This is a genomic window from Amycolatopsis sp. NPDC051071, from assembly GCF_040682875.1.
In the GTDB taxonomy this organism is placed as follows: Bacteria; Actinomycetota; Actinomycetes; order Mycobacteriales; family Pseudonocardiaceae; genus Amycolatopsis.
On sequence record NZ_JBFBBY010000016.1, the window covers coordinates 1 to 97,282 of the forward strand.

The following is a 97,282-nucleotide window of genomic DNA, read 5'->3' on the forward strand; positions in this document are numbered from 1 at the left end:
CCTCGGCTCAGCCGAGGGAAGGGGGCCTTCACGCGCCGTCCGCAAGTACAGGAAGGGGGCCTTCCTGTACCTAGGCGCAAGGAAGGGGGCCTTCCTGTACTGGGGAAGTTGTGCACGGCGCCGGTACCGAGAACTGACGTCAGGCCGCGCGGTAGGAGTCCAGTTCGCCCGCGAGCTCGTCGAACACCGCGATGTTGCATTCGAAGGCCACGATCGCCTCGTCGATCAGCCGCGCGCGTTCGTCCTCGTTCCACGGCGCCGAGTTCAGCTGTTCGCGGTAGTTGTCGCGGAATTTGGGCGCGCTGCCCAGCTGGTCGAAGTGGTAGAACAGTGAACCCGCCTCGGTCAGCTCGTACTTGCGTTCCAGCAGCCGCCGGATGACCTGGCCGCCGGCGATGTCGCCGAGGTAGCGGGTGTAGTGGTGGGCGACGAACCCGCCGGACCAGTCGGACGCCTCGGCCACCTGCCGCGCGTAGCGCTCGGTCGAGGGCAGCGGGCGGACGGTCTCACGCCAGTCCGGGCCGACGAGGTGTTCGAGGTCGCGTTCGAGGTTCGGCACCCGCAGCAGCTCGTCGAAGAGGAACTTGCCCGCCACCGGGTCCGCCGCCAGCTTGTCGCCTGCCCGCTCGATGGCCTGGTAGATGAAGTAGTACTGGATGGCCAGCCGGGTGTACCCCTCGACCGTGAGCTCGCCGCCGAGCAGCGCGTTCATGTACACGGAGTGGTTGGCCCGGTCGTGGGCGGCCATGGTGGAGGCGCGCAGGGTCGCGGAGAACGGCCCGGATGCGACGTCGGTGGTCACCGGCATGGACAGAGCCTCCAAGCATCGATCTGACATGCTGTCAGAAAGAGCGTAAGGCACAACCGGGGGTTAGGCTACCCTAATTCGCAGGTTTTTCCGTCATCCCGACCGCTCTGAGGACGAACCGGACGGCCGCCTCGATGGCGTCGTCCAGCCGCTCGGGTGGTACGTCGACGACCTGGCGGCTACCCAGCGCGGCCGTGATCATCGGGATCAGCACGTCGGGGTCTTCTTCCGGCACTCCCTCGGCGAGAATCTCGCGGAGTTGAGCCGTGATGGGATCGGCGTGCGCGCTGATCCGCCGGTAAGCGGCGGGCGCCAGCGCGGACGCGAGCGCCGTCCCCGGCGGCAGGTGGTACTCGGCCAGCACCCGCAACTGAAGCCGGACGAAGATCGAAAGCTTTCCGACCGGGGTGTCGGCGGTCTCGACGGCCGCTGTCAGCCGTTCGACGTAGCGCGTCGCCTCGTCCTCGACGAAGGCGACCAGCAGGCTTTCCTTGTCGGGGAAATGGTTGTACATCGCCGTGCGGCCGAGGCCGGCTTCGGCGGCGACACCGGCCAGCGTGATCGCGTCGAAACCGCGCTCGTACAGCTGCCCGCGCAGGACGTCGAACACCCTGCTGCGGACCTCGCGCCGGTGCTCCTCCAGCGACCGGCCGATGATCTTGGGCAAGAGCCACCTCCTGGGTGACCAGCTTAGTGGTCGGTTTCGGAAGTCCTTCGGGGTTTCGACGGCCCAGCTTCCCGCTGGACGTACGACCGAAAGGCCCGAGTACAACCCGGTACGAGGACCTTCCGGCCACACACCCAGCGGAAACCTGGATCCGCCGACACCCACGAAGGACCTCCGAAACCAACCACTTAGGTCTCGAGCGACCAGGTGTGCACCGGCGTCTCGGTTGCCGACAGCTCCAGGTACCGGCCCAGCATCCGGTTCAGCGCGGTCTCCCGCTCCGCGCCGCGCTCCTCCGCACGCAGGACGTACTCCCGCTGCCACGCCGCGCCGGTCCGCCTGGTCAGGCAGCGTTGCTCGATGATGCCCAGATAGCGCTCTCTCGCCTCATCCGAAACATCCGAACGGCGTAACCCCTCGTGGGCCAGCGGCAACAGGACGCGCAGCACCAGCTCGTCCGGTGGGATCCAGCCGATTCCCGGCCAGTACAGCTGCGCGTCGAAACCGCGCCGCGCCCCGGCGTACAGGTTCTCCTCGGCCGCCTGGAACGACATTTGTGTCCACACTGGACGGTCGGCTTCGGCCAGCGCCCGCTGTGCGCCGTAGAAGAAGGCGGCGTTCGCGACCATGTCGACGACGGTCGGTCCGGCAGGCAGCACCCGATTCTCCACCCGAAGGTGTGGCAGACCGTCGACGACGTCGTACACCGGACGATTCCAGCGCCAGACGGTTCCGTTGTGCAGACGCAGCTCGGTCAGCTTCGGTGCCTGGCCGGAGTCGAGTGCTTCGATCGGGTCCTCGCTGTCGGTTTCGGGCAGCAGACCGGGGAAATACCGGACGTTCTCCTCGAACAAGTCGAAGATCGACGTGATCCACCGCTCGCCGAACCACACCCGCGGCCGCACGCCCTGGTTTTTCAATTCCTCCGGCCGCGTGTCCGTGGCCTGCAGGAACAGCGGGATCCGCGTTTCGTGCCAGAGTGCCTTGCCGAGCAGGAACGGCGAGTTCGCGCCGACCGCGATCTGCACGCCCGCCAGCGCCTGCGCCGCGTTCCAGTGTGCCGCGAACTCCTCCGGCGCGACCTGCAAATGCAGCTGCACCGAGGTGCAGGCGGCCTCGGGCAGGATCGACTCGGAGTAGCTGCGCAACCGCTCCGGCTGCCTGCCCGGCAGCGGTGCGCCCTCCATCGAGAGCACGGTGCGCTCGCCACGCGCGGCGAAGATCCGGTCGTTGAGCAGGGAATACCGGGCGTTGTTGGTGAGCCACTTCTGGTCGAAGTGCTCATGCCGCAGGGTGGGAAGGATGCCGATCATCGCCAGCGAGGCGCCGGATTCCTCGGCCTTGCGGGAGGCCGCGCTCAGATACGAGTGGAGGTCGTCCTCCAAATGCAGTGCGGACTCGCCTGCCAGCGGCCGCGGCGGCACGTTGAGTTCCAGGTTGTGCTGGCCGAGTTCGGTGGTGAACGACGGATCGTTCAGCGCTTCGAGCACCGCCGTGTTCGTCATCGACGGGCGCAGCTCCGGATCGACGAGGTTGAGTTCGACCTCGAGCCCGATGTTCTTGCGAGGGAAGGAAAAACTTCCATCGGTGAGCATGCGGGCCAAAGTGTCGAGGCAGCGCTGGACCTTCCGCCGGTACCGTCCGCGATCTTGCGGTTTGAAGTGGTCCGCCGAAAGATCCTTGCCCATGTTCGTCGAGCTCCTCATCGGCCACGCTCCGCGGGGTTCCAGGCGGGACTGCCAGGCGGCCCAACGGTTTCACGCATCGCCGTCGTCCGGCTAGCGGCCAAACTGGTGCTCTCTGTCACTAGAAGTTAACTTACAGCAAAATACCTGCGTTCGTACCACCCGCCGATGGACGATTGGACGAGCAAGGCGCCCGACGGGGGGATGACACACTCTCCAGGTGGCTGAATTGATCACCATCGACGACTCCGGTGACCCCCGGCTCGACGATTTCCGCGACTTGTCCACAGCCGATCGGCGGCCCGATCGGCCGGGCGGGCGCGGCCTGGTCATCGCCGAAGGCGCCGTCGTGGTGGAGCGCCTTCTCAAATCCCGGTACCCGGTACGCGCGCTTCTCGGGGTGGAGCGGCGATTCCGGGAATTGAGCGACGAACTCGACGGCGTCGACGTCCCCTGTTATGTGACTTCGGCGGAAATGATGGCCGACGTCGTCGGCTTTCACCTGAATCGCGGAGTGCTCGCCGTCGCGGACCGGCCCGTTCCGGCGCCGGCGGTCGAAGAAATCGTCGACGGCGCGCGTGTGCTCGCGATCCTCGAAGGTGTCGGTGACCACGAGAATCTCGGTTCCTTGTTCCGCAACGCGGCCGCGCTGGGCGTCGACGGGATCCTGCTCGGCGCCGGTTGTTCGGATCCGCTGTACCGGCGCGGCGTGCGCGTTTCGATGGGGCACGTCCTGCGTGTCCCGTTCGCCACGTTCGATTCCTGGCCAGGCGATCTCGAACTGCTGAGGGAAAACGGGTTCCGTATCGCGGCCCTCACCCCGCGTGCGGATTCCGTTTCGCTGCGGCAGTTACGTGACCAGACGCCGGAGAAGGTCGCGCTGATGCTGGGTGCGGAAGGTGCGGGCTTGAGCGAGGAGGCCATCGCCGCCGCCGATCTGGCCGTGCGGATCCCGATGCCGGACGGCGTCGATTCGCTGAATGTCGCCACGGCGGGTGCGATCGCGTTCTACGAGACGCGTCCACCGCTATCGTGAGCATCCGGGCGAACACGGCAAGGGGAGAACCCATGGAATTGCGGATCCGTGAGGGACGCGCGGTGCTGGCCGGACCGGGCGGCGAAAGCGCGAGCGAGGTGGACCCGCACTCCTTGGCGATCGGTTCGGACCTCGCTCAGGCGCTGCACGAATGGGCACGCGTGGCGTCCGCCGTCGGCTCCACCGCCCGCCCCGGCGAGTCCGGCGCGGCCGCCTCCGTGGTTTCCCGGCGAGGCCGCCAGCTCGCGCTGCGGGTCGCCGCCGCGATGGGTACCTCGGTCCGTTTCGTCGACCCTGTCTCCGGTGACGGCGTCATCATCGACCCGCCGAAGCCCGCGCCCCGCAGCGAACTCGCGCGGCGCCTCTTCGGCGTGCCGGATCCCGCCGGTGAACCGACCCCGTGGCTGACCGGTCTGACCATCTCCGCGTTCGTCGCGTCCGTGGTCGTCGTGGCGATGCTGGCGCTGGCCAACACCCTCGCGCGCGAGACCAACGGCTGGCTGGCACTGCTCGCGTCCGTCGTGGTGACCGGTGGGATCACGCCGTCGCTGTGGCTCGCGCGGCGGGTGGCGATCGTGCGGTGGGCGTCCTTCGGTGCCGCCGCGGGGATCGTGATCGCGTGGATCGGCGTGCTGATCGTGGTGTTCTAGGGCGTGCCCGATGATCCGCTGAGGGTGCGGCCGGACGTCGACGTCGACTGGGCCGAGACCGCCCTGATCGTCACCGGCGCGTAGTGCCTCGTGGCGCCGAAAACGCTGATCGCGCAGGTCCCTGGACGCACGTAATGGCCCCTCCGCCGGAAGGGGCCATTACGTGCGAATTCAACCTCGTTGCGATCGGACGCCCAATAAGACGTCTTCCCAGGATGGAACGATGGGGTGGTTCTTCTTCCCCTTCGCCCTCGGGGCGGGTTCGGCCACTTCTTCCGGCTCGTCAGCCGGAAGTGGTGACTCGACATCTTCTTCGGGCTCCGCGATCGGCGCGTCGATTACCTTCGCGACGGGTTCGGCTGGAGTCGAATCAAGAGTGGGCTGGACTGCCGGTTCCTTGCCGGGATCCAGTGCCCGGACCGTGCGCGGGGCGCGGTAGGCGTTGGGGTTGAGCAGGACTTCGGCGTTCTCGTCGAGGGCCTGCACGGTGCCACCGTGTGCCCCCGGCGCGAACGACCAGTGCGCGCGGTTGTCCGAACGGCCTGCCTTCCAGCACAGCACGACAACCCACTTGCCGTCGTCGCCGCGCCAGGAGTCCCAGGTCGCCTGGCTGTAGTCGTGACCGCGGAGACCGAAGGAGTGAGCCATGACTTCGCCGAGCGTCTGCACGTCGGGGCCGTCTTCACGGATCGGGTGCGCGCGCTGGGCCAGCTCGGCGGTACGCGAGCGCTCGAGCAGGACCGGATACGCGAACCGCTCGACACGCTGCACCGTGACGCCGGCGCCGCTCGCGACCTGCTCCACGGACTCACCGGCCCGGATTCGTGCCTGGATCTCGCGTGGCCGCATTTGGCTCTCCAACTCGATCTCGATCTGGCCGAGGCGGGTGATGTCACCCCTCGCCGCCGCTCGCAGCCTCTCGTCCGCGGGGAGCAGGAAGCGCGTGCGGCTCGCCGGGTCTTCGCACACGATGGACTTACCGTCCTCGTGTAGCCCGACCACCCGTAGCGCTCGCATTCTTGCCTCCCCTGCTCTTCACCTTTGTGGGTGTGCACGCTAATACGGCGCGTCGCCTTGACGTGAGAGGCGCGCCGATGTCATGTGTCCTGCTCACTATTTTGATCCTGGCGGCAAGTGAATTCTGTCGGAGCACTCCGCGGCTCGCAGAGTGACGCGCCGGACACGCACCGTCACGATCGGGGGAATCTACGGCAGCCGCACCCGGACGACCAGCCCGCCGCCCCGGCCGCCCGGTTCCGCCTCCGCCGCCCCGCCGTGTGCCTGCGCGATGGAGCGGACGATCGACAGCCCGAGCCCGGCGTTGCGCGAGTCGCCGGTCCGGTCACCCGAAAGGCGCCGGAAGGGCTCGAACAGCGCGGGGACGGCGTCCAGCGGCACCTGCGGCCCGGTGTTGCGTACGACCAGCGCCGGATCGCCGCCGATGTCGACGTGGATCCAGCCGCCCTTGCGGTTGTAGGTGATGGCGTTGTGCACCAGGTTCGTGACCAGGCGTTCCAGTAGTACGGGGTCGCCGGAGACGGTCCGCCGCCGGAGCCGTGACTCCACCGTCACGCCCGCTTCCTCAGCCATGGCCGACGCGGAACGGATCACCGTCGCCGCGACCTCGTCCAGCCGGACGGAGGTGCGCGTGGCCAGACCGCGATCACTGCGCGCGAGCACGAGCAGGCCCTCGATCATCCGTTCGCTGCGTTCGTTGGTGTAGATCAGATGCTCGCCGAGTTTCTTCAGCTCCGGGCTGACGGCGGGATCGGCCATCGCGACCTCGACGAGGGTGCGCTGCACCGCGAGCGGCGTCCGGAGTTCGTGGGAAGCGTTGGCGACGAAGCGTTTCTGGCTGTCGAACGATACGGCGAGCCGGTCGAGCATGCCGTCGAAGGTGTCGGCGAGCTCCTTGAGTTCGTCGTCGGGGCCGTCGAGGTTGATCCGCCGGTCGAGGTTCTCCACTTCGAGTTTCCGCGCTGTCGAAGTGATCGCGTGCAGTGGCCGCAGTACCCGGCTCGCCATCAGCCAGCCGAGTAATACGGCGATCGCGCCGGCGATCGCCAGTGCCACCAGTGACTGCCACAGGAGGGTCGACAGGACGTCCGACCGGTACTCGCCGATCGAGGACGCGACCAGCTGGGTGGCTTCGACGCGCTCGGCGGGCAGGATGGTGGTCGTGTCCATCGGGTACGCCGGGCCGCGCTGGAGCATGGCACCCGCGGCGCTGTCGGACGCGAACGCCGCCGTATCCGGCAGCGACGTACTCACCAGCAGGTAGTTGACGATCAGCAGGGCCAGCCCCACGAGCAGGAACGCCCCGCCGTAGAGCGCGGTCAGCTTGGTGCGGACCGAAAGCCGGAGCGGTTTCACGGCCCGAACCGATATCCGGCGCCGGGTACGGTCTCGATCAGCGGCGGTTCACCGAGTTTGCGCCGCAAGGTCATCACGGCCACCCGGACGGCGTTCGTGAACGGATCCGCGTGCTCGTCCCACGCTTTGTCGAGCAAATCTTCCGCGCTGACCACGGCCCCTTCGGCGCGCATGAGCACCTCCAGCACCGCGAACTCCTTGGGGGACAAGGGCAGGAACCGGCCGTCGCGGGAAGCCTGGTGCCGGGGCAGGTCGAGGACGACGCCGCCGCGTTCCAGCACCGGCGGCAGCGCCGGCCGCGCGCGCCGGGACAGCGCCTGCACCCGCGCGACGAGTTCGGCGAACGCGAACGGTTTCGTCAGGTAGTCGTCGGCGCCGAGCCCGAGACCGGCGACCCGGTCGTCGACGTCGGCGGCGGCCGTCAGCATCAGCACCCGCGCCTCACCGCCGGTCTTGAGCACCGCGGCGCAAACGTCGTCGCCGTGCACGATCGGGAGATCCCGGTCGAGCACGACGACGTCGTAGCCGTGCACCCCCACCCGGTCCAGCGCCTGTTCGCCGTCGTAGCAGACGTCGACGGCCATGGAGAACCGTCGCAGGCCCTCGGCGATCGTGTCCGCCAGCAGCCGTTCGTCTTCCACTACCAGCACTCTCACCAGGTCAGTCTGCCCCGGGTGGGGGTAAGCGCGGGATAAGCGTGGTTCAGCCGGTGGTGCGGGTTCGGGTTGCGGCCCGTTGCCGCCCCGTGGCGCAGCCTCGGCGCACGCGCCGCCAATGTGGCATTGGAGACGCTCAACGTCCCCAATGCCACATTGGGGGCGTTCGCGTGACTCTGCCCCGTTGTCTTGAAGGCCTCCTTTGAGACGTTCAACGTCTCAAAGGAGGCCTTCAAGACACCGCTCGAGCGCGCCTCGTCACTCAAGAGAGTCAAAGGCGGCAAATAGATCCGACCTCTGTTCCGCTGACTGGGACGGTAAGCACTGCATAAGCGACTTCGCTTACCGCCCCGGAATCGCTCGCTCCGTAGAAATCGAGGCGTCAAGACGACCGAAGGAGCAGCGATGCGGAAACGATCGATGGCGACACTGATCGCCGGAGCGGTCTTCGCGCTGGTGGCCGGTTGCGGTGGCGGCGGGGACGGTGGCGACAAGGTCGCGTCGATCTCGACCCCGCCGGCCGACGGCAGCGGCGCGGGCGACGGGAACCAGGCCGACAACGTGTCCGACGAGGACAAGATGCGCAACTTCGCGAAGTGCATGCGCGAGCACGGCATCGACATGCCGGACCCCCAGGCCGGCGGCGACAAGCAGAACACCATCTCCCTCGGCAGCGCCGACGGTCAGATCGACGAGAAGAAGATGAAGGCCGCGGACGAGGCGTGCCGGAAGCTGCTGCCCAACGGCGGCGAGATGAAACCGCCGTCGCCGGAAGAGCTCGACAAGATGCGCAAGGACGCGAAGTGCATGCGCGAGCACGGCATCAACTTCCCGGACCCCGACCCGGGCGGCAAGGGCGCCGCCTTCTCGATGGACGAGAGCGATCCCAACAAGTTCGAAGAGGCGGCCAAGGCCTGCGGCATGGGCATGAGCATGAGGGCGGCCCCGGCGAAATGAGTGAACACGAAGGGCCCGGCGGTGTCCGGCGTTCGCGCCGGGCGCGCTGGTTCATCATCGCGGCGGTCCTCGTCGTCGTGGCGGGGACGATGTCGGTGGTCGTGCTGACCAGGGTGACGTCGGAAGCCCAGCAGGTCGGGCAGGCGCCGCCACCGGTGGAGACCGCGAAGGTCGAGAAGACCGATCTGCGGGAAGAGGAAGAGGCGAACGGAACCCTGGGCTACGGCGTGGAAAACGCCCTCGCCGGCCGGAAACAGGGCACCATCACGTCGCTTCCGGACGCGGGTGCGGTGCTCACCCGGGGCAAGGCGGTGTACGGCGTCGACGCCAAACCGGTGCCGTTGTTCTACGGCACGTTGCCGTTCTTCCGTGACCTCGCGGACGGCGCGACCGACGGCCCGGACGTCAAGCAGCTGGAAGAGAATCTGAAGGCGCTCGGCTTCGGCGGTTTCGGCACGCCGGACAAGAAGTTCACGTCGGCCACCGCCGCCGCGATCAAGAAGTGGCAGAAGTCGCTTGGCTTGGAGCAGACCGGAGCCTTCGGCCAGGGCGACGTCGTCCTCGCACCCGGTGAGATCCGGGTTTCGCGGGTGGCCGCGCAGCTCGGCGGCCCGGGCGGTGGTGAATTGCTGAAGTACACCGGCACCGAGCGCCTCGTCGAGGTCAAGCTCGACGCCGCCAAGCAGGCCATCGCCAAGGCGGGGGACAAGGTCGGGATCGACATCACCGGCGGCAAGACCACGACCGGTGTGATCACCGAGGTCGGCAAGGTCGCGGAGACCGGAAAGGACGCCGCCGGGCAGGACGACGGCAAGCCGAAGATCAAGGTGAAGATCAAACTGGACGATCCGGCCGCGGCGGGGTCGCTCGATTCGACGCCGGTCTCGGTGCGGTTCACCAAGGAAGTCCACAGTGGAGTGCTGGCGGTCCCGGTCGGGGCGCTGCTCGCGCTCGCCGAGGGTGGATACGCCGTCGAGGTCGACGAGGGCGGCAAACGGCGCCTCATCGCGGTGAAGACCGGCCTGTTTTCCGGCGGCCGTGTCGAGGTCATCGGGACCGGCCTCGCCGACGGGATGCGGGTGGTGACGACGTCATGACCCCGGTCTTGGCCGTGCACAACGCCTCACGTACCTATCCCGGCGGGGTGCGCGCACTGCACGAGGTGACACTGTCCATTGAGGACAGAGAGATGGTCGCCATCCTCGGGCCGTCCGGTTCGGGTAAGTCCACGCTCCTGCAACTGATGGGCACCCTCGACCGGCCGACCAACGGCGTCATCGAACTACGCGGGCACGACGTCGCGAAACTGCCGGACCGCAAGCTTTCCGCGTTGCGCTCACGGTGGATCGGGTTCGTGTTCCAGCAGTTCTTCCTCAGCGAGGGGGTGAGCGCGGTCGACAACGTCGCCACGGGACTGCTGTACGCGGGCGTGCCGCGGCGAAAACGGCGTGAGCGCGCGCTGGTGGCGCTCGACCGGGTCGGCCTCGCGCACCGGGCGTCGCATTTCCCGAACGAGCTTTCGGGTGGGGAGCGGCAGCGGGTGGCGATCGCGCGGGCGGTCGTCAACTCGCCGTCGATCCTGCTGGCCGACGAGCCGACCGGGAACCTCGACACGGGTAACGGCGCGGCGATCCTGAACCTGCTCGCCACGTTGAGCTCGCAGGGGACGACGGTCGTGATCATCACGCACGACCGGGAGATCGCGGCCGGCATCCCTCGGCGGATCGAGTTGCGTGACGGCCGGATCCGGCTCGACACCGGGACGGGGGTGCTGGTGTGAGCGCACCCGTCCTCGACAAGGTGCCGACGCCGGCTCCTGGCAGGCTCGGCCCGCGTGATGTGCTGACCCTCGGTGCGCACGGGATGCGGACGCGGCCGATGCGGGCGGTGCTGTCCGCGCTCGGCATCGGGATCGGGATCGCCGCGATGGTGGCGGTGCTCGCGATCCCGGCGTCGGGTGCGAAGGCGTTGCAAGACCGGCTGGCCGCGCTCGGCACGAACCTGCTTTCGGCCGGGCCGGGCAAGACGATGTTCGGCGGCGACGCCACGCTGCCGGACAGCGCGGTGCCGATGGCGAAGCGGATCGCCCCGGTGACGGCGGCGTCCGCGACCGGGAGTACCAGCGGGACCGTGCGGCGCACGGACAAGATCGCCAAGGACGAGACTTCCGGGCTGTCGGTGCTCGCGGCGACGCCGGATCTGCTCGACGTCGTCGGCGGTTCGGTCCGCGCCGGGCAGTTCCTCCGTGACGCGACCCGCGACTATCCGGTCGTCGTGCTCGGCTCGGTCGCGGCCGCGCGGCTCGGGATCGACCACATCGACCAGGCCGAACCGCCGCAGGTGTTCATCAACGGGCAGTGGTTCACCGTCGGCGGGATCCTCGGCCCGATGCCGCTCGCGCCGGAGATCGAGCGGTCGGTGCTGGTCGGCTGGGACGTGGCGAAGCGGCTTCTCGGCTTCGGAGGGCATCCGAGCACGGTGTACGTCCGGGCGAAGGACTCGCAGGTCGAGAACGTCCGCGCGGTGCTCGCGCAGACGATGAACCCGGAGGCACCCAACGAGGTCGAGGTGCTTCGCCCGTCGGAGGCGCTGGAGGCGCAGAAGCTGACGGAGGACACCTACAGCGCGCTGTTCCTCGGGCTCGGCGGCGTGGCGCTGCTCGTCGGCGGGGTCGGCGTGGCCAACACGATGGTGATCTCGGTGCTCGAACGGCGCCGGGAGATCGGCCTCCGCCGTGCGCTCGGTGCGACGAAACGGCAGGTGAGAGGCCAGTTCCTGGCCGAGTCGGTGCTGCTGTCCGGACTCGGCGGGATCGCCGGGGTCCTGGTCGGGGTGCTGGTGACGTCCGGGTATGCGCTGAGCCAGGGCTGGCCGGCGGTGCTCCCCTTCGGTGCCCTGCTCGGCGGTGTCGGGGTCTCGGCCCTGGTCGGTGCCGTCGCCGGGGCCTACCCGGCAATGCGCGCGGCCCGGCTACCGCCGACCCAGGCCCTGGCCTAGCCCGTTTCCTGGCCCGCGTTTCGTCCTCTGGTTGCGGTAGTTCGTACCGCCGACTACCGCAACCAGAGGACTACTTGCGGGGTAGCGGTGGGTAACCTCGCCGGGTGCTGGTGGGATTGTCGGGGCGGAACCTCGTGGGGGCGCTTCTCGCGCTCGAAGTCGTCGTGGTCGCCGTGTTGTTCGCGCTCAAGGTGTTCGACGGCCAGGACCTCGAGGTCTACATCGGCGGCGCTCGGCTGCTCGTCGACTCCGGCGACCCGTACAGCGCCTGGGTGCAGACGCACGGCGGCCCGCTGCCTTTCACCTACACGCCGTTCGCGGCGGCGGTGTTCCTGCCCGGCACGCTGCTGTCCGCCGCGCTGGCGACGCGGCTGGCCGGGCTCGCGACGATCATCGCGGGCGGGATCGTCGTCTACCTCTTCGTGGCGACACTCAACGGTTCGCTCACCGACCGGTCCGACGTCCGAGGCCGCGCCGTCGCGGTGCTCGTGGCGATCGGGGCGCAGGCCGTCGGCGGGTTCATGGAGCCGGTCCGCTCGACGCTCGGCTTCGGCCAGGTCAACACCCTGCTGATGCTGATGGTCGCCCTCGACGCCCTGCTCCCGGGACGCGCGCGCACCAGGGGACTGCTGATCGGCGTCGCCGCCGCGATCAAGCTGACGCCGGCCGTGTTCATCCTGTTCTTTTTGTGCCGCAAGGACTTCCGCTCGTCCGCACGGGTTGTCGCCGGATTCCTCGGCGCCGGTCTGCTGATGTTGCTGACGGCGCCGGGCGCGTCGGCGAAGTTCTGGACGAACATCCTTTTCGACACCAGCCGCATCGGCGATCGCGGCTACGTCGGCAACCAGTCGCTGAGGGGCATGCTCGCGCGGTTCGGGCTCGGCTCGGCGGAGGACGTCGTCTGGCTGCTGGCCGCTTTCGTGGTCGTCGCGCTCACCGCGTTCGTCATCGTGCGGGTCGCCGAACCGGTGCTTGCGCTGGCCGCTTGCGCCGTCGGCGGACTGCTGGTCTCGCCGGTTTCCTGGACACACCACTGGATCTGGTGCGTGCCGATCCTCGCGCTGCTGTGTTACCTGGGCGCGCGGGGAGATCGGGCGCTGTCGGTCGTCTCGTACGCGCTCGCGGTGGTGACGGCGGTGCTGTTCGTCGTCGCGCCGATGTGGCTGGCGCCGCGGCCTGCCGGGAGTTTCGGCTGGTGGCTGGCTACGGAGTCTTTCGTCCTGTACGGCCTTCTGCTGCTGCTCTTTTTCGCCCTGGTAGCGCGTGAAGGCCCCCTTCCCTCGGTTGGTCACTCAAAACCTCAGCCGAGGGAAGGGGGCCTTCACGCGCGAAAAGTGTCCTAGCCCAGCCGCTCGACGACGTACTCGATGCTCTGGGTCAGCTTCGTGATGTCGTCCGGGTCGATGGCCGGGAACAAGCCGACGCGCAGCTGGTTGCGGCCCAGCTTCCGGTACGGCTCGGTGTCGACGATCCCGTTGGCGCGCAGCACCTTCGCCACCGCCGAGGCGTCCACCTCGTCGTTGAAGTCGATGGTGCCGACGACCTGCGAACGCAGTGACGGGTCAGTGACGAACGGCGTCGTGTAGCTGGTCTTCTCGGCCCATTCGTACAGGCGGGTCGAGGAGTCGCGGGTGCGCGAGGTGGTCCATTCGAGCCCACCGCCCGCGTTCATCCACTCGATCTGGTCCGCCAGCAGGAACAACGTCGACACCGCCGGGGTGTTGTACGTCTGGTCCTTGCGAGAGTTGTCGAGCGCGGTGGTCAGCGACAGGAACTCCGGGATCCAGCGGTCGCTCGCGCCGATCTCGCCGATGCGCTCGACCGCGGCAGGCGAGGCCAGCGCGATCCAGAGGCCACCGTCGGAGGCGAAGGACTTCTGGGGCGCGAAGTAGTAGACGTCGAAGTCTTCGGCCTTGACCGGCAGGCCACCCGCGCCGGAGGTGGCGTCGATGGCGACGAGCGCGCCTTCGCTGCCTTCCGGGCGGCGGACCGGCACCGCGACACCGGTCGACGTCTCGTTGTGCGCCCACCCGACCAGGTCCGCACCGGCTTCGTAAGCGATCTCGGGTGCGGTGCCCGGGTCGGATTTGACGACGATCGGGTCGGCGAGGAACGGGGCACCCTTGGTCACCGTGGCGAACTTCGAAGAGAACTCGCCGTAGGTGAAGTGCTGCGAGCGTTCCCGGACGAGGCCGAACGCGGCGGCGTCCCAGAATGCGGTCGTGCCGCCGTTGCCGAGGACCACTTCGTAGCCTTCGGGCAGGGAGAACAATTCGGACAGACCCGCACGCACGCGGCCGACGAGGGACTTCACCGGCTTCTGACGGTGCGAGGTGCCGAGGTAGGTGGCACCGGATTTCGCCAGGTTGGAGAGCTGCTCGGCGCGGACCTTGGACGGTCCGCAACCGAAGCGGCCATCGGCAGGCTTGAGGTCCGCGGGGATGGTCAACTCAGGTGCGTCGGTCATGGGCCCAGTCTCTCAGGTCGGGATGGGCCTGCTGACAGTTGGTGCCGTGAGTCCGGCATGTGGGAACGCCGGTCGTGTACCCGGTCGTGGCGACCGGCGGGTAGCTTCTCGCTTCATGGCGACAGTGCACGAAAGATTCCCGGTGCCCCCCGAGGCGTTGTGGCAGGCCCTCCCGAACGGGGTCACCGCGGTCAACGGGCAGAACCCGTACTACGACTCGGCCGGCGGCTACGTCACCTTCTCGACCAAGCTCGGCTTCTTCAGCTACGGGCAGACGGTCACCGTGAAGGTGGAGCGGACCCCCGAGGGCGCGGGGCTGGCGATCCAGACGAGCCTGAAGTTCGGTTTCGTCGACTGGGGCGAGGGCAAGCGCATCGCGCGGAAGTTCATCGCGGGCGTCGGCGCGGCCGTCGGGCACACCCCGGCCGCCTGATGCCGAAACCCTGGAGCCCGCGGTGGGGCTTCCTGTTCCTGTACTTCCTCGTCTTCGGGGTCCACTACTTCTTCTTCGTCGGCGCCCACGCGCTCTTCGGCGTCTGGGACGAGACGATGACGATCGGCGCGATCGTCGGTTTCGCCGGGGCGCTCGTGCTCGTGTTCGTCCCCGGCCTGCCGAGCTGGGTGCACGGCGACTCCCCGGGAGAGGTCACCGCGCCGAAGACCCGCCAGTGGTGGACGGCGCTGCGGCTCACGATCCGGCGTCGTCAAGGCGTCCTCGACGTCCTGCTGGGTCCCTGGACACTGGTCACCGCCACGCTGACGCCGGACGCGGACACCACGCGAGGGTGGGCCGTCGTCGGCGGCGACCCGGCGAAGTTCGTCATCGAGGACTGCACTGACGAACTCGCCAGGTCGCTCCGGGAACGTCGGCGGATGTGGGTTGTCGGCGACGCCCACTACGGCGATGTCCTGGTGTGCGCCGACGGCGGCCGCGAGTTCGCGACCGCCACTTTCCGGATTCGCTAGCGCCAGCCGCCGGGATCGACGCCGCCCGGGATGGGTGCCGCCCGGTCGTACGGCGTGCGCGAGAAGATGAACGTCGCGAGGTCGAGGTGGTTCGGCTTCCCGGTCGCTTCACGGCCGACCCGCAGCGTCTCGCCGGCGTAGTAACCGTCGAGCCCGGTCCAGGTGTCGTCGCCGAGCGGCGTGAACCGCGACGCGCGGCCGGGGCCGTCGACAGGCGCGAGTGAGAGCAGGCCGTCCGGGAGCAGCCGCAGGTGGTACGGCGTCGGGCCCCAGTGCCAGAGCCCGGTCAACTCCAGCAGCTTCAGATCCACAGTGGACGGTTGCCATTCCGCGGGAAGGTTCGGCTCGTGCTGTTCGGTCAGCGTGATCAGGTCGAGGCACAGCTGCGTGATGCCGACGCCTGCCGTCGAGTTCGTCAGTACCAGCGCGCCGATACCGGAGTTCGCGTCGATCAGCGAGCAGGCGAGGAAGCCCGGCATCGACCCGGTGTGCCCGGCCAGCCGCCTGCCCTGCGTGCGCACCAGCATGACGCCGAGGCCGAAGCCGGTGCTCCAGGTGTCGCCGTCGTCGACGGTGACCATTTCGCGCATCTCCGCGACGGTCTCCGGGCTCAGTACGTCACCGGTGTGGCCGCCGAGGAACGCCGTCCAGCGGGCGAGGTCGGTGACCGTCGACCACAGCTGCCCGGCGGGGGCCATCGCGCCCGCGTCCGGTGACGGCTCCGGCAGGAGGACGTCGGCGAAGGGGTGCACGGCGAACCCGCTCGCGTGCGCGCCTTCGGGATGCGGCGAGGTCCGGTTCATCCCGAGCGGGGTGAGGATCTCGGCGCGGACGACGTCGAGCCAGGACTGCCCGCGGTAGCGGGAGACCAGCTCGCCGAGCACGCCGTAGCCGACGTTGCTGTAGTGGAACCGGCTGCCGGGGCGGTGCCGCGTCGCGCCGTCCTTGAGGCTTGCGACGAGCGCGTCCCAGTCGCCGCCCACCGTGCGCTCCCACCAGGAACCGGGCGACTCCGCGGTCAGACCGGAGGTGTGCGAGAGCAGCTGCGCGATGGTCGCCTTGCCGAAGGCGGTGCCGGGGAGGTGCTGTTCGAGGGGGTCGTTGAGGTCGAGCTTGCCTTCGTCGCGAAGGCGCATGACGGCCGTCGCGACGAGTGTCTTGGTGATCGACCCGAGCCGGTATTGCGTGTCGTCGTCCGGCGTTGCGCCGTCGACGCGGCCACGCGCCCCTGACCAGGCGATTTCGCCGTCGCGGACGACGGCGGCGACGAGGGACGGTGCGCGGCACGAGGATTGCTCGTGGGCGAGGCGGCGAAGCAGCGCCAATGCGGTCGTGGCAAGCATGCCCCGCATTCTGCCTAGCCGAGCAGGCCCAGTCGCATGGCGGTGGTCACGGCGGCCGTCCTGTCCGAAACATCCAGTTTTCCGAACGTCCGCAGCAGATGGGTCTTGACCGTCGCCTCGCTGATGTGGAGCGCGCGCCCGATGTCGGCGTTCGTGCTTCCCTGTGCCACGAGTCGCAGGACCTCGATCTCGCGTGCCGACAACGGCGACGGCGTCGGATTGCGTACCTGGTTCACCAGTTTCCCGGCGACCGAAGGCGCCAAAACCGTCTCGCCGCGCGACGCCGCCCGAATCGCTCCGGCCAGCTCCGTGCGCGAAGCGTCCTTCAGCAGGTACCCGGACGCGCCTGCTTCGACCGCGCGCAGGATGTCCGCGTCCGTCTCATAGGTGGTGAGCACGACGACCCGCTGTGACGGCCGCTCGGTGAGGATCTTCCGGGTCGCGCCGACGCCGTCGAGACCGGGCATCCGCAGGTCCATCAGGATCACGTCGGGCTGCTTGACCCGGCTCAGCGCGACGGCCTCGTCGCCGGAGCCCGCTTCGCCGATGACGCTCAGATCCGGCTCGGCCTCCAGCATGCCGCGCAGGCCTTCCCGCACCACGGGGTGATCGTCGACCAGCATGATCGTGATCACGCGGGCACCTCCAGTTTCACTGTCGTCCCCGCACCGGGCCGACTCTCCAGTGTCACGATGCCACCGACCTGATCCGCCCGCGCTCGCATCCCCGTCAGGCCGAACCCGCCGGTGGGTTCGGCGGGGTCGAAACCCGCGCCGTCGTCGATCACGCTGAGCCGGACCCGGCCGTCCACAACGGACAAACGGAGCGAAACCTTGGTGGCGCGGGAATGTTTGCGGATATTGCTCATCGCCTCCTGCGCCCCGCGCAACAGGACGACCTCGGTGGCCATCGGCAGCGCGGGCAGGGGGCCGGCGACCTCGAACGTCGTCGCGATCCCGGCCTCCTCACGCAGCCGCTCGGCCTGACGGCGCACGGCGTCCTCCAGCGAACCCGAAGCCAGTGCCGACGGCTTCTCCGCCGCGACGATCGCCCGTGCCTCCGCCAGGTTCTCCCGCGCCGTCCGCGCGGCCAGGTCCAGATGGCGCCGGGCGGCCTTCGGATCGGTGTCCCACTCGGACTCGATGGCCTGGGTGAGCGTGACGATGCTGGTGAAACCCTGCGCCAGCGTGTCGTGGATCTCGCGGGCCATCCGCTCCCGCTCGGCGGCCGTCCCCGCCTCGCGGGAGAGCCGGGAGACCTCCGCCTGACTGGCTTCCAGCTGATCGATCAGCTCGGCCCGCGCCTTGCTCTCCTCGATGATCTGGCTGGTGAAGCGGCCGGCCAGCAGACTGAAGATGACCAGGATCGCCGTCATCGGCAGCAGGACGCGCAGGATCGGATCTTCAAGGCCGCCTTGGATGATCGCCGACGCCGGGCCCATCAGCACCGCGGCCGTGGTGAGGATCGACGCGGCCTTCGTCGACATCGTCATGTACAGCACCGGGCAGACCAGGAACAGGATGAAACTCGAGGTTCCCGCCGCGAAGATGGCGCCGGCCAGCAGGATCATCAGGGTGCCGATGAACAGCCACGGCGTCTCGTAGTCCCCGCGCCCCTTGATGAGCCGACGGCCCCGGACGAGGTAGGCCACGACGATACCGGTGAGGCAGACCACCGCGACCGTCTTGTTGGCGGTCGCGCCGTCTTCGAGGACGACCAGCGCCGTCGTCGCGAGGTAAGCGATGCCGAAGAGGACTTCCCAGAGCCAGTAGAACCGCTCCCAGGCGTTCATTTGCTTTCGTTCGACCAGCGGAACGTCAGCTTCGCCAGCAGCAGCCCCGCCACACACCATGCCCCCAGCACCAGAGCCACCATCGGAAGTTCCCATGTCCCCGCCATTTCCTGCGCCGACGCCTCGGCCGGCAGGAACACCGAGCGGAAGCCCTGGCAGATCCACTTCACCGGGAAGAACGAAGCGATGTCGACCATAACCCTCGGCAGGTTGGTGATCGGCGTGACGAACACCCCGGAGATGAACTGCAGTGCGATGTAGAGCAGGTTGGCCACCGCCACCGTGCCGCTGACCGATTTGGTCACCGAGCCCAGCGCGATACCCAGGAGCGTGCAGCAGGTGATGGCGAGCAGGAAGACCCACAGCGCGGTCAGCAGTTTCATCGGATCGGTGGGCAGGCTCAGGTCGAACAGCAGGCTGCCGACGATCGACATCAGCACGACCTGGGCGACACTCGAAACACCCACCAGGATGATCTTGCCGATGAAGTAGGACGCGGCGGGCATCGGTGTGCCACGCAGTCGTTTCAGCGCCCCGGCCTCCCGGTCGGACGCGAGGCCGATGCCGATGCTGTTGAACGACGTCGACACGATGCCAGAGCCGATCATGCCCGCCGCCAGCACTTGGCCGGTGGTGATCGCCGTGCCCGGCATCGAGGAGTTCAGCATCGAGCCGAGCAGGACCATCAGCAGGGAGGGGAAGGCGAAGGTGAAGACCACCTGTTCCCGGATGCGGAAGAACTGCCGCAGCTCGGCGGCGCCCCGGATCAGGCCGAGCGACAGGGTGCCGGGGAGTTTGCCCTGGGTCAGCGTGGTCATCGAGCTTCTCCGATCAGGTCGAGATAGGTCTCTTCGAGGGTGGGCCGGTGGACGGTCAGCTCCGACGGCTCGCGGCCGTCGGCGGAGAGCTCGCGGATGAGCTTGGCCGGGAAGTGGGTCCGTTCCTGGTGCTCGCCGAGCTCGTCGGCCCAGCGGACGGTGGCCTCCGCGGTCGCGCGGCCGCCCAGCGTCTGCGGCGTCCCCTCGGCGACGATCCGGCCGCGGGCGATCACCGCGACCCGGTCGGCCAGCGCCTCGGCCTCGTCCAGGTAGTGGGTGGTGAGCAGGATCGTGGTGCCCTCGTGGGCGAGACTCTGGATCAAGCCCCAGAACTGGCGCCGGGCCGCCGGATCGAACCCGGTCGTGGGCTCGTCGAGGAACACCAGCTCGGGACGCCCGATGATGCCGAGCGCGACGTCGACCCGGCGACGCTGCCCGCCGGACAGGCTCTTGACGCGGGCACCGGCCTTCTCGGTCAGGCCGACCTTCTCGATCACCTCGTCGACGTCACGGGGATCCGGGTAGTAACGGGCGAAGTGCCGGACGGTCTCGGCGACGGTGAGCTCGGCGGCGTCGTTGGCCGTCTGCAGCACGATCCCCAGCTTCGCCCGCCAAGCCCGGCTCGCCTTGCCGGGATCTTCGCCGAGGACGTCGACCTCGCCGGACGTCCGGCGGCGGTGTCCCTCCAGGATCTCGACCGTCGTCGTCTTGCCCGCGCCGTTGGGCCCGAGCAGCGCGAACACCTCGCCCTGCTCGATGTCGAGGTCGAGGCCCTCGACGGCCAGGTGGCCCGGGTACTCCTTGCGCAACCCGCGCACCTTCACTGCGGTTTTCATACGTTGATCGTGCTTCGCGGGACGGGGTGCGCGGGACGTCCGCAGGACTGAACCCGGTTGTCAACCGATCGATGGACACCGGTGTCACCGCCAGGTTCTTTCCTCGGGGTGCCACCGCCCCGCCGGAGGCTCGTCCCGCAGCAGTGGAGTGATGAAGACGTCCGCGAGAACGTGTACGCCTTTGAGCGTCCGAAGCTCGTTGGGGAGTTCAAGGACACCTTGAGCGGCCTTGCGATAGCCTCCTGTCCAGGAATGAGGATCCGGCGCCGCGAACCTGCCGGGCAGTTCCAGCACCATCCCGCGTTTCCGGCGGCGGGCGACCTCGTCGTGCAGGATCCCGTGCGTCTCCTCGCCCGACATCGGCGTCTTCAAAGCGAATAGTGCGAGATCCACAAGATCTTTGTAGCGCGTGGATGGATTTCGCCGGATTGTGTGGCGCTCGTACATCGCGCAGATCTTTTCCGCGACGTGGTTTTCGATCGGAACATCCGCACCTCCGGCCACGGGGCGCAATGGCTCTCGAACGGTGGTTTCAGCGGTTCGGTGGTGATGGTTCCGCGTGGCGTTTGCCCGGAGGTGACGACGTCGACGGGGACCCGGTAGCCGAGGCTCGCGTTCTCGAACATCGCCATGAACACCACTTTGCGGGTCGGGCGTTCGATATGGGTTTGTTCGGAGGTGCTGAGGTGGGAGAACCAGATGGCGTCGTCGAGGCGCAGCGCGGCAGCCGTCTTGAGCGCTTCGACCGCGGCGATGGTGGAGTCCTCTGTGGACAACAGGTCGACGTCGGTGGAGTAGCGCGCGGCAGACCAGCGCACGAGCAAGGCTTGCCCGCCTTTGAGCACCCAGTTCGAGGCTTCGTCGCCATGGAATACCCGGGCGATCAGCCGTCGATGAAAGTGCAGCTGTAGCAGTTCACCGGCCGGAATACCGGTCTTCGATGCGCTGTTCTTCGCTCGGCTCTTCTGGGAGTCGAGATAACCGCGCGGTGTACTCGGACGTTGCGATGGCATGCGCGGCATCGTCGCGTGCCATGGCAAACCCGTTGGAGTAGGTGCTCTTCGCTAGATTTCCCGCTCCGCAAGTTCAAGTGCGCGTTCGGTGACCGCGGCGGAGCGCGGCGGAGCCGGGCGGTGGGCGAGCCTCGTGACCGTGGTGCCGACCTTGGCGAGTAGCTGCTCGAGCAACGCTTCGCCGTCACCGGGACGGCGGATGCCGTAGCGCAAGGCGTAAGGGCCGATGCGCTCCGCCAGTTCGTCCAGGCGAACCAGGTTCGCTTCCACGGCTTCAAGGATGATCGTGCCGACATGACTGCCGTCGATGTGCTGGTCCAGCAGGTCGCGGATGGTGCGCGGCGCGGTGGTGACGGGAAGTCCATCGACCAACGTGACATCACCGGCGGTCAGCGTGGCGGTCCTGAACCGTATGTCCGGGTCTCGGCTGGTGCGACGGCGTGGTGTCGTCAGGACTATCCGGTCGTTGACGAGTTCGCCGAGCCCGTGCAACCGGGCGGCGGACTCGTGTGAGACCACCCCTCCGTCCGGATCCAGAGGTGGCCGCTTCCATGCGGGTTCGGCGGCGTTGAGCAGCAGCCAGGCTGCCTGCTCTTCCCTGGCTTCGGTCATGACGGCGATAGTGGCCGCGTAGACGCCGTGACGGATTCGGTCGAGGTGACCGGCCTTCTCCAGACGATGCAGCGTGACGCCGTCAATGCCGACATCTTTGGCCTGTCGGGAGGTGACCATGCCCCACTGCGCGCTCGTGAACGCGCCGAGCAGCTCAAGCGCGTCACTCATCTTCATGCAGCAAAGTTTACACGTCGATGCAGCGATAGTTACACTCAAGTGCAACTATCGCTGCATCGGAGTCAAAAGGGTCCGGACTGAGGTTTCAAGGGAAGGGACCAGGGCGGCCGGATCGGCCGCGGTGAGCATCCGGTTCGCGTAGCCGTCGGAAAGGGCGAGGACGGCGTCGGCCAGGTCGGAGGCCGCGAGGTCGTCGCGGACGTGTCCTTCGGTCTGGGCCTTCTCGACGTACTCCGTCGTGATCTTCTGCAGGTCGTCGTAGCCGGTGCGGATGAACTCGGCCCAAGACGGCAGGACGGCGGCGCGTGCGGTGAAGGCGTTGATCACGATCACCTCCGCGCGGCGCTGCTCGTCGAGGGGCATCGCCTCGATCAGCAGTCGTACCAAGAGATCCAGCAGGTTTCCCGATTGATCGAGGGTATTCCAGCGCTGCTCCAGTAACTCACTCGTCATGTCGAGCGCGAAGCGGAACAAATCTTCCTTGGTGGAGAAGTACTTTTGCACCGCGCCCGCCGAGACTCCGGCCTCGGTGGCGACCGAGCGCACGCTGACGGCCTCGACGCCTTCGCGCGCGACGATGCGTAAGAGGGCGCTGGCGATGTCTCGACGGCGCTCGGCCCGGTCCACGATCTTCGGCACTGGCGCATCTTCCCCTTCGTCGGCTGGGTGGGGTGACAGGGACTGTCGTGCGTGACTGTGTGGTTTGCGGATCATCCAACGCGCCGAAATCCACACGGTCGCCCGATGAAGTCCGGCCACTCACGACGACGTGGACTCCTTGCCTGGCAAGCGCCTTTAGAATACATTCGTATCCGAAAAGGGGGTACTGGGGTGGACGAAGTCGCACAGAAGAGGCGGGCGGAGGCGAATCGGCTCGCCGCCGCGTTGACCAAAGGGCCGGCGGAGGTGCTCGATTTCCTCCTGCCGATCTGGGTGGGGAGCCAGCTCGGCGCGTCGGCCGCCGAGGTCGGCGCGCTCACCGCGCTGGAGACGCTGGTGTCGTTCGTGGTGCGGCCCATCGCGGGCTCGCTCGCCGACCGGTACGACCGCGGCAGGCTGGCAGCGGCCGGAGCCGTCCTGTATGGACTGTCCTTTGTGCTCTACGCCGTCACGCCGGGGATGGGGATCGCTTATCTGGCCGCTGTTCTCGGTGGCGCGGGTGGCGCGTTGTTCTGGGTCGCGTTGCGAGCCCGCGTGGGTGAAGGGCTCGCCGAGGACGACGCCGCGTTCAGCAAACTGTTCGCTGCCGAGGGTGGTGGCACGTGGATCGCGTTCGTGGCCGGGCTGACCGCGATCGCCTGGATCGACTACCGGGGCGTGTTCTGGCTCGGCGCGGTGGCTTGTGTGGTGGCCGCGGTGGTGTTGCTGACCGCGAAATCCGCGCCGGTGCGCGAGGAGGGCGCACCACGTTTTCTTCAGCTGGGACGACGGATGCGGCCGATGCTCGCGCTCGTCGCGTTGACCGTGCTGGCCGAAGCCGGGGTCGCGCTTCTGCTCCTGCTGCACCTGCAACGCGGGTACCAGCTGAAACTCGGCGAGATCGCCGCCGTGTTCATCCCCGGCTTCATCGTGTACAGCTTCTTGCCGGACTACCTCCACGGCTTTGTCCGCAAGGTCGGCCGGACCCGGGTGCTGTCGCTGGCGATGGTGTCGAGTGCGACCTTCGCCGTCGGACTGTCCTTCGCGCCCAGCCCGTGGGTGCTCGCGGTCATGTGGATCCTGTCCGCGGCGGCGTTCGCGGCGGCCATCCCGGTCGAACAGGCGGTGGTCGCCGAGGCGGCCGGGCTCAGCCTCGGCCGGGCGATGGGGATCTACGAGAGCGCGGCGTTACTCGGAGCGACGATCGGGACTTTCCTGGCAGGCCGGCTCTACGGCTCCGACGCCGGCTGGCGCATCGCGTGCTTCGGCGCGGCGGCGCTTTTGCTCTTCGGATCGTTCGTGGTTCGTGGCGCCGTACGGCGGGTCGGAGTTGCGGAGTTTCCCGTGGAACCAGCGAAAACGCCGTCACAAAAGGAAAAACCGGCTTCCGGCATGATCGGGGAGGCCTCGCAAGCGGCCGAATCGGTGAAGGCCGATGCGAACAAGCGCGCGAACCCGCTCCGGAACTGGTCGCTTCACGCCGCGATCTACGTCCTCGCGCAGGGGGTTCTGGCGATCGCCGGCTACAGCTGGCCCGTCGAAGCTCTGTTCGGCGGACCGCATGACGCCGATTGGTACTGGAACTCGAGTGGTCACTGGCTGCTGAACCTCGGGCGGATCTGGACCTTCGTCTTCGTGATCGACACCGTGTGGTCGCTGGGCCGTACGGTGCTGAAAAAGCGGCCTTATTGACAGGTTGTCTAACATGACATCATGTCTCATACGTGGGTGACGGCCAGCGACGGTGTCCGCCTTTCGGTCCGGGTGACCGGTGTCGACGACGCGCCGACGGTGGTGCTCGTCCACGGTTACCCGGACAACGGCTCCCTGTGGGACGGCGTCGCCGCCCTGCTGGAACGCCACTACCGGGTCGTGGTCTACGACGTCCGCGGCGCGGGTCGTTCGGACAAGCCTTCGGGACGCGAGTCCTACAAACTGGACCAGTTGTCCAGCGACCTGGCTTCGGTGATCGACGAGGTCCAGCCCGAGGGCAAGGTCCACCTGCTCGCGCACGACTGGGGCTCCATCCAGACCTGGCATTCGGTCACCGGCGACAGGCTGCGCGGACGGCTGGCGTCGTTCACCTCCATCTCCGGGCCGAGCCTCGATCACGCCGGCGCGTGGTTCCGCGCGCAGCTGCGGCCGAGCCCGAAGCGGCTCAAGAACGCGCTCGCGCAGGGAACGCACTCGACGTACATCCTCGGCTTCCAGATCCCGCTGATCCCGCAGTTGCTGTGGCGCACCGGGGCGATGGGCGCGCTCATCGGCCGGATGGATCCGGCGGCCGCCGCTCCGTCCACATCGGACGGTCTGTACGGTCTCAACCTCTACCGCGCCAACATGTTCACCCGGCTCTCCCGGCCGCAGCCGCGTAAAGCCGAGATCCCCGTGCAGGTGCTCGCGCCCACCGGCGACAAGTTCGTCACGACGCCGCTGCAAACCGAGGTCGGACGCTGGGCGCCGGACCTCCGTGTCCGCCGGATCGTCGGCACGCATTGGGTGGTCCGGGAAAAGCCACAGGTGATCGCCGACGCCACCGCCGAACTGATCGACCACATCGAAGGCGGCGAAGAGAGCCGCGCGCTCAAACAGGCCAGGACAAAAGGTTTCGCGCACAAGCTCGTCGTGGTCACCGGCGCGGGCAGCGGGATCGGCCGCGCGACGGCACTCGCGTTCGCGGACAAGGGCGCCGACCTCGTCATCACCGACATCAACGGCTCGGCCGCCGCGGACACCGCGAAACTCCTGCGGGACAAGGGCGTCACCGTCGGCGAGTACACAGTGGACTCCTCCGACGCCGAAGCGGTCGAGAAGTTCGCCCAACAGGTCAAAGAGGAGTTCGGAGTTCCGGACATCGTCGTGAACAACGCGGGGATCGGCCTGTCCGGCCCGTTCCTCGACACGACGGTCAAGGACTGGGAACGCCTCATCGACGTGAACCTCTGGGGCGTCATCCACGGCTGCCGTGTCTTCGCCGAGCAGATGCGCGAGCGCGCCGAAGGCGGGCAGATCGTCAACGTCGCTTCGGCCGCGGCGTACCTGCCGTCGAAGATCCTTTCCGCCTACGCCACCACGAAATCCGCCGTGCTGACGCTCAGCGTGTGCCTGCGTGCGGAACTCGCCGCCGAGAACATCGGCGTCACCGCGATCTGCCCCGGCATCGTGAACACCAACATCACCAGCACCACGCGGTTCGTGGGCGTCGACGACGTCGAGCAGAAGCGGCGCCAGAAGTCGAGCAGCAAGCTCTACGCGAAACGCGGTTTCGGCCCGGAGAAGGTCGCACGCGACATCCTGCGAGCGGTCGAGAAAGACAAGGCGATCCAGCCGTCGACCCCGGAAGCCAAGGCCGCGCTCGTCCTTTCCCGGCTCACCCCCGGACTGCTGCGGGCCGCGGCGAAACTGGACGTCACCCCGTGACCTCCGCCAGACGGCCTCGCCGGATGACGCCGGAAGCACGCCGCGAGGACCTGATCCGCGCCGCGCTGGACCTGTTCGGCTCGCGTGCGCCCGAACTCGTCACGGTCGACGACATCATCGCGGCCGCCGAGGTTTCGCGGCCGCTGTTCTACCGGTACTTCTCAAGCCTGCGGGAACTGCAGGTCGAGGCGCTGAAGACGGTCACCGAAGGGCTCATCGACGGCCTCGCGGGGCTTGAGGAAGGCCCGCCAGAGGCGAGGCTGCGAGCCGCCGTCCGCGGGTTGGTCGACGTCGCCGACCATTACCGGGCGGGTTACGTGGCCCTGCTGCGCAGTGGTTCGGTGATCGCGACGTCGGAGACGGACGCGGCGATCGACGAGGTCCGCAACCGCGCCGTCGAACTGATCCTCGACGCGCTGGCGGTGTCGGAGCCCTCGCCCATGCTCCTGCTGACCCTGCGGTGCTGGACCGCCGTCGTCGAGGGCGCCCTGCTGAGCTGGCTTCAGGAACGTGCCGTGGCCCGCGAGCTCCTCGACGGGTGGCTGGTCGACCAGCTGACGGCCATGTTGGCGACGACCGCGAACCACGACTCCTCGGTCCCGCAGGTGTCATGAAAGGGTCTTTCAGGACACTTTTTGTCCTGAAAGACCCTTTCATGACATCGCCCTAGGCCTGCTTGGCGACCAGTTCCCAGCCTTCGACCTCGTCCGGACGGCGCGGCTCGGGACCGACGTACTTGGCCGACGGGCGCACGAGGCGACCGGTCTTCTTCTGCTCCAGGATGTGGGCGGCCCAGCCCGCGGTGCGGGCCGAGCTGAACATCGCGGGCATCATATGCGGCGGCACCTGGGCGAAGTCCAGGATCACGGCCGCCCAGAACTCGACGTTGGTCTCGATCGGGTGGTCCGGACGCCGCTCGCGCAGCTCATTCAGCGCCACCTGCTCCAGTTCCGCGGCCGCCTCGTAGCGTGCCGCGCCGAGCTCCTGGCAGGTGCGGCGCAGCACGCGTGCCCGCGGGTCCTCCGCGCGGTACACGCGGTGCCCGAAGCCCATCATGCGTTCCTTGCGGTCCAGGATGCCCTTGACCAGGCCGGCGGCGTCACCGGTCTTCTCGACCTCTTCGATCATCGGGAGCACGCGGGCAGGTGCGCCGCCGTGCAGTGGGCCCGACATGGCGCCGATCGCGCCGGACAGGGCCGCGGCGACGTCGGCGCCGGTCGAGGCGATGACGCGGGCGGTGAAGGTCGACGCGTTGAGACCGTGCTCGGCGGCCGAGACCCAGTAGGCGTCGATGGCCTTGACGTGGGCCGGGTCGGGCTCGCCGCGCCAGCGGACCATGAAGCGTTCGGTGATCGACTTCGCCTCGTCGACCCGTGTCTGCGGGACGGCGGGCTGCCCGATGCCGCGTGCGGACTGCGCGACGTAGGAAAGCGCCATCACCGAAGCGCGGGCCAGCTGGTCGCGTGCCTCTTCGTCGCTGATGTCGAGCAGCGGCCGGTAACCCCAGATGGGGGCGAGCATGGCGAGTGCGGCCTGGACGTCGACCCGGACGTCGCCGGTGTGCACCGGCAGCGGGAACGGCTCGGCGGGCGGTAGCCCGTGGCCGAAGCGACCGTCGACGAGAAGGCCCCAGACGTCACCGAAGGTCACCTTGCCGGCGAGATCCTCGATGTCGACACCGCGATAGCGCAGCGCGCCACCGTCACGGTCGGGCTCGGCGATTTCGGTCCGGAAGGCGACGACGCCTTCGAGACCCGGTCGGAAACCGTCGTCGACCTTCTCCGACGGCTGTTTGGTGCTGATCGTGGAGGCACTCACTGTGGTGAAACCTTTCGATGCGCATTCCCCGGCTTTGTGTTTCACGCGTGGACGGGATACACGCAGCCAAGGCGCGCCTCATCGCACGGATGGACAAACCTTGCTCCACGTGACGGCCAGGGGCAATCGAAAGATGTGGTGGTTTCGGTCACGATTACGAGAACGATTCAGTGAAAACGACCTTCGTACGCGAAGAGTTACGGCGACGTTCACTTTGCGTGTACCTGGCGCTGAGGTAAATGCTGTGTTTCGAGAACCGGCGCCCGACGCTATCCGGTGATAGACCTGATCCATGCACTTGAGCCCCCAGGAGCGGGACAAACTGCTCATCCACGTCGCGGCGGACGTCGCTCGCAAACGCAGGGAGCGCGGGGTCCTCCTCAACTATCCGGAGGCTGTCGCGCTGATCACCGACCACGTTCTCGAAGGCGCCCGCGACGGCCGGACGGTGAGCGAACTCGTCGCGAGCGGGCGTTTGGTGCTCTCGCGGGCGCAAGTACTCGGCGGCGTGCCGGAAATGGTCGATTCGGTGCAGGTGGAAGCCACTTTCCCGGACGGCACGAAGCTCGTCACCGTGCACGACCCGATCGTCTGAAAGGGCCCGAGAGTGCGACCAGGAGAGATCATCACCGGCGAAGAGCCGGTCGAACTGAATCCGGGCAGGCCGCGGGTCCGGCTGCTCGTGCGGAACCTCGGTGACCGGCCCGTCCAGATCGGTTCGCACTACCATTTCGCGGCGGTCAACCCGGGACTCGAATTCGATCGCGAGGCCGCGCGCGGGCACCGTCTCGACGTGCCCGCGGGAACTTCGGTGCGCTTCGAACCGGGCGTCGAACGGGAAGTCGACCTCGTCCCGCTGGCCGGGAACCGTGAGGTGCCCGGATTGCGCAAGGAGTCCTGATGCCGTCGATCGACCGCGACCGCTATGCCGAACTTTTCGGCCCGACGACCGGCGACCGGATCCGCCTCGCGGACACCGATCTGCTCATCGAGGTCACCGAAGACCGCAGCATGGGGCCGTCCGGCAGCGGCGACGAGGTGTTGTTCGGCGGCGGCAAGGTGATCCGCGAATCCATGGGGCAGGGGATGGCGACGCGGGCCGAAGGCGCCCCGGACCTGATCATCACCGGCGCGGTGATCCTGGATCACTGGGGCATTGTCAAGGCCGACGTCGGCGTCCGCGACGGCCGGATCGCCGGCATCGGCAAGGCGGGCAACCCGGACACGATGGACGACGTCGACCCGGCGCTGGTCGTCGGACCGTCGACGGAGGTGCTGTCCGGCAACGGGAAGATCCTCACCGCGGGCGGGATCGACTGTCACGTCCATTTCATCTGCCCCCAGCTGACCGATACCGCGCTGGCGTCCGGGCTCACCACGCTTGTCGGGGGTGGGACGGGGCCGGTCGAGGGCAGCAAGGCCACCACGGTCACCCCCGGCGCGTGGAATCTCGGCCGGATGCTGCAGGCGATGGACGGCCAGCCGGTCAACGTCCTGTTGCTGGGCAAGGGGAACACTGTCCGGCACGAGGCGCTGCGTGAGCAGCTCGCGGCAGGCGCGGGTGGGTTCAAACTGCACGAGGACTGGGGCAGTACCCCGGCCGCGATCGACGCCTGTCTCACCGTGGCCGACGAATCCGGTGTCCAGGTGGCCATCCACACCGACACGCTGAACGAGGCGGGCTTCCTGGAGTCCACTGTGGACGCCATTCGCGGCCGCTCGATCAACGCCTACCACACCGAAGGCGCGGGCGGCGGGCACGCGCCGGACATCATCCAGGTCGCCGGGCTGGCGAACATCCTCCCGTCGTCGACGAACCCGACGCGCCCGCACACCGCGAACACCCTCGACGAGCATCTCGACATGCTCGTCGTCTGCCACCATCTCAATCCGTCCGTGCCCGAGGACCTGGCGTTCGCCGAAAGCCGCATCCGGCCGACGACCATCGCGGCCGAGGACGTGCTGCACGACCTTGGCGCGATCTCCATGATGAGTTCGGACGCGCAGGCGATGGGCCGGATCGGCGAGGTGATCATCCGCACCTGGCAGACCGCGCACGTGATGAAACGGCGGCGCGGCGCGCTGCCCGGCGACGGTGCGGCCGACAATCTGCGGGCTCGTCGCTATGTCGCCAAATACACCATCAACCCCGCGATCGCGCACGGGATGGAACGCGAGATCGGCTCGGTGGAGATCGGGAAACTCGCCGATCTCGTGCTGTGGGAACCGAAGTTCTTCGGCGTCCGGCCGCATGTCGTGCTCAAGGGCGGGTTCGGAGCGTGGGCGGCGATGGGCGACGCGAACGCGTCCATCCCGACGCCGCAGCCGGTGCTCGCGCGGCCGATGTTCGGCGCGGCCCCCTCGGTCGCCGCCGCGAGCAGTTTCCATTTCGTGGCACCGGAAGCGCTGGAAAACGGCGTCGCGGAACGGTTCGGCATCTCGCGGAAGCTGGTGCCGATCTCGAACACCCGCTCGCGCGGCAAGGCCGACATGATCCTCAACGACGCGACTCCGGACATCCGCGTGGAGCCGGACAGTTTCGCCGTGCACGTCGACGGTGAGCTGATCGAGCCGCAGCCGGTGACGGAACTGCCGATGGCGCAAAGGTACTTCTTGTTCTGATGGACCTCTCCGCGCTCATCCTCACCGACTCCCGGTTTCCCGGGGGTGGCCATGTCCATTCCGGCGGTCTCGAAGAGGCTGTCGCCAGGAAGCTGATCACGCACGAACGTGACCTGCCCGGTTTCCTCTCCGGCCGGTTGCGGACGGCGGGTTCGCTGGCCGCCGTGTTCGCGGCGGCGTCGGCGCACGCGGCCGCCCGTGGTGTCCGGAATGGACACTGGCGGCGGCTCGACGTCGAACTCGACGCGCGGACGCCGTCGCTCGCGCAGCGGGAAGCCTCGCGCGGACAAGGGCGAGGGACGGCGCGGGCGGGTAAGGCGGCGTGGCCGTCTCCGGTGCTTTCCCAGCTGCTGAAGGAAACTCCGCGGCCGCATCATCCGGTGATCGCCGGTGCGTTGATCGGGGTGCCCTTCGACGCGGCGATGGCGGTGGCCTACCTCGCGATCAGCGGACCCGCGAGCGCGGCCGTGCGGTTGCTCGGCCTCGACCCGTTCGCCGTCAACGCCGTCGTGGCAAGGCTTTCCTCCGAAGTCCGGGACGTTTCCCTGCGGGCCGCCGAGGTCGCGGGGGATGACCCGGCCGATCTCCCGGCGCCGGGTTCTCCGGCGCTCGATTTGTTCGCCGAGGTACACGCCCGGCATCACAAGGAAGAGGTGCGTCTCTTTGCCAGCTGAGCATGGACACGGGCATGGACACGGTCACGTCCACCCGGTCAATTTCGACCCGGCCGCCGCCGAACCCGATCACTACGACCAGGCACCGACCGCCGGGCGTGCGTACCGGATCGGGATCGGCGGCCCGGTGGGCAGCGGGAAGACCGCGCTCACCGCGGCGCTGTGCCGGGCGCTCGGCGACGAGGTGAACCTCGCCGTCGTCACCAACGACATCTACACCACCGAGGACGCCGACTTCCTGCGCAAGGCAGGCGTGCTCGACCCGGAGCGGATCGAGGCGGTGCAGACCGGCGCGTGCCCGCATACCGCGATCCGCGACGACATCACCGCGAACCTCGACGCCGTTGAGCGGCTGGAGGAGCGATTCCCCGGACTGGATCTGGTGATCATCGAAAGCGGCGGCGACAACCTCACGGCGGTGTTCAGCCGGGGGCTCGCCGACAGCCAGGTCTTCGTGGTCGACGTCGCGGGTGGCGACAAGGTGCCGCGCAAGGGCGGGCCGGGTGTCACCACCGCGGATCTGCTGGTGATCAACAAAATCGACATCGCGCATCTGGTCGGCGCGGATATGGACGTGATGACCTCGGACGCGCATCGGATGCGCGGCGAGCTGCCGGTGATCACCCAGTCCCTTGTGGACACTCCGAACGCGCCGGATGTCGCGGCGTGGGTCCGTTCACTGCTGCCGGTCCGCGCGGGGTGAAGGCGCACGCGCGGCTGACCGCCTGCTTCGATGGCGGCCGGACCGTACTGCGTGAGCTGCGCTCGATGGCGCCGCTCACGCTCCTTCCCAAGCGTGGCACCGGTGCCACGGCGATCGTGCACTTGGTCAACTCGGCGACGTCGCCGCTGGGTGGTGACGAGCTGAAGCTGACCATCCGCGTCGGCGCCGGTGCTTCGCTGCGGCTGTCCGGAGTCGCGGCGACCATCGCACTTCCCGGTCCGCATGGCGAGTCAAGTGTGTCCGAAGTGGACATCGTCGTGGAATCCGGTGGCTCACTGGAGTACATGCCGGAACCGACCGTCGTGACGGCCCGCGCGCGGCATTCCGCAGTGTTCAAGGCGTCACTGGCGGCCGACGCTTACCTGCACACACGGGAGGTGCTGGTGCTCGGGCGGGCGGGTGAGCGGCCCGGGTCCTTGGTGACCGCACAGCACGTGACGCGCGGCGAAGTCCCGGTGCTGCGGCAGACGCTGGAGATCGGGGATTCCACTTTGGACTCCAGTCTCGCGCATCTGGCCGGACGCAGAGTACTGGCGACCGATCTGGTCGTCGGCGGCCCTTCGGTTCCTGAGGCGTCCGGTGAGTGGTGGTCCCGGACGTCGTTGGCTGCCGGTGGGACACTCACGACGTCGCTGGCACCCGATGCCGTGACCGCGCTCAGGCCGCTTGAAAGTACATGAAGGCCCCCTTCCTGTACCTAGGCGCAAGGAAGGGGGCCTTCATGTACTTCAGGTCAGAACTTGGTGCCCAGCCAGGTCATCGCGACCGGGCCGCCGGTCGAGACGCCGCCGATGTGTTCCAGCAGCGGGAATTCCTGCCAGGTGACGTCGGCGCCGAGTGCGCGGTAGCGGTCACGCAGGCCCTTGCCGACCGCCAGCGGGATCAGTTCGTCCAGCGACGCGTGGTACAGGTAGACCGGCGCGCCCGGTTTGGTCTTGCCTGCCTGGTTCTCGCCGAGGCGGGCCTGCCAGCGCGAGTCGGACGGGACGTCCGGCACGGTCGTGAAGTCGTTAAGCCGCGCGAAAGGCGCCGCCGCACCGAGTTCGACGGTGCACGCCTCCTTGACCTTCGCGACAGCCTTGACGCCCTTCGCGTTGAGCACGCCGTCGAACGGCAGTTCCGGGTACGCCGTCGAGTAGCCGACAGCGGCACCGAGTACCAGGCCGAAGGCGGCACCACCGTCGTTGAACTTCAGGACCGCGTTCAGATCCGCCGGGACGCCGCCTTCCGCGACGCCGACCAGGTTGACGTCGGGAGCGTAGGACGGCTGCAGTTCACCCGCGAACGCCGCGGCCTGACCTCCTTGTGAGTAGCCGAAAACACCCACCGGTCCGGTCTTCGACAGGCCCGCTTCGGGGACCCGGGCGGCGGCACGGGCCGCGTCGAGGACGGCCCGGCCTTCGGACTGTCCGACGGCGTAGGTATGCGTGCCCGGTGTGCCGAGGCCTTCGTAGTCGGTCACGACGACGGCCCAGCCACGCGACAGGGCCTGGTTCATCAGGAGGATTTCGTTCTCGGACCCGTTCGTCAGCCGGGTCGACGGCGCGCAGCGATCACCGAGGCCGTGCGTGCCGACGGCGTAGCTGATCAGCGGACGCGGCCCCTTCGTCCACGGCGTCGGCGGGACCAGCAGGATGCCCGACACCGTATTCGGCTGCCCGGTCGCCGAAGTGGAGCGGTAGTCGAGTTTCCACGCCTTCGCCGGGGCGGTGGCGATGACCGGCCGGTAGTCGACAAGGTCCCCGGGCGCGCTCGGGGCGGCTTGTGCGGCAGGCGCGCCGATCAGGGCGGCTGCGAGGGCTGAGACCAGAACTGTCCGAAGCACCGTTGCCTCCAGTTTGGTAATCGCGATTTTCGCAATGTAGGCGGTGTTGGTATCATCTGGCAATCCCTGTTACCGGATCGGGGGAGGACAAGTGGCCCGCACCTATGGCGGGGTCGCACCCGAGCAACGGCGTGCCGAACGGCGTGAACGGCTGCTCGCGGCGGCCTTGGACCTGTTCACGTCGACGGGCTACCGGCAGGCGAAGATCGCCGAGTTGTGCACGCGCGCCGGCGTCTCGACGCGGAACTTCTACGAGGAGTTCGACGGCAAGGAGCAAGTGCTGCTCACCTTGCACGAACGCATCAACGCCCTCGCGCTGGAGCACGTCACCGGCACCCTCGAACGCCTGGAGGACGCCGACGCGGTCACCCGGATCGGGACGCTGCTGGACGTCTTCGTCGGCACGGTGACGTCGGATCCGCGGCTGCCGCGGCTGAACTACGTCGAAGCCGTCGGCGTCAGCGCCGCTTTGGAGGCGCAGCACCAGGAATGGGTCGACCGGTGGGCCGCGTTCATCGAATCCGAGGCCCGGCACGCCGCACTGCACGGCGTCGCGCCGGACCGCGACTATCACCTGACGGCGATCGCGCTCGTCGGCGCCGCGACCGGGCTGCTGCGTGAATGGCAGGCGCACGCGCCGCCGCTGCCGGTCGCCGCCGTCGCCGCCGAACTCCGGGCACTGATGCTGGCCGCCATCACCCGGCCTGCCTGAAGACCCGCGTTCAGGGGTAAGTCGAAGGTAGCGCCTTCGGGTGAGGTGGTGCCTGGAGTGGCGCGGCACCGCACTCGCCTGCCCGAAGGCCCGCGTTTAGTCCTCTGGTTGCGATACATGCATACGCAAGGACCGCAACCAGAGGACTGAACGCGTCAGGTGACGGTGGCTGCCCGCCGGAAGGTGTTGTGCAGGACGGCCAGCAGCGCGTCCCGGACCGACAGCCTTTGCCGCGCGTCGAAGGTGATCAACGGGACGTCCTCGCTCACCGCGAGTGCCCAGCGCACGTCTTCGAGATCGTGTTTGAGGGAACCGTCGAACACGTTCACCCCGACCACGAACGGCAGCCCGGCCTTCTCGAAGTAGTCGACGGCCGGGTAGCAGTCGTCGAGCCGCCGGGTGTCGACGATGACGAGTGCGCCCAGCGCGCCGAGCACGAGGTCGTGCCACATGAACCCGAAACGGTCCTGCCCCGGCGTGCCGAAGAGGTACAGCTTCACCTCGTCGTCGATGGTGATGCAGCCGAAGTCCAGCGCCACCGTGGTGGTGGTCTTGGACGGCACCTCCCCGTTCATACCGTCGACGGCCGCCCCGGTCGCGGTCATCGCGGCCTCGGTGGTCAGCGGTTTGATCTCCGAAATCGCCCCGACGGTGGTCGTCTTCCCGACCCCGAACCCGCCGGCGATGACGATCTTGACCGGTGTCGGCGGCTTGGCCGGCGCCGGTTCAGCGAATTGCTTCGAGTCCACGAATGACCCTTTCGATCATGCCGAGGTCCTGGTTGAGTGCTCCGGCGGGGCGTCGGAGCACGACGTAGCCGAGTGCGGCGAGATCCGCCACGAGCACCCTGGCCACGCCGATGTGCAGGCCGAGCATCGCGCCCACCTCGGCGACGGATTTCGTTTCCCGGCAAAGGGAAACGATCTCCCGTCGTTCGAAGGTCAGCCTCGCCTGCGACGCCGCGCCAAGTCTGCTCGTGAGCACCTGCGCCTCGATTTCGAGGGTGCCGTCCACCGGTTGTGCGCGGCCGGCGGTGAGCAGATACGGGCGCAGCGGCGAGATGCCCTGTTCGGCCCCTCTCGGCTGGGGCACCTGGTCGTCGCTCATTCCCTTATCCCCTCGTCATTTCAGCTGCCGACGCTCTTCTTGAGTTCCTCGATCAGCGCGGGGGTGAGCACCTCGGTGGCACGGTTGGCGAACATCGCCATCTCGTAGGCGATCGTGCCGAGGCTGGCCTGCTTGGTGGCGAGCACGCCGAGCGAGCAGCCGATGCTGATCGTGCAGACCAGCAGGTAACCCTGCTCCAGCTCGATGATGATCTTGTCGGGTGCACCGAGCGGGTGGCTCTCGGAGACGCCGTGCGCCAGGCCGAGCATCGCCGAGCAGATCGCGGCCAGCCGGTCGGCGTTGGCTCGTTCCAGCTCGGACGACATCGCGATCAGCAGGCCATCGGCCGAGACGGCGATCGCGCCCATCGCACTCGCCGTGTTCTGTGCGAAGCGCGTCACCAACCAGTTGAAGTTCCGGGCTTCGACGCTGACTCCGGTCGTCATCTCTTGCTCTTCTCTCTCTGTTCCGTCGCCGGGTTGACGGCTTTCTCCAACCCGTCACTGAAGGCGTCGAACGCGGCACGCTCGGCCTCGGGGTCACGCAGGCCCTTGGGCTTGGTGGTGTTCAGGGCCGCCCGCGCGGTCTGGTGCCGCGCGGCGGGTCCCTTCGCCAGTCCCGGCGCCAGCTGGGCACCGGGGACCCGCCGGGTGAGGCCGCCGCGCGAGGCGGCCGGTACCGGCGTCGGGGTCGGCATGGGCATGGGTGTCGGGGCGGGCATCGGGTTGCCCGCCGGCGGGCTTTCCGGCGGAGTCGGGGCCTGCGGTGGTACGGCGCTCGTAGAAGACACGGTGGCCTTCGCGAGCCCTGCTTCGAATCCGTCGAAGGCCGCTTTGGCTGCCTCAGGATCATGCCTGGACTTCGGACGGGACGGCGCTTCGGGGGCACCGGGAAGCTGCGCGCCCTTGACCCGTCGCCGAAGCCCGCCGCGGGTCTCCCCGGGATCGGCGGCGGTCAACGTCGGTGCGGGAGCCTCGTGGACAGGCAACGGGGCAGGCGGCGGCGTGGGCTCCGGCTGCGGTGTGAAGGCGGGCATCGGCTCCCGGATCTCCCGGTCGGTTTTGCGGAACCACCGGAAATCCTTGGGCCGCTGGCCGTCGCGCGGGATCATCCCGGTGATGGCCAGCGTCGGCGGTTCGGCCGCGGGCCCCTTCGCCCACGGCTGGGACTGGAGCTGCGGCTGTCGCTGCCGCGGGGCGGGCTCGTCGCCCGGTTCCGCCGTCGGCCACACCGGCGGCGCCGGGATGGACTTCGGCACGGGTGCCCGGTAGGTCAGCAGATTCGGCGGGACGACGATCCGCGCGGTGATGCCCGCGCTGGGCTCGGTCTCGGTCAGTTCGACCTTGAGCCCGTGCCGCCGCGCGAGCCGCCCGACCACGAACAGGCCGAGCACACTGGTCGGCGCCAGTTCGAGCCGTTCGCGTTCGACCAGCCGCCGGTTCTCCTCGGCGAGCCGTTCGGCGGTCATGCCGATGCCCTGGTCCACGATCACGATCAGGCAGGAGCCGTCGGCGAGAACCTTCGTGCCGACGTCCACAAAGGACTCCGGCGGGGAGAACGACGTCGCGTTCTCCAGCAGCTCGGCGAAGATCAGCACAAGATCCGAACCGAACGGCGACGACAGCAGGACGTCGCCCATCGAGCCGAGCCGGACCCGCTGGTAGTCCTCGATCTCCGCGAGCGCCGAACGCAGTGCCGTCGACAGCTCGATCGGCCCGGAAATCCGCGCCTCGTCCCGGTTCCCCGAGACGACGAGGAGGTTGTCCGCGTTCCGGCGCAGGCGGGTGGAGAGGTGGTCGAGCCGGTAGAGACTCGCCAGCAGCGCGACGTCCTGCTCGTTGCGCTCCAGTTCGTCGACCAGCGCCAGCTGCCTGCCGACCAGGTTCTGCGTGCGCTTCGCGACGTTGGCGAACATCAGGCCGACGTTGCGCCGCGTGACGGCCTGCCGTTCCACCAGTTCGGCCGCGGTGGCCTGGACCCGGTTGAACGCCTCGGCCAGCTTCCCGAGTTCGTCCTGGGAGGAGACGTCGATGGTGGCGAGCCGCGGCGCGAGTTCCTCGGCCTGCTCGGTGTCGGTGACGCGGACCAGTTCGGTGCTGGCGAGGTCGGCGACCGACGTCGCCGCCTTGGTCAGCTTCCGCAGCGGATCCGCGATCGACCGGCTGACCGCGATGGCGAGGCCACCGACCAGCAGGAACAGCACGGCCGCGCTGATACCGATGAGCCACGCGAGGTTCCGCGCGGCGTCGGCTCGCGTGGTCGCCGCGTCGGTGATGCCGTTGGTGACCTCGTCCTGGGCGAGCCGCCGCTGGTTCGACTGTGCCTCGACGGCGCCGAGGATGTCCGGCAGCAGTCCCTGCACGGCCTGCGGGCCGCGGGCCTCCGGTAGCCGCGCCTCCAGTGCGTCGATCCGGCGGCCGGTCTCACCCTGGTCGACCTGGACCACCTTGGTGGCCTGTGCGACGTCGGCCTGCTGCACGAACCGTTCCAGGAACAGCGATGCCTGCTGTTTCGCGTCGGCGAGCACCGGTTCACCGGACTCGGGGGTGACCAGCACGATGATCAACGCCATCCCGCGCAACGAGTACTCCTCGTTCGCGCGCAGCAGTGCTTCGAGCGCGGTCAGCTGCCGGGTGCCCTCCGCGTCACTGGTCTGCTGCGGTACCAGCCGAAGCGAGTTGATGACCGCGTCGATCACCGCGTGGTAGGTCCGCGCGATGCTGTCGAGCGAGGCGCCGCGCCGGAGCGCGTTCGCCCGGATCTCCTCCAGCGAACCGATCCGGACCAGCGCGGCGGAAAGCTCCTCCGGCGCGTCGGCGGTCAGCCGCGAACGCACCTGGTTCACCGTGTCGGCGACGACGCCCTGCTGTTTCAGCATCGCCGCGCTGCCTGCCGACGACGACGCGATGTAGTGCGCCGTCAGCAGCCGTTCCCGTTGCAGTTCCCACGCCAGCGTGCCGAGCGAGCGTGCCTGCGACGCGACGTCGGCGGTGGTACGGGCGGACCGCGCGTCGTCGATCTCACCGGCGACATAGGGCACTGACACCAGCACCACGGCGGTCAGCGGCAACATCAGGAGCAGGTTGAGCTTGCCCCGGATGCCGAGTCTGCCGAGCAACCCGGAACGCGGGGTGCGTTCCGGCCGGGTCTTCCCGTGCCTCATGATCACCTTTCTCCTCAACTCCGCCCGAGATGTCCGCGGTGCTGTTCCCGGACGAGGTCTTCGATGGACGCGCGCAGCGCGAGGAACTCCGGCGAGCGCTTGACCGCGAGGTCGCGCTCACCGGGCAGGCCGACCACGATGTCGGCGGCGACCCGGCCCGGATCCGATGCCAGCACCACGACGCGACGGCCGAGGAACACGGCCTCTTCGACGTCGTGGGTCACCATCAGCACCGTGGTGCCGGTGTCGGCCCAGATCCGGCGGATCAGGACCTGCATATCCTCTTTGGTCTGGACGTCCAGCGCGCCGAAAGGTTCGTCGAGCAGCAGCACATCGGGTTCGCAGGTCAGCGCCCGCGCGATCGCGACGCGTTGCTTCTGCCCGCCGGAAAGCTGTCTGGGCAGCGATTTCCGCAACCCGGCGAGTCCGGTTTCTTCGAGGTACCAGTCGATTCGGCGCGTGCGTTCGGCCTTGTCGAGGCTCAGCAGTTCGAGCCCGAACGCGACGTTGCTCTCCACCGTGCGCCACGGGTACAGCGCCCCGTGCTGGAACACCAGCCCGCGATCCGGGCCGGGACCGGTCACCGCGTCGCCGTCGAGGGTGATCAGGCCCTCGGACGGTTCGATCAGCCCGGCGATCAGCGAGAGCAGCGTCGACTTGCCCGATCCGCTCGCGCCGACGACGCAGACGAAGTCGCCGCGCGTGACTTCCAGGTCGATCCCGTCGAGTGCCCGGGTGGTCTTGCCCCGGACCGTGTAGTCCTTGGCGATGGCTTTCAGCTGAAGGGTCACGCCGCCCACTTCCCGACCCGGGTCCTCAGTTGCCGCAGCGCGATGTCGATGACCAGGCCGAGCAGGCCGATCACGATCAGCAGCGCGAAGATCCGGTCGGTCTGGGTGAACCGCTGCGCCCGCATGATGCGCAGGCCCAGCCCGGAGGTGGCGTTGATCAGTTCGGCGACCACCACGAAGTTCCACGCGGCCGCGGCGTTGACGCGGGTCGCGTCGATCATGCCGGGCAGCGCGTGCGGGATGATCACCTTGCGCAGTACCTCGCCGCGCCGCGCGCCGAGCGTGTACGACACGTCGATCAGCGAATTCGGTACCCCGCGGACGGCGTCGGCCGTCATCAGCGTGTTGAAGAAGACGGTGCCGAGGAACAAGACCGCGACCTTCGACGGCTCGCCGAGGCCGAGCCAGATCATCAGCAGCGGGATGAACGCGCTCGCCGGCAGGTAACGCAGCATCGCGATGACCGGTTCGAACAGCGCCAGCCCGGCGTTGAACGTCCCCATCACGATGCCGAGCGGGATCGAGACGAGCACCGCGAGCCCGAAGCCGAGCAGCACCCGCTGGGTGGTGGCCCAGAGGTCGCTGAACAGTTCACCCGACTCGATCATCTTCAGCCCGGCGTCGAGTACCGCGGCGGGCGTCGGCAGGAACGTGGGGTTGACGACGCCCAGCGCGTTCAGCGTCACCCAGATCAGCAGCGGGATCGCGAAGGACAGCACCGCCAGCGTCCATCGCCAGCGCGCGGGGATCGTTGTCCGAAGTGAGAACAGCGGGGACGCGTTCGCCTTGAGGCCCGCGCGCCGGGGCAGCGGCGACCAGTCCGGTCGCGCGCCACCCCGCCGCCGGTCCTCCTGTGCTTCGGCGAGCCGCTGCTCGTCGTCGAGGCGGAGTGCTTCGGCTTCGTCGGCGGTGTCCGTCCGCTGAGCGGTCTGGCGCGCCGAGTCCGTGGCGCTCACGGCACCGACTTGACGAACTGGTCGTCGAACAGCCCGTCGAAGCCGGGCCGGTTCTGGGCGAGGCCGTTGGACACGATGAAGTCGGCGATCTTGCCTGCCTGGAAGTTCAGGTGGGCCGGGGTGACGCCGGGGGTGAACGCGTCGAGGTTCTGCTGCTTCGTGAAGATCGTGGTGCCGGCGTCGTAGCTCTTGTACGCGTCGATCGTCACAGCGCCGCGTTTGGCCATGATCCCGATGGCCTCGTCCTTGTTGGCCTTGATCCAGGCCACCGTCTCGAACCAGGTGTTGACCAGCGCCTGGACTTCCTTCTTGCGCTCCTTCGACAGCTTTTCGGAGACGACGAGGTGGTCCGGGATGGCACCGGGGAACTCGGCCGACGTCGCGACCGCGCGGCTGCCGGGCCGCTGCAGTGCCGTCGTGGTGAACGGGGCGAACGCGGCGACGGCGTCGACCTGCCCGCCGACGAACGCGGCCGCGGCGGCGTCGGTCAGCAGCGGGACCAGCTCGATGTCCTTCTCGGTCAGCTTCGCCTCCTGCAGCGCGAGCAGCAGCAGGTAGTGGTCGACGGTGCCCTGCTCGACGGCGACTTTCTTGCCCTTGAGGTCGGCGACGCCGGAGATCCCCTCGCGGGCGATGATCTTGTCGTTGCCGGTCGAGTTGTCGTTGACCAGTACCACCGACAGCTTCGCGCCACCGCTGACCGAGGCGAGGGTGTCGTTGAGGGTCTGGCTGTTGGCGTCGATCGCACCGGAGGAGAGCGCGTTGATGCTTTCGGTGTAACTGTCAAACCACTTCAAATCGACGGTCACGCCGTTCTTCTCGAATAGGCCTTTCTCCTGAGCCACCGCCCACGGGAACCAGCCCGGCCAAGCGCTGTAACCGATGGTGATCTTGGTGCCGGAAGCGGCGGTGCTGTCCGAACAAGCCGAAAGGGCTGTCACACCGGCCAGGGAAATGGCGCACAACAACGCCGTCATGAGACGGCGGGAACGGGAAATCACAACGCACTCCTGGGGAAGGGGAGTAACACGGGAGTAGAAGTTCCGGCGGCTTGAGCGCAGGGGTGATCGACCGGCGTCGGACTCCCGGTCGGAAGCACTGCCGGCATTAGCGGATGGAGCAGCCGCACACCCGGCCGTCCCACCCTGAACCTCTAAACACTCTGTATAGAGGTGATCACCCCGTTGCCCTCGGCGGCGATCCTATCGAGGGGCGCAAGGTCTACCTAGTGTGATGATCAGCTCTTGCCCGAATTCCTGTCACATTCTGCTAAATCCAGCCGCGTTCGCCCCTTCGGGCGAGGTCTCACGGAGTGGGCAACCCCGGCCGGGGCGGCGAGCGTCCTCCAGATGGCCGGTGAATCCTCGCCGGCCGTCCGGGAGGGAGCAGAGGATGAAAATTCGTTCGGCCGCGCTGCCGGTGGCAGCGCTGGCGCTCGTGTCCACGATGGCCGGAGCGGGGCAGGCGAACGCGACCAGACCACCGAGTCTCGTCATCAGCCCGGCCACCGTCGTCGCAGGTGGGACGGTGACCGCGGACATCTACTGCCTGCGGCCGTCGGGTGCCGGCGAACTCGAGAAGACCCTCACCTCCGGTGGTTTCGCCGCGCCGATTCCCTTGCGGGTAGTGGGAGACGGTGGCACCGGCGGCATCGGTGTCGCGTTGCGAGGCGACGGTCCAGTAGGGACGGTGCCGGGGCGGTACACGGCGACGTACGACTGCTGGGGCTGGAACGTTCGCGCGGAATTCACCGTCACGAACTGACGCGAGACCTGAGAAGCGAAGGTCGCTGCCGGGATTTCGACCGTCCCGGTGGTGGCCTTCGCCGCGTCTCACGGCCGGGCCGTGGGCAGTGTGGGCAGTGTGGGTATCGGGAGGTCGGCCGGGCCTGCCGTCTGGCGCAGGTCGTGGCAGTTCTTCCGGGGATAATTTCTGTCGAATGACAGAATTAGAACGCACGCGCTAGATAGGTCCGCCGTGCGAGCAGCGGGCTGAAGGCGGCCATGAATTGTCCGAATTCGCCGAAGCAAGCGACAAGGGAAATGGTCGAAGCGACGATCATCGATCCGAAACCGACTGGATTGATCTTCGGAAAATAGGCCCGCTTGAATTCGATGTACGCGGCGAGAGGCCGAGTGGTTTCACGATGACCAGATCCGCGCAGACCGCGCCTATCCAGGCGATTTACACGTTCGAGAATCTTGTTCAGAAAGGCGAAAGCGCCGAATTCCGTCAGTGACGGCGCGATTGGCGCAGTTCACCAGGACGTACCAGACCCGGCCCGGATGCCGTCACGGAACCCGGGAAAAGAAGTTGGCGAACGACGCGATCCGGAATAGGCCTTGGTGATGTTGATCTTGATCTGGCTGACCACGACGAACAGGACGGCGAAGGTCAGGGCTGCCGGTGGTGGGCAGCGTGCCGGTCATGAACCTGCCTCCGTGGGGACGGGGAGGGAGCTGGGAGCACGACGACGGCAGGACCGGCCTTTATCGATCAGGGTCCGGCAGGTAACCAGGAGGTAACGGCTTGCGGTCCAGCGGTTACACGCTGATGACCGGCAAGGGTGGCGGGAGTCACCGTTCAGTGGGTTTCGCCGCCGCGTTCCAGGCAATACCGTCGGCGGCAAAGCCGAAGTCACAGATGCCCTGACCGGGTACGGAGGTTTGGCGGGATGATGCCGGAGATCAAAGACAGCGCCGTCGGCGGGGACGACGCGGTCGTGCGCTTGCCCGGAATGCGGGTCGCCTACGAAGGTGCGGCCTTCGACGAGTCCGCCCTCGCGGAGAACTGGACCGCCCAGCTGCAGGACTGGCTGAACCAGGCCGTTTCCGCCGGGATCGCCGAGCCGAACGCGATGGTGCTCGCCACGGCCGACCCGGAGGGCAGGCCGTCCTCCCGGACCGTCCTGTGCAAGGGCCTCGACGAGCGCGGCGTCGTGTTCTATACGAACTACACGTCGACGAAGAGCCACGACCTCACCGCGACGCGCTACGCGTCGGTCACCTTCCCGTGGTACGCCCTGCAGCGTCAGGTCCACGTGCGTGGCGAGGTCGAGAAGGTCAACGTCACCGAGACCGCCGAGTACTGGGCGTCGCGCCCCCGCGGTTCGCAGCTCGGGGCCTGGGCTTCGCCGCAGTCCCGCGTCGTCGACGGCCGCCGTGCGCTGGAGACCGCGCTCCACGGCATCGAGCGCCGCTTCGCCGACGTCGAGAACATCCCGTTCCCGCCGCACTGGGGCGGCTGGCGTATCCGGCCCGACTTCGTCGAGTTCTGGCAGGGCCGCGAGGACCGCATGCACGACAGGCTCCGCTACGTCCGCACCGACGACGGCTGGCAGATCGAACGCGTCGCTCCGTAACTCGCGTGCTCAGACACGTAACTCGCGTGCTTGAAGGCGGAACATGCGTGCTCAGACACGTAACTCGCGTGCTTGAAGGCGGAACACGCCGAACTCGCGAGTTACGCCTTCAAGCACGCGAGTTACGCCTTCAGGCACGCGAGTTCCGTGTTCAAGCACGCGAGTTACGCCTCTGAGCACGCGTGACGTCCTGGTGGGGGCAGCGGACGGTAACCGGGTGACTTAAATCGCGCGCGCTTGGTTAGTTAGCGCGGCTAAGCTACCGGGTTGTGAGTGACGATCTGGGGGTTGAGCAGCGTAAAGGTGCCCGGAAGCTGTTCGGCTCGATCGTCGTCGACACCCGGCCGCTCAAGATCCCCGCGTTCCGCCGCTTGTGGTTGTCCACCGCGGTCACCGCCATCGGCTCCCAGCTCACCGCTGTCGCGGTCCCCAAACAGGTCTTCGACCTCACCGGCTCGTCGGCGTACGTCGGCCTCACCGGTCTGGTCGCGCTGATCCCGCTGCTCGTCTTCGGTCTCTGGGGTGGCGCCATCGCGGACGCCGTCGACCGCCGCAAACTTCTGATCGTCACCAACGTCGGGGTCACCGTCACCTCGGCGGTCCTGTGGCTCCAGGCGTTCATGGACATCGGCTCGGTCTGGCTCGTCCTCGTGCTGCTCGCGGTCAACCAGGCGTTCTTCGCGATCAACATGCCGACCCGCGGCGCCGTCGTCGCCCGCCTGGTCCCGGACAACCTGATCGCCTCCGCGACCGCGCTCAGCAGCACGATGGCCACCTTCGGCGCGGTCTTCGGGCCACTGCTCGCCGGTTCGCTGATCCCGATCCTCGGCCTCTCGACGCTTTACCTGGTCGACGTCATCGCGCTGACCGCCACCCTCGTCGCGGTCTGGAAGCTGCCCCCGATCCCACCGCTCGGCGAGATCGCGCGGCGCGCCGGGATCCGCGACATCATCGACGGTTTCCGCTATCTGGCGACGCAGAAGATCCTGCTGGCCTCGTTCCTCGTCGACATCATCGCGATGGTGGCGGGTATGCCGCGTGCGCTGATCCCGGAGATGGCGGAGCGCACCTTCGGCGACCCACCCGGCGGCGGCCCGGCACTCGGCTGGCTTTACGCCGCGCTCCCGGCGGGCGCCATGCTGATCGGTCTCTTCTCCGGCTGGCTGACCCGGATCCGCAAGCAGGGTGTCGGCGTCATCATCTCGATCTGCGTATGGGGCGCGGCCATCGTCGGTTTCGGCCTCGCTCAGTCACTGTGGCTCGCGGTCTTCTTCATGGCGCTGGCCGGGGCCGCCGACATGGTCAGCGCGATCTACCGGATGTCGATTCTCCAGGTCGCCACCACCGACGAGATGCGCGGACGGCTGCAGGGTGTGTTCACCGTCGTCGTCGCGGGCGGGCCGCGGATCGCCGACCTCACCCACGGCTGGGCCGCCGCCGGCGTGGGCACCGCCGCCGCGGCCTCCGGTGGCGGAGTGCTGGTCATCGTGCTGGTCATCGGGGCGGCGTTGCTCCTTCCCTCCTTCTGGCGGTACCGGGCCCCGGCCGACTGAGCCGTTCGAATTATCGTCGGGCCCACGTCGGGAAAGCGGTCTCCCTGGACGGTGTGACGTCGGCGCCGGGACCGATGCAGGACAACGCCGCCAACGGAGGCAAGGCCAAGAGCCGCGTCCACAAGCAGATCGGCGCGCTCGCGGTGACCCGCTTCGAGGCAACCCCGCTGGTGAAGACCGCGGTCGACGCCGACTGAGCGAATTACCCAGGAAAGCGCTCCGCCAACCCGTGACGAAGAACTGACCAAATCGGACTGTCGGTCACAGACGTGATGCGGCACACTCTTGCCGCATGGCGGACACAACGACAACCGAACAAGCGGGTCCGGCGGGGCAGCCGAGCCTGAAGCGGGTGATGGGTTCCAAGCTCCTCCTGTTCTTCGTGGTCGGCGACATCATCGGCACCGGCGTCTACGCGCTCACCGGACAGGTGGCCGGCCGGGTGGGCGGCGCGCTGTGGGTGCCGTTCCTGATCGCCTTCGTGGTCGCGATCATGACCGCGTTCAGCTACCTGGAACTGGTCGGGAAGTACCCGCAGGCGGCGGGGGCGGCGCTCTACACGCACAAGGCGTTCAAGATCCGCTTCCTCACCTTCATGGTGGCGTTCGCGGTGATGTGCTCGGGGATCACGTCGGCATCGTCTGCGGCGAAGGCCTTTGGGGACACCTATCTCGCCGAGTTCATCACCGCGCCGATGCCGCTGGTGGCGATCCTGTTCGTGATCGGCCTCGCGTTGATCAACTTCCGCGGCGTCGCCGAATCGGTGAAGACCAACGTGGTGCTGACCTGCATCGAGGTCGGCGGTCTGCTGATCATCATCGGGGTCGGCGTATGGGCGGTGCTGAACGGCAACGGGGACGCGTCGCGGCTGATCGAGTTCGACACCGAGAACCAGACGATGCTGGTGGCGATCACTTCGGCGACGTCGCTGGCGTTCTTCGCGATGGTCGGCTTCGAGGACTCGGTGAACATGGCCGAGGAGTGCAAGGACCCGATCCGGATCTTCCCGAAGGCGATGCTGTGGGGCATGGTCATCGCCGCGACCATTTACATCATGGTCTCCGTGACCTCTTCGCTGCTGGTGCCTGCCGACGACCTGGAGGCCGCCAAGAGCAGCGCGTTGCTGAAGGTGCTCGACGTCGGGGCGCCCGGCTTCCCGCGTGAGGTCTTCTCCGCGATCGGTCTCTTCGCGGTGATCAACTCGGCGCTGATCAACATGCTGATGGCCAGCCGCCTGCTCTACGGCATGGCCAACCAGCGGATCATCCCGAAGCAGCTGGGCACGGTGCACCCGTTCCGCCGCAGCCCGTGGGTGGCGATCGTGTTCACCAGCGTCATCGCCATCGGCCTGGTGTCCTTTGTGGACATCGGTGTCCTCGGTGGCACGACGGCGTTGCTGCTGCTGGCGGTCTTCGCCATCGTCAACGTCGCCGTCTTGGTGCTGCGCAAGGACAAAGCCGCGCACAAGCACTTCCGGGCGCCGACGATCGTCCCGGTGCTGGCCGCGATCTTCTGCGTCTACCTGGTGACGCCGTTGTCCGGGCGGCCGGCCCGTGACTACAAGGTCGCCGCGATCCTGCTCGCCGTCGGCGTGGTGCTGTGGGGGATCAACTGGCTCGTCATGCGGGCCACACACAGTGAAGAGGACCGGCAGCCCATCGAGCCGCCGGTCGGCTGACCTCTTCTCTCAACGGCCTTCTCTCAACGGCCTTCTGTCAACGGCCTTCTCTCAACGGTTGAGCGCCTGGTACTCCACCGGGCTGTGTGCCGAGAACACGGTGACCTCGTCGGCGTGTTCTCGGCTCAGCTCACGCAGCCGCTCGACGTTCTCCAGCCGCGGTTTGCGCAGTGTCTGCACCATGTTCTGGAACAGCGTCATCCCCGGCGGGCAGTGCGGTTTCACCGGATCCAGCTGACCGTGGAAGAAGTACGCGTCACCCGCGTGCAGCAGCCAGCCGTCACCGGTGTCGACGGCGACCCCGGTGTGGCCCTTGGTGTGGCCCGCGAGCGGGACCAGCAGGATCTCCGACGGCAGGCCCTTGAGCTCGCGGACCGCCTGGAAACCAAACCACTCGTCGCCTGCCTCGTCGTACTTGTTCCACAGTGGACGGTGGGCGAACTGGTTGGCGCGGAAGCGGAGTTTCTCGCTCGCGTTGCCGGGAGCCGTCGCCGCGTCGTGCTCCTCGGCGCGGACGTGCACGACGGCGTTCGGGAAGTCCGCGAGCCCGCCCGCGTGATCGACGTCGAGGTGCGTGCAGATGATGTGCCGCACGTCTTCGAGCCGGTGGCCGAGTGCTTCGACGTGATGGGCCGCCGTCTCCGTCTCGACCGGCTTCGCCCCGACCATCTTCGTGAACGGCCCGCCAAGCCAGGCACTGGGCCGGGCCACGCCCTGGCGGCCGAATCCGGTGTCCACCAGCACGAGCCCGTCGCCGGTCTCGATGAGCAGGCAATGCGCCACCATCTCGGCCCGCCGCAGCAGGCCGGGCTGGCCGTCGAGGAATTTGCCTCCTGGCGTGCGCATGGTGCCGCAGTTCAGGTGGTGGATCTTCATATCCTGCTCCTCTGGCTGAGCCGCTCGTAGGCGGTGGCGTCGTGCGCGGCGAAGACCGTCACTTCGTCACCGTTGTTACTGACAAGTTCGCGCAGCCGGCGCTGGTTGTCCAGTCGTGCCGTTTTTTCCGTCTGCATGTACGACTCGAAGAGGCCCAGCACGAACGGGATATGCGGCTTCTGGTCGAGTTCGCCGCCATGGAAGACGGCGTCCCCGGCGTTGAGCAGCCAGCCGTCGCCGGTGTCGATCGCGATCCCGGCGTGCCCGCGGGTGTGCCCGGCGAGCGGGATGAGCAGGACGTCCGGGACTCCTTCGAGCTCGCGGACGGCGTCGAAACCGCACCACGGCTCGCCGTCGGCGCGATACGACCGCCAAATCGGGCCGTGGTCGAACTGGACCTTGCGGTAGCGGCTGGCCTCCTTGCGGTCGACCGGCTTCTCCAGCGCTTGGAGTTCGCGGGCGTGGACGTGCACCCGTGCCTGGGGGAAGTCGACGAGCCCGCCCGCGTGGTCGAGGTCGAGATGGGTCAGCACGATGTCGCGCACGTCGGCCGGGTCGAAGCCGAGCTTGCGGATCTGCGTGGTGGCGCTGAGGTCGTCGTCGCTGACCGGGTTGACCAGGCGTACGAACCCGGCGCCGAGCCAGTCCGCCGGACGGCTGACGGTCGGCGTGCCGACGCCGGTCTCGATGAGCACGAGCCCGGTTTCGGTCTCCAGCAGGAGGCAGTGGCAGATCAGCTCGGCGCGGCGGAACAACCCCGGCCTGCCGTCGACGAGCTTGCCGCCGAGGGGCCGCAGGGTTCCGCAGTTGAGGTGGTGGACACGCATCAGGAGAGCTCCCGTTCGAGGGTGGCGCGGAGGTGAGGGGCGATCGCGCGCAGCGGCGCGGTGTCGTGCAACGTCTTGGCCAGCAGCAACCCGCCCTCGATGGCCGCGAGGACGACGGTCGCCAAGTGATCCGCCTTGTCGGTCTTCAGTGCGCCCGCGATGATCGTGTGCCAGGAGCGGTAGCCGTCGGCGCAGGCCTGGCGGATCGTTTCGCTATCACCCGACGCGTCGAGCGCGACCGTCGCGAGTGGACACCCACGCTGGAAATCCGACTCCTCCAGCGAGATCGCGAGAGCCTCGACGACGTTCTCGATGCCGGTGACGATGTCAGGAGAGTGCGCGACGATCGTGCGCAAGGTGTCGCACAGCCGCTCGGCGGACTGGCGGATGGCCTCGGCGGCCAGCTGCTCCTTGCCGCCGGGGAAGTGGAAGTAGAGCGATCCCTTCGGCGCGCCGCCGGCGGCGACGAGCTGGTTGAGACCGGTGGCGTGGTAGCCCTGCTTGTGAAAGAGCTCGGCGGCGGAATCGAGCATGCGCTGCCGGGTGTCGGTACGGCGGACCATGTGGCCGACTGTAGCCCAAACTATGACGACCGGTCTAGTGAGACTGCGAGGCGTGCGACGGCCAGAGCGAAGGCGTGACTCGCGTGCTTGAGCACGTAACTCGCGTGCTCAAGCACGTAACTCGCGTGCTTGAGCAGGTAACTCGCGTGCTTGAGCGCGTAACTCGCGTGCTTAAAGACGGATCTCACGTGCTGGACGCCGAACTCGGTGCGCGGGGTCTGAGCACGCGAGTTGCGCCTTTAAGCACGCGAGTTACGGCTTCAAGCACGCGAGTTGCGGCTTCAAGCACGCGAGTGCGGTGCCGCGCCACCCCAGGCACCACCTCGCCCGAAGGCGCCACCTTTGCGTTACCCCTCAATAACCCTGATCGCCACTCGCGACCCCCGGGTCAGGCTCAGCGCCCGATCGCCGAGCCTGACCCGCCGAACTCCTGCCGCGACTCTCGCTTCAGCAGCATCGGCGACACCGGATTCCTCGTGCGGAGCAAGGGTTTCATCGTGCGCCCAGCCAAGAATGTCCAGTGTGGACACATAACCGTCCGGTACGTGTCCGGCCAGTGCGGGATCGACGAAAGTGACCGCGGGTTCGGACTGTGTCAGAAGATAGGCGAGTTCTTCCCCGCGTGCGTTGAAGTTCACCGGGACATGTACCAGCCCGGCCCGCGCGCAACCCAGGTACAGCACCAGGTACGCGTCGGAGTTCTTGCCGAACGCCGCGACGCGGTCGCCGTGGACGAGGCCCCGCTCCAGCAGCTTCGCCGCGACCCGGCCCACCGCGCGGTCCAGCCCGGCGTACGTCCACACGCGATCGGCGAAGGTGAGCGCCACCCGGTTCGGGACGCGCCGCGCGCTGCGCTCCAGGACGCGGCCGACGGTGCTGGGGTAACCGGGAACGGTCATCGCGTGCGGTCTCCTTCGTCCGGGCGCGGCATTCCCACAGTACTTTCCCGACGGTCGCCGGTAACCTCGTGCGCATGGCCCATCCCACCGGAGAGCAGTTCGAGATCACCCGCGGCAACGCGCGCGCCGTCATCACCGAGATCGGTGCCGGGCTGCGTGCGTTCGAGGTCGGCGGGGTGCCGTACGTCGAGGCGTTCGCCGAGGACGAGAAGCCGCCGAAGGGCGCCGGGCAGGTGCTCCTGCCCTGGCCGAACCGCACCAAGGGCGGCCAGTGGGTCCATCAGGGTGAGAAGCAGCAGCTCGCGATCACCGAAGAGGCACGCGGCAACGCCATCCACGGCCTGACCCGGCACGAGGAGTGGGAGCTGCTGGAGCACGCGGAGTCTTCGATCACCCTGGCCATCGACGTCCCGGCGCAGGAGGGCTGGCCGGTACCGCTGCGCGCGACGATCACCTACGAGATCGCGCCACGCGAGCTGGTGGTGACGCACGAGATCCGCAACGAGGGCGAGAGTCCGATCGGCGTCGGGCTCGGCACGCATCCGTACTTCCGCATCGGCGACGTGCCCACCGACGAGCTGACCCTGACGCTGCCCGCGAGCCGCGTCCGGCCGTACCTCGGCGACGAGCAGCTGCCGTACGCCGAGGAGCAGGACGTCGAGGGCACCGAGTACGACTTCCGGTCGGGCAAGGTGCTCAAGGGGGTCGACCTGGACACGGCGTTCGGCGGTTTGAGCGTCGCCGCGGACGGCAACCACCACCACGTCCTGTCGCACGGTGAGCAGGAGCTGCTGGTCTGGGCCGGACCGGACTTCCACTGGGCGCAGGTCTTCACCCCCGCCGACCTGGTCGGACGCGGCCGGGCGGTGGCGATCGAACCGATGACCTGCCCCGCCGACGCGCTCAACACCGGCACCGACCTGATCGAGCTCGACCCCGCCGGCTCGTGGGCGGGGAGCTGGGGAATCCGGGTGCGCTGATGACCTTGCTCCGGCTGGGGCCCGCGGACGCGGGGGAGATGCTCACGGTGCAGCGGGCGGCGTACGTGACCGAGGCGCGAGCCCACGACACGTTCGACCTGCCTCCGCTGTTGGAGACGTGGGAACAGGCCAAGGAGGCGTTGGACGACAGCGCGTGTTTCGCTTGGGGCACCAGGGAAGCCGGTCGGCTGGTGGCGAGCGTCCGGATCGTCGTGGACGGCGAGGCCGGGCTCGTCGGCAGGCTCGTCGTGGCGCCGGACCGGCAGGGACACGGGCTCGGCAGTTCGCTGCTGCTCGCCGCCGAAGCGGCCATGCCGGCGGCGGTGACGGTGTTCCGCCTGTTCACCGGCGAGCGGAGCTTCGGGCCGCTGCGGATGTACCCGAAGCTCGGCTACGTCGAAACGCGCCGTACGCCCGAGTTGCACTACCAAGTGGTGCACTTTGAGAAGACCCGCGTGCGTCCGGGGGCCACAGTTCGTTAGCGTGTCAAAGCATGTCGAACAAAGCACTGGTCAAGGCCATCGTCGGTGGTTACGTCGTCCCGATCGACGGTGATCCGATCGACGGCGGCACGGTCCTCATCGAGAACGGAAAGATCGTCGCGGTCGGCACTGATGCCGACGTCGACGTCCCCGACGACGCCGAACTGGTGGACGCCGCGGGCACCTGGGTGCTGCCCGGGTTCATCGACGCGCACGCCCACCTCGGCGTCCACGAGGACGGCGAAGGCTGGTCGGGCAATGACACCAACGAGATGACCGATCCGAACGGCGCGCGGTTCCGGGCCATCGACGGGATCGACCCGTACGAGTCCGGCTTCGACGACGCGCTCGCGGGTGGCGTCACCAGCGTCGTCATCAAGCCCGGCTCGGGCAATCCCATCGGTGGGCAGACGATCGGCGTCAAAACCTGGGGCCGGACCGTGCTCGACATGATCTTCGCCGAGGACGTCAGCGTGAAGAGCGCGCTCGGCGAGAACCCGAAGCGGGTCTACGGGGACAAGAAGCAGACGCCGTCGACCAGGCTCGGCGTCGCGTCGATCATCCGCGACGCGTTCACGGCCGCACGCAACTACGCCGCCCAGCGTGACCATGCCGCCGGTGAGGGCAAGCCGTTCGAGGTCAACCTGAGCAAGGAGACACTCGTCAAGGTGCTCGACGGCGAGCTGTTCTGGGACCAGCACGTCCACCGCGCCGACGACATGGTGACCGCGATCCGGCTGGCCGACGAGTTCGGCTACAAACTGGTGATCAACCACGGCACCGAAGGGCATCTGATCGCGGACCTGCTCGCCGAGCGGGACGTGCCGGTGATCCTCGGCCCGCTGTTCACCACCAAGTCCAAAGTGGAGCTGCGCAACCGCACCCTGCGCGCACCCGGCATCCTCGCCAGGGCGGGTGTGCGGATCGCGATCACCACCGACCACCCCGTCGTGCCGATCAACTTCCTGGTGTACCAGGCGGCGCTGTCGGTCAAGGACGGTCTCGACCCGGAGACCGCGCTCAAGGCGCTGACCGTGAACCCGGCCGCGATGCTGAACCTCGACGACAAGGTCGGCTCGCTGAAGCCGGGCCTCGACGCCGACGTGGTCATCTGGTCGGGTGACCCGCTGGACGTGATGAACCGCGCGATGCGGGTATTCGTACGCGGACGCGAGGTCTACCACTTCGACTCCGACGCCGGGGTCGGCGTCACCGAGGACCGCAAGTACCGCGAGCACTGATCTTTCCGATCCGCCTGTGCGTCCCGCGCTGGAGGTGAGCCCCTGATTGTGACAGTCAGGGAAAGGTGTAACTCGCGAAGGGTTTGGCGGTTGGATCGCCGGTTTGCTGATCGGCCTGGCGTGTCTCGCGCTGGGTGCTCAAGGCGGATCACGCCGAGGGTTCGGACGCCTTCAACAGCTTCGGCCGGTGGGTCCTGCTCGGCGTCGGCGTCGCGCTGGCGGGCTTCAGCGGGTTCAAGCTGGTGAGCAAGTCGCGGGCGGCCAAGCGGGACGGGCAGCCTGCCGATGGTGCCGCGTCGTCTGGCCAGGCGCCGTCTGGGCAGGCGTCTTATAGCCAGGCGCCGTCCAGGCCGCCGGGACAGCAGCCGTACCCGCCGCAGACCGGGTGGCCGCAGCCGCCGCCGCAGGGCCCGCCGCCGCAGTTCGGTCCGCCCGGCCGCTGACGTCCGGGCCGGGTGGGTCTGGCCGGATGACGTGAAAGCCTCTTTCGCAACCTTGGACGTTGCGAAAGAGGCTTTCGCATCATCGGAGGCAGGCGTTCACGCCAGAAGCCGCTCGAGATCCAGTTTCACCGGAAACGGTTCGGTTGAGTTGAATTCGCCGGTCACTGCCGGTGCGTCCTGGTAGCCGAGTTCGCCCGCCTGGTGGCAGGCGACAAGCGAAACGGGCTCGCTGAGGTCGACGATCCAATAGTGCGGAATTCCCGCGTCGGCGTACTCGCCGTGCTTGGTCACGTAGTCAGTTCGCTTCGAGCCCGGCGACACGATCTCGACCACGACGACAACGTCGTCCGCGCGATACATCGTGTCTTCTTCGTCGACTCGCTCACCGGCTTCGCGAAGAGCGATGATCAGATCTGGTCGCCGGGCGAAACCAGGCTCGCCAGGAGGAACCAGTCCTAGGTCGACGTCGATATCCTGAACGAACTCGAGATGATCGGGCAGCTGTGATTCCAATTGCCTGGCCAAGGCGTACAGCGCCTTGTTGTGTCTCCTCTTGGGACTCGGCGACATGACAAGGCGGCCTTCCACGAGCTCGGTGAATCCGGAATCGGGTTCACCGAGCGCCGCGTACTCCGCGACCGACAGCAGGTGATCCGGGATGGCCCACCCTGGCTCACCGTGCGACCCGGTCGTGGAGTCGGGAAGGGCTGTCACAGCGTCTCCTCACGTCTTCCACAGTGTCTCACGATCAGCAGGTGACCACTGGTGATCGTATCAGCGCGGAGAGTCAGACCTTCCGCAGTTCCCGCGCGATCACCATGCGCTGGATCTGGTTCGTGCCTTCGAAGATCTGCGGCACCTTCGCCTCCCGCATGTACCGCTCCACCGGGAAGTCCTTCGTGTAACCAGCGCCGCCGAGGACCTGTACGGCGTCAGTGGTCACCTTCATCGCGCCGTCGGTCGCGACGAGTTTCGCGATCGACGCCTGTCGCTGGAACGGCAGGCCGCGGTCCCGGCGCCGGGCGGCGTCGAGGTACATCGCGCGTGACGTCTCGACGGTCGCGGCCATGTCGGCCAGCAGGAATTCCAGGCCCTGGAATTCGATGATCGGCCGCCCGAACTGCGTCCGGCCTTTCGCGTACTCCAGTGCCTCGTCCAGTGCGGCCTGCGCGAGCCCGACGGCGCAGGCGGCGATGCCGAGCCGTCCGGAGCTGAGTGACGAAAGCGCGATCTTCAGGCCCTGGCCCTCTCCGCCGATCCGCCGATCGGTGTCGACGGCGGCGTTCTCGAACATCAGTTGCGCCGTGGTCGATCCGGTGAGGCCCATTTTGCGTTCGGGTGGCGCGGCCGAGAGGCCCGGCGTCGATCCGTCGACGAGCAGGCACGAGATGCCGTGTCCGCCGTCGTCGCTGGTGCGCACCATGGTCGTGTAAAAGTCGGCCTCACCCGCATGGGTGATCCAGGCCTTCGTGCCGTTCACGACGTACTGATCGCCGTCGAGCCGCGCGCGCGTCGAGAGGGCCGCGGCGTCGGAGCCGGCGTGGGTTTCCGAGAGCGCGTACGCGCCCAGCAGGTCGCCTTCCAGCATCGAGGGCAGCCAGCGGTCCCGCTGCGTGTCGGTGCCGTAGTGCGCCAGCGCGAAGCAGGACATCGTGTGCACCGAGAGGCCGACGCCGACCGACATCCACGCGGTCGCGATCTCTTCGAGGACCTGCAGGTAGACCTCGTACGGCAGATCGCCGCCACCCCACTGCTCCGCGTACGGCAGCCCGAGCAACCCGGCATGCCCGAGCACCCGGAACTGTTCACGCGGGAAGTGCGCGGTCTCTTCGTACTTGCTCGCGATCGGGGCCAGTTCCTCACGCGCGATCTCCTTGGCCAGGTCGAGCAGATCCTGGGCCTCGGTGCTGGGCAGCAGACGGTCGGCCGGCATGGCTCCTCCGAGCTGAACTGTACTCAAAACAGTACTGTGGGCTTGTTGAGAGTACAGTACTGGCTGTCTGGGAGTACACCGTCCGCGTAAGGGATAGTGATCCGATGACCGAGAGCCGGACCCGCCGTCAGCCCACCGCGCGTCAGCGCGCGCTGCTCTCGGAGCTCGAAGCGCTCTTCCTCGCCGAAGGGTTTTCGCAGTTCACGCTGGACGACCTCGCCGCCAGGCTGCGCTGCTCGAAGTCGACCCTCTACGCGCTCGCGCCCAGCAAGGAGCAGCTCGCGGTCAAGGTCGTCACCCACTTCTTCAAGGGTGCCGCCGAACTGCTGGAGGAGCGGATCGCCGGGATCGACGACGCCCGCAAGATCCTCGGCGAGTACCTGGCCGGCATTTCCGAGTACCTGAATCGCGCCTCGGCCGCGTTCATGACCGACATCGCCGAATTCGCCCCGGCACGCGACGCGTATCAGCTCAACAGCAGGGCGGCGGCCGCGCGGATCCGGTCGTTCATCGATCGCGGTGTCACCGGCGGTGTCTTTCGCGAGGTGCACGCGCGGTTGATCGCGGAAATGGCGGGATTGATCATCGAGGGAATCCAGACCGGCGTGGTCGGTCAGCGTGCCGGGGTGACCGACGCCGAAGCCTTCACTGCTCTCTCGGAGCTTCTTCTTGGAGGACTCGCGCCAAAAATGTCTTGAAATGACAATTCTGGTGGTGGAACCGATGCCTCGGCTAGCATCGCGCCCGTGATCGTGGTGGGTGGAGAGGCGCTGGTCGACCTCGTTCCTGGTGAACCGTTGGATTCCACAGTGGACGGTGGGTTGCACGCGTTGCTGCCCCGGATGGGTGGTGGTCCCTACAACGTCGCGCTCGCCGCCGGCAGGCTCGGCGTCCCGACGGGCTTCTTCTCGCGTGTCTCCGAAGATCGCTTCGGGGTCGCGCTGGTGGACCGGCTGCACGCCTCCGGAGTCGGCACCGCCTTGCTGCAGCGGGGAAACGAGCCGACGACGCTGGCCGTGGTCGCACTCGACGAAAAGGGTTCCGCGCGGTACACCTTCTACACCGAGGGCACCGCGGACAGGCTCGTCGGCGATCCCGGCCCGCTGCCGGACAATGTGACGGCGCTCTCGCTCGGCACGCTCGGCATGGTCCTGGAACCGGGTGCGAGCACGTACGAAACCGTGTTGCGCCGCGAATCCGCGCGAGGGGTCCTGACCGTCCTCGACCCGAACATCCGTGCGGCGCTGATCGCCGATCCGGCGGCTTACCGGGCGCGGTTCGAGTCGTGGCTGCCGCATGTCCGGCTGCTCAAGATCTCCGACGACGACACGGAATGGCTCACCGAGGGCGCTGATCCGATCGAGGCGGCAAAGGTCTGGACCTCTCACGGTGTCGATGCCGTGGTGCTGACCCGCGGCGCGCAGGGATTGTCCGTCATCACACAGGCGGGGGAAATCGCCAGGGTCCCGTCACGCCGAGTCGCCGTCGTCGACACCATCGGTGCCGGGGACACGGTGCAAGGCGCCTTGCTCGCGTGGCTGTACTCCAACGAGGTGCGCGATTTGTCCACTGTCGACGCCGGCGGCTGGCGTTCGGCGCTCGAATTCGCGGCGAAAGCGGCGTCGATCACCGTCTCACGGAGTGGGGCGGAACCGCCGACGGCGCAGGATATGGCATCCGCTGTGTGAACCTGGTCCCAAAGGGGCCGTAATGAGCAACTCACCCGCTGCGCGTTGACCCCGTTCTCGACTAGCGTGGTGGGGAATTCATACCCCAGCGGGGCGGTGTGCAGCGAGGCCGTGGGTCGCGCGCGTGAAAGAGGGCGTACCTGTGGAACCTACAGGCGCCGCCGGCCCGTGCTGAACGTGAGAGGGACTTACATGTCCGACGCGACGACGGCTGCGGGGCAGTCCGGCGAAACCGCGACGCTGCGCCTGCCCAATGGCGAGCACGAGTTCAAGGTGATCCACCCGGTCGAGGGTGCGCCTGGGATCGAGCTGGGGAAGCTGCTGGCGACGACCGGGTACATCACCCACGACCCCGGGTTCGTGAACACCGGCGCCGCGTCCTCGGCCATCACCTACATCGACGGTGACGCCGGCATCCTGCGCTACCGCGGGTACCCGATCGAGCAGCTGGCCGAGAAGTCGACCTTCATCGAGGTCTCGTACCTGCTGATCTACGGCCAGCTGCCGACCGAGACGCAGTTGTCCGAGTTCACCGAGAAGATCCAGCGCCACACCCTGCTGCACGAAGACCTCAAGGCCTTCTTCAGCGGCTTCCCGCGCGACGCGCACCCGATGCCGGTGCTCTCCAGCGCGGTATCGGCGCTGTCGACCTTCTACCAGGACTCGCTCAACCCGTTCGACGAACCGAACGTGGAGCTGTCCACCATCCGCCTGCTGGCCAAGGTCCCGACCCTGGCCGCGTACGCGTACAAGAAGTCCGTCGGCCAGCCGCTGCTGTACCCGGACAACTCGCTCGGCCTTGTCGAGAACTTCCTGCGGATGACCTTCGGCTTCCCGGCCGAGCCCTACGAGGTCGACCCGGACGTCGCCAAGGCGCTCGACCTGCTGTTCATCCTGCACGCCGACCACGAGCAGAACTGCTCCACCTCGACCGTGCGCCTCGTCGGTTCCTCCGAGGCGAACCTGTTCGCCTCGATCTCGGCGGGCATCAACGCGCTCTTCGGCCCGCTGCACGGTGGCGCCAACAGCGCGGTGCTGGACATGCTCGAGGGCATCAAGGCCGACGGCGGTGACGTCGAGAACTTCGTCAACCGCGTGAAGAACAAGGAAAAGGGTGTCCGCCTGATGGGCTTCGGGCACCGGGTCTACAAGAACTACGACCCGCGCGCGAAGATCATCAAGAACACCGCGGACGACATCCTCTCGAAGCTCAAGGGCGGCGACCAGCTGCTCGACATCGCGAAGAAGCTGGAAGAGACCGCGCTCTCGGACGACTACTTCATCGAGCGGAAGCTGTACCCGAACGTCGACTTCTACACCGGCCTGATCTACCGGGCGCTCGGCTTCCCGACCAAGTACTTCACCGTGCTGTTCGCGCTCGGCCGCCTGCCGGGCTGGATCGCGCACTGGCGCGAGATGATCCAGGACCCGGCCACCAAGATCGGCCGCCCGCGGCAGATCTACACCGGCTCGGCCGAGCGGAACTACGCGCCGATCTCGGAGCGCTGATCCCGGCTCCGGCTCGCCTCCCGCAAGTGTCATGAAAGGGTCTTTCCTGACGAAATTTGTCAGGAAAGACCCTTTCATGACATCGGGGGACTGGGACTGCGCCCGGTCACCGAAGCGCTTAGGGTTCCCGGAGTGACCAAAGAAGCCTCGGTAGTGCTGTGGTTCCGCCGTGACCTCCGGCTTGCCGACCACGCCGCCCTGCTGGAGGCGTCGAAGCACAGCAAGCACGTCCTCGCGCTGTACGTCCTCGACGACGCGCTCCTCAAACCGTCCGGCGCCCCGCGCGTCGCGTTCCTGCACGGCTGCCTGAAGGCACTCGACGACCAGCTCGGCGGACGTCTGATGCTCGTCAAGGGCACCCCGGCCGAGGAGGTCGTCAAAGCGGCGCGCGCGATCGGCGCCGCGGCGGTGCACGTCAGCGCGGACACCGGACCGTACGGTCGCCGCCGGGACGCCGAAGTCGCGAAAGCGTTGGCAGGGCACGACATCGCGTGGGTCGAGACGGGATCTCCGTACGCGATCACCCCTGGCCGGATCACCAAACCGGACGGCGACCCGTATCGCGTCTTCACCCCGTTCTATCGTGCCTGGGTGCGGCAAGTCCAGCCTCGGCCCGCGGACACCGGAAAGTCCATAGTGGACTGGGTTGAGCCACCTCGGTCGGTCAACCTCCCGAAACCCCCTTCCCTCAAAGGGATGGAGCTGCCAGAGCCCGGCGAGGAGGCGGCGCTGGCTCGCTGGCACGAGTTCCTCGATGACGGGATCGAGACCTACGACGAGGACCGTGACCGACCGGATCGTCCTGGCACCACAAGGCTTTCGCCGTATCTGCGCTGGGGTTGCGTCCACCCGCGCACGCTGCTGGCGGACCTCGCCGGGAACGAGGGTGCCGGGGCGACGTCGTTACGCGGGGAGTTCGCGTGGCGCGAGTTCCATGCCGACGTCCTGTGGCACCGCCCCGAAACCGCGCGGAAGAACTACGATTCCCGGTTCGACGCCATGGCATACGAGAACGACCCCGAGGCCTTCGAGCGGTGGTGCGAGGGACGCACCGGGTTCCCGATCGTCGACGCCGGGATGCGCCAGTTGCTCGCCGAGGGCTGGATGCACAACCGCGTCCGGATGATCGTGGCGAGTTTCCTTGTCAAGGATCTGCACCTGCCGTGGTGGCTCGGCGCGCGGCATTTCATGAAGCATCTGGTCGACGGCGATCTCGCGTCGAACCAGCTGAACTGGCAGTGGGTCGCCGGCAGCGGTACCGACGCCGCGCCGTACTTCCGGGTCTTCAACCCGACCACTCAGGGGGAGAAGTTCGACCCCTCCGGCGAGTACGTCCGCCGTTACGTTCCCGAACTCCGTTCCCTACAAGGGAAAGCCGCGCACAAACCCACCGGCGCGCCAGGCTATCCCGCACCCATGGTCGACCACGCGCACGAACGCCAGGTCGCCCTTGAGCGCTACGGTGCCATCAAAAGCGTGTGAAGGCCCCCTTCCCTCGGCTGGTCACTCAAAGCCATGACCGAGGGAAGGGGGCCTTCACGCGCGGAACGTCAGCCCTTCAGTGCCTCGGTCAGCTTGATCCGGCTGCCGACCCGCAGGACGCTGTTCTGGTAGATCCGCGCGCCCAGCCAGGTGAACAGCGCGATGGCGCCCACTGTCAGCCCCAGCGAGAGCGCGATCTCCCACACTTCGACGGTCCCGGCCGCGATCCGGGCGGGCATGAGCACCGGCGAAAGCAGCGGCACCAGCGAAAGGATCTGCGTGCCCGTGCCTTCCGGGGACTGCGCCAGCAGGTTGAATCCGACGACGAAGCCGAGGATCAGCACGATGTTGACCGGGCCGATGACCGACTGGGTGTCCTCCTGCCGGGAGACCAGGGAGCCCATCGCGCCGTAGACGGTGGCGTACAACAGGAATCCGAGCAGGTACCACACCACCCCCCACAGCAGCGCGCTCGTCGCGACCCCGGACAACGTCAGCACGTTGGTCGCCGACGCGACGATCAACCCGGCGCCGCCGATGATCACCAGCTGCGTCAGCCCGACCAGGCCGAGCCCGATCACCTTGCCCAGCAACAAATGCCATGGCCGGACGGTGGACAGCAGGATCTCCACGACCCGGCTGGACTTCTCCTCGACCACACCCTGCGCCACGAGCGTCCCGTAGGTCACGATGCTCATGTACAGCAGCACCGCCACGATCAGCCCGATCACCATCCGCTGGGCCTTCTCCGGATCCGCCGGTTTGATCGAGTCGACCTCGACCTGGGTGTCGGCGACCGTGCGCAGCACCTGATCCGGGTTCTCGACGCTTTCGGAAAGCTTGCCCTTCAGCACTTCCTGCTGCGAGACACCGGTCAGCAGGGACTTCAGCTTGGTGTCCAATTCGGATTTGACGAGTACCTTCAGCTCGGTGGCGTTGCCGGACAGCAACGCGTCGAGATCGCCGTTCTCGACCTGTGACCGGCCCTCCGCCGGATCGGCGATGGTGACGGTCTCGATCTTCTCGCCGATCGCCGTGCCCGCCGTCTGGAGCTGCTGCGCGATCCCGGCGGCCTGCCCGGTGAGCCCGATCTTGCTCTTCTCCCCGGAGCTGATCAGGGTCGACTGCAGCAGGACGTAACCCATCAGCATGACCAGCAGGACGGCGGTGCCGACCACGAAGGACCGGGTGCGCAGCCGGGTGTTCAGCTCGCGTTTGGCGATGAGCCAGACCGCGCGCCAGGAGGAGACGGTGTTCATGCGGAAACTCCCTGTGCGGCTGGCCGTTCGGTGGCGGGCTTTTCAGCGACGGCGTCGCGGAACAGCTCGGTCAGCGAACGCCTGCGCTTGGTGAACTCGGTGACCGGGCCGGTGGCCAGTGCCGCGGCCAGCACGGCCTGGTCGTCGGCGTGCGGTTCGAGTTCGAGGATCGTCGTCGGGCCGTTCTGCCCGACCACCCGCACGCCGGGGACGGCCGCCGCCCAGCCGGGTGCCGCGTTCGGCGCGGTGACGGCGAGACCGTTGCCCGCGCCGGCGGTCAATTCACCGACGGTGCCGGAAGCGACCATCCGTCCACTTCGGATGATGCCGACCCGGTCGCACAGCCGCTCCACCAGATCCAGCTGGTGACTGGAGAACACCACCGGCACCCCGGTCGCGGCCTTCTCCCGCAGCACACCGCTCATCACGTCGACGGCCAGCGGGTCGAGGCCGGAGAACGGCTCGTCCAGCACCAGCACCCGCGGGTCGTGCACCAGCGCCGCGGCGAGCTGCACACGCTGCTGGTTGCCGAGGCTCAGTTTCTGGACCTCGTCCTTGCGGCGTTCGGCGATGCCGAGCCGGGAAATCCAGTTCTCCGCGCTGCGGTGGGCGTCGTTGGCCGACATCCCGTGCAGTTCGGCGAGGTACACCAGCTGCTCCAGCACCTTCATCTTCGGGTACAGCCCGCGTTCTTCCGGCATGTACCCGATATGCGTGCGGGTCTCGTGCGTGATCGGCGCGCCGCCGAGCCGCACCTCGCCGGAGTCGGCGGCCAGTACCCCGAGCACGATCCGCATCGTGGTGGTCTTGCCCGCCCCGTTGCTGCCGACGAACCCGTACAGTTCGCCGGGCTGTACCTCGAAACTCACCTCGTTCAACGCGGGCTTCGAGCCGTAACTCTTGGAGATCCGGTCGATCTCCAGTTTCCCCTCGGTCATTTCCACTTCCCCTCCTCCAGATACCGCACCAGCGCCGTGATTCCCCGATAGACGCCGGAGACCGTGCGGTTCCGTTGTGCCAATCCGTCCAGATCCACGTTGCTCATCACCGACGTGGCCCGGTAAACCAATACGGCCCTCGCCGCACCGGCGAACACACCCCCCGCCACCAATGCGACGGCGACCACTCCGATCGACACCTTGTAACTCCGCTTGTTCCCGGTCATCCCGGGTCCACCCCCTCGTAGTCTTCCGGGTCGTCGTCCGGCAGTGTCCAGCCGAGGATCGTCGCCGCCGACGTGGTCCCGGTGAGCAGCAACGCGGTCAGCATCAGGGCGATGCGGAAACCCGCGTCCTCCGTATTCGAGATGACGATCGCGTAGGCCATCCCGGCCATCATCAGGCCGACCAGGAGCTGGTAGCTGACATAGGTGACCCGGTGGCGCATCTCGCGTTCGCGTTCGTCGAGCCGGAGCGAGAAGCCGCCGCTCATCTTGCCGGTGAGGATGCGCAGCAGCCAGTGGGCGGTCCCGGCGATCAGGGCGCCGCCGAACCAGAGCCCGAAGAAGATCGGCCCCTGCCGCGTGACGAACAGCGAAGCGCCTACGAGCAGCATCAGGTTCCCGAGGACCACGAGCAAGGCCAGCTGACGGCGCCGCTTCCGCGTACGCCAGGTCGGCAGCTTCCGGGCACGTTTGCGTTCCACTTCTTCGAAGCGCTCCAGCTGACGTTCCCAGCGTGCGGCCAGCCAGCCCTGGTTCTCGCTCATGTTCCCCCCTCCCGGTAGACCTGAGTGGACAGTGGCGTGAACGGTTCGCGGCTGAACACGGCCTCGACCGGGAGGTCGAACAACGCGCAGATGCGGAACGCCAGGTCGAGGCTCGGGTAGTGGTCCCCCCGTTCGAGCGCGCCGATGGTCTGCGGGTTGACCTCGACCGCCGCCGCGAGCGCGGCCCTGCTCAGCCCGCGCTCCGCCCGGAGTACGGGGAGCCGGTTGTAGATCGGCAGCTCTTTGCCGCGTCTGACCGGGCTCATGGAACATACTGTTGCAAAAACCCAACGACTCGTCAAGTTTGGGACGCACTTCACCGTAAGTAGGTCACCAAAGGCGAAGGGTCAGGAGAGGCCGGCGAGGGACTTGCCGACCAGTTCCTGGACGCGGGAGCGGGCCGCCTCGGCATCAGGGGCGACCAAGCCGAGCCGGGTGCGGCGCTCCAAGACGTCCTCGACGTCAAGAGCGCCTTCGTGCCGCACGGCCCAGACGACCTCGGCGGCGCTGATCTCGGTCCCGTCGAACAGCGGCAGGCCCAGTTCCGGGTCGACTTCGCCGAGTGCCGCGATCCGGGGTGCCTCGGTGCCGTACTTCGCCACGAGCCGGGCTGGAGCGTCCACAGAGGACAGACGATTCCGAGGTGCCGCACCCAGCAAGGGAAGCCGTGAGGTCGTCGAAGGACCGGCAGGCAACCCGGACTGCTTCAACGCGGCGTCGACGGCGTCCTCGGCCATCTTCCGATACGTCGTCAGCTTGCCGCCGACAACGGTGAGCACGCCGTTCCCGCCGGTCACCACCGCGTGCTTGCGCGAGAGATCCGCGCTGCGCCCGCCGCCGCCCTCGACCAGCGGCCGGAGCCCGGCGTACGAACCGACGACGTCGGACCGGGTCAGCGGGCGGGTGAACGCGGTCGAGGCCACTTCGAGCAGGAAATCCACATCGGACTCCGGCACGGTCGGCACGCGGGGGATCGGGCCGTCCGTCGGTTCGTCGGTGACGCCGATGAACACGCGGCCGTCGGGTTGCGGCAGCAGGAAGACGAACCGGTTGTTCTCGCCGGGAACGGGTACGTTGACCGACGTCGCGCCGATCCGCGCGGCCCCGGCCGCGAGCACGAGGTGCGAACCACGTGACGGCCGCAGCCGAACGCATTCCGCCAGTTCGCCTGCCCAGACGCCGGTCGCGTTGATCACCTGAGCGGCCTGGATCCCCACTTCCTGCCCGGTCAGCCGGTCGCGGGCCAGCACCGAACCCGCGTCGAGCCGCAGCGCCTCGACCCTGGTCAGGATCTTCGCGCCACGCGACGCCGCCGTGCGTGCCAGGCTCACCACGAGCCGCGCGTCGTCGGTCAGCGCGCCGTCGTAGGCCAGCAGCGCGCCACGCAGGCCGTGCGGGGACAGGCCGGGAGCGAGCGCCAGCGCTTCCGCCGCCGGGATCGACCGCGGCCTCGGCAGCACGGACGCGGGAGTGCCGGCGGCGCGACGGAGACCGTCACCCGCCACCAGCCCGGTCATGATGAACGCCTGCTGACCACGGGAGGTCTTGCGGTACAAGGGGAACAGCTGCGGGATCGCCCTGGTGAGATGCGGCGCGGTCCGGGTCATCAGTATCCCGCGTTCGACGGCGCTCTCATGCGCCAGCGCCAAGTCGCCCTTGGCGAGGTAACGGAGCCCGCCGTGCACCAGCTTGCTCGACCAGCGCGACGTCCCGTATGCCAGGTCGTACGCCTCGATCAGAGCCACCGAGAGCCCGCGTGCGGCCGCGTCCAGCGCGATCCCCGCGCCGGTGACGCCGCCACCGATCACCGCCAGGTCGACCCGCTCACCACCGGCCAGCGCCGCGAGTTCCCGCTCACGGCGCAGGGCGTTGAGCGAGCCCGGCGTCACGGGCGCAACGCCGCGTCGAGCACCTGGGTGAACTCCGCCATCAGGTTTTCTTCGTTCACATCCGCGGTCGCGGGACGCAGGGAGAACGCGAAGGACTGGATCAGCAGCAACAGGGTCCGTGCCTGGGCAGGCAGGTCACCCTTGCGAATCGAGCCGTCCTCGTGCCCGGACTTCAGCAGATGCAGGATCACGCCCTCGGCGAATCGCTGGGTCTTGCCGAGGCGTTCGACGACGTAGGGCAGGACGAGTTCGGGATCCAGGTCCAGCAGGGTGCGGAACAGCGCGTCGCCGGAAAGCGCGGCGACGGCGTTCGCGGAGCTCCGCACGAGGCGCTCGCGGTAGTTGGCCGGTTCCGCGCCCGGTTCGGCGGCGCCCTGCAGCAGGCCGCCGAACTCACGGGTCATCAAGGACGCGAGCACACTGCGTACATCCGGGAACCGCCGGTAGACGGTCATCCGGCTGACCTTCGCGGTCCGCGCTATCTCCGCGAGCGTGGTCCGCCTCACGCCGACGGCGAGAACGCACTTCTTCGCCGCGTCGAGCAGAACGTCGTCGGACACGCGCGTGGAGGCCTGGCGGGATCGGGTGTCCGCCAGTGCCGAAGCGCCTGTTTCCGCAGGTGAGTGACGTTTTACGTCCATATGTAACACTGTAGTCGTGACGGAGCTTATTGACCACCGGTTAAGACGGTCCTGGACGGCTGAAGCCGGTGACGCGGCACACTTACCGGCGAAGGCGTTGCGGTGGCTCGTCCAGCGTATCGGCCCGCTGGCCCCGGTGGCGCCGTTCGCGCCGGATTCGGCCTTGTCCGTTCCCGGATCGGCGCTGGCGGAACAGCCGAAACGGGACATCGAGGACGTCGTCGGCACCGAGCACGTCCTGCTGTCACCGGGGTCGAGGCTCGCGCGGGCAAGCGGCTTGTCCTATCTGGACCTGGTGCGGCGCCGGGGGTTCGGTGATTTCCCGGTGCCGGACGCGGTCGTCCTGCCGGGAAACCCCGACGAGGTCCAGTCGGTACTGGAGATCTGCGCGCGGCACGACGTCGGCGTGGTGCCGTTCGGCGGCGGGACGTCGGTGGTCGGCGGGGTTTCGGCGTTGCGTGGGGACAAGACCGCGGTGATCGCCCTCGACCTCACCAGGCTCGACGAGCTGGTCTCCGTCGACCCGATGTCGCGGATCGCCGTCCTGCAAGCGGGGGTCACCGGCCCCGAGGCGGACCGGCTGCTCGCCACGCACGGGTTCACCCTCGGGCACGTGCCGCAGTCCTACGAGCGCGCCACCATCGGCGGATTCGCCGCGACCCGGTCGGCCGGGCAGGCGTCGTCGGGCTACGGCCGGTTCGAAGACATGGTTTCGGGTGTCCGGCTCGCGACCCCGCGCGGTGAGTGGAAACTCGGCGTCGCGCCCGCGTCGGCGGCCGGACCCGACCTGCGGCAGCTGGCCGTCGGCAGTGAAGGCACACTCGGCGTGATCACCGAGGTCGCCCTCCGCGTGCGCCCGGTGCCGGAAGTGCGCCGGTACGAGGGGTACGTGCTGGACGGCTGGGAGAACGGCACCGCCGCGATGCGTGAACTGGCCCAGCGGCACGTGCTCGCGGACGTCACGCGACTGTCTGATGTGGACGAAAGCGAGGTTTCGCTGGCACTCAACGACAGCTGGAAGACCAAGGCGTTGCGCCGGTACCTCAAGGCGCGGGGGATCGCCAAACCGTGCCTGCTCATCGTCGGCTGGGAAGGCGCGACGAAACGCGAGGTCGCGCGACGCCGTCAGGACACCGTCCGGGTGCTGGAGCCATTCGGCGCGGTCCGCATCGGAACGGCACTCGGCGAATCCTGGCGCCGTGGCCGGTTCTCCGGGCCACGGCAGCGCGATGCCTTGATGGACAACGGTGTCTGCGTCGAAACCCTGGAGACGGCGGCGTACTGGGCCGAGTTGAGCGATCTTCGGGACGCCGTGCGCGCCGCGCTCACCGCCACCCTCGGCCGGGCCATCATCATGTGTCATATCTCGCACGCCTATGAAACGGGTGCGTCGCTGTACTTCACCGTGCTCACCCCACGCGACGAAGCCGACCCGATCGGCCAGTGGCGGCGCGCGAAAGCGGCGGCTTCGGAGGCGATCACCGGGATCGGCACCATCTCGCACCACCACGCCGTCGGTGTCGACCACGCGCCTTATCTGGCGGCGGAAATCGGCGAGATCGGCGTCGAGGTGTTGCGGGCGGCCAAGAAAGTGGTCGATCCGGCCGGGATCCTCAATCCCGGGAAGCTTCTCTGAGCAGGCTCCCGGCGTCGACGAGCGTGCAGTCGAGGCCGTGCGTGCGCGCCGGGATCCCCTCCAAGGCCGCGGCCCGGCGTTGTTCGAGGTCGGCGACGCGGATGTGCTGCCCGTCGACCAGGATCGGCAGGCGGATGTCCGCGGCGCCGACGTAGGCGACCACGTCGTCGAGCACGGTCCCGTCGTCGAGGGTGATGGCGGGCGCTGTCAGCCGCACGAGGCGGTAGCGCCGGCCGTTGCCTTCGCATTCGTCGAGTACGGCGAGCTGGCCCGGCGTCGCGAACCAGATGGCGTGTTCCTCGATCACCCCCGGTGCGGAGGCGAGGGTGGCAGGCCGCTGCCCGTCACGGAACCGCAGGCCGGACGCCCATACCGCGGCGAGGTCGGTGCAGCGCGCGTGGCAGACGACGACCGGGCCCTCCAGCCCCATCTGCCGCCGCAGCCAGGTGATCTTGGACGGGCAGGCGTTCGACCCGTAGGCGAGGACGGCCTGCCGTTCGCGCCAGCCCTCCGGCGCGGTGTCGAGGCTGTGCCCGGCGCCGTCGAAGTGCACGAACGAATGGCCGGGCCGCGCGCCAGGGTACGGGTCGGCCGGGAAGTCGTCGTCGGTGAAGAGTTTCACCACGTCACCACGCTGCGCAGGACGTCCCCGCGGTGCATCCGCTCGAAGGCCTGCTCGACCCCGTCGAGCGCGATCCGCTCGGTGACGAACTTGTCGAGCGGCAGCCTGCCTTGGAGGTAGAGGTCGATCAGCAGCGGGAAATCGCGTGAGGGCAGGCAATCGCCGTACCACGACGACTTGAGCGAGCCGCCGCGCGAGAAGAAGTCGATCAGCGGCAGATCCAGCCGCATGTCCGGGGCCGGGACGCCGACGAGTACCACGGTGCCCGCCAGATCGCGGCCATAGAACGCTTGCCGCCACGTCTCGGGCCTGCCGACCGCGTCGATCACGACGTCGGCGCCGAAGGAATCGGTGAACTCCTGGATCGCCTCGACGACCTGTTCTTCGCTCAGCCCCTTGCTGTTCAGCGTGTGCGTGGCCCCGAAGTCCTTGGCCCAGGCCAGTTTCCGCTCGTCGGTGTCGACGGCGATGATGGTCCCCGCTCCGGCGAGGTTCGCCCCGGCGATGGCCGCGTCGCCGACCCCGCCGCAGCCGATGACGGCGACGGAATCGCCGCGGCTCACCGCACCGGTGTTCAGTGCCGCGCCGAGACCGGCCATCACCCCGCAGCCGAGCAGCCCGGCGACGGCGGGTTCGGCGGCGGGGTCGACCTTCGTGCACTGTCCACTGTGGACGAGCGTCTTTTCGAGAAAGGCACCGACACCGAGTGCCGGTGACAGGGCGGTGCCGTCGGCCAGTGTCATCGGCTGAGCGGCGTTGAACGTCGAGAAGCAGTACCAGGGCCTGCCCCGGCGGCAGGCCCGGCAGGTACCGCAGACCGCGCGCCAGTTCAGGATCACGTAGTCGCCCGGTTCGAGGTCCGTGACGCCTTCGCCGACGGCCTCCACGAACCCGGCGGCCTCGTGGCCGAGCAGGAACGGGAAGTCGTCGTTGATCCCGCCTTCCCGGTAGTGCAGGTCCGTATGGCAGACACCGCATGCCTTGACCGAGACGACGGCCTCGCCCGGACCTGGGTCAGGCACCGTCACGGACTCCAGCGAGACCGGTTCACCCTTGGCGCGCGAAACGACGCCCTGGACCTCGTACGGCATGCCTACCTCCGACTTCGTCCATCCATGCCCCCACCACCACCCTCAACGGACGCGTTGGCGCGCGCGGATGGGGGATCTATGCAGCTTGCCATGGAACCAGCCCGGATCGCGACATCCGCAAGAGTGGGGAATCTCCATCCATGCCCCCGCCACCACCCTCAACGGACGCGCTGACGCGCGCGGAATCGATTTCCATGCCCCGCCGCCACCCTCAACGGACGCGCTCGGACTTGATTCAGTGCGGCGTGATGATGTACGCCACCCCACCCGGCCCGCTGGACACCCCGCCGGTGGTGTTGTACCGCTTGGTACGCTGCCAGATTGTCTCGAACTGGTGTCGCTTGTAGACGTTTCGAACCCGGTCGTTACTGCTGGCAGCCGGATCGTTGGCGATCACGTCACCATCCTTCGTGAAGCCGACGACGACCATGATGTGGCCGGAGGTGCCATAGCCGGCGCCGTCGAGTTCCTCTGCCTTGAACGACTGCGACGTGATCACCGGAATGCCACGCGCGATGTAGTTTTCGAGTTCGTTCAAGGAGTGCAAACGGGTGATGTGCCCACGCAGTCCGAGTGAAGCGGCGTACGCGGTGTTGAACGGCCAGTTACCGGTTCCGTCGTAGGCGTAGTCGAACGTGTAGCGGGCAGCGTACGCGACGGTCGGATCGACGTAACCCTCCGGGATCCACGCCATGTCCTCGCGCTTGGGCCGTTTGCCCCAGTACTCGGCGACCATTTCGGTGGACGTCGGGCTGCACCAGTTCTCCCCGCCACCGCCGTATTGAGGGAACTGTCCTTTGTGGAGGTTCTGGGCGTATGCGGGCACCTTGAGTTCGATCCCGGTGGCGCGGCCCGGTTTCGTCGCCTTGACCTCGAAACGGTCCGGGACCAGCGACGTCATCGCGCTGACGGACGTCATCGACGGCGTGGCGCGGGAGCCCGCCTCGCGGTACAGGCTGACCCGCAGCTGGTACGACCGCAGCGCGACGCCCGCCTTCATGACCAGCGTGTCGACGTCGACGGCCGCGTTGGCGTCGCTCTGGCCGTCGACGCTGGTGCGCTTGATGTCGGCGTCACCACTGGCCCACCGGCCCATGACGTACCAGATGGTCTCGGCGCCCGCCGCCGTGCGACCCTTCGCCTCGATCTCGATCCAGGTCTTGGCCGGCGTCCGCGCGTTCCACGACGCGACCAGCTGCGAGGCGTCGAACCCCTGCGTGTGGCTCCGCGATGTCCATCGGCCGTACTCGTAGGTCTTCGTGGTGCCCAGCACGGGTTCGGTGTGCTCGATGGTGCCGATGGGGTGGCCGATGCGCAGTGCGCCGTGATCGAGGTCGAGCCCGTCCAGCCTGCCGTCACGGAAACCGTGGTGACCGGACCAGTCGTGGAAGTCGATCGACTCGTCGTCGCCTGGACGCACCGGGCTCGCCCCCGCCGCCTGTGCCGTCACTGCGGTCATCGTCGCGATCGTCAGCAGCGTGACCAGCCCTCGTATGCGCATCGGTTCCATCCCTAGGGTCCGCCCAGTCCAGGCAAGGGATTTTCGCCGGTCGCGCGAGGTATGTAAACAGTCGACTACAAGACGGCCTGAGTCTGTGTCACTTTCGCGACCAGCTTCCCGGCGTCGTCGTGGATTTCCGTTTCCACCACGATGATCTTGCGTCCGGCGTCCGGCGTGCAGCGGCTTCGCGGTGGCCGTCGCGTGCCCGGAGCGGACCGCCCGCAGGAAGTTCGTCTTCGACTCGATGGTCGTCGTGCCCTGTCCGCCCTCGGGCAGGTTGAGGAACGCGCAGACCGCACCGGCCGAGTCGGCGAGCGCCAGAGGTAACCGTGTTCCGCCTTCAAGCACGCGAGTTACGCCCCCAAGCACGCGAGTTGCGTCCCTAGGCACGCGAGTTGCGTCCCCAGGCACGCGAGTCCCGCCCCCAAGCACGCGAGTTACGTCCTCAAGCACGCGAGTTACGTCCCTAAGCACGCGAGTTACGTCCCCACGCCCGGTAGCGACGACGACTGGCGTGTGTGAAGCCGGGACTTGCGTGCTTGGAGGCGGAACTGGCGTGCGTGAAGGCGGGACTTGCGTGCGTGAAGGCGGAACTCGCGTGCGTGAAGCCGGGACTTGCGTGCGTGAAGGCGGAACTCGCGTGCTTGAAGGCGGAACTCGCGTGCGTGAAGCCGGGACTTGCGTGCGTGAAGGCGAGACTCGCGTGCGTGAAGGCGAGACTCGCGTGCTTGGAGGCGGAACTCGCGTGCGTGAAGGCGGATCAGGCGAGCGGGTGGGGCAGCAGGAGTTCCGTGTTCTGGTCTTGCGCCGTGCCGACGGCGGTGAGTGAGGCGTGGATGTCGTTGTACGAGAACTCCCGGTACAGCGACGCAAGCGCTTGCGTCGAGGTGTCCGAGTACGACGCCTCGTACGGCGCTTCGGCCTCGATCAGGGTCGTGAACAGCGACAAGGTGCCGTCGGCGTTGTCGGCGACCTCGATGATCCGCGCGTGCTGCGGGAAGTCGATATGCGACGCGGTGTTGATCTCCCAGAAGCCCTGTTTCGCCGTCTTGCCGGGATGCGGGGTGATCTTGTTGCGGTGCGTATGCCCGTTGACCCACGCGAGCACGTTCGGGAACCGGTTCAGCAGCGACACGAACGTCTTCCCGTCCAGCCGGGGCTCCAGCGGATGTCGCACATCCGGCAGCACGTTGCCCATCGTGCCGCTGGTGTGGTGGCTGAACAGGAGGAACAGCTCGTCCGTCACGTTCTGCGTGACCTTGCGCCCGAAGAAGTCGTAGTACGTCGAGCTGCCGCGTTTGAGTGTGTTCTCCACCCAGGTGAACTGCCCGAGCCCGATCGACCCGTCGGCGAGGCCTGCCATCGTCGTGGTGTCGAGGCTGATGCCGACGACGCCCGGCGCGACGCGGAAGGTGTAGTACACGTTCCGACCGTCGGCGTTGTCGCCGCTGAACCCGTGCCCGGCCGGGCCGGGGCCGGTGTTGGCCGCGTCGAGGTGGTGCTGGACGAATTCCGCGGTGCTGAACGGCCGCCGTCGCGCGTCCGGGGTGATTTCGCGGATCGTGCCCGAACCGCCGAACAGCTCCGTGATCGGCACGCCGGAGCCGGAGTCGATCGCCTTGGCGATCTTCCTCGACGTCGTCTCGTCCTTGCCGATCACCTTGAAACGGCCGGTGTACCAGGCGTCCATCCCCGGCAGATCCGGCAGTGTGCCGACGATGCTGTCGTCGTGGTTGCCGAAGGTGCAGAACCACGGCACGTCGAGACCGGGTGAGGTGAACGTGCCCGACGCCGCGCCGAGGAGGCCGGGCAGCTGCGGGAAACCCTTCTTCGTGTAGTCGTCGTCCAGCGTCTTGCCCGGGTTCCAGTAGTGCGACGACCCCGAGGTCTGGACGCCTTCGTGCGTGTCCGGGTCGCCCGACGCCGGGTTCACCGTGCCGCCGTTGAGCACCTTGAGGAACCATTCGAGCTCGATCAGCTCGTGGTTGTCGGTGTTGTCGCCGGTGGTCACCATGAAATCGATCGCCCGCCCGGTGAACGGGCCCGCCTTCAGGCTGTTCACCCGCGCCACGAGCGCCGTCGTCGCGACCGGGCCCAGCGTTTCCTGCGGCCGGTGCGCCGAACCGATGAACGGGTGCAGGTACTCGAACCGCGCGGGGCTCTCGGCGTCGGTGAAGTGCAGGTCGGTGAACTGCGCGAACGAGGCCAGGGCGCGGCGCCGGTCGTCGCGGCCGGACTTCGGCGCGGCGAGGTCGCCCCGGACGACGAGCGGCCAGCCCGGTCCGGCGGTCAGCCTGGTGTAGCCGGGACCGCTTTTCAGCGGCGCGGCGGCGGAGTCCAGCGTGGTGCCCGCGGTACGCACCGCCCGGCTGGTGGTGCGTGCCAAGGCCCGGTCGAGCGCGTTGGCGGTCGGAGTGCAGAGCAGCAGGCCGACGCCGGCGGCGCCTGCCGCGGTGAAGGTGCGCCTGGAGATCTCGGACATGGCGGTGCCCCTAGCCGTCGCGGGTGGGTGTCGCGGAAGGACGATGCCGGACGACGTTAGCCGTGGGGTGAACGCCAGAAAAGGGTAATGCGAAAATTTGTCACGTTCGGCCGAATGCGAAAGGACTGTCGGGGGTCACGGCTACTCTTGGCCCCTCAAAGAGAGGCGGTCGGCGTGGGTGCTTCGTATTGGTCGGATCGCGGCCGGTTCGACGGTGATCCGGAAAGAGCGCTGACGGCGCTCAAGGCGCGGGTCTTCGCCGAGAACGACTACCTCTGGCAGGACGACGAAACCGAACCGCCGGACACCCTCGAAGAGTTGCAGGAGACGGAGACCTTCCTGGAAGGCGGCACGCATTCCGTGCTCGACGTCCACCACTTCGTCGGGGCCACGGGCGAGGACGACTTCGGCACGATCCGGCCCTTGACCGATGCCGAACTCAGCGCCGCCTTCGGTACCGAGGAGCCGTCTGTCGCCGCCTTCGACGAACTCGCCAAGGAGAACAGGCTGCCGTATGAGTCGCTGCCGCGCTGGAGTGCGCGTTGCGCGTTGCTCTACGACGGCGACATCGCCGTGGAGCTGGCGATCTGGGGTATTTCCGGCGACTAGGGCGTGTGCTGGAGCCGGGCGGCCAGTCCATCGAGGATGACCTCGACACCCAGCTCGAATACGTCTTCACCGCTCTGCTTCGCGAAAGCCGGGCCCAGCCTGCTCGTATGCGGATAGCCCGCGAGCCGTTCGAGGAACCGTTCGTCCGGCTTGCGGGCGGGCAGCGATTCCACCGAGGAGAGCACGTGTGCGGTGAGCAGCCGCGAAATCCCCGCCGTGTCCTCCTCGGAGAAGCCGGCGCCGAGCAGTATTCGCACGGTCGTTTCGATATGCCCCAGCCGGTGCGGTCCGGTCGGCGGCCGTTCCCGCAGCAACGCGGCCGCGTCCCGGTGGCGTAACAGCAGCGCGCGGAATTGCCGGAGCCCGCTCGCGAGCTGTTCGCGCCAAGGCAGGTCCGGGTCGATCTCGAAGGCGTCGGCGCAGATCGCCTCGGCGACCAGGTCCAGCAGTTCGGCCTTGTCCTTCACATGCCAGTAGAGCGTCGGCGAACTGACGCCGAGTTTCGCCGCCAGCCGCCGGGTGCTCAGCTCCGCGAGGCCCGTCTCGTCGAGCAGGGCGACCGCCGCGCCGGTGATCTTGGCGAGGTCCAGCGAGCCTTTACGTGCCACCCGACGACTCTATCAGTGATAGATTTATCTCTATCACTGATAGAGAACGGGGGAAGTGATGCTTTGGACACCGAAGATCCGCCTGGTCACGGTGCTGTGCTCGGCCGTGTTCGTGCTCGGGACCGCGGTGCAGAACTACGTCGTCATCGATCTGGACCTGATCGAGCGGAGCATGCGGCTGAAGGGTGCGCCCACCGGTGACGCATCCGGCTATCTCGGCGCATTGCGGCTGGTGGGGAACGTCTTCATCGTCGGCAACGCGCTCGGCCTGCTCGTATGGTTCCGTTGGAAGTGGCTGTTCTGGCCGGTGCTCGCGGTCAACGTCTGCCAAGCACTCGGGATCTTCCTCGTGCCGTTCGAGGTGCACCGGGCCGCGATCGAGGCATACGGCTGGCCGGGTGTGCTTCCGTCGCTGGTCACCGACGGCGGCGCGGTGATCCTCTCGATCATCCTGATCGTCGCTTATGCACGCTCGTTCAGGCGAGCAGGCGACCCAGTTCGGCTTTGACGGCCTCGACCGCGGCTTTCGTCTCGGCGGCCGGGTCGGCGCCGTCGCGGGCGATCCGGCCCACCGCGTCGACGAGTGCGGTGTTCGCCGCCGGCGTCCACAGTGGACCGGCGGCGCGGCCGTTCTCCCGGATCAGTTTCGCGGCGTCGCCTGCCAGCGCGAGTTTGTCGAGCACACTCAGCCGCGCGGGCACGTGGAAGCCGAACTTCGTGGCGAACTCGTGCTGGAAATCGACGCGTTCCAGCCACAGCCATTTGACGAAGTCCTTGGCGGCGCCGGTGTTCAGGCTCTTGGCGTGCACCATCGAGCTCAAGCCGCTGACCGGGACCGATGGCGCGCCCGAGGTGTCGAGCCGGGGGAAGGCCAGTACGCCGAAGTCGTCCTTCATGGTGTCCTGGACCTTCGGCAGGTTCCACAGCCATGTCCACTGCATCGCGGCGAGCCCGTCGATGAACGGGACCGGGTCCGCCCAGTCCGTCGCGGCGCCCAGCAGCAGCGAACCGTTGAGGTCACGCAGTTTCGCGAACGCCGTCGCGGCACGCGGGTCGTCGAACCCGACGGATTTGCCGTCCTTGACGTAGTCGAGTCCCGCGGCCCACAGCAGCGGTCCGGCGAGCGCCGCCGCACCCGCGTCGTTACCCGCGAACAGCCCCTTGACGCCGTCCTTGGTGAGCTTCCGCGCGGCGTCGACGAGTTCGTCGAGCGTCTGCGGCGGCCGCACTCCGGCCTCTTGCAGGAAACTCTTGCGGTAGAAGAGAACCTGCGTGTCGAGTGCCTGCGGGATCCCGTAGAGCTTGCCCTCGACGGTCTGCGCCGCGAGTACCGATGGGGTGAAGTCCCCGCGCACGGGCCCGATCACGTCGTCGAGCGGGACGAGGAGGTTCTGCCGGACGCGGTCGAGGGTGACCTGGCCTTCGAAGACGTCCGGAACCGGGCCCGCCTGGAGCGCGGCGCCGAGTTTCGTTTCGTAATCGCCGGGATTCCACCGCACCGCGACCTTGGACTTCTGGTACGCGGCCGCGTACCGCGTGACGGCTTCCTGGACACCCGCTTCGGGATACGGGTGGTACCACTGCGTGAGGTCCACCGGCTTCGGCTTCGGCCTGGTGACCCCGGCGGAATAGGCCGTCGAGGGCGGCGGGCTTCCTGATTGGACGGTGTTGGACCCGCAGGCGGAGAGCGCGGCCGTCCCCGCCATCGCGAGGAACGCGCGCCTGCTTGTCTTACGCACCAACGAGAACCCTTCGCCGAACGCCGTGAAGGCCATCTTCAGGGACAGCGTCCCTCAAGATGGCCTTCACGGAAGGTCAGGCGCGCGGGAGATTAACCCGTTAGAGCTGACTGATGTCGAGCTTTCCCTCGGAGTGGAACGCCCGCAGCCGCTTCTTGTCGAATTTGCCGACACTGGTCTTGGGGACTTCGTCCACAAAGGTCCAGTTCTCCGGAAGCTGCCACTTCGCGACCTTGTCGGACAAGAACTCGCGCAGCTCCTCGGCTGTGACGCTCTCGCCTTCCTTGACCACGACGGCGACCAGCGGGCGCTCGTCCCACTTCTCGTCCGGGATGCCGACCACGGCCGCCTCGGCCACCGCTGGATGCGCCATCACCTGATTCTCCAGCTCCACCGAGGAGATCCACTCGCCGCCGGATTTGATGACGTCCTTCGCGCGGTCGGTCAGCGTGAGGTAACCGTCCGGGCTGATCTTGCCGACGTCGCCGGTACGCAGCCAGCCGTCGTGGAACTTCTCCGGGTCGGGTTCGTCACCGGTCGTGCCGCTGTAGTACGACGCCGCGATCCACGGGCCCCGCACTTCCAGCTCACCGACGCTTTCGTTGTCCCACGGCAGTTCCTCGCCGTTGTCGCCGATCAGCCGGGCACTGACGGACGCGGGGAACCGGCCTTGGGTGTAGCGGTACTCCCATGCCTTCTCGCCGGTCGCGGCGGCGGGCGGACGTGCGACGCTGCCCAGCGGCGACGTCTCGGTCATGCCCCAGGCGTGCAGGATCGGCACGTTGTAGCGGTCTTCGAAAGCGTGCATCAGCGACGGCGGCGCGGCCGAGCCGCCGACCACGACCTCGCGCAGATGCGAGATGTCCTGCGGGTTGGCGTCGAGGTGCGAGAGCAGGCCCTGCCAGATCGTCGGGACGGCGCCGGCGAAGGTCGGCTTCTCGACGGCGAGCATCTGTGCGATCGGGGCGGGCTGGAGGAACCGGTCCGGCATCAGCAGCGAGGCGCCGACCATCAATGCCGCGTACGGCATGCCCCACGCCATCGCGTGGAACATCGGGACGATCGCGAGGGCCTTGTCGTGCTGGGCCAGCCGCATGCTGTCGGTCATGGTGACCTGCATCGAGTGCAGCCAGATCGACCGGTGGGAGTACGCGACGCCCTTCGGGTCACCCGTGGTGCCCGAGGTGTAACACATCGCGGCCGCCGAGCGCTCGTCCACGTCGGGCCAGTCGAAGGTGTCGGGCTGGCCGGCGAGCAGTTCGGCGTAGGAGTGCACCTGGACGCCGTCGGGCGCCGGGAGGGTCGAGGCGTCGCCGTTGGCCACGATGACGTGACGCACGGTCTTCAGTTCGGGGAGCTGCTTCGCCAGCAGCGGGACCAGCGTGCCGTCGACGATGACGACGTGGTCCTCGGCGTGGTTGGCGACGAAGACCAGTTGCTCGGGGAAGAGCCGGATGTTCAACGTGTGCAGCACCGCGCCCATGGCGGGAATGGCCAGGTAGGCGGCCATATGCTCGGCGTTGTTCCACATGAAGGTGCCGACCCGCTGGTCACCGGTGACGCCGAGGCTCCGGAGGGCGTTGGCCAGCCGGGCGGCGTGCTTGCCGAGCTCACCGTAGGTCTCGCGCCGGGCTTCTGAACCGGTCCAGGTGATCACCTCGCTCTCGGAGTGCACCGTCGTGCCGTGGCGGAGCAGCCTGGCCAACGACAGCTGTCCGTCCTGCATCGTGCTCAACATCGCGTACTCCCGTGGTGCTCGTTCTCCAGTGAACCGAGGTGAGGCCGACTCTAATGCGGGTCGGGTGAAACGGTCATGGTCGGCGAAGGCAACCGTTCGGTCACAGTGTCGCGCTAACGGGTGGCCGCCGGTTCGGGTCAAGATCATCAATAATTCGTACTTTTCCTGCCATCAAACGGAAAATGGCTAACACTGTGAAGCGGCGGTATCGCTCATAAGGGTGATGAACGCCATCGAATCGGTGCCCGAATGGCGTGTTTCCGCAGGCTGGGGCGGGTTGCCCAGGCCGTGGTCGAGGGGTAATAAGTGCGTGTCGGTTTCACGGTCGCGGAACGGGTGGCGTTTACTGGGACCGTGGTACAGAGACGGCTGGCCAGCGCTTGCTCTTGCAAGCAAGGTAAAGGCCGTCGGCCGCGAAAGCGGAGACCTGAGATGAAAGGACTACTACGTTGGCTCTGCCCACGTTGACTCCGGAGCAGCGCGCCGATGCCCTCGCCAAGGCGGCTGAGGCTCGCAAAGCGCGCTCCGAGCTGCTTGCGTCGATCAAGTCCGGCAAGGAGAGCATCGACAAGGTGCTCAAGCAGGCCAAGGAGAACAAGACCATCGGCAAGACGAAGGTCACGCAGCTGCTGAAGGCCGTACCCGGTCTGGGCGCGGTCAAGGTCGCCGCCCTGCTGGAGCAGGCCGGGATCGACCCGGACCGGCGTGCCGCCGGCCTTGGTGAGCGGCAGCGCGAGGCCCTCCTCGAGGCGCTGAAGTAACGCTTCCGCCCCGGTCACAGGCTGTCCAGGGGAAAGTGTTGGCTGAGAGGCTGTTGCCCGGGCAACACTTTCCCCTGGTCTCAGCCGAAGGCTGGGACGCTGGTGAGGTGACGACCAGTACCGCACCGGCGACCCCGGCAGACCTGGCCGCCCGCTACGAGCGGGGCGACTTCCTCCTGGCCACGGCGCGGCACGCGCTCCTCGCGAGCGGTGTCGCGGCCACCGCGACCGACACCGATCCGGCGCGGCTGTCCCAGGCATTGCCTGGACTATTCGCCGACTCGGGTGCTCCGATCGCGGTCGGAGTGCTGCCCTTCGACACTCTTTCGACGCAGAGTCACCTGGTGCTGCCGCGCTCGGTGCGTCGCGCGTCGGCCGAACACGCGGCCGTCCCGAGGCGGTCCGCACTCCCGCAGCCGGTCAAGGTCACCCCGGTGCCCGAACCGGAGGCACATCTGGCCGCCGTCCGCGCGGCCGTCGCGGCGTTGAGCGACCGCGACCTGCGCAAGGTCGTCCTGGCCCGTGCGCTCGATCTCGACTTCTCCGAGGCCGTTCCGGTCGACGGCGTCGTCCGGAACCTGGCGAACGGGAACCCCCGGCACACCACCTACGCCGTGCAGCTGCCCGGCGGGCGCACGCTGGTCGGCGCCACCCCCGAACTCCTGCTGTCCCGCGCCGGCGGTTCGGTCCTGTCCCGGCCGCATGCCGGGTCGATGCCCCGGTCGGCGGATCCGGCAATCGACAAGGCCAATGGTGAGGCGCTTCTGGCGTCCGAAAAAGACCACCTCGAACATTCCGTCGTGATCGAATCCGTCGTCGAGATCCTGCGGCCGTTCTGCCGGGCGCTCGACGTCCGCGGCCCCGAACTGGTCTCGACGCCGGCGATCTGGCACCTTTCGACGACCGTCACCGGTGAGCTGATCGACCAGGACGTCACCGCACTCGACCTCGCCGCCGCACTGCATCCGACCCCCGCCGTCTGCGGTACGCCGACCGGCGCCGCGCGCACGCTGGTGCGGGAACTCGAACCGTTCGACCGCGCGTACTACGCGGGTGCCGTCGGCTGGGTCGACGCGGCCGGAGACGGCGAGTGGGCCGTCGGGATCCGGTGCGCGGAGATCGCCGACACCTCCATGCGGCTGTACGCCGGTGGTGGCATCGTGCCCGCGTCGGACCCCCAGACCGAACTCGACGAGACGTCGGCGAAGTTCCGCACCCTGCTCGCCGCCATGGGCCTGGAAATCTGACCCGCCCGCGTTTAGTCCTCTAGTTGCGGTAGTTGTACGTGCAAGTACCGCAACCAGAGGACTAAACGCGAGGGGCTTAGAGGGTCGCGAAGTCTTCGGAGACCGAGATTTCGTCGGAAGTGAGCAACGCGACGGCGGCCCGGTAGCCCTCGGACGCCTTCAGGTCCACGAGCCGCGTCCGCGCCGGGTCGAGGGCCGGGTCACCCGACGAGACCAGCCGCGCGGCCTCGTCGTACCCGGAGAACGTGATGCTCTGCAGTGGGATCTTCAGTCCCTTCCCGGTGGCCTTCATGACGGCTTCCTTGCGCGTCCAGTACGTGAAGAACGCCGTCGTCCGCTGCTCGGCGAGCAGTCCGGACACCGCCGCCTGCTCCGCCGGGCTCAGCGCGTACTCGATGAGCGAGTCGTCGGCTCGTCTGGTGGCCGTCTCGACGTCGAGGCCGACCGGGGTGCCCGCGGTGGCCGCGACGCCGATGAGGTCGCCGGAATGCGAGATCGACAGCATCAGCGCCGCACCGGGCACCCGGGGGCGGCCGTGTGGTTTGCCGCAGTCGTCGCAGGTCGCGTCGAAGGTGACGGCCTCGACGGCGAGGCCGAGCCGCTCGGCGGCGACCGTCTTCGCCAGGACGCGGCCGGTCAGGAACCGGCGTTTGTCGATGTCCTGGCGGTAACCGTCGTACCGGCCTTGTTCGAGGTCGTCGAGCAGCGCCAGGAACCGGGGCTCAGCGGACAGGGGCGGGGACCAGCGGACCGCACATTCGATCACGTCTCCTTTTTACCTGATCCGTACTGGTTCACTCGGGTGTTCTTTGAGTGGCGTCTTTACCCGATTCCGCACCGGCATCACCCGGATGTTCGTCAAGCAAGGTCGTTTCGTCGAACGGCGACTGCCCGTTCAGGGTCCGGTCCAGCTGTTCGCGGTCGATCTCGTTGGTCCAGGTGCCGATCAGGACGGTCGCGACGGCGTTACCCGCGAAGTTCGTCAGCGCGCGGGCCTCGGACATGAACCGGTCGATGCCGACGATGAAGCCGACGCCGTCCACCAGTTCCGGCCGGTGCGAGGACAACCCGCCCGCCAGCGTCGCGAGCCCCGCGCCGGTGACGCCCGCCGCCCCCTTCGAGGCGATGATCATGAACACCAGCAGGGAGATCTGCTCGCCGATGGCCAGTGGTTTGTCGAGGGCGTCGGCGATGAAGATGGACGCCATCGTCAGGTAGATCGCCGTGCCGTCGAGGTTGAACGAGTACCCGGTCGGCACGGTGATGCCGACTACCGATTTCGACACCCCGGCGTGCTCCATCTTCGCGATCAGCCTTGGCAGCGCCGACTCCGACGACGACGTCGACAGGATCAGCAGGAACTCCCGGCCGAGGTACTTCAGCAGTTTGAAGATGTTGACCTTGGCGAGCAGGCCGATGATCAGCCCGAGCACCACGAAGACGAACAGTCCGCAGGTGAGGTAGAAGCCGAGCATGATCACCGCGAGGCTCTGCAGTGCCTTCCAGCCGGTCTCGCCGACCACGGCGGCGATGGCGCCGAACGCGCCGATCGGGGCCGCCCACATGATCATCGCCAGTATCCGGAACACGAGCCGCTGGAGGTGTTCGATGCCGCGCCGGATCGGCTCGCCCTTGGTGCCCAGTTTCTGCAACGCGAACCCGGCGAGCAGCGCGACCAGCAGTGTCTGCAGCACTTCGCCCTCGGTGAACGCCGAGACCAGCGTCTTCGGGATGATCCCGAGCAGGAACTCGACGGTGCTCTCGCTCTTGGCGATCTGGTTCTGGCCCTTTTCGGCGATCTCCGGGGTCAGGTGCAGCCCGGCGCCGGGCTGCAGGAGGTTGCCGACGACCAGGCCGATGACCAGCGCGACCGTCGACATCACCAGGAAGTAGCCGATCGCGAGCCCGCCGACGCGGCCGACCTTCGCCGCCTTCGCCACGGAGCCGACGCCGAGCACGATCGTGCAGAAGATGATCGGCGAGATCATCATCTTGATCAGGTTCACGAAACCGGTGCCGAGCGGCCTCAGTTCCTTGCCGAGGGCGGGGAACAGGATGCCGACGGCGATGCCGAGCACCACCGCCACGATGACGGCGATATAGAGGTAATGGGTCCGGTCCCGCTTCGTCGCGGGTTCCTGGGAGGTCATGGGTGCCCTTCGACGAAGTGGGAACAGGTTGCGAAAACTTATGACAGTTCCTCGGCGTAGGACAACCGAAGCGGTACGCTGAGGTAAGCGAGCGCTTAGTGGTTGGTTTTGGAGGGCCGTCGAGACCCCGAAGGACCTCCGAAACCGACCACTTAGTCAATGCCGAACAGGAGCGGGCTGATCATGGATTTCTCTCTGAGCGTCGAGGAACGCGAGGTGCGCGACTGGGTCCGCACGTTCGTCCAGCGCGACCTGATGCCGCGCGAGCAGGAGGTGCTGCGCCGCGAACGTGCCGGTCAGCCGGGCCTCACCGGCGAAGAACTACGCGAACTCCAGCTCAAGGCCAAGGAGTCCGGCTTCTGGGGTGTCCAGACGCCGGAGGAGTACGGCGGCATGGGCTTGTCCGCGGTGATGACCGCGTTGCTGGAGGCCGAACTCGGCCGTACGTTCGTGCCGTTCCGCTTCGGCGGCGCGGCGGACAACATCCTTTACTACGCCAACGACGAGCAGAAGGAGCGCTACCTGCTCCCGACGATCTCGGGTGAGCGCAAGTCCTGCTTCGCGATCACCGAACCCGGCGCGGGCTCGGACGCCAAGGCCATCCGGACGTCGGCCCGCAAGGACGGCACCGACTGGGTCATCAACGGCGAGAAGACCTTCATCACCGGCGGTAACGAGGCCGACTTCGTCATGGTCTTCGCGATCACCGATCCGGAGAAGGGGGCGAACGGCGGCGTCACCTGCTTCCTCGTCGACCGCGACGCGGGCTGGAAGTCCGAGTACATCGACACCATGGGCGAATGGGGCCCGGCGGCGCTGGTCTTCGAGGACGTCCGCGTGCCGGAGACGCAGATTCTCGGCGAACTCGGCCACGGTTTCGACCTGGCCATGCAGTGGATCGGCGCGGGCCGCTATCTGCTGCCCGCCCGCGCGATCGGTTCGTGCGAGCGGCTGATCTCGATGGCCATCGAGCACGCCAACACGCGGGAGACGTTCGGGCAGAAGATCGCCGAGCGCCAGGCCATCCAGTGGATGATCGCGGATTCCGGCACCGAATTGGAGGCGCTGCGCTGGCTGGTGCTGCACGCGGCCTGGCAGGTCGACCAGAAGGTGGATTCGCGGCACGCGCAGTCGATGGCGAAGCTGTACGGCGGCGTGAAGGCGAACGAGATCGTCGACCGCGTCCTGCAGATCCACGGCGGAATGGGCTACACGCGGGAACTGCCGGTCGAGCGGTGGTACCGGGAACTGCGGCTGCTGCGGATCTACGAGGGCACCGACGAGATCCAGCGCCGGACCATCGCGCGCAACCTGCTGAAGGGGCACGTCAAGGTCGGCGGCACCCTGGGCTGAGTGCCTGCCCGAGTGCGATGAAGGGGACTTTCCTGGCAAAATTCGCCAGGAAAGTCCCCGTCAGACACGGCCTAGTCTTCCTTCTGGTTCCGCATCGCGATCGGGACCCCGGCCAGGTCCTCCTCGTTGCAGAGAAGCTTCACGTCGTAGTACGGCGAACCCTGGCGGTCGTCGTAATCGAGATGGACGGCCAGCACATCGACCGGCTCCCCAAGCCACTCCTGAGCCTGACGCAGCCACTTGGCACACCGTTCGAGTGCCGAGGGCAGGTCGTCGTCGCGAAATCCCACCGGGCGATACGGCACATCCTGTACCTGATCACGGGGGTTCGAAGGCACCGGCAACGCCGGCGAGAGACCCGAGTCGTCCAGTTCGAGTTGGATCGTTTGCTCAGTCACCCTTCGAGCGTCCCCCAGAGAAGCCGTCTGAGCAAGGCGTACCGACCTAAAGTCGCCGCTAAACGGGCACTCGCCACACTCCCGAGACCACTTCACGGCAGTTTTGCAACGCGGTGACGTCGAGGTGACTTGAGCAGCCTAGCGCCCGCAGGGCCAGTTCCGCGTAGTGCGAGGCCAGCTGGTCAAGGGTGAGCGGTCCCCGCGGTGAATACCATCGGGCGACCCCGCTGCACATCTCCACCAGTGCGAGCCGGGTCACGGACGGCTGGTCGGTGCGGAAGACGCCGGCCGTGACACCATCTTCGATGGCGTCCGCCCAAAGTCGTTCGTAGGCATCGCGCAGCCCGACCACCCCGGCCCTGGCTTCGGGCGTGAGCGCGTGGACCTCGTTGTCCACCACGCGGGTGTTATCCGGCTGGATGGCGTGGGCCAGTACATGCAGTGCCACCAGTGATCCGAGCCTGGACACCGGATCCGTGAGCCCGCTGGTCGCCTGCTCTGCCGCGTCGAGCAGCCGCCGCAGCGACTCGTCCATGATGGCCACCAGCAGATCTTCCTTGGTGCCCATGTAGTGGTACAGGCTGGCGGACGACAGTTCCGCCTCCTGGGCGAGGTCCCGGATGCCGGTACCGTGGAAACCCTTGGCGGCGAACAGTTTCACCGCGGCCTGGCGGACTCGTTCGCGGGTGCTCACAGCCATTCTCCGGTCGTCCTGTCCCACGATCCGGCACGGAGGTCTTCCGCCTTCTTCAATTCACCCTTGGCGACCCGTTCCGAGGACGTCATCGGAAGCTCGCTCGCGAAGGTCCAGAACCGGGGAACCTTGAAATAGGCCAGTTTCGCCGAGCAGAACTCCGCCAGTTCGGCCGGTTCACACTGGTGTCCCTCGTTTTCGTCGAGGACGACGTACGCCTTGACCTCTTCGCCGCGCAGGTCGTCCGGTACCGCGATGACCGCGGCGAGGCCGACCGCCGGATGGAGTTGCAGTGCCCGTTCGACCTCGTCGGCGGAGACGTTCTCGCCGCTGCGCCGGATCATGTCCTTGGTGCGGCCCACGTAGTACACGCGGCCTTCGCCGTCCATTGTGGCCAGGTCGCCGGTGTGGAACCAGCCGCCTTCGAACGCGCGTGCGGTCGCTTCGGCGTCGTTGTGGTAGCCGTGCATGAGCCCGACCCCGCGGATCAGCAGCTCGCCGGTTTTCCCACGCGGCAGCGGTTTCCCCGTGTCGTCCGCGACCATCACCTCGCGGGTGGGTGCGGGCCTGCCGAGGCAGCCGGTGCCGACCGTCTCCTCGTGATCCGCCGGGTACATCCGGATGTCGCCACCGGTTTCGGTCATCCCGAAGGCTTCGTACCAGGGGGTTCCCCAGCGGGTTTCGAGGGCCGCGTGCAGGTCGCGCGGGATGGCCGACGCGCAGATCGCCCGGACCTGATGTGCCTTGTCCAGTTCGCTTTCCGGCTGCCGCAGCAGGAGCGTGGGCATCAGGCCGAGGCAGTAGAACCAGGTGACGCCGTGCTCGCGGACCTTCTCCCAGAACGTCGACGGGTGGAACCGGTCGAGTACCACCAGTGTCGCGCCGCCCGCCAGCCCGAGTGCGACGTTCCACTGTGGATCGATGTAGTGGAACGGTTGCGCGGTCAGGATGACGTCGTCCTCGCCGACCGCCGGGAAGTCGGTGGCCAGGCTGATCGCGAGGGTCGTCCAGTACCGGTTCGGCAGCACGCAGCCCTTGGGCGCGCCGGTGGTTCCCGATGTGTACTGGATGTTGACCGGGCGCTCACCCTCGCTTTCAAAGGCCGGATCGCCGCCGGGATCGGTGAGTTCGCCGGGCGTGAGCACGCGCCTCAGCGACGTCTCCGGCGTGAGCTTGTTCAGCAGCTCCAGGAAGTCCTCGGCCACGACGGCGAACCTGGCACCGGAATGCCGGAGGACGTGGGCGCCGTCGAACTCGCGGTACCCGGTGTTGACCGGGACGAGCACCGCGCCGATCTTGGCCAGCGCCAGCCACAGCAACGGGAATTCGGGCTGGTTACGCAGCATCACCGCGACCCGGTCGCCCGGTTCCACGCCGAGTTCCCGGAGCGCGTTGGCGAACCCGGTGCTGCGCCTGTCGACGTCGGCGAAGGTCAGCCGTTCGCCGGTGACGTCGAAGATCCAGGCCGTCTTGTCCGGCCACAGCGTGGCGGCGCGGGTGGTCAAGCCGACGAGGGTGTCGATCCCGGCGAGTGAAGTCATGTACGGCTCCGGAAGGCTTCCGCTGAAGCGAGGACGGCGGCGGAGTGTTCGGTGATCAGCGCGTGGCTGACCTCGAGTTCGAGTGCGGCGTCGAGTGAACTGTCGATGCCGGAGTCGAGGGCGCGTTTGGCCATCGTGGCCGCGGCGGCCGGATGCGCGGCGATCCGGGTCGCCCAGCCGAGCGCGGTGTCCATCAGGTCGTCGGCCGGGACGACGGCGTTGACGAGCCCGAGTTCGCGCGCCTTCTCGCCGCTCACGCGCTCGCCCAGCAGCAGCAGTTCCTTGGCCTTCAGCGGGCCGACCAGCAGCGGCAGCAGCCGCGACGCCGCACCCGTGACGCTCAGGCCCAGCGAGACCTCGGGGAAGGCGAACACCGCGTTGTCCGCCGCGAGGATCAGGTCGCAGCCCATCGCGAACTCGGCACCCGCGCCGATCGCGTAGCCGTGGACAGCGGCGATGACGGGCTGGCGCAGCCCGCGAAGGCGGCGCGTCACGTCCTGCAACCGGTCGAGTCGCGGGCGTGAATCACCCTCCGGGGTGGGCTCCTTGAGGTCATGACCGGCGCAGAAAGCACGTCCCCGGCCGGCGAGGACAATCACCCGCGCGTCGGAGTGCGCGGCCGCGTCGAGGGCTTCCAGCAGGTCGTCGACCAGTTCGGTGACCACCGCGTTCAGGCGTTCGGGGCGGTTCAGCCAGATCACGGCGATGCCGTCGTCGAGTGCGTAGTCCACGGTGCTCATGAAGCCGAGCCTAGACGACCGATCGATCGATCGATAGGGTCGGATTCATGCGGGTCGACACGGTTTACGAGAACGCCCGGTTCCTCACCGGAGTCGCGGAATCCGAAGCAATCGCGGTGCTTAACGGAAGAATCGTCGCTATTGGCGCGGACGCTGCCGCGCTTTCCGCAGTACGCCGCGTCGATCTGGGTGGCACCGTCGTGGTGCCGGGTTTCCACGACGCGCACAACCACATGGCCTGGTTCGGGATGGCGCTCGACGACGTCCCGCTGTCGGATTGCCGCAGCGTGGACGAGGTGTACGACGCCGTCGCGCGGCGCGCCGCCGGGCTCCCGCCGGGTAGCTGGATCATCGGCAGCGGCTACGACCAGAACAAACTCGAAGGCGGGCATCCGACGAGGTACGGCCTCGACCGTGCCGCACCCGGTTTCCTCGTTCGGCTGAAGCACACGTCCGGGCATATGACGGTGGTCAACTCCGCGGTCTTGGAGCGGCTGGACCTGGCGAACGTGCCGGTGGGCGGCGACGTCGTCTGCGACGACGACGGCTCGCCGACCGGGCTGCTGCGGGAACAAGCGCAGCTGCTGCTGCGGCCGCTGACGTACCCGACGCCGGTGGAAGCCGTCGCGCGTGGGCTGGACAGGGCGAGCGAGCGGTATCTCTCCGAAGGGATCACGAGCGTCCAGGAAGCCGGTATCGGCGGGGGGCTGGTGGGGGAGACCCCCGCCGAACTCGCCGCCTACCAGCTGGCGCGCGACCGCGGCGTGCTGCGGGTGCGGAGCACGGTGATGGTCGCGGCGAGTGTGCTGCACGAGCTGGATGCGGGGGCGCGTTCCGAGGCACGCCTTCCCGCCGAGGAGCCATCAGCGCTGTACGGGCTTGACCTGGGAATGCGTACTGGCTTCGGTGACGAATGGCTGCGGATCGGCGCGATGAAGTTGTTCGCCGACGGTTCCCTGATCGGCCGGACCTGCGCGATGCACGAACCGTTCGCCGGGGAGCCGGACAACGTCGGCTACTTCCAGGTGCCCGAAGACGAGATCGCGCGGACGATCGCCGCCGCGCACCGGGCAGGCTGGCAGATCGCGACGCACGCCATCGGCGACCGCGCGATCACCCTGGTCCTCGACGCCTACGAAGCCGCGCTGAAAGCCGACCCCCGGCCGGATCACCGGCACCGCATCGAACACTGCGCGGTGCTGCGGCCAGAGGAGCTGAAACGGCTGGCCTCGCTGGGGCTGATCGCGTCGCCGCAGGGCCGGTTCGTCAACGAGATCGGCGACGGTATGCGTGCCGCGCTCGGCCCGGAACGCGAGCCGTGGTGCTACCGGCTCAAAACCGTCCTCGACGCCGGTTGTGTCCTGCCCGCCAGCTCGGACCGCCCGGTCGTCGACGGCGCGCCGCTGCTCGGACTCGCCGACATGGTCCGGCGGAAGACCGCGTCCGGCGTGGTGCTGGGCCCCGAGGAACGGCTCACCCCGGCGGAAGCCTTGCGTGCCTACACCTATGGCTCCGCGTATGCCGCTTTCGCCGAAAAGGACCTCGGCACGCTGCTGCCCGGCAAACTCGCCGACTTCGCCGTCCTCTCGGCGGACCCGACCGACGAGTCCACTTTGGATTCGATCCACGTCGTCGCCACCGCCGTCGGCGGCGACATCGTCTACGAACGGAGCTGAGACCCATGCCGGTACGGGACGCTGTCGCGGACGACATCGAGGAGATCTGCGCGCTCATCGAGGAGCACGCGGTCTACGAGGACAAACACGACCTGAAGCTGGACCGCCAGGAGATGGCCGGGTTCCTCTTCGGGCCCGCTCCGAAGGCATGGGTGCTGCTCGCCACCCCGCCGGACGAGCCGGGCGAGGTCGCCGGCTTCGCCTTCTGCAGCTGGAACTTCTCCACCTGGGAGGCCAGGCCCGGGATCTGGCTCGACGACCTCTTCGTACGCCCGGAGCACCGGCGTTTCGGTCTCGGCCGGGAGCTGCTCGACGAGCTCGCCGCCCGCACCCCCGGCCGGGTCGAATGGGACATGCAGGAGGGCAACGAGAAGGGCGAGGCGTTCTACGCCCAGCTCGGCGCGGAGCAGGTCCCCGGCTGGATCCGGTACCGCTGGCGACCCCACGCTGGGTGAGCCGTCCGTGAATGGCAAGCCGTAAACTCACCGGCATGGGTGAAGGGGCAAACCGCAGGTCGTCGTCCGTTGAGGACTACGTCCGGGTGATCTACGGGCTGGTGGAACGCGGTGAGGCCGTCACCAACACGTCGCTGGCCGGTCGGCTGGAAGTCAGCCCGTCGTCGGCGTCCGGCATGGTCACGAAGCTGTCCCAGCTCGGGCTGGTCGCGCACGTGCCGTACCGCGGGATCGAACTGACCGCCGAGGGCAGGCAACTCGCCCGCTCGGTGCTCCGCCGTCACCGGCTCATCGAGACCTACCTGGTGTCCGAGCTCGGCTACACCTGGGACGAGGTGCACGCCGAAGCCGACGCGCTGGAGCACGCCGTGTCGGACAGGCTCGTCGAGCGGATCGCGGCGAAACTCGGCAACCCGGTGCGCGACCCACACGGCGACCCCATCCCCGCCGCCGACGGCAGCGTCGAGGAGCTGCCGATGCGCATCCTCGACGATCTGCCGCCCGGCGCGGTCGGTGAGATCGTCCGGGTCTGGGACACCGACCCGGAGCTGCTGAGGTATCTCACCGAGCACGCCATCAACCTCGGCGAGCGGATCGAGGTCGTCGAGCGCCAGCCGTTCGGCGGTCCGATGGTGGTCAAGGTCGGCTCGCCGCCGGACGCGGCGACGCATGCCATCGGCAAGGAGATCGCGCAGGCGTTGTCCGTCGCGGTGCGCTAAAGTCCACTGTGGACACATTTCGGCCGGGACCGGCGGTGGGAATTTTCCCTACGTCCCTGCATAATTCGGCTCTTCGGCACATCACCCACATGCCGCGTGGATAGGTGATCTAAGGCCCTTCCGATCATGTGTGCTCCCGCCTAGGCTGCGCTTTTCCGGGTGGCTAGCGAGTTTGCGAAGGCGATGACAATGACCGGTCAGCGGACACACACCATCGACCGGGGGGTGGCGGAAGGACGTGAACTCAGGCGGCTGTTGGAAAGCGGGCCGTTCGCGGATGCTCTCAGAGCCGCGATCAGGGCGCGGGGACTCGGTCTCGACCGGATCCGGTACCGGCTGCGCGGGCGGGGCTGTTCGATCAGCCTCGCGACGCTGAGCCACTGGCAGTCCGGGCGCTGCCGTCCCGAACGGCCGGAATCCCTGCTGGTGCTGAAGAACCTCGAAGAGATCCTCGGGGTGCCGTCGGAGGCGCTGTCGAGGCTTTTGGGGCCACCGCGTGGCCACGCCACCCGGTGTACGGTGCCCGGCGAGGGCCTGGTGATGCAGCGAGGAACGTGAGGAGAACCGGTGCGGGCGGTCGTCTTCGAGGAGTTCGGGGTGCTGCCCGAGGTACGCGAGGTGCCGGATCCGGTGGCCGCGCCGGGCGGGGTGGTGATCGCACTCGACGCGACCGGGGTGTGCCGCAGCGACTGGCACTCCTGGCAGGGACACGACACCTCCGTCAAGTTGCCGCACGTCGCCGGGCACGAACTCGCCGGCCGGATCGCCTCACTCGGTGACGGCGTCCGCGGCTGGTCGGTGGGTGACCGGGTGACCGTCCCGTTCGTCTGCGCCTGCGGGACCTGCGCTCAATGCGCGGCCGGTGACCAGCAGATCTGCGACCGCGAGTTCCAGCCGGGCGCGACCCACTGGGGTTCGTTCGCGGAGTACGTCGCCATCGAGAACGCCGAGGTCAACCTCGTGGCGCTGCCGGACTCGCTGGCGGGAGCGGAAGCGGCCGCGCTGGGCTGCCGGTTCGGGACCGCGTTCCGCGCGGTGCTGCGCCAGGGCGCGGTGCGGCCCGGCCAGTGGGTCGCCGTCCACGGCTGCGGTGGGGTCGGGATCTCGGCGATCCTGCTGGCCGTCGCCGCCGGGGCGTCGGTCGTCGCCGTCGACCCGTCTCCGCAGGCCAGGGCGTTGGCGACGCGGATGGGTGCCGCGGTGACCGTGGACCCTTCCGCCTTCGACGGCCATGAAGCCGTCGCCACGCATGTCCGCGAGCTGACCGGCGGCGGCGCTCACGTGTCGCTCGACTGCCTCGGCTCGCCGAGCACCTGCGCGGCGTCGATCGGCGGCCTGCGGAAACGGGGACGGCACGTCCAGGCCGGTCTCATGCCACCCGCGCAGGGCGTCGCGCCGATCCCGATGCACCGGGTGATCGGCGGCGAACTGGAGATCGTCGGCATCCACGGGCTCCAGGCGCACGAGTATCCGGAGATGCTGCGTGTCGTGGAAACCGCCGGAATCGACCTCGCAGCGATGATCGGCAAGCGGGTCGGCCTCGACGACGTCCCCGCAGTCCTGGCGTCGATGAACAATCCGGTGCCCGCGCAGGCCGGTGTGACCGTGGTTCTCTTCTGACGGTGATTCCGCGTGACCGGCCGTACGCACTGTGGTCAACCGGCCGATCGGAGTAGCCCGAAAGGTGGCTTCAGGTCGGATCTTGTGACACCTTGTCCGATGTGACAATTGTCGAGGTTCCGTCTCACACCCTTTATAGACGGGTACTGGCGTGGTTCGCCGCGGCCGGTGTCATGGTGCGGGGCCACCGGATCATCGGCGCGCGTCCTGGTTCAATCGACGGGTGGACGCACTGATCCCTCGCCCTCGGGCCGAAGTCGCGCCCGGTGCGGTGCACGTCCCCGACTGGCTCGACCTCGACGAGCAACGTCGCCTGGTCGAAGCCTGCCGCGGCTGGCGTGGCTACCGGCAGGCACGGCTGCCGAACGGCGGCGTGATGTCCGTCCGGACGGTCTGTCTCGGCTGGCACTGGTACCCGTACCGGTATTCGCGGGTGACCGATGACGGCTCCCCGGTGCTTCCGTTCCCTTCGTGGCTGGGCGATCTCGGGCGGCGGGCGGTAACCGAGGCCTACGGGTCTTCTTTGTATGACCCCGACATCGCGCTGGTGAACTTCTACGACTCCGCCGCGAAAATGGGGATGCACCAGGACAAGGACGAGGCCTCGCTGGAGCCCGTGGTGTCGCTGAGCCTGGGGGACGCTTGCGTCTTCCGGTTCGGGAACACGGCGAACCGCGGGCGGCCGTACACCGACGTCGACCTGCGGTCGGGAGATTTGTTCGTGTTCGGCGGGGAGTCGAGGCTGGCTTTCCACGGGGTGCCTCGGGTGTTGCCGGGAAGTGCCGATCCTGAGTTGGGGTTGGCTGGGCGATTGAACATCACTTTGCGGGTTTCGGGCCTTGGTTGATTAAGCGCTCTTCGCGCTCTTAAGTTCGCTTCGCTTCTTTCTCGACCCTTCGCTGCTTCCTCTACGTATTCGCCATGTGGTCTTTTGCTGCCCTTCTGGATGAACTCCTGCGCACTTGGTGGTTACTCTAAACAGGCTAGCACATATGTTCGAACAGGTGTATCGTCAGAGTTATGACCAGCGAAGACGCGCTCCCCAAGTTCACCTACCTCGACCCCACCAACACCCGGGAGGCAACATCATGCACTGCGGACATAGGCCGACCACACGACCGCAATTAGTCGGCTACTTGCGAATTCGCCGACCCGGCGGCCCACACCGGCAAGTAGTCGACTAAACGCGAAGGATCACCCCAGGCGGAATCGCACCCGTTGCCCCGGCCGCACCTGTGCGGCCAGATCCAAATCGGCTTCGTCGACCACGGCGAGCACCGGGTAGCCCCCGGTCACCGGATGGTCCGCGAGGAACAAGATCGGCTGCCCAGAAGGAGGAATCTGCAACGCGCCGGGCACGGCGGCCTCGGGCGGCAACTCGCCACCGCGTGCCCGCGAAAGCTCAGGCCCCTCAAGCCGCACGCCCACCCGATCGACATCGGGGGTGGCGACGAACGGAGAACCGACCAAAGTGGACAGTGCTTCGGGAACAAACCAATCAAGCCGCGGTCCTGGCGTCACCCGCAAGACCGGCTCGGCCGGAAGGGCGGCACGAGGAGCGAGGTCGACACCGGGATGATCCAGCACCCGTTGTCCCACCGGCAAGGTCATACCCGCCGACAGTGCGGGCGGGCCCAGTTTGCCGAGGGTGTCGGTGGCACGTGCGCCCAGCACCGTGGGGACGTCGATGCCGCCGCGCACGGCGACGTAGCACCGCAAACCTTGGGAGGCCATGCCGAGTACGAGTTCTTCACCCGCGCGCATGAACACCGGCGAGCCGGGGCCCGCGGCGCGACCGCCCGCGGTGATCGAGCAGGGCGCGCCGGTGACGGCGACGGTCGCGGGCGAGGAGAACCGCAGGACGAGACCGCCGAGAACGACTTCGAGAGCTGCGTTCTCCTCGGGGTTCCCGACCAGCCGGTTGGCCAGGCGCAACGAGCCCCGGTCGGCGGCGCCGGACCGGCCGACGCCGATCGCGGCCAGGCCGGGGCGCCCGAGATCCTGCACAGTGGTGAAGATCCCGGGCCGGACGACTTCGATCTTCGACGTCATCGGCGTGAGAGGTCCGAAGAGCCCGAGAACCGGATTCGCGTCCCCGGCGTCAACAGGTTCGGCGGGTCCCGCTCGACGTCCCACACCGGCAGCGTGGTCCGCCCGATCAGCTGCCAGCCGCCGGGTGAGGCGTGCGGGTACACCGCCGTGTACTCGCCGGCGATCGCGACGGAACCGGCCGGGACCCGGGTGCGTGGGCTCGACCGGCGGGGCATGTGGAGTGCGGGGTCGAGGCCGGTCAGGTAGGCGAAACCCGGTGCGAAGCCGCAAAAAGCCGACACGTAGGTGCCGTCCTCGTGCCGCCGGACGACGGCCTCGGCGGACAGGCCGGCGGCGGCCGCCACGTCCGCGAGGTCCGGGCCGTCGTACCGCACCGGGACGACGATCTCGGCGGCTTCACGCGGCGCTATGTCCACAGTAGACCGGTCCAGGATCGAACCGGCGAGACGGTCATGATGGGTCCGGCCAGGGTCGAACCGGACGAGCAGGGTCCGGGCGGCCGGGACCAGTTCGACGACGCCGTCCGGTGGATCCTGCTCCAGTGACGCGTGCAGCCCGAGCACCTCCGACGGGTCGTCGAAGTCGACCATGGCCGCACGCGCCCCGTAGGGCAGCACTCGCATCACGCGGCCTCGAGGAACGATCCGAGGTGGACACTCGAATTGCCGAGACCCGCGCGGATCCGTCGCGCCAGTTCGACGGCGCCCGGGGTGTCGCCGTGTACGCACAGTGAATCGGGCTTGAGCGCGAGCTCGGTACCGTCCTCGGCGACGACCTTGCCGGCGGTCGCCATCGCGACCGCCCGGTCGGCGACCTCGTCGGCGTCGTGCAGGACAGCGCCAGGCAGTTTCCGGGACACCAGAAGGCCTTTTGGCGTGTACGCGCGGTCCGCGAACGCCTCGGCATACGCGGGGAACCCGGCTTTTTCGGCTTGCTTGGCCATTTCCGAGTTCGGCGGGCACAGCAGCGCGAGCGCGGGGTAGAACCGCCGGATCCCTTCGACCACCGCGGCCGCCTGCTCCGGATCCACGGAAGCGGTGTTGTACAAGGCCCCGTGCGGTTTGACGTAGCGCACCCGGGTGCCGGCGGCCCGCGCGAACGCGTCGAGCGCGCCGATTTGGTAGAGCACGTCGTCGGTCAGGTCGGCGGGGGCGACGTCCATCGCCCGCCGCCCGAACCCGGCCAGATCGCGGTAAGCCACGTGGGCGCCGATGACGACGCCCCGCTCCGCCGCGCGTTCGCAGACACGCCGCATCACCGACGGATCACCGGCGTGGAAGCCACAAGCGACGTTCGCGCTGGTGACGATGTCGAGCATGGCGTCGTCGTCGCCCATTTTCCAGGCGCCGAAACCCTCGCCGAGGTCACTGTTGAGATCCATCAGACCACCCGGAATTCACTGTCGAGCTTGTCGGTCACGAACATGTAGCCCGGCGCGTGCGTGATCGCGAACGGCGGCCGTGAAGCCATCAGCGCCGCCTGCGGAGTGACACCGCACGCCCAGAACACCGGCACGTCGCCGGGATCCGCGTCGACCGGGTCGCCGAAATCGGGTTTGCCGAGATCGGTGATGCCGAGCGCCCCGGGGTCGCCGATGTGCACGGGCGCACCGTGCACGGCCGGCATCCCGCGGGTGATGCGGACGGCGTCGTCGACGCGGTCTTCGGGGATCTGCCGCATCGAGACGACCATCGGCCCGTGCAGCCGCCCGGCCGGGACGCATGCGCGGTTCGTCACGTACATCGCCACGTTGCGGCCCTGGTCGACGTGCCGCAACGGGATCCCCTCCGCGGCCAAAGCCGCTTCGAAGGTGAAGCTGCAGCCGATCGAGAACGCGACCATGTCGCTGCGCCACAGCCCGCTCGCGTCGGTGATCTCGCCGGACAGGGCGCCGTTCTGCCAGACGCGGTAGCGCGGCAGGTCGGTGCGCAGATCCGCGCCCGGTGCCAGCCGCGTCGACGGGTCGCCGGGGTCGCTGACGTCGAGGACCGGGCAAGGCTGCGAATTCCGCTGGCAGAACAGCAGGACGTCGTACGCCCAGTCCTCGGGGACGGCGATCAGGTTGGTCTGGGTGAAGCCGTGTGCCCAGCCGGTGGTCGGCCGGGCCGTGCCCGCGCGGAACAGGGCGCGAGCTTCGCCAGGGGTCGTCGTCGCCGGTTCGTCGAAGGTGGTCATCGCGGTGCCTCCTCTTCCGATTGTCGTCACAACAGCTCGCGACCGCGAGTTTCGGGCAGGCCGAGCAGTGCCAGCGCGGCGATGCCGTAGCCGACCGCGCCGAACACCATCGCACCGCCGGCGCCGAGGAAGCCGACCACGGCGGGGAACGTCGCGCCGACGGCCCGGCCGAGGTTGTAGGTGAAGCCCTGCCCGGTCCCGCGCAGCGCCGACGGGTACAGCTCGGCGAGGAAGGCGCCGAACCCGCTGAAGATCGCGGACATCGAGAACCCGAGCGGGAAGCCGAGGAACAACACGAGGGTGTTCGCGCCCGGTGGGATCTGGGTGTAGGCGACGATCAGTGCCGCCGACAGTACGGAGAACAGCAAGAAGGTCTTCTTACGCCCCAAGAGATCCGTGAGATAGCCGCCGGTGATGTACCCGATGAAGGCGCCGGAGATGAGGAACGCGAGATAGCCGCCGGTGCCGATGACGGTGAGGCCGCGGGTGGTCTTCAGGTAGCTGGGCAGCCAGGTCGCGAGGGTGTAGTAGCCGCCCTGGACACCGGTGGCGAGCAGTGCGGCGTAGAACGTCGTGCGCAGCAGGTCCGGCTTGAAGATGCCCTTGAACGAACCGCGTTCCTTCTTGGCGGCCCGGGCGGCTTCGGCGACAGGGGCGTCCTGGACGTTGCGGCGGACCCACAGCACCAGCAGCGCGGGGATGACACCGGTCCAGAACATGACGCGCCAGGCGATGTCCGGGCTGAACAGGCTGAAGACGACCGTGTAGACGACCACCGACAGCGCCCAGCCGACCGCCCACGCACTCTGGACGAAGGCGACCGTGCGGCCGCGGTAACGGGCCTGCGAGTACTCCGCCACCAGCGCGGCGCCGGCCGCCCACTCGCCACCGAAGCCGAGGCCCTGCAGGGCGCGGAAGATCAGGAGCGTTTCGAAGTTCGGCGCGAAGCCGCAGAGCACGGTGAAGATCGTGTACATCGCGATGGTGATCTGGAGGGTGCGCACGCGTCCGATGCGGTCGGCGAGGACGCCCGCGCCGATGCCGCCGATCGCCGAGACCACCAGCGTCGTCGTGCCGAGCAGGCCCGCTTCGCCGCCGGAGAGGCCGTAGTAGGCGGTGATCGCGGCCAGGCCCAGCGGCAGGGTCTGGTAGTCGAACGAGTCGAGGCCGTACCCACCGAACGCGCCGACAAAGGCCCGGCGGCCTCGCGAACCGAGCGTGCGGAACCAAGCGAAGGGGCGTGTGTCTTCGGTAGTGGCTGTCGCGTTCATCGGCACCTCCAGAGGGTGAATCCCATCGTGGCACGGGTCACATGGCTAGCAACTGTAGGTATTGTTCAACAATTCCACAAGAGGATCCTTGGCTTGCCCTCTTGTCCGTAGGTAGGATCGATCACGTGACGATCGCGGAGGATGGCCCGGCCTCGGTGCGAGGACTCGAAGCGGATCGCGGCATGATCAGCCGCACCAGCACCGCCGAGCGGGTCGCCGGCGTGCTGCGCACGCGGATCGCCGAGGGTTTCTTCCTGCCGGGGGTGCGGCTGTCGGAGCAGGACATCGGTTCGGCGCTCGGTGTCTCCCGCAACACGCTGCGTGAGGCGTTCCGGCTGCTCACGCATGAGCGGCTGCTGGCGCACGAGCTCAACCGCGGCGTCTTCGTGCGGGTGCTCAGCGCCGAGGACGTCGTCGACCTCTACAAGGTGCGCAAGGTTGTCGAGTGCTCAGCGGTCCGCAGGGTGACGGAGAAGCCGCCGACGTTCGCGAAACTCGCGCGGATGGTCGAGGACGGCAAGCTCGCCGAGCGGCGTGAACGCTGGCAAGACCTCGGCACCGCGAATATCCGGTTCCACTCGGCGATCGCGGAACTCGGTGGCAGCGAACGGATCGACGAGCTGATGCGGGGCATCTTCGCCGAACTCCGGCTGGTGTTCCACATGATGGCCGATCCGCGGCGCTTCTACGAGCCGTACCTCAAGCGCAACGTCGAGATCCTCGAACGTATCGAGGCAGGCGACGGCGCCGGTGCCGAAGCGCTACTGGCGCGGTACCTCGACGACGCCGAAAACCAGCTCGTCGAGGCCTACGCCGAACGCGCCGACCAACGCGTTTAGTCCTCTGGTTGCGGTAGTTCCGAGTGCGAACCACCGCAACCAGAGGACTAATTGAGGGGTAAGGCAAACGTGGCGTGGCGGATTTGGCGGCGGCAGCGGGCTCGCCAGTGTCCGGGCGCTCCTGGACTATCCACAAAGGACGCTTTTCGGGATTCGAGTGTCCAGTTTGAGCAATGTGCGCGGTTTCGGGAGGGGGTCGTGAGTGATAAGGGTCGTTCTAACGACGGGAGGCGCTCACGGTCGTCCT

General features: G+C 68.0%; 102 protein-coding genes and 2 pseudogenes. 46 read left to right on the forward strand and 58 right to left on the reverse strand.

Annotated features, from left to right (window positions below):
- Positions 1-139: 139 nt before the first annotated feature.
- The 3 genes from AB0M65_RS08060 to AB0M65_RS08070 form a co-directional block, all read right to left on the reverse strand.
- Positions 140-808 carry a biliverdin-producing heme oxygenase gene (locus tag AB0M65_RS08060; protein ID WP_364023273.1) on the reverse strand — a complete coding sequence of 223 codons (669 nt, stop codon included), beginning with the start codon at positions 806-808 and terminating at the stop codon, positions 140-142.
- Positions 809-881: 73 nt separating this feature from the next.
- Positions 882-1,475 (reverse strand): TetR/AcrR family transcriptional regulator, encoded by a 594-nt coding sequence (locus AB0M65_RS08065; protein WP_364023276.1) that lies wholly within the window; start codon positions 1,473-1,475, stop codon positions 882-884.
- Positions 1,476-1,663: 188 nt separating this feature from the next.
- A complete protein-coding gene (locus AB0M65_RS08070) occupies positions 1,664-3,163 on the reverse strand; it encodes a glutamate-cysteine ligase family protein (protein ID WP_364023540.1) in 1,500 nt (499 codons plus the stop codon).
- 217 nt (positions 3,164-3,380) lie between these two features.
- On the opposite strand from AB0M65_RS08070, the gene AB0M65_RS08075 reads away from it, so the two are divergent.
- Positions 3,381-4,196, forward strand: a complete 816-nt coding sequence (locus AB0M65_RS08075; protein WP_364023279.1) for an RNA methyltransferase — start codon at positions 3,381-3,383, stop codon at positions 4,194-4,196.
- A 32-nt stretch (positions 4,197-4,228) separates the two neighbouring features.
- Positions 4,229-4,846 carry a DUF2537 domain-containing protein gene (locus AB0M65_RS08080; RefSeq protein WP_364023282.1) on the forward strand — a complete coding sequence of 206 codons (618 nt, stop codon included), beginning with the start codon at positions 4,229-4,231 and terminating at the stop codon, positions 4,844-4,846.
- Positions 4,847-5,017: 171 nt separating this feature from the next.
- Here the strand turns inward: AB0M65_RS08080 and sepH are convergent, their stop codons facing one another.
- The 3 genes from sepH to AB0M65_RS08095 all read right to left on the reverse strand — a co-directional run bounded on the left by sepH (position 5,018) and on the right by AB0M65_RS08095 (position 7,875).
- Positions 5,018-5,863: a septation protein SepH gene (gene sepH / locus AB0M65_RS08085; protein WP_364023284.1), complete on the reverse strand. Its 846-nt coding sequence runs from the start codon at positions 5,861-5,863 to the stop codon at positions 5,018-5,020.
- Positions 5,864-6,052: 189 nt separating this feature from the next.
- Positions 6,053-7,219 carry an ATP-binding protein gene (locus AB0M65_RS08090; RefSeq protein ID WP_364023287.1) on the reverse strand — a complete coding sequence of 389 codons (1,167 nt, stop codon included), beginning with the start codon at positions 7,217-7,219 and terminating at the stop codon, positions 6,053-6,055.
- Complete coding sequence (locus AB0M65_RS08095; RefSeq protein WP_364023290.1) at positions 7,216-7,875, reverse strand: response regulator transcription factor; 660 nt, start codon at positions 7,873-7,875, stop codon at positions 7,216-7,218. Before AB0M65_RS08095 ends, AB0M65_RS08090 begins: the two co-directional genes overlap by 4 nt.
- Positions 7,876-8,280: 405 nt before the next feature.
- On the opposite strand from AB0M65_RS08095, the gene AB0M65_RS08100 reads away from it, so the two are divergent.
- The 5 genes from AB0M65_RS08100 (at position 8,281) to AB0M65_RS08120 (ending at position 13,172) form a co-directional block, all read left to right on the forward strand.
- A complete protein-coding gene (locus tag AB0M65_RS08100; RefSeq protein WP_364023293.1) occupies positions 8,281-8,832 on the forward strand; it encodes a hypothetical protein in 552 nt (183 codons plus the stop codon).
- Positions 8,829-9,929 (forward strand): peptidoglycan-binding protein, encoded by a 1,101-nt coding sequence (locus tag AB0M65_RS08105; RefSeq protein WP_364023296.1) that lies wholly within the window; start codon positions 8,829-8,831, stop codon positions 9,927-9,929. The genes AB0M65_RS08100 and AB0M65_RS08105 overlap by 4 nt, the downstream gene beginning before the upstream one ends.
- Positions 9,926-10,612, forward strand: a complete 687-nt coding sequence (locus AB0M65_RS08110) for an ABC transporter ATP-binding protein (protein ID WP_364023299.1) — start codon at positions 9,926-9,928, stop codon at positions 10,610-10,612. Before AB0M65_RS08105 ends, AB0M65_RS08110 begins: the two co-directional genes overlap by 4 nt.
- Positions 10,609-11,829 (forward strand): ABC transporter permease, encoded by a 1,221-nt coding sequence (locus AB0M65_RS08115; RefSeq protein WP_364023302.1) that lies wholly within the window; start codon positions 10,609-10,611, stop codon positions 11,827-11,829. The genes AB0M65_RS08110 and AB0M65_RS08115 overlap by 4 nt, the downstream gene beginning before the upstream one ends.
- 104 nt (positions 11,830-11,933) lie before the next feature.
- Entirely contained in the window at positions 11,934-13,172 is a 1,239-nt protein-coding gene (locus AB0M65_RS08120; protein WP_364023305.1) for a glycosyltransferase 87 family protein, read from the forward strand.
- Here AB0M65_RS08120 and serC read toward each other — a convergent pair.
- Positions 13,169-14,296: a phosphoserine transaminase gene (serC, locus tag AB0M65_RS08125; protein ID WP_364023308.1), complete on the reverse strand. Its 1,128-nt coding sequence runs from the start codon at positions 14,294-14,296 to the stop codon at positions 13,169-13,171. The genes AB0M65_RS08120 and serC overlap by 4 nt on opposite strands.
- Positions 14,297-14,411: 115 nt before the next feature.
- On the opposite strand from serC, the gene AB0M65_RS08130 reads away from it, so the two are divergent.
- Both AB0M65_RS08130 and AB0M65_RS08135 read left to right on the forward strand, forming a co-directional pair.
- Positions 14,412-14,729 (forward strand): hypothetical protein, encoded by a 318-nt coding sequence (locus tag AB0M65_RS08130; RefSeq protein ID WP_364023311.1) that lies wholly within the window; start codon positions 14,412-14,414, stop codon positions 14,727-14,729.
- Positions 14,729-15,262, forward strand: coding sequence for a hypothetical protein (locus tag AB0M65_RS08135; RefSeq protein ID WP_364023314.1), 534 nt, complete (start codon positions 14,729-14,731; stop codon positions 15,260-15,262). Before AB0M65_RS08130 ends, AB0M65_RS08135 begins: the two co-directional genes overlap by 1 nt.
- Here AB0M65_RS08135 and AB0M65_RS08140 read toward each other — a convergent pair.
- The 9 genes from AB0M65_RS08140 to AB0M65_RS08180 all read right to left on the reverse strand — a co-directional run bounded on the left by AB0M65_RS08140 (position 15,259) and on the right by AB0M65_RS08180 (position 22,495).
- Positions 15,259-16,605, reverse strand: a complete 1,347-nt coding sequence (locus AB0M65_RS08140) for a serine hydrolase domain-containing protein (protein WP_364023317.1) — start codon at positions 16,603-16,605, stop codon at positions 15,259-15,261. The two genes, AB0M65_RS08135 and AB0M65_RS08140, sit on opposite strands and share 4 nt — an antisense overlap.
- 14 nt (positions 16,606-16,619) lie before the next feature.
- Entirely contained in the window at positions 16,620-17,240 is a 621-nt protein-coding gene (locus tag AB0M65_RS08145; RefSeq protein WP_364023319.1) for a response regulator transcription factor, read from the reverse strand.
- The gene (locus AB0M65_RS08150) at positions 17,237-18,397 is read right to left on the reverse strand and encodes a sensor histidine kinase (protein ID WP_364023322.1); all 1,161 of its coding nucleotides are present in this window, start codon (positions 18,395-18,397) and stop codon (positions 17,237-17,239) included. The genes AB0M65_RS08145 and AB0M65_RS08150 overlap by 4 nt, the downstream gene beginning before the upstream one ends.
- Positions 18,394-19,215, reverse strand: coding sequence for an ABC transporter permease (locus AB0M65_RS08155; RefSeq protein WP_364023325.1), 822 nt, complete (start codon positions 19,213-19,215; stop codon positions 18,394-18,396). The genes AB0M65_RS08150 and AB0M65_RS08155 overlap by 4 nt, the downstream gene beginning before the upstream one ends.
- On the reverse strand, positions 19,212-20,051 hold the full coding sequence (locus tag AB0M65_RS08160) for an ABC transporter ATP-binding protein (RefSeq protein WP_364023328.1): 840 nt from the start codon (positions 20,049-20,051) through the stop codon (positions 19,212-19,214). The genes AB0M65_RS08155 and AB0M65_RS08160 overlap by 4 nt, the downstream gene beginning before the upstream one ends.
- Positions 20,052-20,135: 84 nt before the next feature.
- Positions 20,136-20,498 (reverse strand): hypothetical protein, encoded by a 363-nt coding sequence (locus tag AB0M65_RS08165; RefSeq protein ID WP_364023331.1) that lies wholly within the window; start codon positions 20,496-20,498, stop codon positions 20,136-20,138.
- Positions 20,420-21,064: a nucleotidyl transferase AbiEii/AbiGii toxin family protein gene (locus tag AB0M65_RS08170; protein ID WP_364023334.1), complete on the reverse strand. Its 645-nt coding sequence runs from the start codon at positions 21,062-21,064 to the stop codon at positions 20,420-20,422. The genes AB0M65_RS08165 and AB0M65_RS08170 overlap by 79 nt, the downstream gene beginning before the upstream one ends.
- Positions 21,065-21,115: 51 nt before the next feature.
- The gene (locus AB0M65_RS08175) at positions 21,116-21,853 is read right to left on the reverse strand and encodes a type IV toxin-antitoxin system AbiEi family antitoxin domain-containing protein (RefSeq protein WP_364023336.1); all 738 of its coding nucleotides are present in this window, start codon (positions 21,851-21,853) and stop codon (positions 21,116-21,118) included.
- A gap of 48 nt (positions 21,854-21,901) precedes the next feature.
- Positions 21,902-22,495 carry a TetR/AcrR family transcriptional regulator gene (locus tag AB0M65_RS08180; RefSeq protein WP_364023339.1) on the reverse strand — a complete coding sequence of 198 codons (594 nt, stop codon included), beginning with the start codon at positions 22,493-22,495 and terminating at the stop codon, positions 21,902-21,904.
- A gap of 192 nt (positions 22,496-22,687) precedes the next feature.
- Between AB0M65_RS08180 and AB0M65_RS08185 the strand changes: the two genes are divergently transcribed.
- The 3 genes from AB0M65_RS08185 to AB0M65_RS08195 are packed head-to-tail and all read left to right on the forward strand — an operon-like array spanning position 22,688 to position 26,529.
- On the forward strand, positions 22,688-24,187 hold the full coding sequence (locus AB0M65_RS08185; protein ID WP_364023341.1) for an MFS transporter: 1,500 nt from the start codon (positions 22,688-22,690) through the stop codon (positions 24,185-24,187).
- A gap of 36 nt (positions 24,188-24,223) precedes the next feature.
- The gene (locus AB0M65_RS08190) at positions 24,224-25,915 is read left to right on the forward strand and encodes an SDR family oxidoreductase (RefSeq protein WP_364023543.1); all 1,692 of its coding nucleotides are present in this window, start codon (positions 24,224-24,226) and stop codon (positions 25,913-25,915) included.
- A 23-nt stretch (positions 25,916-25,938) separates the two neighbouring features.
- On the forward strand, positions 25,939-26,529 hold the full coding sequence (locus AB0M65_RS08195; protein ID WP_364023343.1) for a TetR/AcrR family transcriptional regulator: 591 nt from the start codon (positions 25,939-25,941) through the stop codon (positions 26,527-26,529).
- 52 nt (positions 26,530-26,581) lie between these two features.
- Here the strand turns inward: AB0M65_RS08195 and AB0M65_RS08200 are convergent, their stop codons facing one another.
- Positions 26,582-27,733 carry a citrate synthase 2 gene (locus AB0M65_RS08200; RefSeq protein ID WP_364023346.1) on the reverse strand — a complete coding sequence of 384 codons (1,152 nt, stop codon included), beginning with the start codon at positions 27,731-27,733 and terminating at the stop codon, positions 26,582-26,584.
- Between the two features lie 292 nt (positions 27,734-28,025).
- On the opposite strand from AB0M65_RS08200, the gene AB0M65_RS08205 reads away from it, so the two are divergent.
- Genes AB0M65_RS08205 through AB0M65_RS08230 form a run of 6 tightly spaced genes read left to right on the forward strand, consistent with a single transcriptional unit; the run spans position 28,026 to position 32,433 of the window.
- Positions 28,026-28,328 carry an urease subunit gamma gene (locus AB0M65_RS08205; protein ID WP_364023348.1) on the forward strand — a complete coding sequence of 101 codons (303 nt, stop codon included), beginning with the start codon at positions 28,026-28,028 and terminating at the stop codon, positions 28,326-28,328.
- 12 nt (positions 28,329-28,340) lie between these two features.
- Positions 28,341-28,634, forward strand: a complete 294-nt coding sequence (locus AB0M65_RS08210) for an urease subunit beta (RefSeq protein ID WP_364023350.1) — start codon at positions 28,341-28,343, stop codon at positions 28,632-28,634.
- On the forward strand, positions 28,634-30,355 hold the full coding sequence (locus AB0M65_RS08215; protein WP_364023352.1) for an urease subunit alpha: 1,722 nt from the start codon (positions 28,634-28,636) through the stop codon (positions 30,353-30,355). The genes AB0M65_RS08210 and AB0M65_RS08215 overlap by 1 nt, the downstream gene beginning before the upstream one ends.
- Positions 30,355-31,029, forward strand: a complete 675-nt coding sequence (locus AB0M65_RS08220) for an urease accessory UreF family protein (protein ID WP_364023355.1) — start codon at positions 30,355-30,357, stop codon at positions 31,027-31,029. The genes AB0M65_RS08215 and AB0M65_RS08220 overlap by 1 nt, the downstream gene beginning before the upstream one ends.
- Entirely contained in the window at positions 31,019-31,732 is a 714-nt protein-coding gene (gene ureG, locus AB0M65_RS08225) for an urease accessory protein UreG (RefSeq protein WP_364023358.1), read from the forward strand. Before AB0M65_RS08220 ends, ureG begins: the two co-directional genes overlap by 11 nt.
- Positions 31,729-32,433: an urease accessory protein UreD gene (locus AB0M65_RS08230; RefSeq protein ID WP_364023546.1), complete on the forward strand. Its 705-nt coding sequence runs from the start codon at positions 31,729-31,731 to the stop codon at positions 32,431-32,433. The genes ureG and AB0M65_RS08230 overlap by 4 nt, the downstream gene beginning before the upstream one ends.
- A 53-nt stretch (positions 32,434-32,486) precedes the next feature.
- On the opposite strand, the gene AB0M65_RS08235 is transcribed toward AB0M65_RS08230, so the two are convergent.
- The gene (locus AB0M65_RS08235) at positions 32,487-33,578 is read right to left on the reverse strand and encodes a lipase family protein (RefSeq protein WP_364023360.1); all 1,092 of its coding nucleotides are present in this window, start codon (positions 33,576-33,578) and stop codon (positions 32,487-32,489) included.
- Positions 33,579-33,669: 91 nt separating this feature from the next.
- On the opposite strand from AB0M65_RS08235, the gene AB0M65_RS08240 reads away from it, so the two are divergent.
- On the forward strand, positions 33,670-34,290 hold the full coding sequence (locus AB0M65_RS08240) for a TetR/AcrR family transcriptional regulator (protein ID WP_364023363.1): 621 nt from the start codon (positions 33,670-33,672) through the stop codon (positions 34,288-34,290).
- A gap of 155 nt (positions 34,291-34,445) precedes the next feature.
- Here AB0M65_RS08240 and AB0M65_RS08245 read toward each other — a convergent pair whose 3' ends face one another.
- The 7 genes from AB0M65_RS08245 to AB0M65_RS08275 are packed head-to-tail and all read right to left on the reverse strand — an operon-like array spanning position 34,446 to position 41,308.
- A complete protein-coding gene (locus AB0M65_RS08245) occupies positions 34,446-35,039 on the reverse strand; it encodes an ATP/GTP-binding protein (RefSeq protein ID WP_364023366.1) in 594 nt (197 codons plus the stop codon).
- A complete protein-coding gene (locus AB0M65_RS08250; RefSeq protein WP_364023369.1) occupies positions 35,017-35,397 on the reverse strand; it encodes a DUF742 domain-containing protein in 381 nt (126 codons plus the stop codon). Before AB0M65_RS08250 ends, AB0M65_RS08245 begins: the two co-directional genes overlap by 23 nt.
- A gap of 20 nt (positions 35,398-35,417) precedes the next feature.
- Positions 35,418-35,843, reverse strand: coding sequence for a roadblock/LC7 domain-containing protein (locus AB0M65_RS08255; RefSeq protein ID WP_364023372.1), 426 nt, complete (start codon positions 35,841-35,843; stop codon positions 35,418-35,420).
- Positions 35,840-38,560 carry a nitrate- and nitrite sensing domain-containing protein gene (locus AB0M65_RS08260; protein ID WP_364023375.1) on the reverse strand — a complete coding sequence of 907 codons (2,721 nt, stop codon included), beginning with the start codon at positions 38,558-38,560 and terminating at the stop codon, positions 35,840-35,842. Before AB0M65_RS08260 ends, AB0M65_RS08255 begins: the two co-directional genes overlap by 4 nt.
- 14 nt (positions 38,561-38,574) lie before the next feature.
- Positions 38,575-39,351, reverse strand: a complete 777-nt coding sequence (locus AB0M65_RS08265; protein ID WP_364023378.1) for an ABC transporter ATP-binding protein — start codon at positions 39,349-39,351, stop codon at positions 38,575-38,577.
- Positions 39,348-40,307 (reverse strand): ABC transporter permease, encoded by a 960-nt coding sequence (locus AB0M65_RS08270; protein ID WP_364023381.1) that lies wholly within the window; start codon positions 40,305-40,307, stop codon positions 39,348-39,350. The genes AB0M65_RS08265 and AB0M65_RS08270 overlap by 4 nt, the downstream gene beginning before the upstream one ends.
- Entirely contained in the window at positions 40,304-41,308 is a 1,005-nt protein-coding gene (locus tag AB0M65_RS08275) for an ABC transporter substrate-binding protein (RefSeq protein WP_364023384.1), read from the reverse strand. Before AB0M65_RS08275 ends, AB0M65_RS08270 begins: the two co-directional genes overlap by 4 nt.
- 391 nt (positions 41,309-41,699) lie before the next feature.
- Between AB0M65_RS08275 and AB0M65_RS08280 the strand changes: the two genes are divergently transcribed.
- Both AB0M65_RS08280 and AB0M65_RS08285 read left to right on the forward strand, forming a co-directional pair.
- The gene (locus AB0M65_RS08280; protein ID WP_364023387.1) at positions 41,700-42,071 is read left to right on the forward strand and encodes a hypothetical protein; all 372 of its coding nucleotides are present in this window, start codon (positions 41,700-41,702) and stop codon (positions 42,069-42,071) included.
- A gap of 244 nt (positions 42,072-42,315) precedes the next feature.
- Positions 42,316-42,546 carry a hypothetical protein gene (locus AB0M65_RS08285; RefSeq protein WP_364023389.1) on the forward strand — a complete coding sequence of 77 codons (231 nt, stop codon included), beginning with the start codon at positions 42,316-42,318 and terminating at the stop codon, positions 42,544-42,546.
- A gap of 52 nt (positions 42,547-42,598) precedes the next feature.
- On the opposite strand, the gene AB0M65_RS08290 is transcribed toward AB0M65_RS08285, so the two are convergent.
- Positions 42,599-42,736, reverse strand: coding sequence for a hypothetical protein (locus AB0M65_RS08290; protein WP_364023392.1), 138 nt, complete (start codon positions 42,734-42,736; stop codon positions 42,599-42,601).
- Positions 42,737-42,981: 245 nt separating this feature from the next.
- Between AB0M65_RS08290 and pdxH the strand changes: the two genes are divergently transcribed.
- The 4 genes from pdxH to AB0M65_RS08310 all read left to right on the forward strand — a co-directional run bounded on the left by pdxH (position 42,982) and on the right by AB0M65_RS08310 (position 46,899).
- Entirely contained in the window at positions 42,982-43,668 is a 687-nt protein-coding gene (gene pdxH / locus AB0M65_RS08295) for a pyridoxamine 5'-phosphate oxidase (protein ID WP_364023395.1), read from the forward strand.
- A gap of 269 nt (positions 43,669-43,937) precedes the next feature.
- Complete coding sequence (locus AB0M65_RS08300) at positions 43,938-45,221, forward strand: MFS transporter (protein ID WP_364023398.1); 1,284 nt, start codon at positions 43,938-43,940, stop codon at positions 45,219-45,221.
- Positions 45,222-45,274: 53 nt separating this feature from the next.
- Positions 45,275-45,418 carry a hypothetical protein gene (locus AB0M65_RS08305; RefSeq protein WP_364023401.1) on the forward strand — a complete coding sequence of 48 codons (144 nt, stop codon included), beginning with the start codon at positions 45,275-45,277 and terminating at the stop codon, positions 45,416-45,418.
- Positions 45,419-45,513: 95 nt separating this feature from the next.
- Positions 45,514-46,899 (forward strand): APC family permease, encoded by a 1,386-nt coding sequence (locus AB0M65_RS08310; RefSeq protein WP_364023404.1) that lies wholly within the window; start codon positions 45,514-45,516, stop codon positions 46,897-46,899.
- A 51-nt stretch (positions 46,900-46,950) separates the two neighbouring features.
- On the opposite strand, the gene AB0M65_RS08315 is transcribed toward AB0M65_RS08310, so the two are convergent.
- From AB0M65_RS08315 to AB0M65_RS08330, 4 genes and pseudogenes are all read right to left on the reverse strand, one after another.
- The gene (locus AB0M65_RS08315) at positions 46,951-47,775 is read right to left on the reverse strand and encodes an MBL fold metallo-hydrolase (RefSeq protein WP_364023407.1); all 825 of its coding nucleotides are present in this window, start codon (positions 47,773-47,775) and stop codon (positions 46,951-46,953) included.
- Positions 47,772-48,602: an MBL fold metallo-hydrolase gene (locus tag AB0M65_RS08320; protein ID WP_364023410.1), complete on the reverse strand. Its 831-nt coding sequence runs from the start codon at positions 48,600-48,602 to the stop codon at positions 47,772-47,774. Before AB0M65_RS08320 ends, AB0M65_RS08315 begins: the two co-directional genes overlap by 4 nt.
- Complete coding sequence (locus tag AB0M65_RS08325; protein WP_364023413.1) at positions 48,602-49,165, reverse strand: TetR/AcrR family transcriptional regulator; 564 nt, start codon at positions 49,163-49,165, stop codon at positions 48,602-48,604. The genes AB0M65_RS08320 and AB0M65_RS08325 overlap by 1 nt, the downstream gene beginning before the upstream one ends.
- Positions 49,166-49,707: 542 nt before the next feature.
- Positions 49,708-50,064, reverse strand: a pseudogene (locus tag AB0M65_RS08330) (AMP-binding protein); the annotation flags it as partial.
- 74 nt (positions 50,065-50,138) lie between these two features.
- Here AB0M65_RS08330 and AB0M65_RS08335 point away from each other — a divergent pair.
- The 4 genes from AB0M65_RS08335 to AB0M65_RS08350 all read left to right on the forward strand — a co-directional run bounded on the left by AB0M65_RS08335 (position 50,139) and on the right by AB0M65_RS08350 (position 53,210).
- Positions 50,139-51,044 carry an aldose 1-epimerase family protein gene (locus tag AB0M65_RS08335; protein ID WP_364023416.1) on the forward strand — a complete coding sequence of 302 codons (906 nt, stop codon included), beginning with the start codon at positions 50,139-50,141 and terminating at the stop codon, positions 51,042-51,044.
- Complete coding sequence (locus tag AB0M65_RS08340) at positions 51,044-51,526, forward strand: GNAT family N-acetyltransferase (protein WP_364023419.1); 483 nt, start codon at positions 51,044-51,046, stop codon at positions 51,524-51,526. Before AB0M65_RS08335 ends, AB0M65_RS08340 begins: the two co-directional genes overlap by 1 nt.
- A gap of 11 nt (positions 51,527-51,537) precedes the next feature.
- Positions 51,538-52,767, forward strand: coding sequence for an amidohydrolase (locus AB0M65_RS08345; RefSeq protein ID WP_364023422.1), 1,230 nt, complete (start codon positions 51,538-51,540; stop codon positions 52,765-52,767).
- Between the two features lie 134 nt (positions 52,768-52,901).
- Positions 52,902-53,210: a hypothetical protein gene (locus AB0M65_RS08350; RefSeq protein WP_364023425.1), complete on the forward strand. Its 309-nt coding sequence runs from the start codon at positions 52,902-52,904 to the stop codon at positions 53,208-53,210.
- A 96-nt stretch (positions 53,211-53,306) separates the two neighbouring features.
- Here the strand turns inward: AB0M65_RS08350 and AB0M65_RS08355 are convergent, their stop codons facing one another.
- Positions 53,307-53,924, reverse strand: a complete 618-nt coding sequence (locus AB0M65_RS08355; protein WP_364023428.1) for a Uma2 family endonuclease — start codon at positions 53,922-53,924, stop codon at positions 53,307-53,309.
- A 73-nt stretch (positions 53,925-53,997) separates the two neighbouring features.
- Positions 53,998-55,143: an acyl-CoA dehydrogenase family protein gene (locus AB0M65_RS08360; protein ID WP_364023431.1), complete on the reverse strand. Its 1,146-nt coding sequence runs from the start codon at positions 55,141-55,143 to the stop codon at positions 53,998-54,000.
- Positions 55,144-55,247: 104 nt separating this feature from the next.
- On the opposite strand from AB0M65_RS08360, the gene AB0M65_RS08365 reads away from it, so the two are divergent.
- From AB0M65_RS08365 to AB0M65_RS08380, 4 genes are all read left to right on the forward strand, one after another.
- Positions 55,248-55,841, forward strand: a complete 594-nt coding sequence (locus AB0M65_RS08365) for a TetR/AcrR family transcriptional regulator (RefSeq protein ID WP_364023433.1) — start codon at positions 55,248-55,250, stop codon at positions 55,839-55,841.
- A 48-nt stretch (positions 55,842-55,889) separates the two neighbouring features.
- Entirely contained in the window at positions 55,890-56,831 is a 942-nt protein-coding gene (locus AB0M65_RS08370; protein ID WP_364023436.1) for a carbohydrate kinase, read from the forward strand.
- Positions 56,832-57,023: 192 nt separating this feature from the next.
- Positions 57,024-58,340 carry a citrate synthase gene (locus AB0M65_RS08375; protein ID WP_364023439.1) on the forward strand — a complete coding sequence of 439 codons (1,317 nt, stop codon included), beginning with the start codon at positions 57,024-57,026 and terminating at the stop codon, positions 58,338-58,340.
- Between the two features lie 132 nt (positions 58,341-58,472).
- Positions 58,473-59,822, forward strand: a complete 1,350-nt coding sequence (locus AB0M65_RS08380; protein ID WP_364023442.1) for a deoxyribodipyrimidine photo-lyase — start codon at positions 58,473-58,475, stop codon at positions 59,820-59,822.
- Between the two features lie 68 nt (positions 59,823-59,890).
- Here AB0M65_RS08380 and AB0M65_RS08385 read toward each other — a convergent pair whose 3' ends face one another.
- From AB0M65_RS08385 to AB0M65_RS08415, 7 genes are all read right to left on the reverse strand, one after another.
- Positions 59,891-61,081 (reverse strand): ABC transporter permease, encoded by a 1,191-nt coding sequence (locus AB0M65_RS08385; RefSeq protein WP_364023445.1) that lies wholly within the window; start codon positions 61,079-61,081, stop codon positions 59,891-59,893.
- Positions 61,078-62,019 (reverse strand): ATP-binding cassette domain-containing protein, encoded by a 942-nt coding sequence (locus tag AB0M65_RS08390; protein WP_364023549.1) that lies wholly within the window; start codon positions 62,017-62,019, stop codon positions 61,078-61,080. Before AB0M65_RS08390 ends, AB0M65_RS08385 begins: the two co-directional genes overlap by 4 nt.
- Positions 62,016-62,246: a hypothetical protein gene (locus AB0M65_RS08395; RefSeq protein ID WP_364023448.1), complete on the reverse strand. Its 231-nt coding sequence runs from the start codon at positions 62,244-62,246 to the stop codon at positions 62,016-62,018. Before AB0M65_RS08395 ends, AB0M65_RS08390 begins: the two co-directional genes overlap by 4 nt.
- Positions 62,243-62,788, reverse strand: a complete 546-nt coding sequence (locus AB0M65_RS08400; protein WP_364023451.1) for a hypothetical protein — start codon at positions 62,786-62,788, stop codon at positions 62,243-62,245. The genes AB0M65_RS08395 and AB0M65_RS08400 overlap by 4 nt, the downstream gene beginning before the upstream one ends.
- Positions 62,785-63,054: a helix-turn-helix transcriptional regulator gene (locus AB0M65_RS08405; RefSeq protein ID WP_364023454.1), complete on the reverse strand. Its 270-nt coding sequence runs from the start codon at positions 63,052-63,054 to the stop codon at positions 62,785-62,787. The genes AB0M65_RS08400 and AB0M65_RS08405 overlap by 4 nt, the downstream gene beginning before the upstream one ends.
- A gap of 81 nt (positions 63,055-63,135) precedes the next feature.
- On the reverse strand, positions 63,136-64,677 hold the full coding sequence (locus tag AB0M65_RS08410) for a glycerol-3-phosphate dehydrogenase/oxidase (RefSeq protein WP_364023457.1): 1,542 nt from the start codon (positions 64,675-64,677) through the stop codon (positions 63,136-63,138).
- A complete protein-coding gene (locus tag AB0M65_RS08415) occupies positions 64,674-65,237 on the reverse strand; it encodes a TetR/AcrR family transcriptional regulator (RefSeq protein ID WP_364023552.1) in 564 nt (187 codons plus the stop codon). The genes AB0M65_RS08410 and AB0M65_RS08415 overlap by 4 nt, the downstream gene beginning before the upstream one ends.
- A gap of 97 nt (positions 65,238-65,334) precedes the next feature.
- Between AB0M65_RS08415 and AB0M65_RS08420 the strand changes: the two genes are divergently transcribed.
- Positions 65,335-66,954 (forward strand): FAD-binding oxidoreductase, encoded by a 1,620-nt coding sequence (locus AB0M65_RS08420; RefSeq protein WP_364023460.1) that lies wholly within the window; start codon positions 65,335-65,337, stop codon positions 66,952-66,954.
- On the opposite strand, the gene AB0M65_RS08425 is transcribed toward AB0M65_RS08420, so the two are convergent.
- The 5 genes and pseudogenes from AB0M65_RS08425 to AB0M65_RS08445 all read right to left on the reverse strand — a co-directional run bounded on the left by AB0M65_RS08425 (position 66,932) and on the right by AB0M65_RS08445 (position 72,650).
- On the reverse strand, positions 66,932-67,579 hold the full coding sequence (locus tag AB0M65_RS08425) for a gamma-glutamylcyclotransferase (RefSeq protein ID WP_364023463.1): 648 nt from the start codon (positions 67,577-67,579) through the stop codon (positions 66,932-66,934). The two genes, AB0M65_RS08420 and AB0M65_RS08425, sit on opposite strands and share 23 nt — an antisense overlap.
- Positions 67,573-68,667 (reverse strand): S-(hydroxymethyl)mycothiol dehydrogenase, encoded by a 1,095-nt coding sequence (locus tag AB0M65_RS08430; RefSeq protein WP_364023466.1) that lies wholly within the window; start codon positions 68,665-68,667, stop codon positions 67,573-67,575. Before AB0M65_RS08430 ends, AB0M65_RS08425 begins: the two co-directional genes overlap by 7 nt.
- 235 nt (positions 68,668-68,902) lie before the next feature.
- Positions 68,903-70,168 (reverse strand): C39 family peptidase, encoded by a 1,266-nt coding sequence (locus AB0M65_RS08435; protein ID WP_364023469.1) that lies wholly within the window; start codon positions 70,166-70,168, stop codon positions 68,903-68,905.
- A 74-nt stretch (positions 70,169-70,242) separates the two neighbouring features.
- Positions 70,243-70,489: pseudogene (locus tag AB0M65_RS08440) on the reverse strand (PaaI family thioesterase); the annotation flags it as partial.
- A gap of 439 nt (positions 70,490-70,928) precedes the next feature.
- Positions 70,929-72,650 carry a TIGR03767 family metallophosphoesterase gene (locus AB0M65_RS08445; protein WP_364023472.1) on the reverse strand — a complete coding sequence of 574 codons (1,722 nt, stop codon included), beginning with the start codon at positions 72,648-72,650 and terminating at the stop codon, positions 70,929-70,931.
- A 174-nt stretch (positions 72,651-72,824) separates the two neighbouring features.
- On the opposite strand from AB0M65_RS08445, the gene AB0M65_RS08450 reads away from it, so the two are divergent.
- The gene (locus AB0M65_RS08450) at positions 72,825-73,259 is read left to right on the forward strand and encodes a hypothetical protein (protein WP_364023475.1); all 435 of its coding nucleotides are present in this window, start codon (positions 72,825-72,827) and stop codon (positions 73,257-73,259) included.
- Here the strand turns inward: AB0M65_RS08450 and AB0M65_RS08455 are convergent.
- On the reverse strand, positions 73,256-73,867 hold the full coding sequence (locus AB0M65_RS08455) for a TetR/AcrR family transcriptional regulator C-terminal domain-containing protein (RefSeq protein ID WP_364023478.1): 612 nt from the start codon (positions 73,865-73,867) through the stop codon (positions 73,256-73,258). The genes AB0M65_RS08450 and AB0M65_RS08455 overlap by 4 nt on opposite strands.
- Positions 73,868-73,925: 58 nt before the next feature.
- Between AB0M65_RS08455 and AB0M65_RS08460 the strand changes: the two genes are divergently transcribed.
- Positions 73,926-74,375, forward strand: a complete 450-nt coding sequence (locus tag AB0M65_RS08460; RefSeq protein ID WP_364023481.1) for a hypothetical protein — start codon at positions 73,926-73,928, stop codon at positions 74,373-74,375.
- Here AB0M65_RS08460 and AB0M65_RS08465 read toward each other — a convergent pair.
- Positions 74,344-75,606, reverse strand: a complete 1,263-nt coding sequence (locus AB0M65_RS08465) for an extracellular solute-binding protein (RefSeq protein ID WP_364023555.1) — start codon at positions 75,604-75,606, stop codon at positions 74,344-74,346. The two genes, AB0M65_RS08460 and AB0M65_RS08465, sit on opposite strands and share 32 nt — an antisense overlap.
- Before the next feature lie 100 nt (positions 75,607-75,706).
- A complete protein-coding gene (locus AB0M65_RS08470; RefSeq protein WP_364023484.1) occupies positions 75,707-77,344 on the reverse strand; it encodes a long-chain fatty acid--CoA ligase in 1,638 nt (545 codons plus the stop codon).
- Positions 77,345-77,793: 449 nt separating this feature from the next.
- Between AB0M65_RS08470 and mihF the strand changes: the two genes are divergently transcribed.
- Complete coding sequence (gene mihF / locus AB0M65_RS08475) at positions 77,794-78,105, forward strand: integration host factor, actinobacterial type (protein ID WP_005155963.1); 312 nt, start codon at positions 77,794-77,796, stop codon at positions 78,103-78,105.
- Between the two features lie 107 nt (positions 78,106-78,212).
- On the forward strand, positions 78,213-79,352 hold the full coding sequence (locus AB0M65_RS08480) for an isochorismate synthase (protein WP_364023487.1): 1,140 nt from the start codon (positions 78,213-78,215) through the stop codon (positions 79,350-79,352).
- A 76-nt stretch (positions 79,353-79,428) separates the two neighbouring features.
- Here AB0M65_RS08480 and AB0M65_RS08485 read toward each other — a convergent pair whose 3' ends face one another.
- Both AB0M65_RS08485 and AB0M65_RS08490 read right to left on the reverse strand, forming a co-directional pair.
- A complete protein-coding gene (locus AB0M65_RS08485) occupies positions 79,429-80,118 on the reverse strand; it encodes a 4'-phosphopantetheinyl transferase superfamily protein (protein WP_364023490.1) in 690 nt (229 codons plus the stop codon).
- A 28-nt stretch (positions 80,119-80,146) separates the two neighbouring features.
- A complete protein-coding gene (locus AB0M65_RS08490) occupies positions 80,147-81,502 on the reverse strand; it encodes a cation:dicarboxylase symporter family transporter (protein ID WP_364023493.1) in 1,356 nt (451 codons plus the stop codon).
- A 183-nt stretch (positions 81,503-81,685) separates the two neighbouring features.
- On the opposite strand from AB0M65_RS08490, the gene AB0M65_RS08495 reads away from it, so the two are divergent.
- Complete coding sequence (locus AB0M65_RS08495) at positions 81,686-82,855, forward strand: acyl-CoA dehydrogenase family protein (protein ID WP_364023495.1); 1,170 nt, start codon at positions 81,686-81,688, stop codon at positions 82,853-82,855.
- Between the two features lie 71 nt (positions 82,856-82,926).
- On the opposite strand, the gene AB0M65_RS08500 is transcribed toward AB0M65_RS08495, so the two are convergent.
- Genes AB0M65_RS08500 through AB0M65_RS08515 form a run of 4 tightly spaced genes read right to left on the reverse strand, consistent with a single transcriptional unit; the run spans position 82,927 to position 86,228 of the window.
- Positions 82,927-83,253, reverse strand: a complete 327-nt coding sequence (locus tag AB0M65_RS08500; protein ID WP_364023498.1) for a hypothetical protein — start codon at positions 83,251-83,253, stop codon at positions 82,927-82,929.
- A 58-nt stretch (positions 83,254-83,311) separates the two neighbouring features.
- The gene (locus AB0M65_RS08505; RefSeq protein WP_364023501.1) at positions 83,312-83,953 is read right to left on the reverse strand and encodes a TetR/AcrR family transcriptional regulator; all 642 of its coding nucleotides are present in this window, start codon (positions 83,951-83,953) and stop codon (positions 83,312-83,314) included.
- Entirely contained in the window at positions 83,944-85,488 is a 1,545-nt protein-coding gene (locus AB0M65_RS08510; RefSeq protein ID WP_364023504.1) for an ATP-dependent acyl-CoA ligase, read from the reverse strand. Before AB0M65_RS08510 ends, AB0M65_RS08505 begins: the two co-directional genes overlap by 10 nt.
- Positions 85,485-86,228, reverse strand: a complete 744-nt coding sequence (locus tag AB0M65_RS08515; RefSeq protein WP_364023507.1) for an enoyl-CoA hydratase/isomerase family protein — start codon at positions 86,226-86,228, stop codon at positions 85,485-85,487. The genes AB0M65_RS08510 and AB0M65_RS08515 overlap by 4 nt, the downstream gene beginning before the upstream one ends.
- Positions 86,229-86,275: 47 nt before the next feature.
- Here AB0M65_RS08515 and AB0M65_RS08520 point away from each other — a divergent pair, with 47 nt between their 5' ends.
- From AB0M65_RS08520 to AB0M65_RS08545, 6 genes are all read left to right on the forward strand, one after another.
- On the forward strand, positions 86,276-87,904 hold the full coding sequence (locus AB0M65_RS08520) for an amidohydrolase (protein ID WP_364023510.1): 1,629 nt from the start codon (positions 86,276-86,278) through the stop codon (positions 87,902-87,904).
- Between the two features lie 5 nt (positions 87,905-87,909).
- Positions 87,910-88,359 carry a GNAT family N-acetyltransferase gene (locus AB0M65_RS08525; protein WP_364023513.1) on the forward strand — a complete coding sequence of 150 codons (450 nt, stop codon included), beginning with the start codon at positions 87,910-87,912 and terminating at the stop codon, positions 88,357-88,359.
- 35 nt (positions 88,360-88,394) lie between these two features.
- Positions 88,395-89,078 carry a metal-dependent transcriptional regulator gene (locus AB0M65_RS08530; RefSeq protein WP_364023516.1) on the forward strand — a complete coding sequence of 228 codons (684 nt, stop codon included), beginning with the start codon at positions 88,395-88,397 and terminating at the stop codon, positions 89,076-89,078.
- Between the two features lie 183 nt (positions 89,079-89,261).
- The gene (locus tag AB0M65_RS08535) at positions 89,262-89,636 is read left to right on the forward strand and encodes a transcriptional regulator (protein ID WP_364023558.1); all 375 of its coding nucleotides are present in this window, start codon (positions 89,262-89,264) and stop codon (positions 89,634-89,636) included.
- A 9-nt stretch (positions 89,637-89,645) separates the two neighbouring features.
- Positions 89,646-90,698, forward strand: a complete 1,053-nt coding sequence (locus tag AB0M65_RS08540; RefSeq protein ID WP_364023519.1) for an alcohol dehydrogenase catalytic domain-containing protein — start codon at positions 89,646-89,648, stop codon at positions 90,696-90,698.
- Between the two features lie 223 nt (positions 90,699-90,921).
- On the forward strand, positions 90,922-91,545 hold the full coding sequence (locus tag AB0M65_RS08545) for an alpha-ketoglutarate-dependent dioxygenase AlkB (protein ID WP_364023522.1): 624 nt from the start codon (positions 90,922-90,924) through the stop codon (positions 91,543-91,545).
- 347 nt (positions 91,546-91,892) lie between these two features.
- Here the strand turns inward: AB0M65_RS08545 and AB0M65_RS08550 are convergent, their stop codons facing one another.
- The 5 genes from AB0M65_RS08550 to AB0M65_RS08570 are packed head-to-tail and all read right to left on the reverse strand — an operon-like array spanning position 91,893 to position 96,196.
- The gene (locus AB0M65_RS08550; RefSeq protein ID WP_364023525.1) at positions 91,893-92,750 is read right to left on the reverse strand and encodes a biotin-dependent carboxyltransferase family protein; all 858 of its coding nucleotides are present in this window, start codon (positions 92,748-92,750) and stop codon (positions 91,893-91,895) included.
- On the reverse strand, positions 92,747-93,373 hold the full coding sequence (gene pxpB, locus AB0M65_RS08555; protein WP_364023528.1) for a 5-oxoprolinase subunit PxpB: 627 nt from the start codon (positions 93,371-93,373) through the stop codon (positions 92,747-92,749). The genes AB0M65_RS08550 and pxpB overlap by 4 nt, the downstream gene beginning before the upstream one ends.
- Positions 93,373-94,131, reverse strand: a complete 759-nt coding sequence (locus AB0M65_RS08560) for a 5-oxoprolinase subunit PxpA (protein WP_364023531.1) — start codon at positions 94,129-94,131, stop codon at positions 93,373-93,375. Before AB0M65_RS08560 ends, pxpB begins: the two co-directional genes overlap by 1 nt.
- A complete protein-coding gene (locus AB0M65_RS08565; RefSeq protein WP_364023534.1) occupies positions 94,131-94,925 on the reverse strand; it encodes a putative hydro-lyase in 795 nt (264 codons plus the stop codon). The genes AB0M65_RS08560 and AB0M65_RS08565 overlap by 1 nt, the downstream gene beginning before the upstream one ends.
- 26 nt (positions 94,926-94,951) lie before the next feature.
- Positions 94,952-96,196 carry an MFS transporter gene (locus AB0M65_RS08570; protein WP_364023537.1) on the reverse strand — a complete coding sequence of 415 codons (1,245 nt, stop codon included), beginning with the start codon at positions 96,194-96,196 and terminating at the stop codon, positions 94,952-94,954.
- 182 nt (positions 96,197-96,378) lie between these two features.
- Here AB0M65_RS08570 and AB0M65_RS08575 point away from each other — a divergent pair, with 182 nt between their 5' ends.
- A complete protein-coding gene (locus AB0M65_RS08575; protein ID WP_364023560.1) occupies positions 96,379-97,035 on the forward strand; it encodes a GntR family transcriptional regulator in 657 nt (218 codons plus the stop codon).
- The last annotated feature ends 247 nt before the right edge of the window (positions 97,036-97,282 follow it).

Excerpts from the sequence above, each read along its gene's own strand:
- AB0M65_RS08110 (WP_364023299.1), top strand. The coding sequence starts at position 9,926 with ATGACCCCGGTCTTGGCCGTGCACAACGCCTCACGTACCTATCCCGGC.
- AB0M65_RS08080 (WP_364023282.1), top strand. The coding sequence starts at position 4,229 with ATGGAATTGCGGATCCGTGAGGGACGCGCGGTGCTGGCCGGACCGGGC.
- AB0M65_RS08375 (WP_364023439.1), top strand. The coding sequence starts at position 57,024 with ATGTCCGACGCGACGACGGCTGCGGGGCAGTCCGGCGAAACCGCGACG.
- AB0M65_RS08505 (WP_364023501.1), bottom strand. The coding sequence starts at position 83,953 with ATGGCTGTGAGCACCCGCGAACGAGTCCGCCAGGCCGCGGTGAAACTG.
- AB0M65_RS08130 (WP_364023311.1), top strand. The coding sequence starts at position 14,412 with ATGGCGACAGTGCACGAAAGATTCCCGGTGCCCCCCGAGGCGTTGTGG.
- AB0M65_RS08470 (WP_364023484.1), bottom strand. The coding sequence starts at position 77,344 with ATGTTGAGCACGATGCAGGACGGACAGCTGTCGTTGGCCAGGCTGCTC.
- AB0M65_RS08260 (WP_364023375.1), bottom strand. The coding sequence starts at position 38,560 with ATGAGGCACGGGAAGACCCGGCCGGAACGCACCCCGCGTTCCGGGTTG.
- AB0M65_RS08445 (WP_364023472.1), bottom strand. The coding sequence starts at position 72,650 with ATGTCCGAGATCTCCAGGCGCACCTTCACCGCGGCAGGCGCCGCCGGC.
- AB0M65_RS08550 (WP_364023525.1), bottom strand. The coding sequence starts at position 92,750 with ATGACGTCGAAGATCGAAGTCGTCCGGCCCGGGATCTTCACCACTGTG.
- AB0M65_RS08335 (WP_364023416.1), top strand. The coding sequence starts at position 50,139 with ATGGCCCATCCCACCGGAGAGCAGTTCGAGATCACCCGCGGCAACGCG.
- AB0M65_RS08105 (WP_364023296.1), top strand. The coding sequence starts at position 8,829 with ATGAGTGAACACGAAGGGCCCGGCGGTGTCCGGCGTTCGCGCCGGGCG.
- AB0M65_RS08170 (WP_364023334.1), bottom strand. The coding sequence starts at position 21,064 with ATGCCATCGCAACGTCCGAGTACACCGCGCGGTTATCTCGACTCCCAG.
- AB0M65_RS08565 (WP_364023534.1), bottom strand. The coding sequence starts at position 94,925 with ATGACCACCTTCGACGAACCGGCGACGACGACCCCTGGCGAAGCTCGC.
- AB0M65_RS08430 (WP_364023466.1), bottom strand. The coding sequence starts at position 68,667 with ATGCCGTACGAGGTCCAGGGCGTCGTTTCGCGCGCCAAGGGTGAACCG.
- AB0M65_RS08175 (WP_364023336.1), bottom strand. The coding sequence starts at position 21,853 with ATGAAGATGAGTGACGCGCTTGAGCTGCTCGGCGCGTTCACGAGCGCG.
- pxpB (WP_364023528.1), bottom strand. The coding sequence starts at position 93,373 with ATGCGAGTGCTGCCCTACGGGGCGCGTGCGGCCATGGTCGACTTCGAC.
- AB0M65_RS08560 (WP_364023531.1), bottom strand. The coding sequence starts at position 94,131 with ATGGATCTCAACAGTGACCTCGGCGAGGGTTTCGGCGCCTGGAAAATG.
- AB0M65_RS08385 (WP_364023445.1), bottom strand. The coding sequence starts at position 61,081 with ATGAACACCGTCTCCTCCTGGCGCGCGGTCTGGCTCATCGCCAAACGC.
- AB0M65_RS08570 (WP_364023537.1), bottom strand. The coding sequence starts at position 96,196 with ATGAACGCGACAGCCACTACCGAAGACACACGCCCCTTCGCTTGGTTC.
- AB0M65_RS08215 (WP_364023352.1), top strand. The coding sequence starts at position 28,634 with ATGCCGTCGATCGACCGCGACCGCTATGCCGAACTTTTCGGCCCGACG.
- AB0M65_RS08325 (WP_364023413.1), bottom strand. The coding sequence starts at position 49,165 with ATGGTCCGCCGTACCGACACCCGGCAGCGCATGCTCGATTCCGCCGCC.
- AB0M65_RS08255 (WP_364023372.1), bottom strand. The coding sequence starts at position 35,843 with ATGACGACCGGAGTCAGCGTCGAAGCCCGGAACTTCAACTGGTTGGTG.
- AB0M65_RS08070 (WP_364023540.1), bottom strand. The coding sequence starts at position 3,163 with ATGGGCAAGGATCTTTCGGCGGACCACTTCAAACCGCAAGATCGCGGA.
- AB0M65_RS08280 (WP_364023387.1), top strand. The coding sequence starts at position 41,700 with ATGAAAATTCGTTCGGCCGCGCTGCCGGTGGCAGCGCTGGCGCTCGTG.
- serC (WP_364023308.1), bottom strand. The coding sequence starts at position 14,296 with ATGACCGACGCACCTGAGTTGACCATCCCCGCGGACCTCAAGCCTGCC.
- AB0M65_RS08100 (WP_364023293.1), top strand. The coding sequence starts at position 8,281 with ATGCGGAAACGATCGATGGCGACACTGATCGCCGGAGCGGTCTTCGCG.
- AB0M65_RS08160 (WP_364023328.1), bottom strand. The coding sequence starts at position 20,051 with ATGAAAACCGCAGTGAAGGTGCGCGGGTTGCGCAAGGAGTACCCGGGC.
- AB0M65_RS08405 (WP_364023454.1), bottom strand. The coding sequence starts at position 63,054 with ATGAGCCCGGTCAGACGCGGCAAAGAGCTGCCGATCTACAACCGGCTC.
- AB0M65_RS08360 (WP_364023431.1), bottom strand. The coding sequence starts at position 55,143 with ATGCCGGCCGACCGTCTGCTGCCCAGCACCGAGGCCCAGGATCTGCTC.
- AB0M65_RS08520 (WP_364023510.1), top strand. The coding sequence starts at position 86,276 with ATGCGGGTCGACACGGTTTACGAGAACGCCCGGTTCCTCACCGGAGTC.
- AB0M65_RS08165 (WP_364023331.1), bottom strand. The coding sequence starts at position 20,498 with ATGTACGAGCGCCACACAATCCGGCGAAATCCATCCACGCGCTACAAA.
- AB0M65_RS08495 (WP_364023495.1), top strand. The coding sequence starts at position 81,686 with ATGGATTTCTCTCTGAGCGTCGAGGAACGCGAGGTGCGCGACTGGGTC.
- AB0M65_RS08395 (WP_364023448.1), bottom strand. The coding sequence starts at position 62,246 with ATGACCGGGAACAAGCGGAGTTACAAGGTGTCGATCGGAGTGGTCGCC.
- AB0M65_RS08525 (WP_364023513.1), top strand. The coding sequence starts at position 87,910 with ATGCCGGTACGGGACGCTGTCGCGGACGACATCGAGGAGATCTGCGCG.
- AB0M65_RS08510 (WP_364023504.1), bottom strand. The coding sequence starts at position 85,488 with ATGACTTCACTCGCCGGGATCGACACCCTCGTCGGCTTGACCACCCGC.
- AB0M65_RS08155 (WP_364023325.1), bottom strand. The coding sequence starts at position 19,215 with ATGACCACGCTGACCCAGGGCAAACTCCCCGGCACCCTGTCGCTCGGC.
- AB0M65_RS08250 (WP_364023369.1), bottom strand. The coding sequence starts at position 35,397 with ATGAGCGACGACCAGGTGCCCCAGCCGAGAGGGGCCGAACAGGGCATC.
- AB0M65_RS08575 (WP_364023560.1), top strand. The coding sequence starts at position 96,379 with ATGATCAGCCGCACCAGCACCGCCGAGCGGGTCGCCGGCGTGCTGCGC.
- AB0M65_RS08140 (WP_364023317.1), bottom strand. The coding sequence starts at position 16,605 with ATGCTTGCCACGACCGCATTGGCGCTGCTTCGCCGCCTCGCCCACGAG.
- AB0M65_RS08435 (WP_364023469.1), bottom strand. The coding sequence starts at position 70,168 with ATGCGCATACGAGGGCTGGTCACGCTGCTGACGATCGCGACGATGACC.
- sepH (WP_364023284.1), bottom strand. The coding sequence starts at position 5,863 with ATGCGAGCGCTACGGGTGGTCGGGCTACACGAGGACGGTAAGTCCATC.
- AB0M65_RS08340 (WP_364023419.1), top strand. The coding sequence starts at position 51,044 with ATGACCTTGCTCCGGCTGGGGCCCGCGGACGCGGGGGAGATGCTCACG.
- AB0M65_RS08315 (WP_364023407.1), bottom strand. The coding sequence starts at position 47,775 with ATGAAGATCCACCACCTGAACTGCGGCACCATGCGCACGCCAGGAGGC.
- AB0M65_RS08365 (WP_364023433.1), top strand. The coding sequence starts at position 55,248 with ATGACCGAGAGCCGGACCCGCCGTCAGCCCACCGCGCGTCAGCGCGCG.
- AB0M65_RS08515 (WP_364023507.1), bottom strand. The coding sequence starts at position 86,228 with ATGAGCACCGTGGACTACGCACTCGACGACGGCATCGCCGTGATCTGG.
- AB0M65_RS08195 (WP_364023343.1), top strand. The coding sequence starts at position 25,939 with ATGACGCCGGAAGCACGCCGCGAGGACCTGATCCGCGCCGCGCTGGAC.
- AB0M65_RS08220 (WP_364023355.1), top strand. The coding sequence starts at position 30,355 with ATGGACCTCTCCGCGCTCATCCTCACCGACTCCCGGTTTCCCGGGGGT.
- AB0M65_RS08390 (WP_364023549.1), bottom strand. The coding sequence starts at position 62,019 with ATGACCGAGGGGAAACTGGAGATCGACCGGATCTCCAAGAGTTACGGC.
- AB0M65_RS08310 (WP_364023404.1), top strand. The coding sequence starts at position 45,514 with ATGGCGGACACAACGACAACCGAACAAGCGGGTCCGGCGGGGCAGCCG.
- pdxH (WP_364023395.1), top strand. The coding sequence starts at position 42,982 with ATGATGCCGGAGATCAAAGACAGCGCCGTCGGCGGGGACGACGCGGTC.
- AB0M65_RS08320 (WP_364023410.1), bottom strand. The coding sequence starts at position 48,602 with ATGCGTGTCCACCACCTCAACTGCGGAACCCTGCGGCCCCTCGGCGGC.
- AB0M65_RS08535 (WP_364023558.1), top strand. The coding sequence starts at position 89,262 with ATGACAATGACCGGTCAGCGGACACACACCATCGACCGGGGGGTGGCG.
- AB0M65_RS08150 (WP_364023322.1), bottom strand. The coding sequence starts at position 18,397 with ATGAACGCCTGGGAGCGGTTCTACTGGCTCTGGGAAGTCCTCTTCGGC.
- AB0M65_RS08205 (WP_364023348.1), top strand. The coding sequence starts at position 28,026 with ATGCACTTGAGCCCCCAGGAGCGGGACAAACTGCTCATCCACGTCGCG.
- AB0M65_RS08530 (WP_364023516.1), top strand. The coding sequence starts at position 88,395 with ATGGGTGAAGGGGCAAACCGCAGGTCGTCGTCCGTTGAGGACTACGTC.
- AB0M65_RS08400 (WP_364023451.1), bottom strand. The coding sequence starts at position 62,788 with ATGAGCGAGAACCAGGGCTGGCTGGCCGCACGCTGGGAACGTCAGCTG.
- AB0M65_RS08060 (WP_364023273.1), bottom strand. The coding sequence starts at position 808 with ATGCCGGTGACCACCGACGTCGCATCCGGGCCGTTCTCCGCGACCCTG.
- AB0M65_RS08490 (WP_364023493.1), bottom strand. The coding sequence starts at position 81,502 with ATGACCTCCCAGGAACCCGCGACGAAGCGGGACCGGACCCATTACCTC.
- AB0M65_RS08460 (WP_364023481.1), top strand. The coding sequence starts at position 73,926 with ATGCTTTGGACACCGAAGATCCGCCTGGTCACGGTGCTGTGCTCGGCC.
- AB0M65_RS08290 (WP_364023392.1), bottom strand. The coding sequence starts at position 42,736 with ATGACCGGCACGCTGCCCACCACCGGCAGCCCTGACCTTCGCCGTCCT.
- AB0M65_RS08345 (WP_364023422.1), top strand. The coding sequence starts at position 51,538 with ATGTCGAACAAAGCACTGGTCAAGGCCATCGTCGGTGGTTACGTCGTC.
- AB0M65_RS08135 (WP_364023314.1), top strand. The coding sequence starts at position 14,729 with ATGCCGAAACCCTGGAGCCCGCGGTGGGGCTTCCTGTTCCTGTACTTC.